The sequence below is a fragment of the Bifidobacterium sp. ESL0819 genome (genome assembly GCF_052606245.1).
Map to the genome: position 1 here is coordinate 1441789 of NZ_CP199587.1, position 115343 is coordinate 1557131.

Sequence of the window (115343 nt, forward strand, 5' to 3'; positions counted from 1 at the left end):
GTCAACTCTTCGGTCCAGGCCACCCAGGCCGCTGGCGATCCGCTCAGCCTGGACGGTCTGCGGGTTGACCAGGCCATCGAGAAAGTGACCGCATGGCTGGAGTCGGCCGGGGTGGGCCATGGAACGGTCTCCTACCGGCTGCGTGACTGGCTCTTCTCCCGTCAGCGCTACTGGGGCGAACCATTCCCCGTGGTCTATGACGACCAGGGCCTGCCCCACCTGCTGCCCGACGATCAGCTGCCGGTGGCCCTGCCTGACGTGCCCGACTATTCGCCCAAGACCTTCGACCCCGAGGATGCTCAGTCCAGCCCCGAGGCCCCGCTGAGCCGCAACCAGGACTGGGTGAACGTGACCCTGGATCTGGGCGACGGCCCCAAGGTCTACCACAGGGACACCAACACCATGCCCAACTGGGCCGGCTCCTGCTGGTACTACATGCGCTACATCGACCCCAAGGACGACCAGCACATGGTTGATCCGGAGGAATACGACTACTGGCTGGGTCCCAAGCACAATGCCACTGCCGGGGAGTCAGGCGGCGTCGATCTCTACGTGGGCGGTGTGGAGCATGCGGTGCTGCACCTGCTCTATGCCCGCTTCTGGCACAAGGTCCTCTACGATTTGGGATACGTCTCGTCCAAGGAGCCCTTCCACAAGCTCTTCAACCAAGGAATGATCCAGGCCTACGCCTACACGGACCAACGCGGACAGTACGTGCCCGCCGCCGAGGTGGAGGAGCATGATGAGGGCGGCAAGGTCAGCTACACCTGGCAGGGGCAGCCGGTCAACCGCGAGTTCGGCAAGATGGGCAAGAGCCTCAAGAACATCATCACTCCGGACGACATGTACCGCACCTATGGGGCCGACACCTTCCGCCTCTACGAGATGAGCATGGGACCTCTGGATGAGTCCAGGCCCTGGAACACGCGCAACGTGGTGGGCGGCATGCGCTTCCTGCAGCGGCTCTGGCGCAACGTGGTGAACGAGCAGACCGGCGAGGTGGTCCTGGACGAGGGTGAGCCCGACCAGAAGACCCTGAAGCTGCTCAACACCACCATCCATGACGTGACGGTGGAGATGGAGGCCATGAGGCCCAACACGGCCATCGCCAGGATGATCGTGCTTAACAACCATCTGACCGGGCTGAATCCGACACCCAGGGCAGCCATCGAGCCCCTGGTGCTCATGCTCTCGCCCATCGCCCCTCATATCTGCGAGGAGCTCTGGAGTCGTCTGGGCCACAAGGAGTCCCTGGCGCATGCCCAGTGGCCGACCTGGGATGATCGTTATCTCGGCGAGGACACGGTCACCGCCGTGGTCCAGGTCAAGGGCAAGGTCCGTGGCAAGCTGCAGGTCAGCCCCGACATCGCGCCTGATCAACTCGAGGCCATGGCCCTGGCACTGCCCGCCGTCCAGGAGCGGCTGGGTGGCAAGGAGCCGCGTAAGGTCATCGTCAAGGCACCCAAGATCGTTTCGGTCGTGCCAGCCTGATCCTGTACTGCCCGCAGCCAGGCTGTGGACAGGCGATGACCTTCGACCACATAGCCTCCCGACCTCATATCGGGGGGCTTTTTCATGTCAGGCTGGGCACATGAGCATCAACATCACCCAGCCGCCGGCGCCGCCCCTGCAGGCTCTGGCTCTGAATCAATCCGCCCGGTCAAGGGGGTCGGCCGTAGATGTGGCCGAATCCCCGGCTCGGCGTGATCGGCCTGTCTGGTCGTTTACGCCGCTTCAGGCCTTGACAGCCATTCTTATTCTGGTGGTTGCCCTTGCGGTCAGTCTGACCCTGCTGGCCCAGCAGGAACGGGCGCTGGCCGCAGGAGTGGCAGTCGACGGATCCGGGGGCAAGTCATCGGTCCCGGCAAAGGGCGATGCCGACGGTGCTGCACACCGAAGCAAGCATGTTTCAGGAAGTGATGGTAACAGGAACACCCGTGGTAACGAAGGCAGCGGGCATACCGAATCGGCCTCGGATTCCGCTCAACATGGTGAAGGGGCAGGCAATGCCTCCGCGGGAACAGCGGATCAGACCGGACGGGTGAATCTCAATAGTGCCAGTCAAGAGGATCTGGAGAATGTCAAGGGGATCGGTCCGGTCACGGCAGCAAAAATACTGGAGCATCGGCGTGCTCTCGGCGGTCGCTACGCCTCGGTCGATCAGCTTCTGGATGTCCCCGGCATCGGTGCCAAGACCCTGGCCCGATTACGCCCATATCTGGTGGCGCAATGATGACCTGCCGGGCAGAAGATCGTCCTGCTGCTGATCGAGACAATGGCAATCGCAATCTTCGCATGCTCCCCGCGGCTTGTCTGGCCTGGGCTATTGCCCTACTGGTGCCGTGGCTTCTGGACCGGAGCGTGGGCGGATCCGTGGCCGGATCAGCCAAGAACGACGACTGGTCCAAGACGGCGGGGGAGTCCAGAGGCGACATGGGTATGTCGGTCTGGTTGATGCCGCTTGTCTTGGCGATCCCATTGCTGATAGCCATGGTCCTGCTTGCCTTCAAACTCGTTTGCTTGCTTGTTGCAGGGGACGCTGATTGCAAGGGTCAGGTATCACGTCCGCCCTATCGCTCATGCCGGCGGATCCGGCTGCTCCAAGTTTGTCAGTCTCCCTGTATTTCCACCTGGCTTGGTCCTCGGAAGCTGCCGACATTGGCTGTCTTGGCTGCGGTGGCTCTGACTGTGGCATTGGCCGCCGCAGTCGGTCATGAGTCGGTGCGCAGCGGGCCGGCAGCCCGGCAGATCCGTCAGGGAAAAGCGCTGGCTGAGGTTCGTGGCTGGGCTGTGGGCCCCATGAGTGCATCCTCTCGGCGAGGCTGGGACTGTCAGGCGGAGGTCAGGCTGGCATGGGTGACTGTGGCGGGGGTGCGCATGCCTTCCGATGAACGGATCATCCTCTTTGCCCGAAGCCGGTCATGCCTGCTGCAACAGGGCGGGCAGTATCGTGCACGAGGCCTCTTGGAGCCCTCTGCTTACGGCCGTCCTATTCCCTGGCTGGCTGTGGAAGGCGGGGCGAAAGAGGTCGAGCCGCCAGGCCCCTGTAGACGATTGATCGCCCGTATGCAAAGGGCCTTTCTCGAACAGACCAGCAGACTGGACGATCAGGGACGGATCCTGGTGCCGGGTTTGACCATGGGCATTCTGGGCAACCAGGCCCTGCCCGGGTCGGATGGCTCCCTGGGCAGGCCGGCAGTGGAGCCTGCCTATGCCACCCGTCTGACCCAGGACTTCCGGACATCGGGCATCCTGCACCTGATGGCGGTCTCTGGCGGGCACTTCATGATCCTGGCCTCGATGCTGGTCAGGATCATGCGAGCCCTGCGCTCGCCGCCCTTGCTGATGGCCTTGGTTTTGTCTGCCGCCTATCTGGGTTTGGGCATGCTGATGGTCCCAGGTGATTCAGTTCTGCGAGCTCAGGCCATGGGGCTTCTTTCGGCCTTGGCTCTGGCTGTCTGCCGGCCTGCCCAGTCATTGAACACGCTGTCCTGGTGTGTCCTGCTGATGCTGATCCTGCGACCTTCCATGGCTGCCAGCTTCGGCTTCGCACTCTCTTGTGGAGCCGTGCTGGGCATCGGTCTGGGTAACCGGCGGTTGGCGGCCCTTCTTGAAGATCATCTTCCGACCTTTTTGGCACGTCCATTGGGCACGACCCTGTGCGCCCAGGCCGGAACCCTGCCCGTGCAGGTATTGATGAGTCCCGGGTTGCCTCTACTGGCTCCACTGGCCAACCTGCTGGTCACTCCTGTGGTCGACGCTGCCACAGTGACCGGTCTGCTGGCTCTGCTCACCTCCTGGCTCTGGCCTCCAGTGGGTCTGTTCCTGGCCCGACTGACCTCCCTGGGTACCGGAGTCATGGCTCTTGCCGCCAGGTGGCTGGGCGAAGCGGCTGCTCCGGCGGCCTGGCCACCGGGACCGGTCGGCAGCGCCTGCCTGGTTGGTCTGGGTCTCATGGCCGTGATCGATCATCGGCTGTTTCGCTTCATCCGTGCTCTGGAGCGAGACCATTCATGGCCGGCTGTGACAGGGGTGAATTCCGGGGTTCCCTTCCAGCCGTCCGCTTGGGTGTCAATCAAGGGCTGGCTACGGCAGACCTATGGCCTTCTAGCCCAGCTGGTCTTCAAAAATGACCGAGGGTAATGTCCAGCGATGAAGGGAGATTTGAGTCATGACCAAAGCTCAGCAGGAGAACCCTTCCGTCCATCTGGTGGTCGGCGGCGATCCCTTCCTCAACGCCCAGCGTTTCAAGGAGCTGTGCGCGCAGGCATGCGCCGCTCATCCGGACAGCGAATACATTGAGCTGGACGCGGCGGACTGCGACGCTTACGCCTTTCAGGAGGCGGTCGGACCCTCCCTGCTCAGTCAGACGGCCGTGGTTTGTCTGGATGATCTGCAGGCGGCTGATGAAGCCCTGAGCCAGGCCTTGATCGATTTCTGCCGCGAGAGCGCAGAGGACGAATCCAGTATCGTCATCGCACGTCATGACGGAGGCAACCGGGGCCGCAGGCTCCTGGACCAAATGGCGCGAGCTGGTGCCGTTACGGAGCGGATGCCGGATCTGAAGAAGTTCGACGACAAGGTCGACTTCGTCTATGGGCGTTTCAAAGCCCATCAGCGCCGTATCCAGCCACGGGCTGCCCAGCGCCTGGTGGATGTTCTGGGCGAGCGCACTCCGGAACTGGCTGCCATGTGCTCCCAGCTCTGCTTCGATTTTGACCAGGATCCCATGACCTTGGAGATCGTCAACCGTTATCTGACCGATAACCCGGCTGTATCCGGATTCGCGGTGGCGGACAGGGCCCTTGCTGGTAGACCGGCCCAAGCCGTCGTCGCTCTGCGTACGGCTCTGGAGCAGGGCAACGAACCAGTATCCCTGATTGGCGTACTGGCCCTGAAGCTGCGGACGCTAGCCAAGGAGGCGGCCATCGAGTCGGGATCCATTACCACAGCCGAGGCTAAGGCCGCCTACTGGCAGTTGCGGGAGGCCAAGAGACAGCTGCATGGATGGACCTCCTCCGGCCTGGCGGCCTGCATCGAGGCCTTGGCCCAGGCTGATGAGATCAGCAAGACCAGTAGCGGCGACGCCCGCTATGCTCTGGAACGGGCAGTGGAGCTGATCGCCGCCAAGGGAAGGACAATGGCATGAGCCAGCAGGATGGATTGGAACTGGCGGTGCCTACAGGCGAGGACATGCAACGCCTGGGCAGAAACCTGGCCTCGTGTCTGCAGGTCGGGGACGTGATCCTCCTGTCCGGGCCTCTGGGGGCGGGTAAGACCACCCTGGCCCAGGGGCTGGGCGACGGACTTGGAGTGGACGGCCCTGTGGTTTCGCCCACGTTCACCATCGCCAGGGAGCTGCATGGTCGCCTGTCCGACGGCTCGCCGGTTACCCTGATCCACGTGGATGCCTACCGGCTGGGCGGACAGGGCTATCTGCCTGGCGAGGATGCCGTGGATCGGCTCCTGGACGAGTTGGAGTCCCTTGGTCTGGATGAGGAATTGGAAGACCCGGGCCAAAGGACCATCATTCTGATGGAATGGGGCGAGCAGATGGCCTCTGCCCTGGCCGATCAACGTCTGGAAGTGAGCATCGCCCGACCCGTGGATCCCCGGGAAGATCCTGAGGCGCCACCCAGCTCCCAGGGTCAGCGTATGGTACGTCTGCGTGGAGTGGGTCCGTCTTGGGCCAATAGAATGGATCAGCTGAGAAAGGCGATGACGGCATGAGCGGGACCGATACGTCCCTTTTGGTGATCGATACCTCCTATGGCTCGACTGTGGGGCTGCCGGGGCGGGAGCCGTGCATCGAGACCGACTCGCGCTCGCACGTAGAACGCCTCCAGGTCAATATCGCCAAGGTCATGGATCAGGCTGGGCTGTCTGCAGACGATCTGCGGACCATCGTGGTGGGACTGGGGCCTGCACCCTTCACCGGTCTGCGGGCGGGCATCGTCACCGCCAAAGCCCTGGCGTTTGCCACGGGTGCCCGTCTGCTAGGACAGGACATCCTGGAACCGCAGGCTCGCTATGTCTACAGCCGGTTCAAGCGGCAGGGCCAAGACCATTCACGGCTTCTGATCCTGGCTGTCAACGATGCACGACGGCGGCAGCTCTACTACCGTCTCTTTGACGACTTCGATGGCGCGGAGGCCCCGGCCCGGCCGCTGACCGACATGAGCATCGACTATCCAACGGTGATCTGTGAGAAAATCGCGGCCATCGTGGAAGAGCGGGAGTCTGTGGACCAGGGTCCTGTCACTCTGGTCATTAGCGGTCATGGAGCCGGCCGCTATGCCGACCAATGGGAGCGTCTGGATAAGCGTTCCGATATACGGGTGGTGCTGGATGAAGGATCCTTCCTGGCGGATCGGACGCGGGGGACAGGCCTGATGGCTGCTTGCGCTAGCAGACGTGCCCAGCATGGGCTGATCGACCCGGTGGAGCCCCTCTATCTTCGTCGGCCGGACGTCTCCGTGCCCAATCCGCTTAAGCACGTGGCAATCCAATCATGATTCGTGGGGCGGTCTTTGAGGATCTGGACCGGCTGGTCGATCTGGAGTCGTGCGTCTTCGGTGACCAGGCCTGGAACCGGCAGGAGCTACGGTTCGAGTTGTCTGCGCCTTCACGCACCTACCTGGTCTGGGAAGACCAGGGTGCCATCCTGGGCTACGGAGGTTATTGGTCAGGCGAAAGGGATGCCGAGCTGATGACCCTCGGGGTCTTGCCGGAAGCCCGGCATCGGGGTATTGCGGGATCTCTACTGGCCAGGATAATTACTGGAGCCGATCGCGAGGGTCTGCAACGCATGAATCTGAAGGTCCGCGTAGATAACCCTGCGGCCATTGACCTCTACAAGAACTTTGGCTTCTCACAGGCCGGTCTATGCAAGGGTTACTATCAGCCTGAAGACGTGGATGCCTGGGCTATGACCAGACCTTTGAGCTCGATTGGACCGGGACCGGTGGGTTTTGTCAGCAACAAGCCTTCGGAAGGACAGGAAAGGATCATTGACCATGAGTGAGCCACTGGTGCTTGGCATCGAATCCACCTGCGACGAGACCGCTGCCGCCCTGGTTCAGGGCAACCGGCTGCTGTCCAACGTGGTGGCATCCTCCATGAACGAGCACGCCCGCTATGGTGGCGTCATCCCCGAGATTGCCTCGCGGGCACATGCTGAGTCCTTTGTGCCGGTCGTCTCCAAGGCCCTGAAGGATGCGGATATGGACCTGTCCCAAGTGGATGCCATAGCGGTCTCGGCTGGTCCTGGACTGGCTGGATGCCTGGCTGTAGGCGTTTCCGGTGCCAAGGCGCTGGCTTGGGCGGCGAAGAAGCCCTTGTATGGCATCAACCACGTCATAGGACACATAGCGGTCACCCAGCTCCAATTCGGACCTTTCCCTCAGAATGCCCTGGCCCTGATAGTCTCCGGCGGCCACACCTCATTGCTGCATGTGGATGATCTGGCGCGATCGGTCCAGGTGGTGGGCACCACCCTGGACGACGCGGCGGGGGAGTGCTTCGACAAGATCGCACGCCTGCTTGGCTTTCCCTATCCGGGCGGCCCCCACATCGACCGCCATGCCCGTCTGGGCGACCCCCACGCCATCGCCGTGCCCCAGGGATTAACCAAGGGCCGGGCCGGGGCCGAGCATCCTTATGACTTCAGCTTCTCCGGAGTTAAGACCGCCGTGGCTCGATGGGTCGAACGCAGACAGCAGGCCGGGCTCGACATTCCCGTGGACGATGTCTGTGCCTCCCTGGCTGATTCCGTGGCCACCGTCCTGTCCCGCAAGGCCATGGCCGCCTGTCACAGGTTCGACACGGATACCTTGATTGTCGGCGGCGGGTTCTCGGCCAACTCGCAGCTGCGTGGCAAGCTTCAGGAATTCGGCGAGCAGGAGGGTATCAAGGTCCGCATTCCCAAGATCAACCTGTGCACGGACAATGGCGCCATGGTGGCCATGCTGGGCGTCAATCTGGTCCAGGCCGGACTGTCCCCCTCCGCTCCTGACTTCTCCATAGATTCGGCCATGCCCATGGACAGGATTCTCATGTAATCGACACGCCAAGTTGTCGGATGCGAGGGTCCTGACTATAGTATGGTAACTGTGTTCAGCGAGAGTTGAACGGGACATTCCCGCATAGCTCAGTTGGCAGAGCGTTCGACTGTTAATCGAAATGTCGCTGGTTCAAGCCCAGCTGCGGGAGCTCTCAGCCGCCGGTTCTCCGGCGGTTTTTTTTATTTTGATTGTGCGATCAATCTGAGGCCTATAGGAACTAAACGCGGGCCTATAGCCCCAAAATCTGGTTGACAGGCGCAAAACTGCTGTATAACCAAACAAGTTTCCTCCCGGAGGCAAAAGCCTGCCCTGTTATGGCATATATCTTGTTTTTTTTCCGGGTCGATAGAGTTATAGGCTTCAAGTGTTCTCATGGAAGCGGCGGCTTCCTGCACAGTCGAGGTCATGTCCATTGTTGCATTCTGCAGATTGTTCTGCAGTTTTTTTACCGGCTTAGTTGCAATAAGCATAAGTGATATTGAAAAACATGCAGGAATGAGAACTATCACAAAGAAAATGGGGTCAAGCCACACAAGGCACACCCCTGAACCTACAATCAGGATTATTCCTTGCACCAGTGAGAGGAATTGCGATGGAACCGACTTTATCAAAGCGGCATCATTGGAAACTCTTTGCGAATACCAGGCCGGAGGTTTCTGTTCCCTATCAAGCAAACTCATCCGGAAAAACTTGTCGACCATGCTGTTGCGAATGGAATATAATGATTTCTCCCCTATTGTGCCTAGTATGGCTTGCTGGATTGCTGTCAATACAGCGCCAAGAATGAACAGTATTCCCAATTGCACCGCGATTAATACGATTGCTTTGTGTTGTTGCACGCCGTCTATGAGGGCTCCGCTGAGCTGTGGTTGCAGCAGGACGACCGCTTGTGCGAGGATTCCCAGCAGAAGGCTTGCCGTGTATGCAAGAATGTGCCCCGGCATGTATTTCCTGACGACGTGGATAAAGTTCATGGTTGGCCTGGCCTCTAGTGTTTTGTGGGTTGGTTCTTGTGGGTGAGGCGTGTGCAGAGGATGGTGGTGGCTATGGCGACGGCCAGGAGCAGGAGGGACATGGGTAGGAAGATGTCTGCGATGATGGGTGTGTGTTGTATGCCGACCCCGTCCCGGACGAAGCTTATCGCCACGGATGCCTCGGTGATGGCCACGGCGACGAGGGAGAGGATGATGCCGGCGGTGACGTCGAGTGTGGTCTCGATGGCCGCTGACCAGGCGAGGGCGCCGCGGGTGACGCCCATCTGGTTGAGGCGCCGGTTCTGCATGCGTCGTTCGCTGATTCCTATGGCTATAGATTGGACGAGGAATATCAGGGCCAGGATGGTGCCGCCGGCTATCATGAGCGGTGTTCCCTGCTGCTCCTTGATGCTGGTCTTGATGTAGTCGTCGATGAAGTCCTGCCTGTTCAAGGCGGTGATCTTGTGGGTGGTGTCCCTTATCTGTTGGGCTATGTCGTCGGCCTGGGTGTGGTCGCGGGCGGTGATGAAGGCGTACAGTCGGCCGTTCTCGCCCTCCCTGGGCAGGCCATCCTCGGTCGTGAGCATGTCCATGTTCACGTGGGGGGTGGTCTTGGGCGGCTCGATGACGGCCACGACCTGGACCTGGTGTCTTTTGTCGTGGCGGTCGATGAGGGTGATCGTGTCGCCCGGCTTGCGCTGGTTGTCGTATGCTCTGCTTATGGCCACCTTGCCGGCGCCCAGGTCGGCCAGGCTGCCCTGGAGCACCTTGGGGGCGGTGTCCTTGTGGCTGGGGTCGGCCAGGTCACGGGCCTGGGCCCAGGTGACCTGGAGGAAGGTGTCCATCTGGATGTTTCCGTGCTTGTCGGTCAGGACCCATTGCTGGGTCTGGTAGATGTCGGCTGTGCCGACCTCCCGTCCGAGCCCCTGCAGCGTGCGCGAGATCCTGCCGGCCTGGGACAGGTCGTCCGAGGAGGCCACCACGTCGGCCTTCATGGGCTCGATGCTGAGCACCACCGAGCTCATGCGGCCCGCCTGCATGATGAGGATGAAGGAGACCAGAATGGTCAGCGCCATCATGGCCGGCAACGCTATGGCCGTGGCGCCTGCCCTGCCCCTGCGGACCCGTTGCCGGGCCAGCAGGCCCGGTCCGGCCGCGGTTTTTTCGGCCAGCAGGCCCAGCAGGGATGCTACCGGGGGGACCAGCAGGGGGGCGGCCACGTACACGGTGATTATCAGTAGGACGATCAAGCCCAGCAGCCGGTCGTAGAACTCCGAGCGGTCGACCGGCATGAAGGCGACCGTGATAGAGGCTAGGAACAGGGCCAGGGAGCATACGATCCGCAACCGGCTGGCCTTTTTGTCCTTGACGGCCGGTTGTGTCATCAGCTTCAGGGGGGTCTCGGCCCCGAACCTGCGCGTGGCCAGCCACACGCCCAGCAGGCAGACCGCCATCATCAGGGCGAAGGCCACGGCCGCCACCCACAGGCGGGCCCTGGGGTGGAAGAGCAGGTCGATGTCCGTGGTGCCCATGGCCCTTATGAAGGCCATGCCCACAGGAACGGTCAGCAGGGATCCGGCCAGGCATCCCGCGGCGTCGGCCAGGGCCAGGGGCAGGGAGAACTCTCGCAGGGCCATGGCCACGACCTGTTTGCCCGAGGCGCCGTTGAGCCGCATCAGGCCGTATTCCCGGCGCCTTTCCTGGACCAGGAAGGACACCGATGACAGGACCAGGAACACCGTCACCAGCAGGCAGAACACCAGCGCGATCAGCGACACAGTGTTCAATGCCAGGTCGTAGTAGGCCTTGGTCAGAATGCGGTGGTAGGCGTTCAGGCCCTCCAGGCCGTGCAGGCCGTCGTAGGCCAGGCCCGCCTGACGTGCCTGCAGGGTCGCGCAGGACAGGGTCGTGGTGGCGAACACGGCCAGGCACATGATCCAGTAGGAGGAGCGGTGGGCCCTGACCAGGGAGAAGGACAGGCTGGCCCTTGTTGGCCGCTTGCGCCAGGGTCGGCTCGCCTGCTGGGCCGGGGAGGCCATGCCCGCGCTCACCGGTCGGCCCCGCTCAACGTGGTCTCGGCCAGGTGCATGGCCAGCTGCTCGGCCGTGCAGCCCGACCACACCGAGTGGATGCGGCCGTCGACCAGGAACACGGTGCTGCCAGCACGGGCCGCCACATCCGGGTCGTGGGTCACCATCAGCACCGTGGACCCCCGCGCCGCCACCTGGCCGAAGGCGTCCAGCACCAGCTGGGAGCCGGCGGTGTCCAGGGCGCCCGTCGGCTCGTCGGCAAAGACGACCGAGGGCCTCGAGGCCAAAGCCCTGGCCACCGCCACACGCTGCCGCTGCCCGCCCGACATGTCCGAGGGATAGACGTCGGCGAAACCATCCAGACCCACCGCCTGCAGGGCCCGCACGGCGTCGTCGACCTCGATGCGCGGCCCGCCGAAGAGGAAGGACAGCATCACGTTCTGCAGGCATGTGAACGCTTCGACGAGGTTGTAGTCCTGAAACACGAACCCGATCAGGTCACGCCTGACACGTGTCAGGTCGGCCTCTCCCATCCGGGCCAGGTCATGCTGCCCGATGTGCACCAAGCCCTGGTCGACCGGCAGCAGGCCCGAGGCGCAATTCAGCAGGGTCGACTTGCCCGCGCCCGAGGGCCCCATGATCGCCGTCCACGACCCAGGCGGGCATTGCAGGGACACGTCGGTGATGCCGGCCCCGCCCGAACCGTAATGATAGGAGACACCCTCAAGGGACAGAAACTCACCAGCCATACCCAACCCCAATCCACAGCCCGACGAAACCCCGAGCACCATACGAATCCACAACGCGAAAAGCTACAGCGAACTTTACACTGAGACGCAATACAAGTATTGCTTGCGTGACGGTTAAAAGTCTTCCATAAATTATTGACAAAAAGATGCAATAAGTCAAAAATTATTGTAAAATACGATTCGTATGCGCTAAGGGGCCTATAGGAACTAAACGCGTTGTTTTAGGTTCTGTGTGTGGGTTTGGTTGTGTGTTGGTCAGAGTGTGGTGTTGGGGTATCTGACTGGTGTGTGGAACTCGTTCCAGTTGATGGCGGTGCCGTAGTGTTCGGGCTCGTCCTGTTCCTGTCTGGTTTCCCGTTTGGGTGCTGGTTGTGGCTGGTGGTGTTCGTCCCTGATCAGGCTGGCGGGGTCGGGGTTGTCGGTTTTCATGTAGCAGTGCCATTCGCAGGCGCGTCTCATGTGGCTCTCGGGTAGGCCGTGGTGTTGCAGGAGGGTGCGTTTGATGGGTGGGTTGACTCCTCCTTCCAGCCGGTTGGTGGTGCGTTCCACTGGCCCGCCGGCGGTGAGTTCGGGTTCCGGGAAGGCGAAGAGCTGCCTGTCTTGGAAGAGGTGTTCGAGCCTGCGGTAGCAGCGGCGGAGTTCCTGGTGGGTCCACCACCAGGATTGGTGGCTGGCTTTGGGGTTGGCTGGGTCGTCCTTGGCCATGGTGCGTTCGTCGATGAGGGTTTTCCATCTTTCGTGCCAGGCGTTCAAGGCCTCACCCCAACGCACCGCTTCCTCGATGGTATGGACCCGGGTGAGCTGGTCGGAGAGTCGCTTGAGTTCCTTGCCGGCCTGAAGTCGTGGTTTGAGTGTCAGGTCGGTTTTGGTGTTGCGTTGCACGTGCACCAGGCGGCGTTGGATGCGCGTGCCCGGCCAGCAAGGCATGGCAGGCTTTCTGCACGCCGCGAAGGCCGTCGGTGATGAGCACGTCGGGCCCGGGGATGCGGGAGGACAGGGCCGTGTAGGCCGCCGTGTTCTCCTGATGGCACCACTGCCGGTCGATGACCTGGCCCGTCTGCCCGTCGATCGCTATCAGGAGGCACCAGCCGTGTGCCATATACGTGCCGTCGGCCATGAGCGTGTGATGGACCACCCCGTCCGGTGTGATTGCCGGCTTGATGTTCCAGCACCAGCCGACCCGTTTACGCCAGGCCCTGGCGCCCATGGCCCCCATCTGTTCCTGGGTCCTGCCCGTCAGCAGCCGGTCAGGAACTCCCTCAACTGCGCGGCGCGGGCCCGGTCCTGCCTGCGCGCGGTGGACGCGATCGAGCAGGACGGACACATCCAGCGCTGCGTGCCTGATCTGTTGCGCCCATGCTTGCGCATCCGCCCATGGCATATGGGGCAATGCCTGGCCCTCTTCGATCTGGTTCTCATTCCCCAATCGAACAGGAACGGGCACCCCTGCAAGACCCCTATTAACAACCCGACCTATTAACAACCACCCAACACGCTTACAGCCACAAGGCCAAACCCCCAACATAAACAACGCGTTTAGTTCCTATAGCCCTATAATGGTGTAACGGTGGTGCTACTGTCACCGTTGATGTAATAACTCAAGAATGATAGTTAGGCCTATCTATCAGTGCAGTATTCCAGTTTTAGCTGGGTTGTCAGAGGTGCCATGGCTGACACCGCTGACTTCGTTATTGGTTATCAAGGATGAATTGACTCAACAAACGGAAAGGGGCTTATGATGAAAGCTCTGAACACTATCAAAAGTAGGTTGCTCGCCAGCGTTGCTGTTCCACTTGCGCTGTCTATGGGAGTCGCCATGGTTCCCAGTCAGGCGATGGCTGCAGAGCCTGTGGATACCGCTTCGACATCTATCGTGAGTCAAGTCACCGATTCGCTGACTCCGAGGGATGTGCTGGAGATAGCGGATACCGCATGGGAAAACGGTGATTATGAAGGTGCTGGCATCCTGACCGAGTATGCATTCTCGATGCATGATGGCACTGCCGGTAATGGCTTCCAATCGAGGAATTGGGCTACGACGATCGCCAAGAAAGCTGTCATTAAGCTTCTGCGCTGGGGAGGTTCCAAGCTTCCTGCCAAGATTGCTCCGTGGGCCGGTCGGATTGCAGACTTCCTGGAAGCCACCGGCGTCTGGACTCATGCCGCTATCGTCTCAGGTTTGATGCAGCTGGGCATCCCTTACGATATTGCTGAATACACGGCGACATGGGTTGATTTGTTCCTCTGATTCATGGAGAGAGGGGTGAGCGATGAGTGACCGTGGACGATCAGACCATGTAACGGTTTCGGATGCGATTACCGGTGTTGGTTTTTTCGGAACTGTGTTGTTGGGTTTTGTCTTTCCTTTTGCGGTCGGCATTGGTGTCACTTATCGCTTGCTCCCTTTCGGTGGCGTTCGTTCCTGGGTGCATGGGTGGCGTGGGGTTTTGGGTACCATCGTTATCTTTCTGTTGTGGTTCTTTGGTACCTACATAACTGATGCGTTGGTGGATGTGTTGTTTAGCATGAGCAGTCACAAGGTCTTGAAGAAGCTTGTTAGCGAAGTTGTGAGTTTTGTGTTTCTCATGGGGTTGATGGCCTTGGCCTTCAGCAGGTGGGAAGCCATGGCGCTCTCATCTTTGATAACTGAGGTTCTCACCATTCTCATCTCCCTACTCGTCATTCATGCCGTTGATGCTGCAGACAAGCATGATTAATCTAAACAACGATCATTCCTAGGGAATGAAGCGGATTCGAGTGCCCCTTTTATGGGGCGGGAGAAACGCATCGGACGCGGAGAGGTCTCCTCCTTGGTTTGGGAGGAGACCTCTTCGGTTTGGTTGTGTGTGGTGTTAGTCGTCGGTGGGGTTGATGTTCTTACTGAGGGCCAGGGCGATGAGCGCTGCGAGGTTGTTGGTTCGGTCGAGGGTGAGGGCTTGGACCATGTATGAGCTGGCTTGGTCGGGGTCGCGGGCGGCCCAGGCCAGGTAGGCTCTGGAGGCGCTGAGGTGTGGGGTGGGGCCGACGGCGGCGGTGAGCTGGTCGAAGAGGTTGTAGGCTCTGTCGGCGCGTTCCTGGTTGACGGGGGTCCGGCCTTCGAAGCAGGTGGTGAGGCTGGTGAAGATGAGTTTGACGGCGGCGGGGTCGTGGGGTTGTTCGGTGATGGTGGTCAGGTCGTCTCGGGTGGTGTCGGGGTTGATGGCGGCGACCAGGAGCGCGTCGCGGTGCGGCAGTGAGGTTTCTATCAGCGCGGCCATGCGGGTGAGCCGGTCGTGTCCTATGGCTTCGGGCTGGTGGGTGCCGTCGAGTATGCGCATGATGCTGTCGAGGGCCTGTCGGCCTGCGGTGAGCATGAGTTGGGGGTCCTGGCTCAGTTGCTTGACGTCGTCCTGGAGGCTGGTTGTGGTGTTCATGGGTGTTCCTTTCCTTGGTGCCGGGACTGTTTGTGCCGACGCCTGGAATGGCGGCCCAGGTTGAGCGGAGAGTCAAGCCCCCGCGTGGATCCGAACACTCCCCCGGAGGCCGAGGGGGCATGCTGTTCGGCCCCCTCGGCCGGAGCGGGGTGTGGGCGGAGACGCTCGGGGCTTGAGTCGCAGCGGCCCGGGCCAGAATGGAAGGGGGCGGCACAAACACCACATTCCCAACCCCTTCAGCAGCACGCCGCAGGCGTGCGACAGCGGCGGCCAGACATCAAGGCGCAGCCGCCGATGACCACAACCCCGGCCGAGCCGAGCATGGAAAAAGGGACCCCGTTGAGGGGTCCCTTGATGATGTTGCCCTGATGGGTCAGGCCATCTGGCTTCGGAGTCCTGGGTAGTGGTGTGCCAGGTATTCGGCGGTGGCTTGGCGGATCAGTGCCGATAGGTTGGTGCCTTCTGTTTTGACGGCGGCTTCGGCCCATTGGTCCAGGGCCGGGGTGGTGCGTACCTGCCAGGTTTTGCTGGTGGGTTGTTTGAGTTCGTCGCGGGGGCGGCCGGCGAAGATGGAGAGCAGGTCGTCGTCGGTCAGGGGGCCGGCGTCGTAGCCCCGGTATACCCGGGTGCCTTCGATGGGTGTGAATTGGCCGGCGTCGGCCATGCGGTCGAGTGCTTCGGCGTGTGCTGCCCTGTCGGCGGGTGTCTGTGTGTTGGTCATGGTCTGGCTCCTTGTTGGTTGTGTCTATTGGTATCTGAGATGTTGCCACCGGCTGGTCAGCGGCATGGCGTGGAAGGCGTGGAGCTGGCCGTCCTGCCATTTGCTGACGATGACTTCGAGCAGGTTGTCGGGTAGGGCCCCGGGGTGTGGCTGGCCGACGAAGACCACCGTCATCTCGTCGCCGTAGCCCTCGATTTGTTCGTGGCCTATGGAGTGGAGGACCGCGTGCCTGATTTCGTCGTCGGCGCAGCCGTGCTTGCGGGCTGATTGCTCTATCTCGATCTCCATGACCATGAGTGTAGTACAAATTGCACATACAAACCAGTCGTGCGTTCCTCGCGTTGCGGTCTGGCTGTCCGAACGCGGGGCGTTCGACGATGCCGATTCCACCCCGTGGGGTGGCGCGAGGCATCGCTGCGCCGCCGCCGGCTGCGGGGTTCATTCACTCTTTGGTGTCCTCCTCCTGGTCGCCGTCGTCTGTTTCATCTTCGTTCCCTTCGTTGTCTTCCTCTTCAGGTCGGGGCACCAGGTCGCCGTCGAGACCGGATTGCTCTTCGTCGCTGATGGCGTAGCCTGCGGTTTGGAGGGCACGGTAGAGGGGTTTGAGCAGGCCGTCTATGTCGTCTTGGCTGCGCCAGGTCTCGTGGTTGATCTGTGTCTCCATGATGGCGTGGCACAGGGCGAAGGCCGTCTGGGTGCGGCGACTCTCGTCAAGGTCGGCCTTTTGCGCCAGCTCGGCTTCCTGGTCCTGGACGATGGCGCGCCATGTGTCCCGCACCTGGTCCCGGCTGACCCACCAGGTGCGTTGGCTCGCTTGGGCGATGACCAGCATGGACAGGGCCTGGGACTGGTTTTTGGCGGGGCGTTTGAGGGACATGAGCCGTTGCGTGTAGGCCAGCCGCAGGTCGTGGCTTGCCGTGTCCAGTTGCTTGGCCGGTGCGATTTCGGCTTCTTGTTCGGCTTGCCACCTGGCCAGGTCATCCTCTCTTTGCCGGCGTTCGTCCTCCTGGTCCTGTTGGGTGTATGGCTCCAGCAGGGTGATTTTGACGCGCCACTGTCCGCCACGGTCGAGCAGTCCGGCGGCCGTGGGTTTGTCGCCTTCCCATTCCTCCAGCCATGTGTCGAGGGCCTGCTTGGGGTCGGGGTCGGTATCCGGGGAGAATCGGGCGATGGTGCGCCAACCTTCCGGGTCAGACCAGGATTGTGATGGTGTCAGCGGCACGATGGGCAGCCCGGCCTGCTTGATGGCTTCCTGGGCCTGTTCGATCCACTTGTCCAGCGACCGTTTGGCCTGGACCTGGTGCAGTGTCATGTTCCAGTTGTTGGTGCCTGCGGCTTTGATGAGCTGGTCTTGCAGGCCTTCGTCGTCGCGGAAGTCGGCTATCGTCTCCAATTCCTCGAAGCTCAGCTGGGATGGCAGCGCGAGTATTTTCTCGTCGTCGATGGACGATATTTTGAGCCGTCGCTGCACGGTGCTGCGGCTGCGGCCAGTGGCTTTGGCCATCTGGTCCACGTCTTCGCCAAGGTCCAGGAGGTGGGCGTATCCGCGTGCCTCGTCCAGGGCGGTGAGCTGGTCACGGTGTATGTTCTCTACCAGCATCACCTCCGCCTGGGTCTGCTCGTCCATGTCGGTGATGATACAGGGCACGGTTGCAAGGCCGGCCTGCTCGGCGGCCGCCAGCCGCCGGTGTCCGATGACCAGGGTGTGCCGCCCCTCCTGGTTCGCCGGTGTGACGACCAGGGCCTGCTGTATGCCTTGGGACGCGATGCTCATGGCCAGCTCCGACACGTCTCCTATCTCGCTTCGGGGGTTGGCGTCGTTGGGCCTGATGGCGTCGATGGGCAGCATGGTCACTGTGGTTGTGGTGTTCATGGGTGTTCCTTTCCTTGGTGCCGGGACTGTTTGTGCCGACGCCTGGAATGGCGGCCCAGGTTGAGCGGAGAGTCAAGCCCCCGCGTGGATCCGAACACTCCCCCGGAGGCCGAGGGGGCATGCTGTTCGGCCCCCTCGGCCGGAGCGGGGTGTGGGCGGAGACGCTCGGGGTTTGACTCGTAGCGATCCTGGGCCAGAATGGAAGGGGGCGGCACAAACCCCCACGTTCACACCCCTCCAGCAGCACGCCACAGGCGTGCGACAGCGGCAACCAGCCATCGGCAACAGCCGATGACTGTAAAGCTTGACAATAGCGACAGTAGATGCTTGCCTATAATTATCAACGTAGGTGCATTAGCTAACTGATGGGCAAAGGCCGTGGAATCATGCATCTCATGGTCATTTTAAAAGGACTTATTAAGTATGAATCAGGCAACGCAGAGAAATAATGAAAGAGACACCGAATGTCTCCTGCTTCAGAATGTTAGATTTGAAAAAAGGATGGAGCACCTTCAAGATCTTCAGAGAGAGCTATTCCTGGAACAGCAAAACCGCAAAAAGGAGGAGTTTGTTTCTCCTGCTGTTAGATTGGGCAACTTCTGGTATTTCTCACGGAACTTTGTAGGAAAGCCTTATGATGTACAGTACCGTTTGCCGGTTATCGCTGATGATGATTGGAATCCTCCCGACGTTATTGCAGTCGCTAATCAGAGTGATGTAAAGGGTGAAGAGGTTGTATTCGATGCCAATGCTGAAATCGGCAGTTCGAAATATTTCCATTTGCAAGATTTGTCTATCAGCAATGACGGCAAACTTCTGCTTTACAGCACGGATACTAAAGGCAATGAAAGATATACTGTTCATCTTCGTCGAATCACGCAATCCAAGCCGCTATCGGATGTTATTCCCGATACCGGCGGGGCATGTTTAAGTCCCGATGGGCAATGGGTGTTCTATCTGGTACTTGATAATCAGATGAGACCATTCGCAGTGAAACGACATCACATTGGATCGAGTATTCAAGAAGATGTTGAAGTGTTTAGAGAAAATGACGAAAAATTCCGCGTAACTGTCACGATTAGTAATGATAACCAATACATCGTCATTACATCGGCCTCTCCAACAAGCAAAGAAGTTTTAATCTTGCCGGCGGCAAACCCAACAGGCGAATTCATATCTTTTATAAAAAGACACAATAGTATTAAGTATTCCGTGCAGTTCGGTTTTTTTGAAGCTGAGGAAGACGAAGAAGACGATATACCAATTGCCGTGATCCGACATAATGGCAGAACACCGAACTTTGAAGTCGATATAATCGATATGCGTTTGCACGAGCCGCCCTTCTATATCGGTGAGGGAACATGTATCGCTATGGGAGAATCTTGCCCGGTAGACGATACTGAGATAGCGCGAAAAGACAGTAAATCTATCTTGGCAGGAAAGCGCCAGCGCACCCTTCCAAATCCTCGAATTTTCCAGCAAGTGCGAGGTTTGAACATTTTTTCCGTCTGTGTTCGCCGCAACTTCATTTCATTAAGCTACCGTTCAGATGGGCTGCCTCGTATTGCTTTTGTTGATAAAGCTTCAGTTAAGGAATCTACTGAGTTCAATCGTCCTTTGAATCTTAATGAGGTGAAGCCACTCACCAATAACAGGGTGGATTCTGTAGGTGATAGTAAGATTTATTCCATCGTTAGCTCAGGGAACTTGTCATATGATTCCCCGAATATGCGTTACTCAATTTTCAGTTATACATCTCCCACAGAAATTCGTGAAGTGAATCCATTGACTGGCGATGACAACTTTGTAGGGGGATATGCAGGTTTTGAGGATTTTGATAGCAGCCTATATGCCGAACAGCGGATCTGGCTACCGTCAAGAGACGGTGAGAAGATTCCAGTATCACTGATTTGGAAAAAAGAACTGCAGCAAAATATATATCGCGAGAGACAACTGCATTCAGCATTTACCGGTCTTCCACAGAATCGGCCTATGTATATAACAGGTTACGGTGCTTATGGAGTCAGCACTGATCCAGACTTCTCAATGGAGCGACTAAGTTTACTTGACCGTGGAATATTATATGCAGTGGTTCATGTCCGCGGTGGGGGGGAACTAGGATATACCTGGCATGAACAGGGTCGGAAGCTTCATAAAAGAACATCATTTGAGGACTTTATAGATTCAACCCAAGCTTTACAAGATGCCGGCTGTGCGAAGCCTGAAAGAACCGTGGCTTATGGTAATTCTGCCGGCGGATTACTTGTGGCATCCGCAGTTTCGATGGCACCAGATTGTTATGCGGGTGTTATTGCGGACAGTCCTTTTGTTGATCCGTTAACAACGCTTCTTAACCCATCTTCTCCTCTGACTGTGGCGGAATGGGACGAATGGGGAAATCCGTTGGAAAGCCAAAAGGTTTTCGATTATATCAGGTCATATTCACCTTGTGAAAACCTTCCTTCTCACGGAAAGCAGAAAGGGAAGGGGAGTGGTGAATCCGTGCAAGAATGGAGATTCCCTTCAGTTTTAGCAATAGCCGCAAAGCAAGATGCTCGGGTCTCCTATAGAGAATCTCTGAAGTGGGTGTCACTGCTCCAGGAAATCGGTGCAGACGCAGTCGTTAATATCATTCAGAATGGAAGCCACGGGGGAGGATCAGGTAAGTATAGACGCTGGGAAAAGTTTGCTATGCAAACGGCTTGGTGTCTTGACATCATTGGATGCAGCAATTGAAGGTCCATCTCTACTCAAAGGAAAGTTGCCATCTTAAAAGGCGACGTATGGGTACTTAGCTATCAAAGGCAATGAGCAAGTTATTAATATTCAAGAAGCGAGTTAAAACAGAAGTTGACACTGAACCGGGTTCTGATAATATTACTACAAAGCATAGTCCGCAACGATGGGAGACGCAATGATTGGGGAAGCTGTATACATGCGGGCGACGCACCCAGGATCTCCTTTCTTTGTCGATAGCCGTAGTCTCATGGCACATGCCGAAGAGTCATGGGATCCTGAACCTGACTGTCCGATAGGATGGGCTTCAAATAAATCCGTAGTATGGACATATATGCAGCCGACTGCTTGCATAATGAGGACCCACGGATGGAAAATTCATGTGACGGCTTCCCTTGACAATGCACAATCAGTTTTAGAAAAAGTTTCTAAAATCTGTATTTCAGAGCATGTTATGTTCAAATATCTCAGGGATAAACAACAGTACCGATCCTCCAATACCAAATATGCAGGACGCAGCTCTAGTGGAAAATTCATAACCATATATCCCTTTTCTGATGAGCATCTTGAAAGATTAACCCTCAAACTAGAGGAAGCAATAGGCGGTGAACCAGGACCTTATATCCTCAGTGATTTAAGGTACAATAACGGACCTATCTTTTTCAGATATGGGGCGTTTGTTTCAATAGAAATGTCCGATGCGGAAGGTGAGAAGATAAGTCTCATTCCCGACGCTGACGGAGTGTTGAAAGAGGACATACGGGGGGTTCGCCCAATCATTCCACATGGTGTCCCAATCCCACCGGTTGTTAATGAGGCTTATGAGGCCTATAACAAAAATCTATCTACAGAACTTGATAATTACGTGGATTTGAAGGCCGTACATTTTTCTAATGCCGGAGGAGTATATTCCGCACGAAACAGAGACGATGAACAAGTCATTTTACATGAAGGTTAATATTATGCGTGATGGTGTGGTAGTAGCTGAACAGCTAAGTAAGAATTTCGTCTCGGGTGACGGGACTCCCACTGTGGTGTTCAATGATCTTTCTTTTGTTGCTGCTGGTGGTGCCATGACCGCAATTACAGGGCCCTCTGGATGTGGTAAGAGCACCTTGCTATATTGCCTTTCTGGTCTTGAACAGCCATCTCAAGGAAATGTGTGGGTGCTGGGTGAGGAACTAACTAAGAAGAACCAGCGTAACTTGGCTTTGTTTCGCAGATCGCATATCGGGTTTGTGTTTCAGTCCTACAATCTTGTCCCGTCCATGACCGTTCGTGACAATATCCTGCTCCCCTTGACTCTCAGCCATCGCAAGGTCGATCAAGGAAGCATCGATGCCCTCATGGATAAGTTCCACTTGAGCGGGCACGACAATGACGCAGCTAGTTCGCTCTCAGGTGGTGAGCAGCAGCGGGTATCCTTGATTCGCACCTTGGTCGCGGATCCCGATGTTGTGTTCGCCGATGAGCCGACAGGTGCTCTTGACCAGAAGTCCGGACAGTTGGTTTTCTCGCAGTTGCGGGACTTCTCCCATCGACCCGGTAAATGCGTGGTCGTGGTCACACACGATCTCCGCCTGGCCCGGCAATGCGACGTCGTATACACCATGAGTGATGGCGGATTTGTCGCATCAGGGAATGTGGAAGAGCAAGCGTAGTTATTGCCCTGATTCTGTATGGCGATGCGGCGTGAAAGGTGTAAGTCATGAAGTGGGCGTTGAATGATCTGAAAGCCAATAGAGGAATCTGGGCCGGTGTGTTTCTTGTGCTTGTGGTCACGCAGACGATTCTGTGCGCCATGAGTGTATGCAAGGGAATCAATGATCTCAAACATGATTCCCCGGGGGAAGTGGGTGTGGTATCTCACCATCTCAGCACTAACGTGGACTCGGTCTACCAGATAGCAATGGTCCTGGGTTGCCTGGTCATTATGGTGACGATTCAGGCTTCCATAAGGCAGCGGCGGAAGGGACTTGCATTGTTGTCCCTGCTTGGTGCCACACCTAGGCAGGTGCTGACCCTCACCATGGTGCAGGTGTTCGTGCTGACTCTGATCTCCTCCATCGTTGGTATGGCGCTGGCGCCAATTCTTGCCCCACGGATTCTAAAGTTCCAGTTGGAGGCCGTGCTGTTACCGCCGCTTATCACTTTTACTTGGCAGGGTTTCTTAGACTTTGCTTTGAGGGGGCTTGCAGTCGGTTTCATTGTGGCTTTGTTGGGTGCTCTCTTTACTCTGCGTGCTTTGAGGAAAGTGCTTCCGGTTGAGCTGCTGAGAGGTTCAGGAACTGAGGAAGTCCACGTCACGAGAGCTGGGCGCGGTCTGAGGAGATTCCTTATTATCGGTGGTTTCATCGCCCTGCTGGCACCGGCTGTCGCTGCCGTCATCCTGGTGTTGAACGACCCCAAAACTCTGAGTAAGACCCAATTGGGCATCATCATGCAACCCATGTCATTAGGCCCGATCATCGCGATACTGCTGTTTCTGGTCGCTCTGGCCTATTCTGGAGGACCCATCATCCAATGGGCCACCAAAACATGGACGAATCTGGTTCCTGTGCAATCCGATGTCTGGAAGATCGCACGGGCACAAGCCATTGTGAGAAGTCGCGGGAAGGCATTCGGCTCCACCATCATCTCACTGACTGCTTGCCTGTTCCTGCTCGGTGGATTGTTAATCACAGGTCAAACCAGTACTGCTGCCATAAGTGGCTTTCCCCAGTTGAAAGACATGGGATCAGCCACACCGATAGAGCTTATGTCCAGCCTGTGGTCGGCCTTGCTCATTGCTGTAATCGGTGCGGTCGCCAGTTTCGCCATCTCTGCCAAGGAACGCAACCTTGATCTGGCCCTTATCTCCATCGCGGGCGCTGTGCCCGGACAGCTACTTGCCATATCGGCCTTGGATGGTTTCATCCTCGTGACCACCGGTATCCTTATCTCTGCGGGGGCCACCTTGCTCGTCGGAGTTTTCACCGCTGTGACATTCCTCCCTCTTTCCAAGAATCTCTTTGTAGTGGTCTTCCCCTGGAAGTTCTTCATTATCCTTGCTGTGCCCATTATCGCCGCGGGAACACTTTCCACATTTTTCTCTGCACGTTCTAGTTTGAAGCGATCGGCAATTGAAACCGTCCAAACAGCCATAGGCGAATAGCGGAAATCATGTCAACTATGCAAACTCAGCAACGTCAAAAAACCACAATTTTTAATGTATTCAGACTATTGAAACCGCACACAGCTATCACTGTTGTTGTGATGTCTGTGGGTATAGTGTCTTCAGGTCTGGCGTTACTACAACCTCTGTGTGTCAATTATCTTCTACACGCCATAGAACAGAGTCAGAAGTTGGTGAGACCAATTGCAGTCTTGGCGCTTTTGTTTGTAGCAGGCATCGTCCTGGATGGTTTGGGATCCAATATGGCAAACCGCCTTGCGGCGAAAATAGTTTTCGATAAACGTAGCAATCTCATTACCTGTATCCTCGGCCTGCCGGTACAAGAGTATGATAAGAGGGAGTCGGGTGACTATGTCTCAACTGTCATCTCAGATACTAATGAGTTACGCTCAGCCCTGTCATCAGACTTCTTTTCTTTAAAGTGGCCGCGAATCTGTTAACAGCTTGCGGATCAGCTGTCGCTATGCTGTTCATTGATACCAGACTCTTTGCCGTGGCACTTATAACTTCGTGCACATCCATTCTGTTGATGATTGCTGCTTCTTCTCGTCTGCAGGCCTATACCGAACTGGTACAAGCTAAGACAGCAAGACTGTCTAATGCCATACTGCGATCATTAGCTGGAATTCGCACAATTAAGGCCTTTATGGCAACAGTGCCTGAAACGAAAAGAGTAGTCGGTACCGCAGAAGAAGTGTATCGGGCAACAGTAAAAGTGGCCAACAAGGAAACAATCATTCGGTCCATTGTGAACTGCGCCATACAGCTGACCTTACTAATCGTTTTTTCCTTTGGCGGCGCGGAAATAGCGAAAGGGGATCTTGATATTTCTAATTTCATCTCCTTTTCAATGTATTTGACTATGGTTGTTTCTTCGCTAAGCTCCTTTTCCTCATCTATAACCACGGCTTTCAAAGCTTTAGGACCACTCAGGAGAATAGAAGACATTGAATCTTTGCGCGATAAAAGCGAAACCGTAAGTTCGAGCAATATGCTTTCCCCAGATGGGCATTCCTCGTTTGATACAGCCAACATTACGCTGGAGTTCAAAGATGTATGCTTTTCTTACAATACAGCGGACAAAGATGATGAACGAAATACCACTCTGCAGAACATTAGTTTTAGCGCAGTCCCACACCAAAGAACCGTCATCGTGGGCTCGTCGGGTTCAGGTAAAACTACGCTGCTTTCCCTATTGGAGGCTTTTTATAGGCCGGATTCGGGGCATATCCTATACAACAATGTTGACTCAACTGATTTAAATGCCAACGATATCAGGAAAGTAGTTAGCTATATTGAACAAGATGCTCCTATATTCTCCGGTAGTATTCGAGATAATCTAACGATGGGAACCATCGAAGCAAGCGATGAGACATGTTGGAATGCGCTCAAGCTCGTCAATCTTGATACAAAAGTTAGGAATCTCGAACAAGAGTTAAATACGCAGGTCGGTGAACAAGGCCACTTCCTGAGCGGCGGAGAACGTCAGAGACTTTCCATCGCCAGGATTTTGCTGCACAGAAAACCTGTCATTCTCTTAGACGAGCCTACGTCAAGCCTCGACTCAATCAACCAACAGAAGATAAATGCTCTACTACGCGAGATATTCTCCGAACAAACCGTCATTGAAGTAGTTCACAGAATGTCAACAATTGAGCCAGGTGATCAAATACTGGTCATGGAAAAGGGCAAAATCGTCGCATGCGGCACGCATGACGAACTTAAGATTTCCAGCCCAGCTTATAGGGAACTACTACAGATGCCGACCATTAGCCAGCAAACCACAGACAATTAAATGTGATGACTTTGTGAATTCTTGTATTTAAATGTAGATACACTAATCTCATAACGGTATATTTAATGATGTTAGAAGCCGCCACTGCCTCTATCATATTTATATGATGTGCACACTAGGGCGGCATTTTCTTTATCTAAAGGGGTGTAACTGAGATGGACACCGCTCGTATTCCTTACCCTTCGCATCCTTATCAGAGCTCGGCCAGTCTGGCCGCTATGCTGATACAGAACGGTCTCTCCGGCATCAGGGGCTATAGGAACTAAACGCGTTGTTTTAGGTTCTGTGTGTGGGTTTGGTTGTGTGTTGGTCAGAGTGTGGTGTTGGGGTATCTGACTGGTGTGTGGAACTCGTTCCAGTTGATGGCGGTGCCGTAGTGTTCGGGCTCGTCCTGTTCCTGTCTGGTTTCCCGTTTGGGTGCTGGTTGTGGCTGGTGGTGTTCGTCCCTGATCAGGCTGGCGGGGTCGGGGTTGTCGGTTTTCATGTAGCAGTGCCATTCGCAGGCGCGTCTCATGTGGCTCTCGGGTAGGCCGTGGTGTTGCAGGAGGGTGCGTTTGATGGGTGGGTTGACTCCTCCTTCCAGCCGGTTGGTGGTGCGTTCCACTGGCCCGCCGGCGGTGAGTTCGGGTTCCGGGAAGGCGAAGAGCTGCCTGTCTTGGAAGAGGTGTTCGAGCCTGCGGTAGCAGCGGCGGAGTTCCTGGTGGGTCCACCACCAGGATTGGTGGCTGGCTTTGGGGTTGGCTGGGTCGTCCTTGGCCATGGTGCGTTCGTCGATGAGGGTTTTCCATCTTTCGTGCCAGGCGTTCAAGGCCTCACCCCAACGCACCGCTTCCTCGATGGTATGGACCCGGGTGAGCTGGTCGGAGAGTCGCTTGAGTTCCTTGCCGGCCTGAAGTCGTGGTTTGAGTGTCAGGTCGGTTTTGGTGTTGCGTTGCACGTGCACCAGGCGGCGTTGGATGCGCGTGCCCGGCCAGCAAGGCATGGCAGGCTTTCTGCACGCCGCGAAGGCCGTCGGTGATGAGCACGTCGGGCCCGGGGATGCGGGAGGACAGGGCCGTGTAGGCCGCCGTGTTCTCCTGATGGCACCACTGCCGGTCGATGACCTGGCCCGTCTGCCCGTCGATCGCTATCAGGAGGCACCAGCCGTGTGCCATATACGTGCCGTCGGCCATGAGCGTGTGATGGACCACCCCGTCCGGTGTGATTGCCGGCTTGATGTTCCAGCACCAGCCGACCCGTTTACGCCAGGCCCTGGCGCCCATGGCCCCCATCTGTTCCTGGGTCCTGCCCGTCAGCAGCCGGTCCAGGAACTCCCTCAACTGCGCGGCGCGGGCCCGGTCCTGCCTGCGCGCGGTGGACGCGATCGAGCAGGACGGACACATCCAGCGCTGCGTGCCTGATCTGTTGCGCCCATGCTTGCGCATCCGCCCATGGCATATGGGGCAATGCCTGGCCCTCTTCGATCTGGTTCTCATTCCCCAATCGAACAGGAACGGGCACCCCTGCAAGACCCCTATTAACAACCCGACCTATTAACAACCACCCAACACGCTTACAGCCACAAGGCCAAACCCCCAACATAAACAACGCGTTTAGTTCCTATAGCCCCAATCTGACGAATGTAAAGCCCCCATTGCCCTAGGTGCTCTAGGTTGTTGTATGCACAAATATCAGAATGATCATTTGGTCGAATTGCTGTTCAAGATGAATGATTAGGTAGCCTTTCGTTTAACACCAGGCGGTCCATTTTCGAGATTGTGCGAAGCTGCAGCCGAGTGCTTTGCAGAACACACAACGTTGTACCATTCAGATGATCCATAGTTCCAATATGAATGAGAAGCATGGACGACAAAGTCAGAACGAGGGAGTCAGACAGTGACGCAAGTGCAACAAACTCACAGGAGCAGGGCACAGTTCAAGGTGGATGAGGAGCAGGAGTCCACGCCCATCGACGATAGGCTCTTTGGATCTTTCGTGGAGCACCTGGGTCGGGGCATCTATTCGGGCATCTATGAGCCGGGTCATCCGACAGCAGACGGGCAGGGTTTTCGCGGTGACGTCATGAATTTGGTCAAGGAATTGGGCGTGACCACCATCCGGTATCCGGGCGGCAACTTCGTCTCAGGCTATCGCTGGGAAGATGGCGTGGGTCCGCGCGAAAGCCGTCCTCGTCGCCTCGACCTGGCCTGGCACTCTAGCGAAAGCAACGAGTTCGGCCTGCATGAGATGAGCGACTGGCTGGATAAGCTGGGTGGCAACGAGCTCATGGAAGCCGTCAACCTAGGCACCAGGGGCATGCAGGAGGCCTTGGATCTGCTCGAATACTGCAATGTGCCATCTGGTACCGAGTTGTCGGAACGGCGGCGTGCCAATGGCCATGGTCGCCCCTTCGGCATCAAAATGTGGTGCCTGGGCAACGAAATGGACGGCGACTGGCAGATCGGCCACAAGAGTGTACAGGAATACGCCGATCTAGCCAACCGGACGGCTGTGGCCATGCGGATGATCGATCCGGAACTGGATTTGGTTGTATGTGGATCTTCTTCGCACACCATGCCCACTTTCGGTCTCTGGGAGCGTACCGTCCTGGATCGCTGCTTCGAAAATGTGAACTTCCTCTCATGCCATGCCTATTACGCGCCCAGGGATGGAGACATGGCCAGCTTTCTGGCTTCCGGCGTGGACATGGACAGTTTCATTACCGATGTGGCGGCCATCATCGCCGCCTCGCGTGCCCGGCTGGGCAGTGATCATCAGGTTTTCATCTCCTTCGATGAGTGGAATGTCTGGTACCAGGATGCTCAGGCCAGCAAATCGCCGGAAGGCATCGGCAATTGGCCTCTTGGCGCGCCGCTTTTGGAGGATGTCTATTCGGCGGCAGATGCCGTGGTGGTGGGTGACCTGCTGATCACATTGCTCAGGCATGCTGACGTCGTTCATGCGGCCAGCCTGGCCCAGCTGGTCAACGTCATTGCCCCCATCATGACCGAGCCCGGCGGCCCGGCCTGGAGGCAGACCATTTTCTATCCCTTCGCCCTGACTGCCCGTTATGCGCGGGGTGCCCGTGTACTCAAGAGCCTGCAAAGCGGCGACACCTATGAGACCTCCCGCTATGGCCAGGTGCCCATGACTGACTCTGTGGCCGTCAGAGGTACCGACGGTTCCCTAAGCATATTTGCGGTCAACCGTAGTCTTGAGCGTTCCGTTGATTGTAGAATCGCGCTGCCTGAACAGGATCGACATCGGAAGACGACGGTCAGCACCCTGCACGAGGATGACCCCTCGGCTCGCAACACCCTTGAACATCAGGAGCGGGTCGTCATGCACGCCAGGCAAGACTTCAGGATGGATGAGGACGCCATAAACCTTCAACTGCCTCCCATCTCCTGGACGGTCATTCATCTGGCTTAAGGGGTCAATGAAGTCATCTTGGATAAAAACACCTTTCCAGGATTTTCAAGTATGGTTTCTCTGCGGTCAATCCGGGTGTGGACGATTACATATTCGACCACATACTTCCTTCCGGCTCAAGCAGCTTTGGTATCCAGTCCATCATGATGGTGGGCGCCCAATCGGGTACCCACGATGACGGAATGAAGGTGCGACTATGGCCTGTGCGCGTGACCATAAGAACAAGGGTATTGGGCGAGTTACCGGCCGGATGCCCATCATGCCTCCCGGCTGTCGGCCCCCTTGGTTCCCCAGGACGCTGCTGGTGTTGACGCTGGCACTGGTCCTGTCGACCGCGGGGCCTACGGCAACCGTCGCGTCTCAGCCTGCGCCGACCCTGCCTTCGGCTGCAGCTCCGGCGCAGAACGGTCGAGTTACCTCATCGACCTCAGCCTGTCGCCGGGGCTGGCTGTGGCCCCTTGAACCTTTGCCTGGTGATAAGGCCGCTCCAGCGATTATGCGTCCCTTCGATCCTCCGGATCATCCATGGCTGAGCGGTCATCGCGGGATCGATCTGGCAGTGCAACAAGGCAGGCACATCCGGGCCCCGGCAGACGGTGTCATCACTTTTGTCGGTTCTGTAGCAGGCAAGGACGTGGTCTCCATTCGTCACGGCAAATTGACCTCCACCTATGAGCCAGCGAAGAGTTCATTGCCGGAGGGAACCCGGCTGCAGGCCGGCACAGTCTGGGGAGAAGTAGATGGGGTCTCTGATCACTGTGATCAAGATTGTCTGCACTGGGGGCTGAAAGATGGTCACAATCACTATCTGGATCCAGGCGCTAAAGTCGGACGGCACCGCATTCGTCTCAAGCCTCTATAGGAGCGCGCGGTCCGCTTGCGAGACTCGCGCGTCTGCAGACCAGGTATATCGCCGGCCCGGGGGAGCGGTTAGAATCGTAAAGCATAACGCCGTTTCAGCAGGGAGTGGTCATGCAGAACATGCAGGAAGAATTTACGCGTCCGCTTGAGAAGCCCATAGACGCCGATGCCGGTGTCTTCTCCCTGCTTGAGGACAGGGTGAAGCGCCTGGGCGACGATCCTTTGATCGAATACCGGAGCGGACGCGAGTGGAGCACGATAACGGCCCGTGAGTTTCGCGACCGTGTGATCGCGCTGGCCAAGGGGCTCATGGCCCGGGGGGTAGGCCGGGGAGATTCGGTGGCTATCGTCTCGCACACCCGATGGGAATGGACTGCCCTGGACATGGCCATCCTGTCCATCGGAGCCGTGACGGTGCCGGTCTACGAGACCGACTCTCCCGATCAGATTCGGCGCATCTTCAACGACTCCCATGTCGGCATGGCCTTTCTGGAGGATGACGACATGAGGGCCCGAGTGGATGCGGTTCGCTCCCAGTGTGCCTATCTGAACGACTTGTATGTGATCAGCAGGGGAGCACTGACTACCATGACCGCCTACGGACGGGCGGTGGACCAGGCAGACTTCCAGGCCCGTGCCGACTCGGTGCAGGGTTCCGACTTGGCTACCATCGTCTATACATCAGGCTCCACGGGTAAGCCCAAGGGTATAGAACTCAGCCATAGTAACATCGTCTTCACTGTCCGTTCAGGTACTCAGGCAGTCCCTGACATCTGCCTGGGTGAGGGCAAGCGGCTTCTGCTCTGCCTGCCCCTGGCCCACGCTTTCGCCCGCTGCCTGCAGTTCTTCGCCATTGCAACGGATCTCACCCTGGGGCTTACCGGGTCCATCCGTAATCTGTTGCAGGACATGCAGACCTTCAAGCCCACTTTCATCCTGGCTGTGCCGCGAATCTTCGAGAAGATTTACAACGCTGCCTCCCAGCGGGCCGGAGCAGGCGCCAAGGGCAGGATTTTCCTGGATGCTGCTGGAGTGGCCAGGCAGTGGTCCCGTCATCAGCAGACCGGAAGCCGGGTTCCCATGTCGCTGAAGACCAAACACCTCATGTACACAGGCACTGTTTACGACCCCATCCTGGAGGCCTTGGGCGGCCGGGTCAAGTATGCCATTTCGGGCGGTGCCCCCTTGGACAGGGACATTGCGGACTTCTTCAACGGCATGGGTCTGCCTCTGCTGGAGGGCTACGGCATGACCGAGACCATGGGCCCGGTGACGGTCAACCCCACCGAAGGCTACAGGCTGGGCACCATCGGCCTGCCCATGCCCGGCATCACCGTGGGCATCGACCAGGAGGGCCAGCTGTGTATCAAGGGCCCCGATGTCTGCATGGGCTACCACAACCATCCGGAAATCACCACCAGGCAGATCCGCGACGGTTGGCTGCTGACCGGCGATCTGGGCAGTCTGGACGAAGACGGGTTCGTTCGGTTGACCGGTCGGCGCAAGGAGATCATCATCACTGCAGGGGGCAAGAACATCTCGCCGTCGCTGCTGGAAACAGCCGTTGAGCGTTCGCCCATCATCAGCCATTGCATGGTCATCGGGGACCGCAGGCCTTTCATTTCGGCCCTGATCACCCTCAATCTCGAGGAGGTCAACAAGTGGCTGCGGGACCAGGGCGCTGAACCCTTGGACGATGCCGCTTCGGCTGGGGAGAACCCTATCATCCGCACGGAGATCGATCGTGCGGTAGACGCGGCCAATGCGCAGGTCTCCCGGGCCGAGGGAATCCGACGCTATCTGGTTCTGGACCAGGACTTCACTCGTGAAAACGGACTGCTCACCGCATCATACAAGCCCCGTCGCCAGGAGGTTCTCAAGCGGTATGAAGACCAGATCGAACAGAAGATCTATGCTCAGAGACCTGCGTCGGCTGGCTTGATGTAGCCTGTATCAATCAGAGCCGCCTTGAGGTTGGAGGCCGAAACCGCAACCAAGGGTCTTGACAGGCGGCGCAGTTGCTTGCCGTCCTGGTTGACGGTCTGGATCGTATCCATGGCTGGCACCTTGCCCTGGCTGTTGAGCCCGACACAGGCCTTGGCCATATCAGCCGCAAGACCCAGCCTGTCCTCCAGACCAGTCATCCACTGCCGTCCGTCCACGATTTGAGGGATGTTGTCCACGTAGGCACCGTATCCACTGATGACGGGCCAGGTAGCGTGGTCGTCCGAGGGCGTGGAATCCTGAGTCCTGCCCGTGGTCTGTGAAGGATCAGCCTGCGACGCCGTCGGATTCTGGGCTGCAGGGCTCTGAGCGGGCTTGGGCACGCGCTGCCGGTGCAGATCCTTATGACCGACCATGGATCCCACAATGCCTGATATCGAGATCTCCGGGTTGACGTCCGCCGAAGAACCCCGATAACCCAGATCCCCGAGCTCAGAGACCACGCCGGAAACAATGAAGTCGTTCATGGCCAGAATGCCGTCCACCTCGGTGTGGGTCTTGGCGTCATCGTTCGTGGCCAGGCGGGTCGCCAGCTCTTTGCCGGTAGCCGAAGCGTCCTTGCCTGGATCAAAGGCGATCGCCTGCCAGTCCTTCTCGGTGCTGTCTGCCTTCAGGAGCCCAGAGGGGCTGATAGCCCGTCCATCCTTGAAGTAGGGCCCCAGAACCTGCCAGATTCCAGCGAAAGCCTGGGCGGGGAAGGAATTCTGCTCAGCCTGGACGCTTTCAACACCCTTGTCAGCAGGGGATGTATCAGATGATGCGTCAGCTGCCCGGTTCGGCAGCAGAATTTCGATGCGGCAGGGGTTGTCCTTGCTGGCCTTGTCCAGTTCCAGTTTGCTGGCCAGCTTGTCCGCCTGCATCTGACCAATGGCCCGTGCATCAGATAATTGCACGAACAGATCCGGTTGGATGCCCGGCACCTGGTTGGCCAGCAGGACCACATGCATGCCTGCGCCCGCAGCCAGACGCAAAGAAGAGACCAGACGTGCGCGCGCCTTGTCTTTGGCGTCGGCATCCAATGAGTGGCTGATATAGTCGCCATACTGCCGGGTGATGGAATCTGGCGAGGTCATGGGTGCCACCACCAGTGTGGTCGGCTCTGAAGTCTTTCCGGCCTTGCGCTCCGAAAGGCGGTTGACCAGGTAATCCTGCAGCTCCTTGCTTTGATCCTCCAGGTTCCCGCTGGTGTAGGCATCGATGTGTTTATTGGGAAGATGCTCCTTGGCCAGTGCTGCCTTGAGCTCAGGAACCAGCGCGGCCCACTTGTTGATGGGCGTGTGCTGGGAGAGGGTGATGCCATCGGAGGGAGTGAAAATGGCCACCCGACCGGGGACCTCAGCGGCCGCAGTTGCCCCTTGGCTCTGTGAGGCGCTCGGAGACTGTTGCCCACTGCCCAAGGCCAGACCACCGCAAGCACCAGCCGATGCCACCATGACCAGACTCGCCAGCAGGGCCAGCAAGCCGGACAAATGCCGTGCAAAGCCGGTCTTCTTCACGTTCGCTCCTTCGTTCCGACAGAGCCCGACTCTGGCCGGGTCCCGAGCAACCATTCTATGGGCTCTCGGGCAGGAGCGTATGAAGGGCCGATGTTTCGCGTACACGGTCCTCGCCGGTGGGACTGACAGTGAAGGCTGATCTGTGGAGAGTAACCGCCTGTAATAACCCTCTGCAATGGCAAGGAGAGGGTGTTGTTGTCTTATCTGCTAGTCTGCCTTGCGTCCACTAGCCTCTGCAGCACCTGAAGACATACGCTCGGCAAGAGCATGGTCCAAGGCGTCCATGAACCCTTCGGTGTCCAGCCAAGGCTGATCAGGACCCACCAGACTGGCAAGATCCTTGGTCATGCGACCGGAGCGTACGGTCTCGATGACCACGGCTTCCAGTGTTTGTGCGAACTCGGCCACCTTGGGGGTGTCATCCAGCCGCGCCCGCTGCTTGAGCCCGCCGGTCCAGGCGAAAATGGAGGCGATCGGGTTGGTGGAGGTGGTTTCCCCCTTGAGCCAGCGCCGGTAATGCCTGGTCACGGTCCCATGGGCGGCCTCGGCCTCTACCGTCTGTCCATCGGCCGTCATCAGCATGGAGGTCATGAGACCAAGGGAACCGAACCCCTGAGCAATTGCATCTGACTGGACGTCGCCGTCGTAGTTCTTGCAGGCCCAGACATAGCCGCCCTGCCACTTGAGCGAGGAGGCCACCATGTCGTCGATCAGCCGATGCTGGTAGGTCAGCCCCTCTTGTTCGAACCGACTCTGGTACTCCTGCTCGTAGACCTGGGCGAAAATATCCTTGAACCGGCCGTCATAGGCCTTGAGGATGGTGTTCTTGGTGCTCAGGTAGACCGGATAGTGCCTCTGCAGGGCATAGTTGAAGCAGGAGCGCGCAAAGTCGCGGATGGAGTCGTCCAGGTTGAACTGAACCTGGGCCACACCCGGACCTGGGTAGACGGTCACCTCTCGGGTTACCGGATCGCTCCCGTCTTCAGGAGTGAAGACGACGCTGAGCTTTCCCGGCCCGGGAACAGTGAAATCAGTCGCCTGGTATTGGTCGCCGAAGGCATGGCGGGCCACCACGATGGGCTTGGACCATCCGGGAACCAGCCGGGGAATGTTGTCGATGACGATGGGCTCGCGGAAGATGGTTCCGCCAAGAATGTTGCGGATGGTACCGTTGGGCGACTTCCACATGCGCTTGAGACCGAATTCCTTTACCCGGGCCTCGTCCGGGGTAATGGTGGCGCACTTGACGCCCACGTGCTCACGCTGAATGGCCTGTGCCGCCTGTACGGTGACCTTGTCGTCGGTGGCGTCCCTGTTGCGGATGCCCAGGTCGTAATAGTCCAGGTCCACGTCCAGGTAGGGCAGAATCAGCCGTTCCTTGATCATTTTCCAGATGACCCGGGTCATCTCGTCACCGTCGAGTTCGACGATGCGTCCTTTCACGGTGATCTTGTCCATGGCGGCCTCCTATCGGTCGGCGGGTCGGGGGCCGGATCCTGCTCCCGATGCCTCAGTTGCGCTCGCGAACTGTTTTATCCCAAGTTTGTTACCCTCTGTTGCCATGCTCGTAACCCGTTCGTAGCACGCCGGAGCGTCATTGTGAGGCGCTAGGCTGGCAGACATGACACAGGAAATCGAAATCGGTCTCGGCAAGAAGGCCACGGTGGCCTACACGCTCGATGATGTCTCCATACTCCCATCCAGAAGGACCAGGGATCCCCAGGATGTCTCCACGGCCTGGCAGGTGGATGCCTACGAGTTCAATCTGCCGCTGCTGGCGGCGCCCATGGATTCGGTCACCAGTCCGGAGACGGCCATCGCCCTGGGACGGTTGGGCGGATTGGGTGTGCTTGACCTGGAGGGACTGTGGACCCGATATGAGGATCCGCTCCCGCAGCTGGACCGGATAGCCAATGCCTCGCCGGAGCAGGCGACCGAGGTCATTCAGGAGGCCTACCGAGAGCCGGTCAAGGCCGAGCTGATCACCCGCCGTCTGCAGGAGATTCGCAAGGCTGGAGTCACGGTGGCTGGAGCCCTGTCGCCGCAGCGCACCCAAGAGTTCTATGCCACGGTGGTCGATGCGGGTGTTGATCTCTTCGTAATCCGCGGAACGGCGGTCTCGGCCGAGCATGTCTCAACCAGCCATGAGCCCTTGGATTTGAAGAAGTTCATCTATGACCTGGACGTTCCGGTCATTGTCGGCGGGGCCGCCACCTACCAGGCCGCCCTGCATCTGATGCGCACGGGTGCCGCTGGAGTCCTGGTCGGGTTCGGCGGGGGAGCTTCCTCGACTGACTCCGCCACCATCGGAATTCAGGCCCCTATGGCAACGGCCATCTCGGATGTGGCTGAGGCGCGTCGCGACTACCTGGATGAGTCCGGCGGACGTTACGTTCAGGTCATCGCCGACGGGGAGACCGGCACCTCGGGGTCCTTTGTCAAGGCCTTGGCCATGGGGGCCGACGCAGTCATGCTGGGCACACCCTTGGCCAAGGCTACGGAGGCTCCTGGCCAAGGCATGCACTGGGGGGCCGAGGCGCATCACCCTGAGTTGCCACGGGGTCGCAGGGTTCAGGTCGGCCAGGTGGGGAGTCTGGAGCGCATACTTTTCGGACCCAGCGATCGCACCGATGGCAGTCTGAATCTGATCGGAGCCCTGCGGCGGGCCATGGCCTCCACCGGTTACGTGGATGTCAAGAACTTCCAGAAGTGCCGTGTTGCAGTGACGCCTGCCATCCGTTGCTGAGCAGAAAACAGGACATTTACCTACCATTTATCCACAATCCGTACAGAGGCCGGTTCAGTTGACCACATTTTTGAACCGGCCTTTACAATCCTTCTGCCCATCCCTACTCTGGACGTAATCGCTGTCGTTGCGTCGGTTGCCCTGTGCGCCGCGTCGGCATGGGGTGGGGGCAATAAGCACATCGAAGTGCGAGGGAGAAGCATGACGGAGTACATGGATCTGGCGCCGGCCTGGGATCGTGATCAAGCATTCGAAGATTCGACAGGACAGGAGTTCGGCGGCTGGTGGCCGTCCACCTGCACACAGGTGCCGCTGGGACTTGGCGGTATCAAACTTACGGTGCGAACCGTCAACTTCGTCCGGCCGGGAGATGCTGCCGGGCATGAGGGTCTGTCGGAGGACCTGAAGCGTATTCTCGTAAATCTGTGTGCACTGGCATCCAGGGTCTTCGATGTGCTGCGGGGACGCCTGCCTATGAAGAGCCTGGACCGTGTTCTCAACCGCGTCTGCATGGAGCGATTGTCCCTGCTGGCCCGACTGCTGCAAGATCGGCATCTGGGCATGGTCCGCACAGCGGATCACATCGGCATGACCTACCTGCCGCTGATTCCTACACTGGTCGAGATCTATCGCGTGGACCCTGACCGGTACGAAACCACCATCGGATTTCTGGTCGGCGAGCGTACGGTGCTGGCCAACCTGATCGTGGCCAGAAGCGGTTCGCGCTGGGTCTGTGTGCGCTTCGACATGGGCTAGGCGGCGGCTTTGGCGGGGTGACCCATATGATGGTGGGTATGTTGCGTGAATATACCGTCGAGCTTCAACACCCGACGACGGACAAGGACACCATCTACTCGCTCCTGGAAAAGCGCACCGCCCGCGATCCTGAGGAGCTGGTTGCCCAGTGGCAGGATCCCATGACCAGGAACTGGCACGATGTCAAGGCCGGGCAGATGTCCGCACGGGTCCGCGCTGTAGCTAAGGGCATGATGGCCCTGGGCGTGGAAAAGGGCAGCACCGTGGTCATCTATGCTTCCACCAGTTACGACTGGGGGGTCACGGACTTCGCATGCGCTGCCATCGGTGCGGTCTCGGTGCCCATCTATGAGACCGATTCTCCCAGTCAGGCCCAGAAGATTGTTCAGGACGTGGACTGTGTTCTGGCCTTTGCAGGTGACTCGGAGCATGCGCAGATTCTGGAGCAGGTTCGCGGGTCCTCGCCCAAACTCAAGTACGTCTTCAACTTCGAGGCCGGAGGACTGAACGCAGTCAGTGAATTCGGCCAGGGGATCGACGACGAACGCCTGGATGAAACCATTGCCCAGGTCAAGGCCGACGATCTGGCTACCATCGTCTATACTTCGGGCTCAACCGGCGAGCCTAAGGGCGCCATGCTCTCCAACCGAAACTTTGTCCATATTGTCTTCGTGGGCTGGGATGTGCTTTACCACATGCTGGCAGCGCCCTCCCGCCTGATGCTTTTCTTGCCCCTGGCGCATTGTTTCGCCCGCTACATCCAGTACGTGGCCATTGGTGCTCAGGGCGTGGTGGGATATGTCTCCAACGCCAAGCACCTGCTGACTGACTTGCGCACCTTCCGGCCCACCTATCTGCTGGGCGTGCCCCGAGTCTTCGAAAAGGTCTACAACGCCGCCTCGCAAAAGGCTGGCACAGGCTTTGCCGGCAAGGTCTTCGCCAAAGCGACCAGGCACTTCATCAAATGGTCCAAGGATGAGCAGGAAGGGCGCGGCCATTCGCCTCTGACGCGCCTTGCCCACGCCTTCTACACCAAGACCGTCGGCAATACGATCGAGTCTGCCCTTGGCTCCAACCTGAGTTACCTGGCCTGCGGCGGTGCACCCATGAATGCCGATCTGGCTCACTTCTTCAATGGAATCGATGGGATCACTTTCATTCAGGGATACGGGATGACCGAGACGGCAGCCCCCTGTATCGTCAACTTTGAAGACGCAAACGAGGTGGGGTCTGTCGGCCGCCCGGGCTCAGGCATTACGGTCAGGCTGAGCGACGATGACGAGCTCCTGGTCAAGGGTCCTAGCGTCTTCATGGGCTATTACCATCAGCCCGAGCTGGATTCCACTGTTCTCGATAAGGATGGCTGGCTGCACACAGGCGATCTGGCCCAAATCGACGATCAGGGCTTCGTTTTCATCACCGGCCGCAAGAAGGACGTCATCATCACCGCCGGCGGCAAGAACGTGAGCCCGGCGCCTCTGGAGGATGTCATCAGCACCTGTCCGATAGTCTCCCAGGCCGTGGTCGTGGGCGACGGCAGGCCCTTCGTGGGCGCGCTGGTCACCCTGGATGCCGGCATGCTGAAGTCCTGGCTGACCTCCCAGGGTCTGGACGCTGACATGAGCATGGAGCAGGCCAGCCACAACGAGGCCATCCACGCCTTTATTCAGCAGTATGTGGACAAGGCCAACTGCAACGTCTCACGGGCCGAGTCGGTGCGCAAGTTCCTGGTGCTGGACAAGGACTTCAGCCAGGAGGACGGTACCCTGACCCCCAGCCTGAAGGTAGTGCGCCCCGAAGTGCTCCGCCGGTATGCAGAACTTGTGGACAAGGTCCTCTATGCGCCCAGGACGCCAGCCAAGCCAGCTGCCAAGGAGAGCGACCTTGTGAGCAGGGCGCGGACCACTATGAGCGATTCCTTGGCCAGCATGACCGGGCGCAAACGTGATGGCCGCCAAGAGGAAGTGGCATCAGAGGACGAGAAGGACGGCCGCGACGGCCGGAATGACGAGGAGTAAGCAGTGGCGATTCGTACGATCAGAGTGGTTCCCGATCCGGTTCTGCGCACCCCCTGCGATTCAGTGACCAGCATCACCCCGGCTGTGCGCAGATTGGTGCGTGACCTGGTGGACACTGTTGACGACCCGGGCCGGGCCGGATTGTCGGCCAATCAAATTGGCGTAGGCCTGCGTGTCTTTTCATACAACATCGGCGGCAAGGTGGGCTACATCATCAATCCAGTCATCGACAAGACCTCCGGCGAGCAGTATGGCGAGGAGGGATGTCTGTCCCTGCCCAACCTTTGGTATCCGACCAGGAGAGCCGACTACGCCCGAGCCCATGGCATCGATCTGGACGGGAAAACGGTGACTCTTGAAGGTCACGGCATCATGGGGCGTATGATCCAGCACGAGTGCGATCACCTGGACGGCCATGTCTATGTGGATCGGCTGGAGAGCGATGTCCGCCGCAGGGCCATGCAGCAGCTGAGATCAGCCAGGTAGGCAGAGGGCGAACGTGATACCCGAGGTCATTGGCCTCGGGTATCATAATATTTCGGCGTGTCATTGCGCAGGTCCGCTGTCACGGGTGGGCAGGCGCGCCAAGAGTATTCCCGAACGCACGCCGAAAATTCGCGCCATGTCCGCGACGTCCTGTGTCGGTCGGCTCCTCGGAGTTGCACGCAGGTGCACATGGCCAGGCAATAACCGACAATGAAAGGTACGGACATGGCACAGATCACCATGAGCGAAATGCTGAAGGCCGGCGTTCACTTCGGACACCAGACCCGTCGTTGGAACCCCAAGATGAAGCAGTACATCCTGATGGAGCGCAACGGCATCCACATCATCAACCTCTTCAAGTCGCTCGGTCTGATCGACCAGGCCTATGACTTCATCAAGCAGACCGTGGCCCACAACGGCACTGTGCTCTTCGTGGGGACCAAGAAGCAGGCCCAGGAGGCCATCAAGGCCCAGGCCACTCGCGTGAACATGCCCTACGTCTCCGAGCGCTGGCTGGGCGGCATGCTGACCAACTTCCAGACCGTGACCAAGCGGGTCGGCCGCTTGAAGGAACTGGAAGAGATGGACTTCGACGACGTGCACGGCTCGGGGCTGACCAAGAAGGAGCTTCTGCTTCTGCGTCGCGAGAAGGACAAGCTGGAGCGTCAGCTGGGCGGCATCCGGAACATGAACCGCACCCCTTCGGCGCTGTTCGTGGTCGACATCAACAAGGAGGCCTTAGCGGTCTCCGAGGCCAACAAGCTGGGCATTCCGGTCGTGGCCCTGGTGGACACCAACACGGATCCTGAGCTTGTCACCTACCCCATTCCCGCTAACGACGATGCCATTCGCGGCGTCGAGCTGCTGACCCGGCTGATGGCTGATGCCGTGGCCGACGGTCTGCTGGAGCGCTCCGGCAAGGCCGCCAAGACCGAGGAGGCCTCCGACCAGCCCATGGCCGAGTGGGAGAAGAACCTGCTGGAGAATAAGGACGGACAGCCGCAGGAGCAGGCCCAGGAGACTGCGGAACAGCAGCAGGAGACCCCCGCTGCGGATCAGGCCGCCTGAAACCTGGCGCCTCGATAGATGCATCCACGAATCTTTTCGGGCCAACAGTCCGGGAAGACCAGATAGGAGAGTTTCATGGCAAAAATCACCGCTGCACTGATCAAGGAGCTGCGTGACCAGACCGGCGCCGGCATGATGGACGTCAAGAAGGCCCTGACTGAGGCCGAAGGCGACATGGCCCGCGCCAAGGAGATCATCCGCGCCACCGGCATTCAGGCCGCAGGCGCCCGCGAGGGCCGCAAGGCCCAGGAGGGTCTGATCGCCTCCACCGTCGTTGAGGGCGGACAGGGTCAGATCGGCTACGCCGTCGAGCTCAACTCCGAGACCGACTTCGTGGCCAAGACCCCTCAGTTCGTCGAGTTTGGCCAGGAGGTCATCGACGACGTGGCCAAGGCTGATGCCTCCAACGCCGAGCAGGTCGATGCCGCTCCATCCAAGTCCGGCACCGTCAAGGAGACCGTGGAGGAAGCCGGCGCGCTCTTCCATGAGCACGTCAAGGTCGGCCAGGTAGCCCGGGTCGAAGGTCCCCGTGTGGAGATTTACGCCCACCGCAAGTCCGTGGAAATGCCCCCCTCCATTGTGGCCATGATCGCCACTGATGAGGCCGGCGCCCAGGTGGCCCATGAGGTGGCCCTGCAGATCTCCGCCATGAGCCCCAAATGGCTCAGCCGCGAGGATGTGCCCGCCGACGTGGTGGAGTCCGAGCGTCGCGTAGCCACCGAGAAGTCCCAGGCCGAAGGCAAGCCCGAGAAGATCATTCCCAAGATCGTCGAGGGGCGCCTGAACGCCTTCTTCAAGGAGACCGTCCTGCTGGAGCAGCAGTATGTCAAGGACACCTCCAAGACCATAGGAGACCTCTTCAAGCAGGTAGACGGCAAGGCTCTGGCCTTTGCTCGTCTCGAGGTCGGCAAGGGCGATGAGGAGTAGTATCAGCCCAGCAATGTCCTGGGTTGCCTGGCCTGATCCTGTTTGAGGGATAGGCAGACGAAGGCATTCATATTAGGGGAACGGCTTCCATGGTCGCTCCCCTTCTTTAATCCTGAGCCTATTTTTTGCGGCTACTCAAGGTGGGGTTGTCGTCTAGCCTGGATATCCTATTAATGGTGTATTACGCCTGTCATTGTCTGGAGAAAGGGCTTTTATGACCGGATCCGATTCAGCGCAAAACCCAGCATCGCCTCGTCGTGTGCTGCTCAAGCTCTCCGGAGAGGCCTTCGGGGGAGGCGAGGTCGGCATCGACGTGCAGGTGGTCAAACGGGTGGCCAGGGAGATCGTCCAGGCGGTGCACAGTGGTGTTCAGGTGGCCATCGTCGTAGGAGGAGGTAACTTCTTCCGTGGAGCCGAGCTCAGCCAGGCTGGCATTGAACGCTCGCGCGGCGACTACATGGGCATGCTGGGCACAGTCATGAACTGCCTGGCGCTACAGGACTTCCTGGAGCAGGCTGGACAGGCCACCAGAGTGCAGACAGCCATAACCATGGGCCAGGTAGCCGAGCCCTATATCCCTCTTAAGGCCATCCGTCATCTGGAGAAAGGGCGCGTGGTCATTTTCGGCGCTGGATCCGGCATGCCTTACTTCTCCACAGACACAGTATCCATCCAGCGGGCCCTGGAGATCCACTGCGTTGAGGTTGTCATGGGCAAGAACGGAGTGGATGGCGTATACACGGCTGATCCGCACAAGCAGTCTTCTGCGCGCATGTTCACCAATCTGAGCTACCAGCGGGCCCTGGTGGACAATCTGGCCGTTATGGATGCGGCAGCTCTGTCCATGGCCCGGGACAATGACATGCCCATCCGAGTCTTCGGGCTGGAGGGCGAAGGCAACGTGACTGGAGCTCTCGAGGGACAGCGTCTTGGCACACTGGTCCACGACGGTCCTGACCGTACCCTGTGACTGGCTGCGGGAACGCCCCGCGCCGCTTGGCCCCCGTGGCCCGATGGCCGTAGAGTATAAGAATGACGGACCTCGCGCGCACAGGCGGATGGTCCTTACAGCAAGGAGCAGATCATGACCACAGTGGTGGACCAGGCCGGAAGGCAGATGGACAAGAGCATCGAGGCGACCAAGGAGAACTTCTCTGGAATCAGGACCGGGCGTGCCAACCCATCCTTCCTCAACGACATCATGGTGGAGTATTACGGCACTCCTACGCCTATCAAGTCGCTGGCCTCCATTGGCGTCCCGGAGCCTCGTACCCTGGCTGTGACCCCCTTCGACCCATCCCAGGCAGGCGCAGTCGAGAAGGCCATCCGGGATTCCGACCTGGGCGTCAACCCCAGCCGTGACGGCAATGTCATTAGGGTCACTATGCCCGAGCTGACTGAAGAGCGCCGCCGGGACTACGTCAAGCTGGCCAAGAACAAGGCCGAAGAGGGCAAGGTGGCTGTCCGCAATATCCGGCGCAAGGTCAAGGAGGAGCTGGAAGCCAAGGTCAAGGACGGCGACCTGGGCGAGGATGAGGGCAACCGGCTGCAGAAGGAGCTGGAGGCCGTCACCAAGCAGAAGAACGACATGATCGACCAGCTTCTGGATGCCAAGGAGAAGGAGATCCTCGAGGTCTGATCCGCATGGGGAGGATCCACTGTTCATGAGTACTAAGGAAAACTCCGCCGAAAAGGCAGGCCAGGATGCCGTCGCAACCCTGAACAAGCGAACCGGGCGCAATATGCCGCAGGCAGTGGCCACTGGCGCGCTTCTGGTAGTTATCATCCTGGCCTGCATACTGGTGCGCATAGACGCATTTGTCTATCTGATTGTGATTTTCATGACCCTGGGGCTTTGGGAGCTCAGGGTGGATTTCGCCACTGCGGGCCTGCATATACCGGTGGTCGAACTGTGGATCTGCTCAGCCGCCACTATGCTGGCCTCTTTCTACGCGCCGAACCATGTGGCGGTCATGACTGCCGGTGTTCTGGCCACTGCCTTGGTCGGGGCTCTTGCAGCCACTCGCAACCACCGCCTGGGTGGTCGTCTGGTCAAGGCGGTGAATGCCAAGCTGTCGGGCAAGGATGCGCAGACCATGGCCGATGCATCCTATGGTGCCGCTGAGGGGGTAAGCCGATCAAGCAGCCTGGCCAATGTGGGCGTCACCCTCCTGACCGTTGTCTACATCACCTTTCTTGCCTGTCTGATAACCCTGCCCACCACCTTTGGCGGGCATCCTGCCGCACATGCCTTCATGGTGATTTTCCTGCCCGCCTTAAGCGATATCGGCGGTCTTCTCTTCGGCTCGCTCTTCGGCAAGCACAAGATCTCGCCCCGCATCTCGCCCGGCAAGTCCCTGGAAGGGCTGGCAGGCTCCATGCTCTGCTGCCTGGTTGGCGCCCTGGTCATTTTTGCAGCCGCCTATCCCATGGCGGATTGGGGACGAATCTGGTGGGTCGCCCTGCTCATGGGCATCATGGTCGGAGCCACAGGCACTCTGGGGGATCTGAGCGCCTCCTTGATCAAGCGCGACCTTGGGATCAAGGACATGGGCCACCTGCTCAAGGGCCATGGCGGAGTGCTGGACAGGGTGGATTCCATCCTCATGTCTGCACCCTTCATCACACTGGTTCTTTTGGTCACTGGTCTGTGACCGGAATTGATGGTCCGATGCTCAGGGGGGGCCGTCGGATGACTGATACAGGATGAGGTAAAGGTATGACAGATGTCGACATGGCCGATGCCGAGCCTGAGACCGGCATCACTCCCGGAGGCAAGGATGGCGCCTTCAGGGACGTGCTTGCGGCCGACCATGCGCGTCGAGGCAAGCCACCGCGTCACTTTACCGATATGGACCAGCAGGAGCGTCAGGAGGTCTGCGCTCAACTGAACCTGCCGAAATTCCGGGTCTCGCAGCTGGCCAACCACTATTTCAACCATCTGTCCACCAATCCGGACGACTTCACGGATCTTCCCGCGTCCAGCCGTCAAGAGGCCGCACACCGCTTCTTTCCTGAACTGATCACTCCGGTCACCGTTCAGAAAGCGGATCAAGGAACGACCATCAAAACCCTCTGGAAGCTCTTCGACGGGTCCAGGATCGAGTCCGTGCTCATGCGTTATCCCTCCAGGGCCACCCTCTGCATCTCCAGCCAGGTCGGCTGCGGCATGGGCTGCCCCTTCTGCGCCACAGGTCAGCTTGGATTGACCCGGAACATGTCGACCGGCGAAATTCTGGAACAGGTCAGGGCCGCATCCTACATGATGAGATCTGGGCAGGTCGCCGGAGGCCCGGGACGTCTGAGCAACATCGTCTTTATGGGGATGGGCGAGCCCATGGGCAACTACCGGGCGGTGCTTTCCGCAGTCAGGCAGATCAGCGCACTGCCGCCCAAGGGATTCGGAATCTCGGCCAGGAACATCACCGTATCCACGGTCGGCGTGGTTCCCGGCATCCGCAAGCTGACCCGAGAGGGGATACCGGTCCGTCTGGCCGTCTCCCTTCATGCCCCCAGTGACAGGCTGCGCGACGAATTGGTCCCCATGAACCGCCGCTTCAATACCACCCAGGTCCTGGACGCGGCCCATGACTACTACCTTGCCAGCGGCAGACGGGTCAGCATCGAGTATGCCCTGATGCGCGGCATCAACGACCAGGCCGAACATGCCCGCCTTCTGGCCAAGCGCCTCAACCACTACGGGGACGACTGGGCGCACGTCAACCCCATACCTCTGAATCCGATTGAAGGTTCACGCTGGACGGCCTCCAAGCCCGAGGATGAGCAGCGCTTCCTGGACATCCTGCACAAGGCAGGCATTGCTGCAACCATGAGGGACACCCGCGGATCCGACATCGACGGCGCCTGCGGACAGCTTGCAGCCAAGGCCGTCAAGCTTCAGGTCTGATCCAGTGTTCTGCAATGTGGACATGCCTTAGCCTTGGGGCCATAGAGAAGCTAAGGTCTTGACTCAAACAAATTGGTCCAGGCAGAAAGGCAGGTCGCATGACGGTAGCGGTTCGTGTCATTCCTTGCCTTGATGTCGACCAGGGCCGTGTGGTCAAAGGCGTCCACTTCAAGAATCTGCGCGATGCTGGTGACCCTGTTGAGCTGGCTTCCGCTTACTACCAACAGGGCGCTGACGAGCTGACCTTTTTGGATGTGACCGCTTCGGGTAGCGGTCGAGCCACCATGGTTGACCTGGTCAAGAGCACTGCAGACCAGATCTTCATCCCGCTGACCGTCGGCGGTGGCGTACGCACCCCACAGGATGTGGACACACTCCTGAGGTCCGGGGCCGACAAGGTTGGCATCAACACAGCTGCCATCGCCAATCCGAAAGTCATCGGCGACATTGCCCAGCGCTTCGGTCGTCAGGTCCTGGTGCTTTCGGTCGACGCTCGTCGATCCGATGCACAGGGAATTATCTCCGGATATGAAGTGACCACCATGGGTGGCCACCAGTCCACCGGCATTGACGCCATCGATTGGGTAAGGCAGGCCCAGGAGCTCGGTGCTGGTGAGATCCTTCTAAATTCCATGGATGCAGACGGCACACGCCAGGGTTTCGACCTGGAGATGATCGCTGACGTGCGCAAGGCTGTATCCCTTCCCCTCATCGCCAGCGGTGGAGCAGGCAAGGCTGCCGATTTTCCTCCCGCCATCAAGGCCGGAGCCGATGCGGTTCTGGCGGCTTCCGTCTTCCACTTTGGCAAGGTGTCCATCAGTGATGTCAAGCAGGCGCTCCATAGGGCCGGATATCCGGTGCGATGGCAGGCCTGAACTTATCTGGCAAATAATTTCGGCACCACATGGTGCATGGCATCTGCAGGCTATGCGAATAGTCTTCTGGGAACCATATCCCAAACCATAAAAGTTCAACCGACTAGGACATGTCGGACACATCAGCTGAAACGAGGAGGACGGGGACCAATGTCACAGTCTTCGAACAATCAGGAAGAACGTCTGGATCCAAGCATAGCGGCCAGACTCAAGAAGAATGACCAGGGGCTCGTGGCCGCCGTAGTCCAGCAGTATGACAGCGGCCAAGTGCTCATGGTCGGGTATATGGATGAGGAGGCCCTCAGACGTACTTTGACCACTGGAAGGGTCACTTTCTGGTCCCGTTCCAGACGGGAATATTGGCGCAAGGGCGACACCTCCGGGCATGTCCAATACGTCAAGGGAGTCAGCATTGACTGCGATGGGGATGCGCTTCTTGTCGAAGTTGACCAGGTGGGAGCGGCCTGTCACACAGGGCACCGGTCGTGTTTTGAAGCCGGAGGACCACTGCCTGCAATGCAGGGCAATCGTACACAGACGCAAATGCAGAACAAGGAAAGGCAGTCCGGTGCAGAAAGACGCTAAGGCCAAGGCAGTGAACACACAGAAAGCAGAAAAGACGGGCTCTATGACCGTCCTGGATGAACTAGTGGCGGGCGCTGTAGAGGATGCCAGGAGCCGGGAGCAGGAGATTTCCCTGGAAGAGCTCAAGAAACAGGTCAGGAGCATGAGGCGCAAACCTCTGGATGCTGCACGGCTGCTCAGGGAGAGCGCCGGTGTTCCGGTCATTGCAGAGATCAAGCGCGCTTCGCCTTCCAAGGGGCATCTTGCCGATATTAAAAATCCTGCCGCCTTGGCTAGGCAGTATGCCAATGGAGGTGCTTCGGCCATATCGGTTCTGACCGAGGGCAGGCGTTTCCTGGGATCTTTGGATGACCTGCGGCAGGTCAGACAAGCCGTGGGCATTCCTGTGCTCAACAAGAACTTCATCGTTTCCGACTACCAGGTCTGGGAATCCAGGGCCAAGGGTGCCGATATGATCCTGCTGATTGCGGCAGCTCTGGATGACACCAGACTCAAACACCTGCTCAAGCTTGCTGGAAGCCTGGGTATGACTGCCCTGGTTGAGACGCATGATCAACAGGAGATCGAGCGTGCCGTAGCGGCAGGGGCCCGGGTTGTCGGCATCAACGCCCGCAATCTGAAAGACTTGAGTGTTGACGTTGGCCAGTATGCCCGACTGGCGTCCAAACTGCCCAAGGACGTGGTCAAAGTGGCCGAGTCAGGGGTGTTCGGCACAGTCGAGCTGGAGCAATATGCCCAGGCAGGCGCCGATGCTGTCCTTATAGGAGAGGGCCTGGTCACATCCCAGGATCAGGAGGGAACAGTCCGCCTGCTGGTTCAGGCTGGTCACCGGTTCAAGGCCGCAGAGGCCATGCCTCTCTCGACCCATGACGGTCCCTATTTCGGCCCATACGGCGGACGATTCATGCCTGAGGCACTGGTCGGTGCCCTTGACGAGCTGGAGCGCGTCTATAAGGACGCCAAGGCTGATTCGGCCTTCCAGGAGGAGCTGAATAGGCTCAACCGCGTGTATGTCGGGCGCCCTTCGGCCTTGACGCCAGCTCCTCGATTCGCCAAACTGATCAGCGATCGGGTCGGTGGTCAGGTCAGGGTCTTCTTGAAGAGGGAGGATCTGAATCATACGGGCGCCCACAAGATCAACAATGCCCTGGGTCAGGGGCTTTTGGTCAAGCGCATGGGCAAGAGCCGCGTCATAGCAGAGACCGGCGCCGGGCAGCATGGCGTGGCCACGGCTACGGTCTGCGCCCTCCTGGGCTTCAAGTGCCGAATCTACATGGGACAGGTCGACGCCCGCAGACAAGCACTAAACGTAGCCAGAATGAAGATGCTGGGAGCGGAAGTCGTCGAGGTAACTACCGGAACGAGGATTCTCAAAGACGCTATTAACGAGGCTTTGCGCGACTGGGTGACCAATGTGGAATCCACCCACTACCTTTTGGGCACGGTTGCCGGCCCTCATCCCTTCCCGACCATCGTCAGGGACTTTCAGAAGATCATCGGAGAAGAGGCCTCCGCTCAGCTTTCCGCATACGGTATCGACCACCCTGACGGGGTTGTGGCCTGCGTCGGCGGAGGCTCCAACGCCATCGGCATCATGAACACTTTTCTGGATGATCCGCGGGTTTTCCTTTACGCTTACGAAGCCGGCGGAAACGGGCCCAGGTCGGGCAAGCATGCCATCCGTCTGTCGCCCGGCACAGGCCAGGTCGGCGTCTTCCAGGGAACTAGGTCCTATCTTTTGGAGGACGGTCAGGGCCAGACCATGGACACCTATTCAATCTCCGCCGGCCTTGATTACGCATCGGTTGGTCCAGAGCATGCCTGGCTGCACGACATGGGCCGGGTCAAGTACGACTATGCAACTGATAAGGAGGCTATGCAGGCTTTCAGCGATCTCTGCCGAACCGAAGGCATCATTCCTGCTCTGGAGTCCTCGCATGCCTTAGCCGGTGCCAGCAAGGCGGCCGCTGACCTTTTGTCCAGAGGAATCGACAATCCCGTCATTCTGATCAATGTCTCGGGCAGAGGCGATAAGGATGTAGCCACGGCAGGCAGGTGGTTCGGCTACCTGTCCGAGCAGGAGGCCAGCGCTCTAGAGGCTCAGGGCGGACATGGCCAGAACGGTCAAGCGGATGAGGAGGCCCGATGATGGTCGGCCATGTACGTCAAGAAGTCCCAAACCAGCCTAAGGGATTCAGCCGAGCATCCAGCCCGGTGGCGACCACGCTGCAAACTCTTCGTCGGCAGGGCAGGCCAGCCTTCATCGGATATTTCCCCTATGGATTCCCTGATGTGCCCACATCTCTGGAGGCTATGCGGGTCATGGTGCACAGCGGTGTCGATATCGTCGAGATAGGACTGCCCTACAGCGATCCGGTCATGGATGGTCCAGTCATCCAGGCGGCCAGCAAGTGCGCCATCGACAATGGCGTCAAAGTCGAAGGCGTCTTCGACGCAGTCCAGCAAGTTCAGGCGGACGGCGCAAGGGCCCTGGTCATGAGCTACTGGAACCTGATCATGCATCACGGTGTAGCGGATTTTGCCGAGCGCATGGCCCAGGCAGGGGGGTCTGGACTTGTCACTCCTGATCTGATAGTGGACGAATCCGGGGAATGGATAGAACAGTCGGACCGGTATGGCCTTGACCGAGTCTATCTGGTCTCGCCGGATTCCACGGATGCACGTCTGCAGCTCACATCCCGAGCCGCCAGAGGATTCGTCTACGCGGCCTCAAGGATGGGCGTGACCGGCGAACGGGTCAGCATGTCCGACTCGGCCAAGGATCTGGTTGCAAGGGTCAGGCAGGCTGGCGCTCCTTATGTTTGCGTGGGCATCGGAGTTTCGACTGCCCAGCAGGCCTCTCAGGTCGGCGCCTACGCAGACGGGGTGATCGTCGGCTCGGCCTTGGTTCACTGCTTTCTGGACGACCATGGCAAGTCGCAAAAGGACCGCAAAAGGGCACTGGCGGACCTGGCTGAGGTTTGCTCAGATCTGCGTTGGGGTATATCCCATCCCGGAAAGTGAGAGGGGCTGTAAAGTCCAAGGGCTAGAATGTAGGCCTTATGACGCTTGCCTACATTCCATCGCCGGGAATATCCAGCTTTCACCTAGGGCCTGTCACCATCAGGTTCTATGCCCTGACTATGCTCCTGGCCATTATCGTGGCTGCCTGGATCACGGCCAGACGCTGGAAGAAGAAGGGTGGCCGGACTGACCAGATTCTTGACATCGCCATCTGCGCGGTGCCGGCTGGCATCATTGGAGCACGGCTCTACCATGTCATCACCACCCCGGAACGCTACTTTGGGGCTGGTGGCAATCCGGCCGACATTCTTCGCATCTGGCGTGGCGGTCTGGGCATCTGGGGTGCAGTCCTCCTGGGAGCCCTGGCGGCCTGGGCTTGGTGCCGTCACAAGAATTATCCGACCGCCCTTCTGGCTGACAGCGTGGCTCCAGCCCTTCTGGTTGCCCAGGCCATCGGTCGGCTGGGCAACTGGTTCAACCAGGAACTCTACGGTGCTCCCACCACACTGCCCTGGGGACTGAAGATCGATGCAGCTGGTTCCGCTATTGGCAGCAGCGAGCAGTGCTATGACGGGGCCACCTGTCCGACTGGAACCCTCTTCCAGCCCACATTTCTGTATGAGATGATTTGGAATCTTATTGGTGCGGCGCTCCTGGTCTGGATCGGCCGCAAGATGGCGAACGTCCTCAAGGCCGGATCTCTCTTCGCCTTGTATGTGATGTGGTACACCCTGGGACGCACATGGATCGAGGCCCTGCGCATCGACTTCGCCCATGAATTCCTGGGAGTCAGGGTTAACGTTTGGGTTTCCATGATCGTTTTCATCCTGGCTGCTGCGGCCTTTGTGCTCATAGCGCGCAAGGGCAAGCCCACTTCTTTGTTGTCCGAAAAGCTTCGGACCATCACCGAGCTCGAGGATCGTCAGGAGTCCTTGACCAAGAGCAAATAGGACAGAGGCTGCTGCCCAAGAGTCGGGACTTGTGCAATTGGGCCACAAACCGCCCCCGGCGGTCTTCCGTACAACATAGAATAATCTGCATGAGCATTCAGATAGCACCCAGCATTCTTTCCGCCGATTTCGCTAATTTGGAGCGGGATCTCAAGGCTATTGCCAATGCCGATATGGTCCATGTCGATGTGATGGATCACCACTTTGTTCCCAACCTGACGATTGGTGAGCCCGTGGTGGAGCGTATCTGCCAGGTGACCGATTTGCCGGTGGACGTGCATCTGATGATCGAGGACCCTGACCGCTGGGCCCCTGAGTTCGCCAAGCTGGGTGTTGCATCCGTTACCTTCCACACCGGGGCTGTGCATGCTCCGGTGCGTCTGGCCCGTCAGTTGCATGATATGGGGGTCAAGGCCTGCCTGGCCGTTCGCCCGGCTGAGCCCGTGGAGCCCATCTTCGATATTCTTGATGAGTTTGACATGATTCTGGTCATGACTGTGGAGCCAGGTTTCGGGGGTCAGAAGTTCCTGGACAGTCAGATGGCCAAGACCCGTCGCCTGCGTGACCAGATCACTTCTCGCGGCCTTGGGACCCACATACAGGTGGACGGCGGGGTAAGCCCCGCTACAGCTCCCATTGTGGCTGGGGCCGGAGCTGATGTCCTGGTGGCAGGCTCTGCCGTCTATGGCGCTGATGATCCGGCCAAGGCCATTGACCAGATCAGGCAGGCTGCCCAAGTAAGCTACAAGGACTGACCGCTTTTATGGGAAGAATGGAGATAGCCAGATGAAGACCTTCGATGGGTTGTTTGAGGAGCTTACAACAAAGGCCAAGGAGCGTCCAGAAGGTTCCTTGACTGTTGATGAGCTGGACAAAGGCACGCATTTCATCGGCAAGAAGATCAATGAAGAGGCCGGGGAGACCTGGATTGCCGCTGAGTATGAGGGCAAGGAGCGTACGGCTGAGGAAATGAGCCAGCTGCTGTATCATGTGCAGGTCATGATGATCGATCGGGGCATCACCCTGGAGGATGTATACAGGTACCTGTGATCCCCAACCCTATCCCGCTGTAGATTCGCTTCCGCAATTAGGAGGTTGCCGTGTTGAAGGTCGCGGTGCCCAATAAAGGCATGTTGTCCCAGCCAGCATGGAGGCTGCTGTCAGAGTCTGGCTATCGTCTGCGTTCCAACGATCGACAGCTGGTGGTCGATGATGTCGACAACGACATCCAGCTCTTTTATCTGAGGCCCAACGATATAGCGGTCTATGTCGGTCTAGGAACCATTGATCTGGGTATCACCGGACGTGATCTCTTGCTGAACTCTGGGACCGGGGCAGTCGAGGTCACACAGTTGGGATTCGGCGCCTCCACTTTCAGGTTTGCCGCTCCGGAATCCAGTTCTATCAACAGTCTGCAGGATGTGGACGGCAAGCGGATCGCCACAACCTTCGACCGACTTCTTGGCGACTACCTGGTCGACAAGGGACTTAAGGCCGAACTGATCCACCTGGATGGGGCGGTGGAGTCCTCCGTCCAGCTTGGGGTGGCCGATCTGATCGCCGATGTGGTCTCCACTGGCACCACTCTGCGTAACGCCGGACTTCGCATCTTCGGCGATCCTATTCTGCGGTCGGAAGGGATTCTCATCAGGTCGCCACACCTGGATCCTGATGATGAGCGCCTGGCGGTCATGTCCCGAAGGCTGGAGGGTGTGCTGACAGCCCGCCGCTATGTTTTGATGGATTATGATATTCCTGTTGAGCGCGTTGCCATGGCTGTGGGTATCACGCCTGGCTATGAGTCTCCGACAGTCTCCTCACTGCATGACAAGCAGTGGGCGGCCGTCAGGGCCATGGTTCCCAGGGATCAGGTAAACAACCTCATGGACCGCCTCTATGGGATCGGTGCGCGCGCCATCCTTGTAACAGCCCTTCAAGCTTCTAGAATGTAGTCGAATGGCACTGATCGATCGAATTTCACGCAGCAGGTATAGCCCTGAGCCGCGGTCGGTAATTCTCACTGTGCCGAATTTCATCAGCCTGCTTCGTATCCTGTCCATACCTCTTATTGCCTATCTGGTGGCTAATCGTCATCTGATCATCTCCCTGGTAGTCATGTTGATTTCGGCTCTGTCAGATGGCGTGGACGGGATCATCGCCAGGAGGTTCAATCAGGTCAGCAAGCTGGGCCAGATCCTGGATCCGGTTGCTGATCGTCTCCTCATCCTCTGCTCCATCCTTGCTCTGAGCATCGCCTCCATACTTCCCTGGTGGCTTCTGGCTCTGGTCGGTGCGCGGGATGTGCTCATGGGTCTGCTGGTTCTTGCGCTGGCCCAGCACGATTATGGTCCTCTGCCGGTGCACTTCGCGGGCAAGACTGGGACGGCCGTGCTTATGCTGGCCATACCTGCCCTGATTTTCGCGGATGTCGGCACTTCTACTTTTTTCCGCGTTTTCCACCTAGTGGCTCTTGCAGCTGTCATCTGGGGGGTGGGCCTCTATTGGCTAGCAGGGCTGATCTACGCCCGGCAGGGCATCGGGCTGCTTCGTCAGGACCGACATCATGACTGAGCCTCAAATGACTCCAGAATCCTTCCCCGTGCCGCCCGACCGTGCCCTGATTCACCGCCGGGCGGCTTTTTCGCATTCCAGCGCGGGTTTAACACGTCACTATGTGGATCAGGAGAGCTCGGAGCCAGCTCAGGAATCCATGCGCCGGCGCATGGCCGATGAGTCCCTGAGACTGATTGATGATTTGACTAACCGCCCCATGGACCCCATGTTCGAGGATGCCAGGCTGCTGCCCGCTGAGCGCAGATCGCCGCTGAGCGTCTGGATCAACCGAATTCTTGTTTTTGTCATATGCGTGCTTGTCGGCTTGGCCGGTACGGGAGTGGTTCAGGTGCTGCACCGGGACCCGCGTCAAAAGGTGCGGGAAAAGCTGATATCTCAGGTGGAGACGGTCAGCAAGCGCGCCGATGATCTCAACGGTCAGATCTCGGACCTTAACAGCAATATCGACACGCTATCAGCTCAGGAGGGCGGTAAAGGGCAGAACCGCACGCAAACCGCTGATGACCTGACCAACGCTACCAGCAAGGTGCAGGGCCAGGGCATCGTCATCACGCTGGCCAACCCCATTGCCTCCAAGGATGCTCGGGATAATGCTGATCAGATCAAACTGATCACCGACCAGGATCTGCAGTGGTTTCTATCTAAACTCTGGTCAGCAGGGGCTGAGGCAATTGCGATTAACGGCAATAGAATAGGGACACAGACATCAGTGCGTACGGCTGGTCAGACCATTTTGGTGGGGACCGCCTCCATTGAGGCCCCCTACAAAATCGAGGCCATCGGCGATCAGGGCGCCTTGGCTGATTTGATGGCTCGCAGCGATGTGCAGGGCCGTCTGCGCGACCTGAAGACGGCAAATATCACTGTCAACGTGGTCAAACAGCGGCATCTGAACCTGAATGCCGTTAGTCTGCCCAATCTGTCATATGCCGGAAGGAGTCATTGACATGTCGGCAATTCTCGGCCTGATTCTAGGCGTGGTGGCGGGCATCTTCCTCAAGCCCGACATTCCCATCGTCCTGCAGCCTTATCTGCCCATCATGGTGGTGGCGGCCCTGGATGCATTGATGGGCGCGCTCCGTTCTTATTTTGAGCGCAGCTTCTCGGATCGGGTCTTTGTGGTCTCTTTCATCTCCAATGTGATTACGGCCACTCTTCTGGTCTTTCTGGGCAATCAGCTGGGCGTGGGGTCACAGCTGTCGACGGCTGTCATCGTGGTCCTGGGCATACGCATCTTCTCCAACGTCTCTGCAATTCGACGCTTTATCTTCAAGGGGTGAGCATATGAGACACACCCTCAGGAAAAAACGCAATGAGCGGATGCCAAAGAGCATTCCTCCCAGAAGGCCTGGACGGGTCAAGGCACCGGCCGATGATACGCAGACCGGTGCTTTCCCAGTGGTTCGTCGACGGCCTCTGCGATCGCTCAACGCCAACGCTACCCGGGTCAGGCTGGTCACCAGCGTCCTGGTGGCTCTTATGTGCGCTCTGTTGGGCTTTGGATATGCAGTTCAGGTGCACAATAACCAGTCCTCCTACCAGAGTCTTTCTGAAGAGGAGCTGGTTCGTCTGCTGGATGAAACCAGCAACCAGGTCGATAAGCTGGAGGAGCGCAAGAGCCAACTTAACCAGCAGCTGACCTCCATCAAGTCCGCGGCTGACAAGCAGAAGGAAGCTGCCCGCATCGCCCAGCAGAACGAGCAGAGCAGCGGCATCCTGTCTGGGAGGCTGCCAGCTGAAGGCAGGGGAGTGGTGATAACAGTCACTGAAGATGGTGATCGTGTGGATGCCTCGACCATGTTCAATTTGATTGAGGAGTTGCGCAATGCCGGTGCTGAGGTCATATCCTTCAACGATGTTCGGGTGGTCACCAGCACTTATCTGCTGGATACGCACAAGGGCCTGCAGTGCGACCACGTCAAGTTGCATAGCCCGTATGTCGTCAAGGCCATCGGAGATCCGGACAGCCTGCAGAACGCCATTCAGATCGCCGGGGGAGTGGGTTCGCGGATCAAGGTGCAATTCCACGCGTCCGTGTCGGTGGAGCAGTCCGATGGTGTCAGAATCGACCAGGTTCGACGCGTACAGGACTATCAGTATGCAAAGCCTGTAGAATAGACAACTATGACAGATCCTATTCCAACTGCGGGCGAGACGACCATCATCGGCATGCCGGCCCTGAACATTCCAGTCACTTCCAACGGTGACCGTCCATTGACCAAGGACGACCTGGAGACCATGGCCCGGTTGCCTGAGGGCACAGCCTTGTTGATTTCCACCAGGGGAGCGGTGTCGGGGTCGCGTTATCTGCTGGACGAAGACCAGGTCAGCGTTGGCCGCGATCCGAAGGCGGACATTCTGTTGGATGATTCCACTGTCTCCAGGGCGCATGCGGTATTCGTGAGGACCGATAAAGGTTTTAGGGTCGAGGATACCGGCAGTCTCAACGGCACCTACGTAAACCGTGAACGTGTGGACCAGGCTGACCTGCACAATGGCGACGAAATCATGATCGGCAAATTCAGGCTGGTCTACTTCGATAATCGGGCTGTCATCGCCAAGAGCTGATAGGGGATATGACTCATGGCCGAAGAAGTGCCGACGCTGGTGCAAGGGGAACTCTTCTCAGCTGAGCAGGCTGAGGGCTTAACCCGGGGGTATCGGGGCACTGTCGCGGCAAAGGTAGCTGGAATCACCTATCGGCAACTGGACTATTGGGCCCGCAAGCGGATTGTCGAACCATCAATCAAGGCTTCGCATGGATCAGGCTCCCGCAGACTTTATTCTTTTAAGGATGTGGTCATCCTCGCCGTCCTTAAGCGCCTCCTGGATGCCGGTGTCAACTTGGTCAATGCTACGAGCACTGTGGCCTATCTTGAGCGTAGGACCGTGAGTCAGCTGGAGCATGTTACCGTGGTCTGCGACGGTGATCAGGTCGTCGAATGTTCAAGCCCCGATCAGGTCTTCACATTGATGCAGTCCGGCCGCGCCGTTTTTGCCATCTCTATCGGTGCTATCTGGCATCGGATGGATTTGGAGCTACAGACCTGCGATCATGTAGATTTGACTACTGGACAGCTGACCCCGGGTCTGCCTGAGCGGCCCATTGACGAGCTGACGGCCATGCGCCTGCGCCAGCGTCTGGAGCATCAGCATGAGCGGCGTCAGCGAGCCGCTTGACCTGATGAGAGAGGGGAGAAAATAATAAGTAATTTGACATAACGTACATTATCGGCTTATTGGTGATCTATCACGAATTGCCTTGTTGACTGTGACATCACTGTTGCTGCTGTCCCTGCTCCGAAATTTGCGATTGTCTGCACGCTAGGCAGTAGACAATCGCAAAACTCGAATCTGATCCTGATCATCAGTGATTGATGTAGGACAAAAGCCAAAACTGCACCAACATGGTCTGCAATTGACGCATCGGCGACAACCGATAAAACTTGACATCTCAAGGTCAGTTTCTTAGCACGTTCTCTTAGTGATGATGTCACGGCTGTTTCTGCTGAAGCATCTGTTCCTTCGATTATGGCTTGCAAGTTCTACATATGGGTATAGTGGAACACTCCGTTTCGGGATATTTGCTGATACCGACTTGCATACGTCTTTTGTCTACAAGGTGTGTGTGCACGTTAGCGCAAGAGAGATTTTGAGCAAGATGTCATTTCTTCAATTGCTTCCTGGAAGGTTGTCCTGGAAGTAATCCTCTACAGCCTGGCACAATTGATCGACCCTTTCGATGACCCGGTAGCAGCCGTGAGACTCGAGTTCTCCTGACTCTGCATAGCCCCAACCGCATCCTAGGCAGTCCATGCCGGTTTCCAACGCACCATCAACATCAGTCCAGCGGTCCCCGACCATAAGGGACCGGTCCCCGTGCTTGATATCGAAACCAAGGGTCTGCTGAGCGTGGGTGATCACCTGGGCTTTAGAAATCCTTGTGGAGTCCTTGCTGGCGCCATAGATGCCATCTACCAGAGGCATCAGACCAAAGTGTTCACACACCGGCAGAGCCTGGTACTCGGGTTTGCAAGTAGCTACAGCCAAGGTCAGACCATGTGCGCGCAGACGATGCAACTGTTCGGGAATGCCGTCGAAGACCTTGGCAAGCAGGCGTCCAGGAATATGCTGGCCAGGATGCTTTGGATCCTCGAATGCTGCTATCTCGCTGTAATAGCGTCGATAGACCTGTACGCCCCTAACGATGTCCTTCTCCCTGATACCGTTGATGCGCAGCGATTCTTCTATGGCCGGTCCGATGAATCGACGTAGCGCATCATCGTCAGGTACAGGATAACCAAGCTCTTGAAAAGTTCGCACTACTGAGGCGATAATGCCCGGATGAGAAGCAGTCAGGGTGCCGTCCAGATCCAGCAGAACCAGGCGGCGCGGTGATTTACTCATAGTCAGGGAACCATCCTTCGCGGTGCATTTTCAGACGCTTGTCAAGCACAGCCTTGAGCTCGTCTTCGGACCGACGTTCCAACAGCATGTCCCAGTGGGTCCTGGTCGGCTTTCCGGTTTTGCCGGATTCCTGCTCGTCATGCCCCTCAAGGTGAGCGATCTGGCCGCAGCGGCACTCCCATTCCTGCGGCACCTCAGCGCCCTCAGCCAGCGGCAGAATAGTCCGATGGCCCTTGGGACAGATGTATGCGATCTCGCTGCGTGCCGCGAAATCCACATTCTGATCTGATTCCAGGGATTTCGCCCCTATGCTCATGCCGCGAAGACTGCGCTCTGCCATGAATCCTCCATACTCGTGTCCGACACTGCCTCCAAGCTACAGAACAGTGTTGACCTGAAACTTATTCCCTGATCGTGTCCGTGTTCACTCCACGCCCGTATAAGCCACAATGCCACGGTTGACCTGGTCTGCGGCAATGCTGGCAGTTTTGGCCAGGTGGTGCCCTCCCCTGCCCAGGTAGGGTTCCACCTGGACGATCTGAGTGAGTACGTCGGACAGGCGCTTGGCGTTGCGGACGAAGTCCCCTGCTGTCAGATCGCTGTCACGCAGAATGGTGGTCAGTGTGTCGCCGCAGGCCCAGTCATAAATGGTCGGCCCCAAGCCAAAATCGAGTTCCGGGGGCAGTTCCAAACCAGCCTGATCGCAGCGATCCTGTACCTGGGACCACTGTCGTTTCATATCATCCATGGCCTCGACTAGTCTCGGAGCGCGGTATCCCGCCCTCTCCCCCGGCTGCTCCCCTACCCCGCGGCGGGATTCGTAGACCAGTCCAGAGACGGCGGCTGCCAGTTCGGCAGGTTCCAGATCGCTGAGGATGCCTTGATTCAGGATTTCTGCAAGACTCAGATCCTGCTCGCTGTAAATTCGCCGGAGCAACTGCCCTTTGCGGGTCAGTCGGCAGTCGTCTGGATCCACAGGCCGAGTGTAGCGCAGGTCGGTCAAAATCTGACAGATCCTGTCGAACTGGCGTGAGACTGACCCTGTTTTGGATTCGTACTGATCCCGAGTGCGCTGCAGCTCCTTGTCCATGCGGATCCACCGGTTCCCCCAGCGCAGATGCTTAGGCAGGTCCGGGCACTGGCGGCAGGGATGGCTTTGCTCTTGCTTGCGCAGCTGGTCGATATGCCTGTCGAGGTCGCGAAATGCCTGGTCGCGGGCCTTTTCGCTGTTGAACTTTTGACGCTTCAGTCGACGGCGATCGTTCTTCTGGGCTGAAGAGAGGGCCGCACGGATGCGCATGAACCCGATCAGATCGCCACGGCTGCATTGGGCTGCCTTCCGGTAATCCTCCAGGCCGCTGGTCAGAGTCTCGATGCGTTCCTCAAGCTGAGATGCTGATCGATTGGCCTCCCACTGGGCAAAGGAGTGGTCCAGCGTGTCTCGGGCAAGGCCGTAGCTGGAGGAGTTGAGCAGATTGACAGCCATGTTGAAGGTGGGCCGGAAGCTGGAGTGGAGCGGGTAGACTCTCCTGCTGGACAGAGCGGCCATAGTCTTGGGGCTGAAGTCCCGGTGGTCGACCACGATCACATGGCCGATATCGTCGATGCCGCGCCGTCCGGCCCGACCGGTCAGCTGGGTGAACTCGCCGGGCGTCAGGGCTACATGGCCGGTGCCGTCGAACTTCTCCAGCTTCTCAACCACAACGCAGCGGGCGGGCATATTGATGCCCAGAGCCAGGGTCTCAGTGGCGAATACGACTTTAAGCAGCCCAAGTTCGAACAAATGTTCGACTATCTGCCGGAAGAGAGTGACTACACCGGCGTGATGGGCGGCGAACCCCTGCTCTAGAGCGAAGCGGAACTGGGCGAATCCCAGCGCTTTGAGATCCTCCTTGCTGAGCTGTCCGGCTGCCATGGAGTCCACGATGTGCCGTATGCGGCGAGCCTCCTCCTCGGTAGTCAGCTGCAGTCCTGCTCGGATACATTGCTGAACAGCCTGGTCGCAGCCAGTGCGGGAGAAGATGAAGTAAATGCCAGGCAGCATGTCCATGAAGTCCAGCTCATCAACCACGTCGGCCCGGCTTGGACGGTAGCGCTCCCCCATCCGTCGCTCCGGCCTGCCGCCCCGGCCATGGCGATTGTGGTGCCCCTTGTCCCGGGCCTGGGTGCGCTCCTGTCCGGCCTTGTCCAGTTGAGCCAGTCGGGAGACCAAGCGCGGGTTGATTCGCGGAGTCTGCCGACCTGAGCCGTCGTGCCGATACAGATCCAGAATCTCAGGCTCGGTGTGCTTGTCGGCCTGGACCAGGACATGCTGCTCCAACGGCACGGGCCTGCGCTCGGAGACCACCAGCCGGGTACGTCCTCGCACTGAGGATATCCAATCGGAGAATTCTTCAACGTTGGATACGGTGGCCGACAGCCCCACAATGCGGGTCGAGGCCGGGAGATGGATGATGACTTCCTCCCAGACGGGCCCCCGAAAGCGGTCGGCCAGATAGTGGACTTCGTCCAGGACCACGTACTTCAGGGCTGTCAGGGTGGAGGAGTGCTCATAGAGCATGTTGCGCAGGACCTCGGTGGTCATGACTACGATGTCTGCCTCGGAGTTGATGGAGGTATCGCCGGTCAGCAGCCCCACCTGATCCTCGCCATAACGGTCGACCAAGTCATGATATTTCTGGTTGCTCAGCGCCTTGATAGGGGTGGTATAGAAGGTTTTGACGTTCTGCTCCTGGGCCAGGAAAACGGCGAAATCGGCCACAATAGTCTTGCCGGCGCCGGTCGGAGCAGCCACCAGAACGTTATTGCCCTCCTCTAGAGCAGTGATAGCCTCCAGCTGAAAGTCATCCAGCGGGAAGGGCAGCTTGGACTGAAAGCGTGCGGGCGCACCGGTCATTCGTTTGCGGTGACGACTGAAACGTGCATAGCGCTCTGCCGGCCCCGGTTCGGATGCTGATGAATCCTGTCCGTGGTGACGATGACCTGACATGTTCCTCCAAGAACTACCTATTGAACTGCTTCCAACGCCGCCAGATTACGCCGTGGTTCCTCCTGCGCCGGTCCTTGCGTTGCAGCACCAAAGCATGAGCTTGGCTGTATCGCTCGGTTGACTGTGACAGGGGCAAGGCGAAGGCCGGACCCTCAGTCCTATCCGTCGCTTGGGGCTGCACTGTAGCCGGAGGCTGGGGCAGGTGGCGGTTCAAATCGTCTGAGACCCGCCCTATGGAGCGACCGGCTGCCATGGCATGGCGAATGGCGAAGACGGCTCCGCCGACCAGCATGGACAGCATGAAGATCACTAGAAGCACCCAGATCCATCCAGGCATGGAACTCCTCTCCGACCGGAGCTAGCGCCGGTCCTGCTCTTTGTCGTGAGCATCGCTGATGGTGATCTCGCGCTGAGCGCGGGCTAGAATCATGGTGCGCAGGGTCTTGGGCGCCACCGCAGTGATGTGCTTGGCATGGGCGATGCAGAAGGCCACGAACCAGGAGTCCGAGGAGACGGTCAGATGGACCTTCTGCCCGGATCCGCAGGGCTCAACCGAGGCGCCCGGCAGGGACTTGATGTAGGGCAGGTCCGGCCGGTCGGTGATGAAGACCGCAGCCGTGCCGTTGTCAAAGGACCACTTGCGCAGCTCACTGACCGGCACATCAGGGAACTCCACCTTGTGAGTGGGCTTGACGATGGTCGCATGCTCGATTCTTGCAATTCGCAGAACCTGCCATTGCCTGTTGCGCCCGGTGCCCTGCTTGAGGTGGCGACGTGCCCCGTTCTTGCCTTGGCTGGAATCCGAGGGAGCGTCCGCAGCCTCAGTGCCTTCTGCTGCGTCGCCGATGTCGGTCCAGGCGGCGACATAGTAGACGCCCTCATCCACGAAGATCTTGGCAGGGGCCACCACCTTGCGGCGGGTCCTGCCAGCGGCATCCGTGTACTCCATGTCCAGCAGGGACTCGGTCTTGATGGCCCGGCGGACCACCGAGAAGCTTTTGGGTTCGGTCTCATACCCGGTCAGGGAGAGCCATGGTGTTTCGCCCGGCCCAACATGGGTTCGCAGGCGCTGGTAGAGCGACTCGGCCTGGGTTCGAGACTGTTCGGGCAACAGGGGCGAATGGGCCAGGTAGTTGAGCGAGGCGGTCAGCATGCTCAAGTATTGGGGCGAAATGCCGGCCAGCCGTTCCAGCCCCAGCGAGTTGGTGGCCGAGACGATGCCGCTGTCGTCCAACAGAGACCAGTCGATGTCAAAGAACTGGCTGCCGGCCATCTCCCCGTCGTCCGAGACTGTGGTCAGGGTGTTGATGTCCTTGTGGATGGTATTGACGTACTTGCGCAGCTCTTCCTTACTGTTGGGGTGGCCGATGAAGCGCTCAGCCAACTCGGCCAGGGAAAATTCCTCGCCCAGGTGTGCGGACAGGAAGAGCATAAGTCGCAGGCGGCGGTCCACCTCGGATCCGGTCTGGAAGGAGGATGCACTGGCCCGGCGGGCGTGCCGAAGATCCGTGTCGTCGTCGCTTAGGTCAGTGGCGAAATGCTCGACGCTTGTCCGGGCGATCTCCGGGGAAATGACCGTTGCCGCGCCAGGGCTCAGCGATTCATCGGCAAGCTTGAAGCGAGCGGCTGCATCCAGACGGCGCCGGAAGGCATCTGCGGCCTCCTGTGGACTGACGATGGAGGCATCAGGGTGCTCCAGAACGAACATGGCCAGATCGTCGGAGTCGGCATAGGCCACGTTCAGGTTCTCTCCGTCCACGTCTACAGTGGCGGCGAAGCGGCGGGAATCGATGACCTTGACTAAATTGTCAGGAATACGTTGAGTACCCAGTCCCGGAGCTATGGAGTCCAGGCCCAGTCCGGGGATGGGCACCTGCGGCACTCGGGGCGTGGTACGCGATACCGGTCGGGTCGGCTCTTCGCAGGCCTCCTGGGACATGGCAATGGATCGCGCAAGGTAGTTGGCCGCGGCCAGCACCGGCATGTCCTCCTGATTGAAGTGCATGCGGATGCGAGGCTCGTCCCCCAGCTGCAGGCGGTAGGAGGCGAAATCCTGCCCCTCTGACTTGGAGGAATACTCGGGCTGACGGGATTCGATGGCTATGCCCATGGCGGCCAGCTTGGCCCGGTCGCGCTGGAACTGTTTGGCGAAGGCGGCCTTGGCGGCCTGGTCGGCCAGCTCGCCATAAGAGTCGGCATAGGCCTTGACCCGTTGCGCTATCTGCCGTGATGTAAGCCATTGCGGGAAAGCGGACGATAAGACGGCTAGGACATCAAGTTCATGCTTGCCCCATTTATCCGAGAAACGCCGTCTTCCGTTCGTACCTTCTGCCATCAGTCCTCGCGTATCGTTAAAATTTTGTATATTAGTGCGCCTAACGCACTTCTACCTATCATAGATTGATTTTCAGGACCGTGGGGGCCAAACACCCAAATACGGTCCCTTTTCTTGACAGGCTGAACCCTGTTGCGCCTGGCCTTAGACCCACTCGTCCGGTTCGATCCCCTGGGGTCCCACATACTGACCGTTAGGCACGTATGAGGAGCGCCCTTGATCGCTCAGATGGGCGTCCGCATACAGGGTCACATCCCTGCCGAAGGTCCAGTCACCTTCGATGGTGACCGAGTTGGCAGCCGCCAGGCTGGGAACCCCATAGGGGAAGCGCTCATCGAAGTCGGCAATGTACTTGTAGTAACGCTCGTCCAGCTGGACATTGGGGAAATCGTAATTGCCGTCTTCCATTTCGTAGGAGTCGGTCAGATGGAAGCGATCGGAGCGCATGATGAATAGGTCATCGGTAGTTTTGACCGGCAGGAAGCGCATACGGTCCACCTGTACGCAGATGGCTCCCTCGAAGAGCGAGGCAGCTGAGCCCATGGCTGTCTCCAGTTGCACCACGGGACGGGTGGAGGAATCGGTGGGATCGACGGTCTTGCGGTTCTCGATGATGGGCAGCGGAAGCACCCCATCGTATTCGGCCAGCTTATCGCGCAGAGCATCGACTCTGACCCAGATGCTGTTGGTATTGAAGTATGGATGCTTACGGATGGACATGGCCGAGCTGCGGTCATGTGGATCCACCTGGGACATCTCCCGTAGGATAAGGCGTCCAGAAGCCTTGTCGATGACGATATGGCCGCCCTTGCGGTCAGCCTCGGTCCGCTTGGCCACTTCGATCATGAAGGGGGCTCCGGACTGCGCGAAATAGCCGGCCAGAGTCCTTGAAGGTCTGGCGCCTAGGTTGTCGGAATTGGAGATGAACAGGTAATCGATGCCCTGTTCCTTAAGTATGTCCAGCAGGCCGGTCTCCCAGATGGTCGAGAAGATGTCGCCATGGCCGGGAGGGCACCATTCCAGGTCGGGATTGGCTGGGAAGTCGACCGGACGACCGGTTTCGGCGTCGACCTTGGGCTCGATGTGCTGAATGATCTCCACGGGGACATCGTTCTGGACGAAGCGGCGGTTCTGCTTGACCACGCGCATGGTGTCGCGCGAGGTGCGGAAGGAGTTCATGAAGATCAGCGGCAGCGGCACGCCTAGGCGCTTGCGGGCTGTCAGCACCTGGCCCATGATGATGTCCAGAAAACGCATACGACGGGCCTTGTGGCGACGGATGGGCAGCAGCGACTTGGCCTTTTCCAGGCCCATGGAGGTGCCCAGCCCTCCGTTGAGCTTGATGAAGGCGGTGCGGGAGAATGCGTCCAAGGCCATGTCCATGTCCATGGCGTCGTGGATGTCTTTGGTGCGGGGCACGTCCCTGAGCGCAGTGACGTCTTTTTCGCGCACACAGGCCTTGGCATCTCCTCGTTTCCAGGTCTCATAAAGGTGCCTGAACTGGTTGATGGAGACTTCGCTCATGCCCTTATTGTGCATCTTCGCGGCCGAAAGGTCGAAAACATCTGTGCTCATGGAACCCCTTCCGGGCTGGGACGACTTGCGGTCGACGCGGGTTGCGTCGACCGTCCAGGAATATAATAGCAAGTCGAGGATTGAACCCGGTCCGTCTGGATTTGTCTGTTGGGACTCGCCGGACCGTTGTCGGCACCGCCACGCTGTGCTACTATCGCTACTCGGTGCTGATGCACCGTCGGGCCGTAGCGCAGTTTGGTAGCGCACTTGACTGGGGGTCAAGGGGTCGCGGGTTCAAATCCCGCCGGCCCGACCACAAAGCAGCGATTCCAAGGTTTTAAGCCTTGGAATTATTTATATCCTCCAATGTCCGGCACATATTGAACATGTCGCCGGTGCTTCCTGTGTTATTCGCTCTTTTTCTGCACTGCACTGTATTGGATTAGGGCGGCATCTTATTAGGGCGGCATCTTATGTGGAGGGTTCATAGCAATCGGTTTATCACTAACTTGCATCCTCTGCCCTGCACACTCATATCAGGCTGCCGGATGGCCGGAATCAATCGACAGCCCAACGAATTGAGCTTACATTGTCCAGGAGGCTTTCGTCGTGGGAGACGACCACTAGAGCTCCCTGGTAGGGAGCCAGCACCTCGGTCAGAGCCGCCTGAGAGCGCAGATCCAGGTGATTGGTCGGTTCATCCAGGATCAGTAGCTGCGGATGCTTCAAGAATCCCAGGCACAGCAATAGTTTGCGGCCTTCGCCCGCTGAGAGTTCGTGACCGGCCAGGAGATCTTCTGGGTCAGCGTTGAGCTGGGTGTAAGCCGTCATCAGATTCTTTCTCTTCGTCTCCGGCAGTGCGGCTGCGTCTTCCATGGCTTTTTGCATGAGTGCCGGGTCGATGATCTGAGGCAGGATCAGGCAGGGTAGATCTGGGGGCAGGCCGGCGATCAGCAGCTCAAGCAAGGTGGATTTGCCTCGTCCATTAGGTCCGCTGATGCCGATGTGGTCTTTCGGTCCTATACTGATGGTCTCTATTGTTGGTTCGTAACGGTTTTCTGCTTGGCTGTCTGCAGCGAGATGCAGGCGGAAGTCCTTGACGCCATGCCCTTCCATCCAATCACCTAGGTCGCGAGCGTCAACCCGGACTAGTTCACGTTTGTGGCTGGCTTTGACCTGCAGGCTTATGCTCCCGTCATAGCGTTTGGCTGCAGTCTGCAAGTTGGCGGTACGTCTGCTGGTCGCGGCGATGCGTGCGTCAGCCTGATGATAGCTACGGGCGGCCGCTGTTCCCGAGGTTCCAGGTCTGGCAAGCTTGTGGGTGTTCCGGGCGTCGTGGTCGTGGGGGTCGATTCGGCCTCCCTGCCGTCTTAGGGCATCAAGATGCTGGAGTTTCTGGAAACGGGCAGCCTTGAACCGATTGAGCCTGTCCAATTCCCGTCGGTTGCCGTCCAATTCCTCCTGGGCTCGACGGTCCTCAGCCCTCTCTTGCTCCTCTATCTGCGACAACGTTCCCTTGAATAGGGTCAGCGTCAGCACGTTGCCGGTCGGTGTATGCCGTGTACGGAAGACCAACGACTTGGGGCAGCTGGCATCGATCAGGGCCCGGTCGTGGGAGATCAGCAGACCGATGCCTGCGAAGCGGTCCATAGCCTCGCTGATACGGGTCCTGGTCACTGCATCCACATGGTTGGTCGGCTCGTCCAGGACTAGCAGGTCGGGCTCCCGGCTGAGGGAGCAGGCTACTTGCAGGCGCTTCGCCTCGCCGCCAGAGAGTGTCGGATACCGGAAGGTCCAATCGTCCGCGATGCCTAGCGTCCTCCTAATGGCCACGGCCCGCTGCGACCAGTCGTTGGCGAAATCTTCCAGATTAGGCGGTTGTTCGGCGATGTTCTGGGGGCAGTATTCACATACCAAGCTGCCGGGTTTCGGACTGATTCTTCCCCGGGTCGGCGATAGGCGTCCGCACAGGAGTCGAGCCAGGGTGGTTTTGCCGCAGCCGTTGTCGCCGAGCATGGCAGTCCAGCCCCGGTCCAGGGTCGCAGACAGATGCTCGAAGATGGTCGATGGGCTGCCCGGATAGGCGAAGCCGAGGTCGGTGATGGTGATGACGCTAGGATTCGGCATGGGTTTCCTTCTGATGGTAATGCGGTCTGGTTCATCATCAGGGGAGTCGTCGGCTGTGACTGGTCGAGCGCCTGGTCAGCCCGTCACCTTGTAGTTGCGGCCCACTATTATCATGCGGGCATTATTGCAGTGCATAGCGCGAATGCGAGTGGCAAGAATTTTGGCCTGAGGACTCCCCTGTTGGGGACAGTCGCCACAGGTAACCGGGGAGCTCGTACTTTGATCACTTCGCGTGGGTGGCGCGTTGGAACAGGGCTCACCAATTCCGACGGTCTCTGCTGACCGCCTGGGCAACTGTTTCATCACAGACGCAAGTCGAGATCCTCTTTCTCTCGGAACACCTTGGCATATGGGGCTGTTCCTCAAAATAGCTTTCTTCCCCTCAACTTTAACCCAGAGCCTCCTCTTTTGCATTGCGTTTCAGACAGATGTTGGTTGCCGAGCTGCCCTGTGGCGGATTGGTTGAAAAATCAGCAGGATTTCGTCCCTCATCGTTAGTTGTTGTGAACTTGGGAGATGGTCGAGCTGATGTACTCCGACAGGGCTGCGGTTGCCGGTCCCTCCCGTTCTGTTTACAACCGCCAGGAGTGGGCTGAGGACCGCTGCGGGAGTCTGCAAAAGGATCATAACCAGGACAACTGCCTTGCGCCTGGCTCAAGACGCCACCCCATTTAGCGTCGTCTGCGCTCAGCCTTGGCCTGAGCCACAATTAAGGTATAAGGGCTTGCGTCCGGCGGCGACATGGAGTGGGGCCACTTATGTTAGAAGCCGCTTACTGCCTCTACTGCCTTTCTGGATGGAATGCACACTTGGCGGTATTTTTTACACGGAGAGCGCATGGCATCCATAACTGCAACCAAGCTGCTCCCTTACCCTAGCCATCCTTACCGCGATTCTGCAGACCTGGCTCAACTGCTTCTGGACAATGGGTTGACAGGTATCAGCGTGCGGGATCTCGCGGACCGTATGGGGGGTGGCTGGCTATTATCCCTCAAGGGTTATTGGTATGCCTTTCCTGCTCCTGTGGCAGGTAGCAGTAGAACGTAAGCTGCCTTTTCTTCTGAACACTGCTTAGGATCCCATGTGGGAACACGTGTTCGACCAGGAACTATGTAACATCATCTTTGATGGCATTGTCAGCATCGAAGTCTTGCTGAAAAACTGCATGGCTGCCGAAAGAGAATCGCCCTCGCGAGGCTCCTGCTCAAACAACCGAGTGTCATTCTTGCAGACGAGCCGACCTCTGCGCTGGATCAAGACAACGCTAACGTAGTAATACGTATACTGTGCGAACTTGCCCAACAAGGTTCTGCCGTCATCATTTCAACACACAGTGAAGAAATAAAGAAAATCTGTTCGTCGATTATCGAAATAGACTGATATACGCATAGTTGAGCTAATAGCAAGGCTGAAAAACCCATCAAACTCACAGTACTCAGTACTGGGGGTGACACGATAACTTCAACGCCGGCAAGGTGAGTTATATCGGCATTTACTATAGTTGGCCAACATTCTTCATGCGATTGTCCAAAACTGTACAATGGCAATACATACGAACCAGAATCGTTGCTCGCAGATTTCAAGGACCGCCTATTTTATGGCACGTCCTATCATCTAAAATCTTTGCCAAAATTCCGTCGTTATCTATACAAGTTAAGACCGGGAGTGATCCTGGTCTTTTTTGCCATTGATTGTGTATAACGACTTACCGAAAATCAGATTGGGCAATGTGATGAACTAACCTATCGGTTTCAGCTCGTATCAGTTGGTAGTGGGAACTTGCTAGCGTCGGCTGAATTCCAGTCGTTACTAGCAACAATTAAAGGCGGCTAGCATGTACACGTACTGCAGCCTTTCTCAGCAATGAGTCTCGGGTTCAAATCCCACCGGCCTGGCAAGACATCCGAGTCGCAAGTAAAGTTGTTCGACAGATGCGAACGAAAGTGTTATACGAACTCGCCTGACAAATAACTTTGAGATTTGCGGATGATGAGTTCTTGCAACTTTTCTATTGTTCTATACCTAGCTTTACTGTCAGAGATTCTGATGATGCCAACCTATTAAATGCTATAGTCTCTGCTATCAATGGCATGAAATATGGCGTGCTTGAAACGTTTATTTGGCGCAGGAAACGGGAAAGCTTCGGGTGCTTATTGTTTCGGTGACTTTCTTTTTGCCTGTTCTCCAAAGCAAATCACCATTGAAAGTGATAGCACGAAAAGAATGAAAAATAGCAAGGCACAAATCCACGCAAGATTTGATTGCGACGAATCAAATTGCGTGAAAAGACTAGAGTGCTCGTCGCTGTAATAGCCAGCCCGAATTTGTATGGCAGCTGTGACAATCAAGCCTAATATGCTCACTGCATTCATTATTATTGCAATCACTTTCATCATTACCCCTTTTCACAGGTATTGGCCTGCAATTACTAATGGTGATTAATTTTTAGGGTACTTGACTTGCCGGTAAATGCAGTCTGCACGCTGCCATCACTAGCACTGTCGAGCACATATCAAAGGCGCATCTAAATTACTGCCTAATCTGTGTAGCTCGCCTTATTAATAAGGCTTAACAGTGATCGTGCCACATGGCGTGTATTCTCCCTAATGATTATCAGCATTGCTTTACCTTCCAGTATCTACACTTTCAACACGTAAGCCACTTCTATTGCTTTGCGTTCGAACCTGGCATCGCTTCGGCAAAAAAGAAGGACTTTCCTTATTGCATTAGCATGCACGAATCCCCTGCACGGGACTACCTGCATCCGGAAGCGGCGAAGCACATAAAACAAGCTATTTCAAATAATTGAACGGTGGCTCAACTACGTCTCATCCTCCTGTGATGTAGTGCATCTCAGATGCAGCACTGCAATAATCTCCCAGATCGCTGGGGCCTGTTTTTTCACCGCTATAACTTCTCGCCGATATCCCTACAAGCCAGAGTCGGCATTCTCATTCCTTCCGACTTTCAAGCCTTCCGCAGGCACTGACCAATGCGAAGAACTTTCCAGGATTATTTCTCGGGCAGAGCTTGGATGCCAATATGGGTAATATCGCCTGAGATCGGAATGTTATGACCTGGAGCGTGGCAGGCTGTTGGAAGAAAGCCATTCACAGATATCAGCAAAAGATCTTTCTGCCAAAACGAATCTTACAAACCTTTGCCTCTGTTACTGTGGAAACAGTGATGGGCTCACGCATCAACCGAAGAAGATTGATATGTTTGCTTTGATCAAGACTCGGCGCACGAAAGATCTTGTGACCTCAATGGGATGAGAAAATTTCCGTCTATGCCGCTTACACAAGGTTTTGCCTATTGCTGATAGCAGCTATTTCCTGGGCTATAGAAAGACCTTGGAGAGACTTTGTAACAAGGCCTTACACGTTAATTAGTTTAATTTGCGGAACCGTAACCTATTGTGCCTGTACCCTTGCTGCGCAGAAAGCTTGAATGTAATTATTGGACCGAGTATTGCCAAACTCACGATTTTGTCATGGTAATGACGCAGGTGCTTATTAAGATGACAACCTGCTCGTCGTGTTGTTCGGGATGCATCTATTGCTCGTAATTCGCCTTGTATGTTTTCTCTGAACTTGAGTGCCCATTGAGGACATCTGTCGTCCTTTGTATCGGCAGAGGAAGCCTGATTGCGTTTGAACCCAGTTACCATTGAGGCATGCTTGGGACAATCGACAACCCATATTGCTGTTTGCGGTTTCTGCAGGACTTGATCTGGGCATACTCAGCAGGCAAATCCAAGAATGCTTAACTATGGGATGCATTGCTCATATAATCATTGATTCATTATTCTTTATGTTATAGATACAGCTTGAATGTGTATGACCACGGCCTCTGCCTAAATGCAATTCCGAGATTGGTCTTAATCCAATCAATGCAACAAGCCGAGAGAGACTGTACTGATCGGTCTCAACAAACGATATTGACTACTGCTATTTAGTGCAGCTGTTTCAGCAAACATTGAGAAATCCTCATGATTCTTTTTAAGAAGTGCCATCAATTTATAAAGATATGTTCGAGGAATATCCCAAGAAGCTGCTGTTTACTATGAGTCATGAACACAACGAATATTCTCGAAAGAAACATTAGCGGGCAGCCCTATGTGCCTGATAGGCACCCTTCTAGCAAGAGGCAAATCCCACTGGGTGAGGTTGATTCGCCTATCTTTTACGGCAGTCCAAAACCGGTCGACGCCGATATTGTCATTCCCATATACAACGAGGAGGTTCAGCTGGCTGACTCCGTATCCACCTTATGCAGCTTTTTGGATAGTCACGTCAGGGATCTGACCCCCTTTAGATGGAATATCGTGATTGCAGACAATGCCAGCACAGACGCCAGTTGGCAGATTGCCAAGTCCCTGTGTGACTGGTGTCCCAACCAGGTACGCGCCTTGCACCTCGCCAGGAAGGGCCGCGGGTACGCCCTGAAGCAGGCTTGGCTCAACTCCAGTGCGGCAGTCGTGGCATATATGGATGTGGATCTATCTACCGACATCGGTTCTACGGGCAGCCTTATTCTCCCCCTACTCCAAGGCGGGGCTGACATCGCCTTTGGCTCACGTCTTATGCCGCAATCTCAGGTCATCCGCTCCCCCAAACGTGAATTCATTTCGCGCACCTACAACCTCATGCTCCGCTCATATCTGGCGGTCTCCTTTCATGATGCCCAGTGCGGCTTCAAGGCCATCACTGCCCAAGCTGCGCATGTCCTGCTGCCTCAGGTAAAGGATAACGAGTGGTTCTTCGATACGGAGCTGCTTGTGCGTGCCCAGCAGGCAGGGATGACCATGCTGGAGCTTCCTGTCCGTTGGGTGGAGGATACAGGCTCGACGGTCGACATTCCAGACACGGTAAAGAAGGATCTGGAAGGCATGCACCGGGTCAGGGAGGGTATGGAGGCCCGAGCGGTCGAAGAGCTTCGTGTTGACCTGGACTCCCCTGCCGTCTGGGATCAGATCCGCCAGCATGAGCTGCGCGGATCCCTCTTGCCTGACGAAGAGGAGGATTCGCATTCACGGATGCAGAATCCAGGCAAAAAAGCTGCCGCTTGTTGAGCGGCTGACAGCAGTGGGAACGGACTGACAGCAAACGCAATCTCATACAGAAAGAGCAAACTTCACCTATCATGAACGCTTCATTGGCTTCTAACAGCAGCTACGGCTTCTCCCCGCATTCACGGACTTTCAACCCGCCACAATCAACAAGCGCAGATGTAGTCGCTGATGAGCACGCTTCCCGCGCGTATATTATGCCGCGACGGACCCGTGGAGACTGGATAGCGCTGGGTGTCATGCTGCTTGCGGCCTGTGCAATATTCTTCATCAACCTTACGGCCTCCGGGTATGCCAATGAGTTTTATTCGGCTGCAGCCCAGGCTGGCTCGGTCAGCTGGAAGGCCTTTCTCTGGGGGTCCCTGGACTCCGGAAATGCCATCACCGTGGACAAGCCGCCAGCAGCCCTCTGGCTGATGGCGCTTTCCGTGCGCATCTTTGGTTTGAATTCCTTTGCCGTCCTCCTGCCGGAAGCCCTGATGGGGGTGGCGACCACCTACCTGCTCTATGCCACCGTGCGCCGGTGCTGGGGCAACTGGGCGGGCATTGTCACCGGCTTTATTTTCATGCTTACTCCGGTAGCCGCGCTCATGTTCCGCTTCAACAACCCTGATGCCTTGCTGGTGCTATTGATGACTGGAGCCACTCACGCTCTCCTCAGATCCCTGGAGTATGCCAACCATCCTTCTGGCAATCGAAAGCGCACCTGGTGGATGGTCCTGGCCGGTGCACTGATCGGATTCGGCTTCCTCACCAAGCAACTGCAAGTGCTGCTCGTACTGCCCGGCTTTGCCCTGGCTTTTCTTCTGGCCTCGCCAACAGGCATGGTTCGTCGCATCCTGGATTCACTGGCTGCCATTGCTTCCATGATCGTCGCCGCTGGCTGGTGGGTGCTGCTGACGGTCATCGTGCCAGCCAGCGACAGACCTTATATAGGCGGCTCCCAGCGCAACTCATTCCTTGAGCTCACTTTTGGCTACAACGGTTTTGGACGCTTGACCGGCAGCGAAGAAGGATCCGTCATACCCGGCCATGGCCATAAAGGAGGCGGAATGCCGGCTGGTGTCGGTCGTGGTGGCGGCATGTGGGGCCAGACTGGCCTCAATCGTCTGTTCAGCGGCGAGTTCGGCACGCAGATTTCCTGGCTGGCTCCTTTGGCTTTCGCAGGCATTGTCATCAGCTTGCTGGTTATCGGCAGAGCTGTTCGCACTGACGTGCGCAGGGCCAGCGTCATTGCTTTCGGAGGTTGGCTGACCGTCACCTGGCTCGTTTTCAGCTTTATGGCCGGCATTTTCCACCAGTACTACACCGTGGCTCTGGCTCCTGCCCTGGCTGCTCTGGTGGCTATCGGGGCATTCAGTCTGTGGATCGCCCGGGATAAGCTCTGGGCCAGGATCGTCACGCCGATTCTTATCGCCTTCACGGCCTTCTGGGATTTCAGTCTGGTAGGTAGCTCCCAGTGGCTCCCCTGGCTCAAGTGGGCCATTCTCATAATCGGTCTCATGGGCGCCCTCGGTTTTGCCCTGGCTGGACTCTTGCGAATACGACGACTCGCTCTTGTAGCCCTCATTGTCTCAGTCATAGGGCTTATGGCTGGCCCTGCCGCATGGACGCTGTACACCGTATCCCAAGGACATATGGGATCAATCGTTTTAGCCGGACCCAGCCTTAGCTCAGGGAGGATGGGCGGTGGCCCCGGTGGCATGCCAGGTGGTGCTCCCGGTGGCGGTCAGTTTGGTAATGGTCAGCCTGGCGGTGGCCAGGCAGGAGGCATGGCACCTGGCAATATGCAACAGCAAGGTATGCCTGGTAGTGACGGAGGTCCCACGGGTTCATATCCAATGGGCCAAGACCCGATGAATCAGCAAGGTCAGTCGAACAAGCAGGGTCAGATGTCTGGCGGTAGTTCTAATGGTCAACAGGCTCCCAGCATGGGTTCTCAAGGGCCAGGTCCCATGGGCCAGGATTCCACGGAGTCACATGGGGAATCCAGCTCTTCGGGTGCGCCCTCCATGCACTCACAGCGCAGGGGCAAATCTGGATTCCATGGTGGATCAGAAGGAGGAAGGATGAAAGGAGGAAGTCTGCTTGGTGGAGGCCGGTCTAGTTCCAAGGTCGTCGCCAAGCTGGGAAAGTCATCCGACTCCTATCGCTGGGCTGCTGCCACAACAGGATCCCAGCAGGCGGCGGGCTATCAGGTGGCCTCTGAAAAGCCGGTCATGGCCATTGGCGGGTTCAATGGTTCCGATCCCTACCCCAGCTTGGAGCAGTTCAAGCAGTACGTGAAGGATAAGCAAATTCATTACTACATAGCTGGTGAGATGGGTGGCCATCAGATGGGAGGTTCCGACACTGCCACGCAAATCGCGCAGTGGGTGGCCAAACACTACACCGCAGCCACGGTTGATGGCGTCACTGTGTATGATCTGACGCAGCAGCAGGCCAGCTGAGCGGTGAAAGCAGCTTTTGCCTAAGAGTTACTCCCAGGTTTGCGGTAACAAGATAAAGACGAGACGAGCTACTGACTTCTAATCTGTAGGCTGTGAGTAGTGGCCTTCTTTGTGTGTAGTAAAGGCGCAAAGTAGCGAGCGGACTGACAATACTTCAGCCCGCTCATTTTCATATTGACAAGTTTGCGCTGGAATTCAGATCTGATTATTGCAAGACCCTGCATTGCAGGCCAGATCACATCAAATCAAACTAAATAGAGCTATTGCTTTCGTTTGCATTCGTTTGCTTTGCACCGTAATAAGCAATTCCTACAAATGGCGGGACTCTATCGCCAATTATGGATTTAGGCGCACAAAATACAGCCGGATGTAGTTCTCTTCCGTCGATGAATGAGCGAGCCAGCATTCAATACGATTACTGGTTCGTCATGTCGGCCTGATACCAGAGAACGGCGATGTTGATTCGGTCCCTGACCTTGAGTTTTGTCAGTATGCGGCTGACGGTCTTTTTGACCGAATCAGGCTGCAGCTGGAGGCGCTCGGCAATCTCCGCATTCGTCAGGCCTTGGCTGACCAGCGACGCGACCTCAAGTTCGCGTTTGCCCAGTTGCGCGAATTTACGGCGAGCCTCAGATTCATCATTGGCTTTTGGACTTGGAACTCCTCTCCTGATCACTTCGGCTGTGATGCGCGGCGTGAGAATAGCATCGCCTGCATGTACGGCATGGATGGCTCTGTTCAGATCGGCTGTCTTGACATCCTTGAGTAGGAACCCGGAGGCGCCCGCCCCTAGAGCTGTGAAGGCATAGTCGTCCTCGTCGTAGGTGGTCAGAATGAGAATGCTTATTTCAGGATGGAGCTTTTTGATACGGCTGGTAGCATCCAGCCCGTCCATGACAGGCATGCGCACATCCATCAGAATCACATCAGGCAAAGGCTGTTGATTTTCGGCGGATGTGGCCAGTTTATCCAAAGCTTCTTGGCCGTTGGCCGCCTGCGCAATGACATGTAAGGTTGGATCCTTAGCGACCATGAGTGCCAGTCCCATGCGGGTCGGTCGCTGGTCGTCGACGATCATGACGCGGATCATGCGTTCTCCTTCATACCTGTATTGTTAGCTGCCATTGTGGCTAGCGAGGGTATGTGGGCCTGCAAGGTCCAACCATCAGAACCAGGATCCGAATGGAAGCTGCCACCATGAGCTTGCACCTCGGCTCTTAACCTGGCAAGACCTGTACCGCTGCTACTGGTATTGTCGGCTTCGTTATTCAAGATTCGTCCATCATCGCGAACGGTGATATCTATGTCGCCCCGGCTGTTGTGATCCCAGGAGACCACAATACGGTTGACCTCCTGTCCGTGGCGGAGGGCGTTGGTAATCGCCTCCCTGGTGATGGTGAAAGCCAGGTCGGCCTGTTCGGAATCCTGTGGCCGACGACCCGTTTCCGTCAGGGCAGTGCTGATGCCGGCTTGACGGACGTGACCGAGAATGGGTTTGATGTCATCCCAGCCATGCCTCTCCCCTGTGGCCGGCTGTGGGTCGTTTTTCGGATCTGTCTCTGATTGCAAGGCTTTGACAGCTGTTCGGGTGTCCTCCAGTCCTTGCCGTGCCAGGTCATTAATCACCGATATAGCCTCATCAATTTCCGGCTTTCCACTGGCATGATCCAGTCCCTCGGATAAGGCGATGATGGCGGTCAAGTCGTGACCCACGCTGTCATGCAGTTGGGCGGCAACCCTGGACTGATGCATGGCCTGGTCCCGCTCATGGGCCAGAGTTAGAGCATGTGAGCGCTCCTCCTCCAATGCCTGCTCTGACATGCGTGACTGCCTTACAGAGCGTGAGAGGAAGGCGACTGTCAGGCAGAGGGCGAAAGTCAATCCAGTCGGATACAGAAGGTCAGTGAAGTGGACATCATGATGCCAATTGGCAGAGAGTACGATGCTGAACAGGCCTAGAATGGCGGAACTACCCAGCCCAGCTGTCAATGATGTCACGCTCTTGGCTTCTACCGCGCAGGCGTAGATGCTGACAATCCAGGGAATGACCAGGTAGGTGCATCCCGAGCCATAGATTGCGGCAGTCAGGGCAAGCAGGCCACTGACCACCTGCAGGGTCGCCATAGGATATAGACGGCGCAGGCATAGGGTGACAAGTGCGATGAAAATAATGACCACAAACAGAGGCAAGCCCCAGCTGGCAGACTTCATGACCTGGTAGAGTGTCTGGTTGGCGCTGCTTGGGGCAAGGATCAGCCTGGTCAGCATCCCTGTCTCGTAGAGGGCGCAGAAAAAGACTGCCACGAAGGTCATATATGGCCGGTTCCACAACTGAATCCAACCTTGAGTCTTCTTGCCTGCTCTCATCGGTGAGCCTCTTCCTGATAACTGCTGGTATTCCATTATGCTGTCAGACACTGAGATGTGCGGCCTGGCAAGTGCGTTACCCTCTCTTTATTGACTCTGCGCTTAAGATCAGATGGCTCTGCGAGCCTGGTGCCGGAATATAAGGAGGCTGATCAGCACCCAGAGGATTGCCACCATGCACGAGCTTGCCATAGAGGTCGTGGATGCGATATTGCCCATGTCACGGGCTGCGGATGCAGTGGTGATCAAGGCCAGCGGATACGGCAGCGCCAAGGCAGGTGCGGCAACCGACAGCACACAGCCTCCCAGGGTGAGCAGAAACATGATGCTCATAGTCGAGGCGAAGGATTCGGCTCTGGCGGCTATGGCCTGGGTCAGAGTCATAATGGCCCACACTGCCAACGTCATTGGTATGCCACGCATAAGATAGGGACCGAGTTCCGCTGGGTCAAAGCCTCCTACCAGAACGCCCACGAGTATGAATTCGGATTCGAAAATGGCGACGGTAAGGAGGGATGCCAGCAGTCCGTGCAGCATCTTCCCGATTATGGCAGTCCCGATCATGCCGGAGGCATTAAGGCGCTGCCAGTTGCGTCCCTTGTGCTCGTTGGCTCCAACCTGGGCTGCAAAGGCTGCGACCAGGACTGGTATGAAGACCATACTTGGCAGAAGGATCGCCTGCCCCCAGACCGCAGCCCAGGTCACTCCTTGAGTCTGGAAGTCCGGTCTGTAGCTCTGATACTGGTCCCAACCGTTGAAGATTCCTATGGCGTCGAAGAGCATGGTGGCCAGCCAGTACCAGAGATTGCCGGCCTTGTGAATCTCCCATTTGAAGGCGGCGGCGATCGATGGCTTGTGGCGATGCATCGGGGCGATGGTTATAGCGTTTGAAGGGTATTGCCTGTTCATCGGCCTGACTCCTTGACCTTGATGATGAATGCTGATATTCCCGACCAGATAATGCAGACCAGAAGGCTAGTCAGGACTTTTGGCCAGGGATTGGCGACCAAGGTCATTCTGGCAAAACCATCAGAGCTGGCTGAAAATAGGAACGGGTTGGCCGCGGAACTGATCCCGGCTGGGAAGAACCAGCCCAGAGCCGGCATATTCATCGGGCCCAGTCCAGTCCCGATCAGACCGGCTATCACACCCAGACCCAGGCCTATGGCCTGTCTTTCGATAGTCAGGGAGAGGGCGAGTTGTATGGCCGTGACAGCCATGGATGAGAAGCAAGCAATCAGTGCCGGAAGGAGTATGTATTCGGCCAGACTGCCATCGAGATGGAATCCTTGTGCTGAAGCTGCCAGCGGTACCCACGTCAGAGGAATTACGAAACATAGCGTAATCACACTCCCAGCAACTATGAGCTTGGTAAGAAACCTCTCAGTCGCATCCTGTCCTAGGGAGCGCCATTTGAGATCCATGCGCTCGCTGCTCTCCATGACGGCAAGTCGGCTGGTCAGCAGAGCTGCAAGGATGGGTGCAAGCAGGCCAACAGTTTGGAATATCTCACCTTGTGCAAGGGCTACGGTACGAGTGGCGGGGTTCGAAGATTCAGCTCGTTTCATGAATGCCAAGCCCGACCATGACGAAACCAGAACAATCATGCCCAAGGCCATCCACCAAAATGAGGAGCCTTTCAACTTGCGAAGCTCCATCGAAAGCAGAACAAGCAGCCTTCCTGGATGGGATGAGCGTGGCGGCTTTCCCAATCGAAATTCTTCGGGCCGCATGGAGAATGATTCGACAGAGCTCATCGTGCGCTCCTCTGTTTATGACCGAACGGCTTCACAGGACCCTGCGCTACATGGTTCTGCGGGTTTTCCACGAGTTCGAGGAAGGCCTCTTCCAAGCTCTTGCGTTCGGAAGCGACACGGTATACCTGCAGACCATGCGATACCAGCCGAGTCACCAGCGCCCCGATTTGCGGATCTGGCATCCCGGGAATGCGCAGGGTTGCACTCTTCCGGATATATTCGTGTTGAATGCCTTGAGTTTCGAGCATCTCTGCCACGAGCCCAGGGTCGGACACCCGTAGATCGATATGGCCCTCTTCGCGCAGATTTTCCAATGTTCCCTGGTAGAGCAGGTGACCATCGGCAATGATGCCAACCATCGGAGCCATCTTTTCAACCTCGGACAGGATATGGCTGCTGATGATGACGGTGACTCCCTCGGAAGCGGCCAAGTCCATGATCATTTGTCGCACCTCGACCACAGCTTCTGCATCTAAGCCATTGGTGGGCTCATCCAGGAGCAGGAGTTCCGGCTGCGAGATCAGCGCCACGGCGATGCCCAGCCGCTGCTTCATCCCCAGAGAGTAGGCGCCCGCCTTCCTTTTCTCGTATCCACGCAATCCAACCTTGGTTAGCACTTCTGAGGCAGCTGAAACTGGCAGACCCAGATAATCGGCTACCATGCGGCAGTTATCGAGACCCGACAGGCCTGGATAGAAGCTGGGTCCTTCAATCATGGAGCCCACACGGCCCGGCTGGATCGTAGTCTTCTTTCCGACCTGCTGTCCTAGCAGCCACATGCTTCCGGCAGTCGGTTTTGTCAATCCCAGAAGGAGCTTCATGGTGGTCGATTTTCCGGCTCCGTTTGGTCCCAACAGTCCATAGACCCCGCCAGCCGGCACTTGTAGATTCAGCCCATCCACGGCTTTGAAAGCTCCATAGGCCTTGACCAGCCCCTGTGTAACCACAGCCAGTTGCGGGTCATTGTTTCCGTCCGTATATGTCATTGTGCCTCCCCTTCCAATCGGAATTCAACTGATTCCTATGCAAGTTCGGCGGATGCAATCCCTCAACGCGGGAAAAGAAACTGTCCCCTGCAGGGGACAAGTCGCTGCTGATGAGGCTGATTTGTATCCATAGGAAAAGAGTCTTGCTGGATTTAGTCGTCTTCATGATTGAATAGGGGCTACTTTGCAAGCAAGCAGAACCAAAAGCGTCCTCATCAAGAACCTGTTATTGGGTATTGGGACGCTAGGGGCCGGCGTGTGTATGCACTCACTCACCCATCCCCCAGAAAACAAACGATTTGACCTTGACATAATGGCAGGGTTTAGGGTCAAGGCATGACACGCGAAAGTAAATTCAGTGGCGAGGGCAGCAGGAGCGGCTTGAGCATCGGTCAGATGTCTGAGCTTACTGGGGTCAGTCGGAGAATGTTGCGTCACTGGGAGGAGGAAGGACTGATCTCCCCCTTTCGCGATCAGTCGAATTACCGGCATTATCTGCAGGATGACGTCGCACAGTTGGAGCGAATTGTGACCTATAGGGAGATGGGATTCAATGCCCGACAAATCAAGGCATTGCTCAATTGCAAGGCACCGCTGGCCTTGGATGAGTTGCGAGGTCAGCGTTCGCGAATTGAGGAGAAAATTCAGCTTCTTAGGAAAGCTGCGGATCGTTTGGACCGGCTCATAACCCTTGCTGACGGGAAGTCAGGTAATGATTTAGCCGCTACGAAGACCGGTCAGGAGGACCAGTACTTTTCGGAAGCATACGAACGCTGGGGTACTAGCAGGCAGTGGCTTGAGTATGCGGAGCGAAAGGCCATGTGCTCCGAGCAAGAGCAGAAAAAGGACACGGTCCGGCTCAAAAATGTAGAAAGTGAGCTTGCACAAGCCAAACGAAAGGGTTTGGCTCCGACATCAGATAAGGTTCTCGAACTGATTGACGAGCATCGGCAGGCTTTGTCATGGTTCCATGTGACGCCGTCCATGCACGTCATTCTGGGGCGGATGTATGTGGCCGACCCGCGTTTCAGGCGCCATTACGAACAGCTGGAACCTGGATTGGCGCAATGGATGCTGGTTGCAATCGAAACCGCAGCACGTGCAAGCGGGATAGATCCAGCCACCGCCAGATGGGAGTGATGCAGTCAGTGTCTTCCACCCACGTATCACGTCTTCTGATTGAGAACCCAATTGAAAATCCTTCAGCTAAGAAACGAGACAACCATGCACAACCGTGACCAGTCCAAAGCGGCTGCTTATACAGGAGCAGCAATAATCAGTCCCGTGCCGGAGCCCGGAAAGAATGCGGAACCGCCGGAGCCTTATAGGGGCATCTACCTCATGCCCATGTTCATGTGCCTGTATAGCCACAATCTAGGAGAATCTGAAGCTTTCTGGACGCAGGGATTGGGTTTCATCAATTTATACACCATGCCGGGCATGATGATTCACTTGCGGCGCTGGGCCTTTCAGGATGTGCTGATTCGTAAGAGTGGTTCCAATACTAGAAGCTCTGATACGGATATGGAGTCCATAGGAAGCCTGAGCGTAGCAGTCGCGGAAAAGCAGATAGGCAAGATTGTGGATGCATGTGAGCGCCTCCGTCCGGGCTCCACTTCAGCTCCAATACGTAAGCCGTGGAATTCGCTTGAAGCCAGGATTCACACTCCGGAAGGCCTCGTCCTTACCCTCACAGCTGCCTTGGCTGTCGACAAGGAACAGACCGAAGTTTATCTAAACATGCACGGTCAATGAGCAAAGATCAAGCACCTCCCCTACTCGTGATTTGATTGCAAGAGCAACCATTAGATGTCCCGAACAGCCGGCGGGTCAAAACATATGGCTCTACATCTTTGAGCAGATAGTTGTTGGCTCCGGCCTCGATGGCCGGCAGAACATAGCGGTAAGAAGGAGCATTCCAACAGCGCTGTCAGTCAGTTGAATGGCACGGCTGTAACAGAATGTAGATACACAATCTGGCAGGTTGCTCTGGACCCGGTAAGATCAGTTAGGCTACCTGGAGAGGACAAGCCACAAAGCTCTGTAAAAATGGTTTATTTTGGGACGTCACAGACCGAGAAGGCGAAACTCATCAGAGTTCCTACTGACTTACTCTTATCTGATTTTAGTGTTTCAATGCTTTTGAGATGCTCATTGTCTTGTACCTGGTTCAGTGCGTACTGTTCACCATCTAAGGTGGTAAAGCGGAGGATGGGGTCTCCCTGCTTGCTGAGCTTGCATGACACGGTGCCCTCATCAACTTTAAGAGGCCAGGTGTGACCTAGATCTTCTTTCGAAATTGTTTGCGGGTTGCTGGTAGCTGCGACTTTATTGCTTCCATCAGTGGAATACTCTTCAGGGTGCTTTATGCCATCAGTGCAGCCGACGACCCCCACTGTCAGCATAATTGTGGCGCATATAAGGAAAAGGGTTCTGAGGCTCTGCTTGATTCGTTTCATAATTATCGACGTTCTTTCATACTTGGAGACGGTTTCTAGCGCTCGCTGGCCAAAGCCATATATCCGTCCTCAAGGTTGGGCGCAGTTTCTACAGAGCCCGCGGGCGGTGTATCGGTAACTATGCGGTATCTGGTCCCCTGTGGGGTGGGTTCCGCGTTGATGATTGTGGCATTTTCCGGTGGGGCCGCGATAGGGGGCGTGATCCAGGTATGACCGGCAGCTTCATGGATCAACCCCTCAGTCGGCCCGTCATACTGTTTGCGTCCGAAACGTAATACGCATACCCAGGGGCAGGTTTGTGCAACGTCATCGAGTATATGGGTGGAGAGGATGACAGATCGATCCTGCCCCAGCTGGGCAAGGAGCGTGCGGAACCGCATGCGCTCTTCGGGATCCAACCCCGCTGTGGGCTCGTCGACTACCAGCAGCTGGGGGTCGCCCATAAGTGCCTGTGCGATGCCAACCCTGCGCCTCATACCCCCGGATAGCCCCCGGATAGGTAAGTTCATTACATCTTCTAATCCCACCTGTTCCAGGAGGGTATGCGTCTGCTCCTGCCGCATGTGTTTGTTGTCAATCATTTTCAAGATGCCGATATAGTCAAGGAATTCAAGCGGGGACAGGTTGTCGTAGGGGGTGATGTGCTGTGGCAGATAACCCAGGTGCCGTTTTAGATTTCGCCTGTTGGCCGGCGAAGACAGGTCTTGTCCATCAATAAAAACTTTACCTGTAGTTGGTTTGATTATTCCAGTGAGAATGCGCATGAGGGTTGTTTTGCCTGCACCATTTGGCCCTATGAGTCCTATCATGCCCTGTGGAAGATCAACGGTCAGATCGTTTAAAGCGGCCGGTCTCCCCCGAAAATCCTTGGTCAGATGGTCAATCGAGATAAACATGTGGGTAATTCCTTTCAAAGTCGGTAGATAGTCAGACCCGAACTTTTATGTGGTTGGAGGCCATATTTGCACCAGTGAAAAGGAGGAAGATAATACACGCCTGCCAGAGTAGGGATATGACTCCTGATTGGATGGTAAAGGGGCCGTTCGCCGGTATGTACATAGGATTGGTATGAAACCATCCCTGCGCAATGGGATCGCCAATGACTGCCAGGGGGCCGCCATTGAGCGTTGGGATTGGTAAGAGGGGGGTATAGAAAGCCAGCCAGGCCCATACCAGGACGGCAAGAATTCGGGCTACGATCGTGGGCAACAGGGCTCCCAGCAGGGCGGATATCCCCATAGCAATCAGTATTGATGGTGAGAGTATGACAAGTGCTACTGCCAGGGCCACCAGTATTGCCTTACCGTTGCCGTTAATGGCTTGGCGGATCGCGATCAATACAAGGAAAAGCAGGGAAGATGATATGCAGATGACCCAGGCTCCCAAGACATGAGCTGAGCGGATGACGGCCATCGGCAAAGGGGAGGTGGATTCAAGTTCGTCCATACCTGTTCGCCTGCCTGCAGTCATAAGGTCGCTAAAAGATGCTGCGTATGCCAACGGGGTGAACATAGCAAGAACCTGTCCGGTAAAGACAAGACCCTGTATGTTGCTGAATCCAGGTGACATAGGAGAAGCATAGGCCAAAAAGAGGGCGAAGAGCGCCAGCGGTATGCTGGCCATCCACAAGGCTTTGCGCCGATAAAACATCAGTAGCGTGATGCGTACAAGGCTCAGTATCCTCATAGGGCTGCCACCTTTACAACATTGCGCTCCGCATCACCGCACATGTTCCATCCGAAGATTGCGCCTGCCGCTGCAATAAACAATGGAATGAGTCGTTGCCGGACCGGATCGGTGATGTATGGATCCCATACAAAGCATAAAAACAGCCAAATAGCTATGGAAGCCAGCGACGATGTTGGCATAGACGTGGTGAGTACGGCTATAAGGAACACTAGACAGTTGACAATGAATATACTGCCAACCGGGGAAATGATGCTCACCCATCCCATGTCACGTGGCCAAAGTCGCATCATATGCAAGCCGATAAAAAGAAGGCCTACGGCAGTAAGAAATGCTCCGGTAATGATAAGCATCCTGGTCACTTGAACCTTCCGCCATCCAGTTGGAGTTGACTCAGCAAGTTCAATGATTGGGTCACCATTGAGCACAAAAGCTGTAGATAGGCCAGCAGCAATTACAGGCACCTGAGTGAGAACCATCATAAGTGGCCGTATGCGGCCCGGTGACCAAATGCCCTCCAGTAAGAAGCCCACAAAAAGAATGCCTGCAGTCAGTATAAACGGCAGCAATACCAGCCTATAAAGCCTCTTGAGCTGTATACCTACGAAAGCCAACCTCGTCCACCTTCCTCATATCTGGTTTTGGCCTCAGCTGCCGCCAGACATTGCTCGCTACTCGTTCCGTCTGCTTAGTTAGTAGCGAGAGAGGACGAAAAGGTTCATTAATTGTTATCTCCACCGGCGAGTTGAGTATGCCAGGCAAGAGGGGCTGTAAGGATAACAGCAGATAGGAGTCCCGCTGTCAGTAGGATGGTCCCTGCCCAGGCTGCGGTTGTAGTGGGCACCGAATTGACCCATGCCGGTAGGAAAAATGATGACCGAAAGTTCTGCAAAGTTCTCATTAGTGGTGCAAGTACCCCTAGGAGCAGTGCAATCCAAGAGCATTGCCATATGCATAACAGGGCCACGATATTCGCCAGGAGTGTTATGGGGGCTATGGTTTGGGCAATAACTGGCAGGGGCCTTATTCCAGGGTTGATTGCAGTGACAATCAATAAGGCTGCTCCCCCGACGACAATATTGGAGATAAAGGCCAGCAATAGCCTAGAAGCTACTACAACTTGAGGTCCCAGGGGCATACTGAGCATTAATTCACGATCATCTTTAATGGAAAAGACCAGGATCATGGTCAGTGCCATGTTGAGCATGAGCATATTTGAAAAGATATGCATACCGAGACTGCCATACCGTGCACCTTGCATTACGTTGCTAATTAAAACCGAGCACGCTGCTATCGCAATTTCCACCAGTAAGATATATCGCGGTATGAGGCGGAATTGGGCCCGAACAAGCGGGCCGCAGGAACGTATTTGACGCATGAATGGTATTGGCTGATCTGTCGCCAAGGACGGCTTCTGGTGGATGGCCTTCATTACGCTAGTAAAAGCCGGAACTGCCGGCTGGGCATTCTGCTCTTTTTCCCTAAGCGCCTCTTGAACTTCACCCTGGTATTCTTCGGTGACTGGGCCTGTGCTATCTGGGCTTGTGCTCTTATATCGGTCTGTCATAATCACGCCTTCAATTATCTCTGGCTCGGCACTTTTTGGGTTTTGACAGGAGCGAGGTCGGTCAACTGCGGGCGCAGGATCTGCCTTGCCCGGGCAATGCGAGATTTCACAGTCCCAACTGGAACGTCGAGCAGGGAGGCTATTTCCGGGTAGGGTAACTCGTGGAGCCAAGCCAGGGTTACCGTGTATGCCATTTCTGCTGGGAGTGCATTAATCCTTTGCCGTATTATTTCCATCGTCAGGTCCTTATTGACCAGTTCTACAGGCTCCAGCTGGTCATCGGTTATCGAGTCAAGTTCCACCTGATCCATTTGTTCAGGTGGTTTCGGTTTGCGACGTTTCATATAGATTTGCCGCCGGGCAATGCTGAGTATCCAGGTGAGCACCTTGCTGTCTGCGCGGAAGGTTTTTGAGGAACGCCAGCAGCCCAGCCATGTGTCAGCAAAAACTTCACTGGCATCCTCGTCGTCGGATATTCGCAAGGAAATAAAGGCTTGGACGGTATGAGCATACTTATTGTAAAGCGCTTCAAAGGCCGATTCATTTCCGTCAGCCACCATCCTGATCAGCCTTATATCATCAGCGTCTGGATCAATGCGAGATCGTTTCACTGATGATGTCCTTCTCTGTTTTGTCTACATCCTAGATATCGTCTTGCTTACGGCTATGCAAGCGGTTATCGCGGTTATGCTCCATTGCTATTACGAATATGTTGGGATGTCGCTTTTAGGGTCGCCCATCCTGTGAATCCCGTCGCAAGACAACTCATTAACGTCTGTGTATCAAGCAACCTCTTATCAGGTGTAGGTGTCCTAGTGCTTATTTGCGCCCCTTCAAGTACTTCCGTATCTTCTTTAGGGCCCAGTCGTAATGGCTGGAGGTCGAAGAGATGAAGGCAGAGCCCAAGGTAGAGTTTCCTGTCCATGGGAGGGCGCCCTTGGTGAATAGCTGTTCGTTGGTGAACGATTGCGCCAGGGCCATGACCTTCTTATGGGATTCGATAAACAGGTTCAAGGCCTGATCGTAGGTGGTGTCATCATGCTCGTCACGCAGCTTCACATTCATTTCGCCGTAATTACGCCAGTTGTAGCCGTCAGGAAGAAAGTCGTGGGCCCTGCCCTGCTGGTTGTCCTCCACCCAGTTCAACAGCAGCTGATGCCACTCATAGAGATGAACGAGCACATCCTTGATGTTCCTGTCGCGTGCCCAATGGGCCCCCTTCTCCTTGCTCAGATCGAAGGAAAAGCGGCCATTGCGTTCTTCAGGTGTCAGCGGCTCAAGCAGCGCCACGAGTTTGTCGAAGCCATCATCAGCCGCCTTGATGAGTTCTTCCTTGGTGGTAGGTCGCGCCATGACGGTCCTCCATTTGTCTGTTGTTGACAAGATTTGACTGGTCCATCGTCACCTGTCTCGGTTTGTCATCGACTGTACCCTATATGAGCCTTGCAAATGCTCGCGTGTAGGAAATCGTCGCATACTTCAGTGTTTACCTGTATTGGCGGGAAACCATCAAGTGCTCACAGTTGCACCTACCTAACAATTAAATCCATCAAGCCAAGCTCTGCATATACCCGACTTAATTTATTTAACAAGAGGCATGAGGGAATGGCAGATGTCGGCAGGCTTTGCTTGGCTCAAATATGTATTCGGGTGCATACAGCAGGACTTTATTACTCGCCTATGGCATGCGATATGACGCTGACAGAGTTCTCGAATCTGGTGGTCAGAGCTTGGATTCCTGTGGCTGCGGCACCAAGCACGGATGCGATGAGCACCACTACGATCCAAGCGCCCCATTGCACGCTCATCTGTGCTTTGCCCATGAAGCGCGAGAGCATGAAGGTAAGGGATGAGGTGCAGAGCAAGGTGATGACCAGGGAGAACAGTGTGCTGGTAATCATAGTGATGATGCCGTCAAGTGCGCCCAATACTCTGAGCTGGCCGATTCCAGCACCTGATACGTAGGTCAGCGCCAGATCAGGTCCTCTGCCTTTGGAAGTGATCAAGGTGCCTGCAATTGCACCTGTTATCGCGATGATCAGTGGCGGTCCAGTGAGCGCCAAGAGACTCGCAAACATGTCTGCGGTCGCCGGAATAGTGCTGTCTGGTGTGGGGGGGGCAAAGCGACTTGCATGGTGGTGATCATCGTGCTTAACCCTCCGCTGACGGTCATCAGCAATGACAGACCTGCAGTCATCGGGATGATCGCCGCTCCCTGGCGCTGTATGCTGCCGACAGCCTGCTGGCCTGCCAGCCTCCAGGTTCTGGATGGCAACGCCACAATACGCGTCCATATCGCCGTGAAGCCGGGCAGGAGGTATGGCGCGAAAGCCGCCAGCGAGAATATCAGGAGGAACATGCCGCCCATGGCGAAGGCAAGAAATACCGTCATCTGATCTGGAACGGCATCGCTGCTCATCTGACTGGCACGAGGGTTAGTTGCAAGTGTAAAAGCTGGAATCAGCAGCATGCAGCCCGCGCCAATCAAGCATATGGTCCCCAGAAGGAAGCGGAAGACGCCTATCCGCTTTGGCGGATTTTGGGATTGCCTGAGTGCTTCCATTGGTCGTATTTTCGAGAGCGAACGGATAGTCAACAGGGTGCTTATGAAGATGGGCGCAGCGCTGAAAGCGAGGCCTTTGCCCAGCGAATTGAACAGGTGGCTGCTGGCATACGTCAAATGAAAATCGAGTGGATTTGTCACCATGGCGAAGATCAAGGGCGTAATCACTGGCAGCAAAAGGCAGGTGGCTGCAATAGACAGGATGAATAATCCTATGACTATCAGCAGATTCCAGGCCAGCAGTTGCCAAGGCAGAGCGCCTTGTAAAACCATGAGCGCCAGTTGATGCCGTCGTTGATTCAGTGCTGAGTTTATGACCCATAGCAGCACAGCTACGGTGATGATCACGCTGAATGCTAAGGCGGGACCAGTGTATGAGGATCCAAGTTCCTGCTCCGGGCCCTGATAGTCCTGATCAATGATTGCGGCGACCGCAATGAGGGAACAGATGACAGTCTGGGATACGACCATGGCCAGCAAGACGGCGCTCCAGACCATGGGCGCTGCTTTGAGTTCGGACAGAGCGCCTCTCATGCCATGGGCGCTTTCGCAGAGAATGACTGGCTGATGCGGCCATCGCGCACGGCAAAAAGCCGATCGCACTGGCCTGCCACCTCATTGTTATGCGTCACCAAAACGATGGTTTTCTTTTCGTGGTTGGCAAGTTCCTTCAGCACCGATATGACCTTTTCTCCGGATTCCTGATCCAGGGCGCCAGTTGGCTCGTCCGCGAATACCACGTCTGCGTCGGATAACAGGACCCGGGCCAGGGCAACACGTTGCTGCTCGCCGCCAGACAGCAGGGTGACGCTTTTCTTTTTCTGATCGATCAGGCCAAAGTACTTCAAGAGAGAATCCGCCGTCTTTCTGGGGAAGCGGGTTCCACGAAGGGTGAATGGCAAAGCCAGATTCTGCTCGACTGTCATGCTGGTGATCAGGTTGTAGGACTGGAATACGAAGCCTAGATGCTGGCGTCTGAACTTGGTCATGGCCGACAGCCCCAGATGGGTTATGTCCTTGCCCAGCAGAAGCACAGTGCCGCTAGTGGCCTTCTCCAGCCCAGCAAGGCAGTACAGCAGCGTCGATTTGCCGCTGCCTGACGGCCCTATGATGCCGGTCATCTCCCCCGGATAGGCAGTGAATGCGATGTCATTGAGAATGGTCAGTGAATCGCCGCGGCGCGGGGAGACCACCATGGACAGCCCCGTAGCTTCAATTGTCGGTGTCGGGCCTCTGCTCACGCTCACGCTGGGGTCATTCATAGTTGCATCTTTCCCTTGGATGATCATCGACGACCTTCCAGACCGAGGCATCTACGCTCAGTAATGCTGATTCGCCTCGCAGATGTCATGTACCCTCGTTCGTCGCTTGACCCTGTATAACGGTCATCCTTGTCGTCAACAGTCAATTCCATTGATATCAGCGAAAGAAGGGATGAAATACCCTGATTTACCCTGAATTATCCCTGACACGGCCCTGATTTTTCGAAATGACCGACACGCTCGGGCAGCTATGCTTACGCGCCGCCACTGGCAAAGTCAGTAGCGGCGGGGATCAGCTGATTACTGCAGCAGCCTCATTCGCTGACAAGCAGCAGGGATTTGATGGCGGTGCGCTGGTCCATGGCCTCATAGGCCTCCTGGATGTGATCCAAGGCAAAGCGCTGGGTGAAGACCTTGCCTGGCTGGATGTTGCCCTTGAGCACTTGGTCAAGCAGCAGATGCCTGTCATATGTGGTGACTGCGGCCGTGCCCCCTCGCAGCCCAACATTGCGCCAGAACAGCTTAGAGGTGTCCATGGTGGTCTGCTGCGGTACGCCGACCCGGCCGACCACTGCGCCGGGCCGAGCCACCCTGACGGCGGTATCTGTGGACAGTTCAGTGCCCACGCATTCCAGGACCGCATCGGCTCCGCCTCCGTCGGTGAGGGCCATGACCTGCTCCACAGCAGCGTCGCCGCGTTCAGCCACGATGTCAGTGGCACCGAATTCACTAGCCAACCTTTGGCGGTCCTCATGCCGGCTCATGGCAATGATGCGTTCGGCCCCGCGCAGCTTGGCTGCTATGACTCCGCACAGACCCACCGCTCCATCGCCCATGACCACGACTGTGTCGCCTTCTTTGACCTGGGCTGTTGCGGCTGCATGATAACCGGTGGCCATCACGTCGGAGAGGGTCAGCAGAGAGTCCAGCATGTCGTCGCTGTAGTCCTCAGGTTGGCCTGGAATCTTCACCAAGGCCCAGTCCGCATTGGTGAATCGCAGATACTCGCTCTGGTAGCCGCCGCTCCCCCGCCTGTCCGGATCAAAACAGTCGCCGTCGAAGCCAGCCCTGCAGGCTGCGCAGTGCCCGCAGCCATGAGTGAAAGGCGCTATGACAAAGTCCCCTGGCTTGACATGAGTGACATCCGAGCCCACCTTTTCGACCAGGCCGATGGCCTCGTGCCCTACATGACTGCCTGAGGGCATTGAGGAAATACCCCGGTACCACCACAGGTCGGATCCGCACACGCAGGCACGGACGATCCGAATCACGGCATCTCCAGGCTTTTCGATAGTCGGCATCGGTGCTTCCTCCAGCTCGATGCGGCCCGGCTTTACAAACTTTGCTGCCTTCATGCTCCTGCTCCCCATTCTTCACTACCTGGCGTATTTGCCTGCCAAGTATGCGGATGAAACATAGTCTACGGAGTTCAATCCGCTTGAAGTCAAGTCAATACCTTTTGTGCGCGATTCACCGAGGTGGGGACAAGATTGTTACGCGGGAATACGGTCACAAGATGCAACCATATATAGGTGCCGTATAGGTGTACCGTCATATGTCTTGTGACTCGGCCGAACCACAAGAAATCAACTCACTTGGAAGAGCTTTCAGGACTGCCAAGTTCCTTAAGGAAGGCGGCATAGGCTTGGGGATTGCGATGGTTTTTGCCTGCTTGGACGATCAGCCCGTGGTATTCGCGCAGATCGTTCAGTGGCCATTGATCAACCCGAATAAAATCCGCCTCGTACTCTTCACCCTCTTGGTATGACCGCAAGGAGGCCCACCCCAGACCGTCCAGCATCCGGCGTGCGTAGGCGTCCCAGATGAAGCAGCGCTGGCCGAAGGCATAGAGCCGTATGACGTCCGCCGTCTCGCGTCCAACCCCGGCAATGGTGAGCAGGTCGTCACGCAGGCCTTCATCCGTGCAGTCCTCAACATCGGCCGTACGGATGCCATGAGCCAGCAGCCACTGAGCCAGGGCTTTGCAGGTGCGTGCCTTGGCCTTCATGAAGCCGCTTGATCTGATCAAGTTCGTCAGTCTTGCCAGGTCGACGTCGGCCATGTTGCAGGGATTGAGCAGATCGGCCGTGCGCAACTGCTCGATGGACATGGCCGCGTTTCCCCAGGCTGTATGTTGGACCAGCACCGCTCCGATCATCATTTCGAAGTCGGTCTCTGCCGGCCACCAATTCTGTACTCCCAGACGAGCGAGCAAACGTGAGTACAGCCACTTTGAGCAACCGGCATTTATCCTGCCTGAATTGCCCATAACGCCTCCACCAAACTGCTTGACACTTTCCATGGTAACAGCTGGCTCCAGCCGGTGCGGAGCGAGTCAGAGGATGGCAGGCGCCTGGGCGAAATCAGTGATAGCGCCATCGGCCTCAGAGCGAATGGAGTCCCAATCCTTGGCCGAAGACTGGTCGTACATGGCCCAGACCTTCATCCCAGCGCGCTTGGCCGAATCGACGGCGACCAGAAGATCCTCGAACACTGTGCAGTGGTCAGGCGCGACGCCCAGCATCCGCGAAGCCAACAGATAGATTTCTGGTTCCTCCTTGCCGATGCTTTTGGCATCATCCACGCTGCAGACCTGGTCGAAATAATCGGTCATGCCAGCGTGTTTCAGAGCAGCCTGTCGCAGGCGCGGAGGGAGGCTGGTTGCCACAGCCAGGGCGGCACCGCTGGCTTTTAGCGCTTGCAGGTAATCAAGTGCATGTGGTTTGGGCTGCACAGCTGTGGCGTAGAGCAGGAGTGCATCCTCGTTCCACTCTTCCACAAGATCTTCTGGGCGCTCGTCAAGGTGGAAGCGGTCGATGGTGTATCTGGCGATGGCACCGGTCTGCATGGATGCCACTACAGATGCGTAGTCGTCCGGCATAGGGATGTTGCGGCGAGCAAAGAATCGTTGGTCGATTTCCTTCCAGACTCCCATAGAATCCAGAAGCGTGCCGTCGAGATCGAAGATGGCGGCCTTGCCAATGTTGACTTTTGTTCTATCTTCGCCCACGCTGCATGTTCTCCTATTCGTCGAAGTTATTTATACTAGCATCACCACAGATCAGGTACGGTCGAGCATCTTAGAGTCGCAGTCTTCCTCGATAAGCCTTGGGATTAAAAAGTAGGTATGCTCAACAGTCTAATGTTGCCACATGAGGCTTCAATCCAAACGGTTGTCAATTATTTTGCGCTCAGTGAGTGAAAAGCGCATAAAAGTTGAAGAAGATATACAATATTGGTTGAAACAATGTTAGCATGCAAATATTAGAGAAAATCATCGAAAAAGGAGACTTATGGCTATTCAAGAAACAACAGCGGCTCTGGCTGATCCCCTGCGTCGTCGTGTGCTGGATCTTTTGGAGCAGGGCGGCATGGAGGCGGGACGTCTGGCCGAAAAACTGGGAATGACGCCATCCAAGCTGTCCTATCATCTGCGGAAGTTGAAAGAAGCAGACCTGATTGTCGGCCACAAGCAGGGCACCAGGGTCATCTACGAACTCAATCTGAGTGTGCTGGACAGCACCATTCAATGGCTCTACCGTCTGCGGACAAGCGCCAGTGACAAGAGAAGTCTGCCTGTACCGCAGACTGCAAGCACGGAAACTGATTCGGCGGCGATTTCAGAGTAAGGAGACTCTCATGGCTGATGGCGGCAAAGCGGGTCGGTTCGTCCCGAGCCTGGTCGTGGCTCAGTGGTTGCCGGGGATGATCATGCTGGGCGTAAGCTGCTTAGTGGTCAATCGTCTGCCACACGAAAAGGTCCCGCTTCATTGGAACGCACAGAACCAGGTGGATCGCTGGGGCTCTCCCCAGGAGCTGGTTTGGATGCCCTGCTTCTGTCTGGTCATTGCGCTGATTTGGACCATCCTCATGCTCGTCCTGCGTGCATATTTGATTAAACGTGGTGATGAAGCGGGACATACTTTGACCGTTTTTCTTCTGGGTGGGCTATGCATGCAGATTATTTTCGCGGTTTTAGATCTGTTCGAATTAGCTTCCGCTGATCCTCATTGGGGACGGTGGCCGACGGATTTCGGCATTGATAAGGTTGCCATGCTATTGACTGGTCTGACTCTCATAGTCATCAGCAATCTTGCTCCTAAAATCAGGCCCAATGGCATCAGCGGTTTTCGGGTGCCAGGTGCCTTCTCCAGCCGCGAGGCTTGGCGCCGTTGTCAGCGGTTTGGCGGGGTGCTCTTCATGATTCTGGGCGTGGTCATGATCCTGTCTGCCCTGGCTTATAGCGGAGTCAGGCTCTATTGGATCTGTGGAACCGCTCTGGCAATCGCTCTTGTACTCATTCTTGCCTATGGTTCATACGCTGGCAGAAAGTATGCCGGGCAAGGAGAACCTGTCTACCACCGTTAGTTCATGTAGGCAATGCGTGAGCTAAAGGGGACTGTGAATGACAGATCAGGATACAAGTAAGAACTTCCTGAATTCGTTGAAGGATTCGGAGCTGATTTAGATCAAATCAAGTACCCGGCAGCACAGTCTTTCATTATCAGCATTATTTCACTAGCCAAGCTGCAACAGTCTGGACAGGCATCTGCTCTCTCCCTAGAAACTGTAATAACAGACACCTCACAAACCCTGTATTTCATGGAAACCAGAGATAAAAGCTAATGCACTTCAACCGGGGATGTAAGAGCATCCCCGATATCCTTCTCATCTATATAAAATAATGACTGGCTGCACGCCCAGCAATCCCCCGCACGTTTACCCGCTTGAACTTGCATAGCTATATTATAGTCAGTTTAGATCCCAGGAAAGTTCTTGCTTTCTTAGTAGCCATTCACAGTTTTGCTTAAATTTATGAATTCATATACGCCATCGTTCGATTTCTGCAGTTTAGAGTCTTCTATTTTAAATCCTGCTCTCTGATAAACTTTAATTGCACGTTTATTGAAGCTAGCCACTGATAGAACTATTATTCTGTAATTGGAATTATTCTGTATAAATGCTTCGATCTCTGTAACGAAATTTAATCCCAGCCCTCGTCCGGTCAAATCCGGTCTCAATCCTAAACCGACTTCCACTTTTTGCTCTGATAACCTTTCCAAGCAAAAATAACCAACCAGTTCATCTTTATCATTCAAAACCTGATAATACTTATCTCCACGCAATTTTGGAGTGATTATTTCTTCAAAATCCTCTGGATCATTTTCCATATCATAAAAACTATAAGTATCGCTGTAATGCCATTTTCTGGCGATCAGGTCTGCATTTGCTTGAGTTAATAGCGATATGTTTTTATATTTCATATTTTCCCTACTCAATCTACAGACTCGGAATTATTGCATTTAGTAATGGCGCAAAGACCTTCTTTAGGTGTTCCAAAAGTTAATTAATAAAATCTAAGCTGCGGGATAAATACAAACCCCGTCAGCCAAGTTTGCATTGCGTTCCGACTGGAATGAAGAGGGTCAAGGTGCTACGCCCGGTCTGCAGGGTTATGGAAAGGTCCCTGTGCCGACTAAAGAGCCAGGCCAGGGGCCATTTTCACTTACGCTTCTTCTTCTCGCGGATATGCACGGAGATCTGAATGGGCGTGCCCGCGAAGCCGAACTCCTCGCGCAGGCAGCGCTCCAAATAGCGGCGATAGCCGTGTTCCAGGAAGCCGGTGGCGAAGATCACGAAACGCGGCGGCCTGGTTGAGGCCTGGGTCGCGAAGAGAATCCTCGGCTGCTTGCCGCCTCGCAAGGGATGCGGGTGCGCGGCCTGAACCTTGCCCAGGAAGGAGTTGAGCTTGCCAGTCGGTATGCGCTTGTCCCATGATTCCAGAGCAGTGCGCATGGCCTTGGCCAGCCGGTTGGTGTGCCAGCCGGTCTTGGCAGACAGGTTGACCCGCTCGGCCCAGGTGACCCGGTCGAATTCGGTCTGCCAGAGCCGCTCAAGACGCTGACGGCCGAAGTCGTCCAGCAGATCCCACTTGTTGAAGACCAGGACGATGGCCCGGCCCGCATCCACAGCCTGGCTCATGACCTTCAAGTCCTGGTCGGCGATGGGTTGGGAGGCATCGAAGAGGATCAGCGCCAGTTCCGAGCGTTCGATGGCCGCCTGGGTGCGCAGGCTGGAGTAGTACTCGGCACCCGAGATCTTGTGCAGGCGGCGCTTGATGCCGGCGGTGTCGATGAAGAGCCAATCCTCGCCGTCCACTTGGACCACCTCGTCGACCGGATCTCTGGTGGTGCCGGCCATATCGTGGACCACGGCCCGCTCCTCGTGGGCCAGCTGGTTGAGCAGGGAGGACTTGCCCACGTTGGGCCGGCCGACCAGGGCCACCCGACGCAGCCCCTTCGGGGTGAGGAATCCCGAGGTTTTCTCAGCCTTGCTGAGCTGTTCCAGCGCGGCATCCAGCAGGTCACCTATCCCCCGGCCGTGCATGGCGGAGATGGCATAGGGTTCGCCCAGGCCCAGCTTCCAGAATTCGGAGGCGGTGTAGTCGGCCATCCGGTCATCCAGCTTGTTGACGGCCAGGACGACCGGCTTACCCGCGGCCCGCAGCATGGTGACGATCCGCTCGTCGCTGGCGGTCAGCCCCACCTGGCCATCCACGACCAGAATGACGGCATCAGCCAGGGATACGGCGACCTGTGCCTGGGAGGCGATGGCGGATTCGATGCCCTCCACATCGCTCTCCCAGCCCCCGGTGTCCACCAGCTTGAATTGAGTGCCGGCCCACTCGGCCTCGTAGCTGACGCGATCCCGAGTCACGCCTGGGGTGTCCTCGACCACGGCAGCGCGGCGTCCGAGAATCCTGTTGACCAGGGTGGACTTGCCCACGTTGGGCCTTCCCACCACGGCCAGCACGCCTACGGCTTTGGGGCCTTGATCCTGGTCATCTTGGTTCTCGGAGCCGCCCTCCAGCAGGGCACGGTCCTCCTCGTCCAGCTCATAGTCGTCCAGGTTGCGGGCGTACTGGTCGTAGGAGTCCTCCTCCATAGCCGAGGAGACCAGATCGATCAGGACCTGCAGGGTTTGCTCGAAGGTCAGATCGGAGTTGTCCACGGTGGTCACCCCGTCAGCAGCGCTCATGAAGGAGGTGACCTTGGAATCCCGGGCATCCCGGGCAGCCAGATCCTCGGCGCCGGCTGACCCGGCCTGGGCCTGGCCACTTCGACGGGCTTGGCGGACCTCCTCACGGGCTGTCAGCAGCACACGGACCTGGGCATCAGGGGCCACCACGGTGGTGATGTCCCGTCCCTCGGCCACTACGCCGCGCTCCTGGTCGTCCATGATGGCCCGCTGAGCAGCGATCAGAACCCGTCGCACGGCTGGAATCGAAGAGACCACAGAGACGTGCTCGGAGACCCTGGTAGAGCGTATCTCTTCATCCACATCACGGTCATCCAGGCTGACTCTGGGATGTTCAGGGTCCAGACCCATGACCAGGTGGCCCCCGGTGATGGAATCGGCCACGGCCTCGGTGATCGCCTTCTGGTCGGGCTGGTCTGCGTTCAGGTCTAGTCCGCGGTTCATGCACCAGAGGGTGACCGCCCGGTACATGGCGCCCGTGTCCAGATAGGCCAGTCCGAAATGCTTGGCCAGGGCACGCGAGGTGGAGGACTTGCCCACTCCTGCAGGGCCATCGATGGCGACAGTGATCACAGTCCGACCTCCTTATCCAGTGCCTTAATCTCGGCGGCGGAGAGGACCCGGTAGGAGCCAGGACGAATCTCGCCCAGTCGGATGGGGCCGATCTGGGTGCGCACCAGCCGGGTCACCGGGTAGCCGATGGCGCCGAAGATGCGCCGGACTATCCGGTTCTTGCCCGAGTGCAGGACCACCTTGACGATGGTGTGCTCACGGTTGTGGTCGATGATGGCGCAATGGTCCAAGCGAATCAGGCCGTCGTCCAACTCGACTCCCTGGGTGACCAGCCGTCGGCAGACGTTGCCGCCAATGTGGCCGCTGAGCGTGGCTATATAGGTCTTCTCCACCTCGTAGCGCGGGTGCATGACGTGCTGAGCCAGCTCCCCGTCGTCGGTCATGAGGATCAGGCCCTCGGAGTCATAGTCCAGCCTGCCCATGTGGAAGACTCGCTCGTAGCGGTCCCCGATGATGTCGCGCAGGGTGAACCGGCCCTTGGGGTCGTCCATGGTCGATAGGACCTTGCGGGGCTTGTTCAGGGCCAGTGTGACATGCTTGTCGTTCAGATGGATGCGGGATCCATCCACCCGGATCTGCTGGCGGGAGGGGTCCACCCGGCTGCCCAGCGTGGTGACTAGCTCGCCGTCGACCTCGACCCTGCCCTGGGTGATGATCTGCTCGCATTTGCGACGAGAGCCGAATCCGGCCTGGGCCAGCACCTTTTGGAGGCGGATGCCCTCCTCCCCTTGTTCGCGCGCTCTGATCGCCTGTGTGTATGGATGTGGCATCGTTCTCCCAACGTGGCCTGATAGATATGCAACGGATGACGTTCTGGTCGGCCGCAGCCGCCGAAAGGTCACATTATACTATATCGGAGCCTAGGGAAGTGTTGCTGGTATGGCCTAGGCTGGAAGCTGTTCTTGTTTATCGTCGTCGGAGGGATTGTAAAGGGGGAACATGACTATGGAAACAAACTCTGAGCCAGTTTTTGAGCAGGCCGACGGGCAGGTTGCCGGAAAGCCAGTCCGCAGGCGGATCAAGCCTCGTGATATTCGTTGGATTCGGGCAGCTGCAGAATTGGCGGGCACCTTCCTGATATGTGCGGTCATCTACTTGTCCTACAGCTTCGGCCAGCTGGTCATGGGTCAGCCCAGCGTAGTGCTGCCGGTTCTGGGAACCGCCTTGGCGTACCTGGTTGTGACAGCCGTGCTGGGCAGCGTCTCCGGTGGACACTTCAACCCTGCCGTGACCGTGGCCGCCATGTTCACCTCGCAGATCGGCATCGTGGACGGGCTGATCTACATCGTCGCCCAGGTGATCGGCGCTATTGGTGCTGGTGCGCTCGCAGTGGCTCTTATTCCTGTCAGCAAGTCCTTCCCGGACAAGAACTGGCTCATGCTCTCGGTCAACGGTTTTTCAGAAGGTTCGCCCGCTGCAGCCGCCCTGCGCCAGCAGCACATCGACTTCGGGGCGCCTATGGCCATTGTAGTTGAGCTGATCGGTTGCATAATCGTGGTGGCTGCGGCCATCACCACCCTGCGCTCCGACGGCCGCGCCCGTCGCAACCATGCTCTCTATACCGGGTTGGCCTATGGCGTCGGCGTGCTGGTCACCTACCCCATCACCTGCTCGGGACTGAACCCAGCTCGCTCCACTGGCATCGCCATCTTCGCCCAGTCCAAGCACATGGCTGTCAGCCCGATCTCCCAGCTCTGGCTCTTCTGGATCTGCCCCCTGCTGGCTGCCTCCTTGGTGGCCTTGGTCATCATCATGACCAGCATCGTCACCAACGATATGACTATGCATACCGTGGGCATCGCTATTGATGCTCAGCCAGATGCACAGCCGGGCGTAGAAGCGCAGGCTGACGCCTTTGCTGCCGTAGGTGTCCAGGCTCAGGATCAATCGGATCAAGCATCTTCTTCTTCGGTTCAAACTCCCGCTGCTGATGTTGCCGCCTCGGTTGCCCCTGTAGACAACACCGCTCAAACTGTCGATCTATCGGCTCTGCCCGATGACGATGCTGGCCAGCATGTAGACGCTGATAGAAATGCTGCTGCCCCTGCCGATGCAGGAACCATTCCAGATCTTCAGGCCGAGCCCGTTCACACTGCTCCCGAAAAAGAAGACGCTGACGATTCATCCACTGACAAGCCTACGGAAGGCTGAGTAGTCTGGCCGGAGTCACAGCATCAGCTGAATGCTGGTATAGGTGACCAGAAGGCCAATGCCCAGGCTGATGCTGATGAAGGTATCGAAGGGCACTGACCGTACTTTCCAGGGACTACGATCCTTAAGAATCAGACGCAGGGCACCGCACGCCAGGGCTGCGATGGACACCAGTCCAGTCGCGGCCCAGGTGTATCCGCAGAAGGCAACAAGCGCGGCGATCAGCACCACCATAAAGATGATGCCTTCGCAGATAGGACGACCCTCATGAGCCTCTGAGACGAAGGGATGGCCTTGACCGGATATCTTGGGGGGCTGTGGAGGCTCGCAGGCAGAATTCGAAGTGTCGGAATCAGGTTTGTCCTGGCTAACGGCCTTATCTGTGCCAGCCATACTCCCCACCTTTTGCATACCCAATGACCTCCATCTGCCACTGCACTCGCGCTGCCGGTTCGAGCCTACCAGTGCTGCTGGCGTAATGCGACTGTGTCGTCATCGCCCTTGGACGATGACGACACAGTCGCTATTTCAACAAGGAGTCGCAGCAGTCTGATCAGTTGCTGTGATCGAAGATCAGATGCTCATTGGCGAAGGTGTCGAAGCCCAGGCTGTAGAGCTCGCGGCCATAGCCTGAGTTCTTGACACCGCCGAAGGGCAGTTCGGGCATGGTCACCCATCCGCCGTTGATGAAGGTCATGCCGGTCTCGATGCGACGGGCCAGGGCATCCGCATGGTCGGCGTCCTGGGAGAAAACCACGCCGCCCAGACCATAGCTGGAGTCATTGGCTAGCTCAATGGCCTCATCTTCGTTAGCCACCTTGTAAATGGATGCCACGGGACCGAACATCTCCTGGTTGTAGGCAGGGTTGTCGCGGTCGATGTCCGTCAGAATCGTCGGGGTGAAGAAGGCCCCTCGCGAATCGTAGGGCCTGTTGCCGTAAGCGACTTTGGCTCCCGCAGCCACAGCCTGTTCGACCTGCTTGGCCAGGTTGTCACGGGCGGAGACCATGCACATGGGGGCCAGCGTGGTGTGGGGATTGTTGGGATCGCCTAGAACCGTATGCGAGAAGGCATCGACCATGAGCGAGACGAAATCGTCGTATTGATCTTCCATGACGATGAAGCGCTTGGAGGAGGTGCAGACCTGGCCAGCGTTCATCAGCCTGGCACCTGGGGCCACCTTCTTTAGGAGATCCCAATCAGCATCATCCAGGATGATGAATACGTCGTTGCCGCCCAGCTCCATGGAGGACTTCTTCAGATTGGCTCCTGCCGACTTGGCTACAGAGGCTCCGCCGCGCTCCGATCCCGTCAGGGCCACGCCTGAGACGCGGGGATCGGCGATGGCGCGATCGACCTGGTCATAGTTGACGAAGAGATTAGTCAGGCTCCCCTCAGGGGCTCCTGCCTTGATCACGGTGTCCTGGAAGGCTACAGCCGAGCCTGGCACGTTGGATGCGTGCTTAAGGATCATGGGGTTGCCCAGAATGAAGTTGGGGGCGAACACGCGCATGATCTGGTAGTAGGGGAAATTCCAGGGCTCCACCATGAACACGATGCCCGTGGCTTGCTTGATGTAGTAGGCCTTGCCAGCGGGGTTGTCCAAGAGAACGGGAGCCAGCAGCTCCTCGGCATGGTCCGCGAAGTAGTCAGCGATATTCGCGCACAGCTCTACCTCGGCGAGAGCCTCGCCCGCCAGCTTGCCCATGTCTCTGGTCAGGTTGGCTGCCAGGGCCTCTTCATCCTGACGGAAGAGCCTGGCCACCTGACGCAGCTGTGCGGGACGGTCACCAGCTCCCTTCTGCTTGCGCCAGGTCTTGTAGAGGTCATTGCCACAGGCTAGGGCATTCTCCAGGTCCTCGTCAGTGGCATCCGGGTAAGTTTTGACCAATTCATTAGTGTAGGGATTTACAGTCTGGTAGGTCACTATATCTCCTTAGATTCGTTGACTTCCAGCCAGCGTCTTCGCTGTGTAGTTCATACAGCATAACACCGGTTGATAGCACACGGTCAAGAATCTTTTACCAGGACGTCATCCGGCCGCAAGACCCGGATTCGTCAGTGGAAGAAATGGCGGGTCCCGGTCAGATACATGGTCAGATTGGCTTCCTGAGCAGCCTTGATGACCTCGGGGTCACGGATGGATCCTCCCGGCTGCACCACTGCCCTGATACCAGCCTGGATCAGATACTCCAGCCCGTCTGCGAAGGGGAAGAAGGCGTCGGATGCAGCCACTGAACCTTTGGCACGGTTGCGGCCCTCGTCCAGGGTGTTGGCCCGCTCGACTGCCAGATGACTGGAGTCCACCCTGTTGACCTGGCCCATGCCGATGCCCACAGTGGCTCCTTGATTGGCCAGAAGCACGGCGTTGGACTTGACGGAGCGGATGGCTCGCCAGGCGAAGGTCAGATCATCCATGGTCGCCTGGTCAGCGGGGTTGCCTGAGACCAGCTGCCAGGTGGAGGGATTGTCTCCCGGGGCGTCGATCAGGTCGGGCGTCTGCACCAGGGTTCCCCCGTCGATGGGACGGATGACTGGGCGTTGACGCGGACGGCGTTCCACAGACAGAATGCGCAGGTTCTTCTTGGTTCTCAGCAGGTTCAGGGCCTCGGGCTCATAGCCTGGCGCCACGATCACCTCGGTGAAGACCGGCTTGATCTGCTGGGCCATGGCCACGGTGACCGTGCGGTTGGCGGCGATGACCCCGCCATAGGCGCTCATGGGATCGCAGGCGTGTGCACGGCGATGGGCCTGTGCGATGTCCTCACCCACGGCCAGACCGCAAGGGTTGGAGTGCTTGACTACGGCAACTGCGGGCAGGTCGGGAAAATCCCAGACCGAGCGCCAGGCGGCGTCCGCGTCCACATAGTTGTTGTAGCTCATTTCCTTGGCCCCGCCCAGATGCCTTGCTGCGGCGAAGCCGTCCCGGTCCAGCGGGTCCAGGTAGAGAGCGGCCTTCTGGTGGGGATTTTCCCCATAGCGCAGCTTGTTGGCCAGACGCCATGTGCGAGTAAGCATCTGGGTCGGACCTTGATCTTCGGCCTTATCCTGCTTGTCGTCAACCCAGGTACGTGCTGTCCACTCAGCTATGGCCGCGTCATAGGAAGCAGTCAGGGCGAAGGCTTTCGCAGCCAGACGTCCGCGTTCGGCCTGGCTGAAACCGGCGCCAGAGGCGATCCGCTCGGCAGCCAGGGCGTAGTCGGCTGGATCCGTGACCACGGCTACGCTGGCATGGTTCTTGGCAGCGGCTCGGATCATGGCGGGACCACCGATGTCGATGCGCTCCAGGCACTGGCCCGCATCGGCCCCCTCAAGGACAGTCTGTTCGAAAGGATAGAGATTGACCACCAGCAGGTCGAAGGGGGCTATGCCCAGATCCTTGAGTTGCTGGGCATGATCAGGGTTGGTCATGTCGGCGAGCAGCCCGGCGTGGATGTGCGGATCCAGGGTTTTGACCCGGCCATCTAGGCTCTCGGGAAAACCGGTGACCTCTTCCACTGGGGTGACCTGGACGCCCAGGTCCTGCAGCTTCTTTGCGGTGCTGCCAGTGGAGACGACCTCGGTGCCTGCCTGACGGAAGGCCGATGCCAGGGCCTCAAGCCCCTGCTTGTGGTAGACCGAGACCAGCGCTCGGTTAATGGTTCGATTCGTGGTGACCATGGAAACTCCTACTCCTTTGCTTGAATGCCGAGGCGCCCTGCCATCCTCGGATCTACTTGCCTGGTCTGCGGGTGGACGAGACCTGTCGTGGTGTGTCTGGCCGGTCGGTTGCCTTGGGTTCCTTTCCCTCCTGACCGCGTGATTGATTTTGCTGTTCCTTGTTATCCGCATTGGCAGAAGTCTTTTTGGCATCCGCTTGGCGTATATAGGCGATCAGGGCGTCCTTTATGCTTATCAGGGCAGCGATGATGAGGGCCAACAGCCATACGCTTAGCAGGCCGACCCCCAGAGAGGTTCCGATCATGCGCAGAGAGGAGGCTACGGGCACTCCTACCCCGGCCAGCCGCTGCTGGCCAAGAGCCCCGTTGGAGAGTTGGAAAAGCAGAGCCAGACCAAGCACGGTGACCAACCAGGTCATGGCCATGGCCAGTGTTGATGTAAGGAAGCAGACTGCGGTATCAAGGGACTTCAGTCCTGCTTGGCGCACAACATCGTGGATTCTGACTCCCCATGGTCCGGTGAGCAGCAGAATGCCAGCAACCACTCCAGCCAGCAGAGGCAGATTGAGCAGGAGCAGACGAACCTCTTGCCGGGAGACCGGCTCTGGGAAGAGTCCAAAGAGGGGCAGCGACGGCAGACTTGAGGCGTGGCCGGACCAGAGGGTGAAGGTCGCCAGCTGGCCGATGGTAAAACCGTCTCCGAAGAGCCAGGAGGCAGCCCAGATGATCAGATTGGGCAGCCAAGCCATGGAAGCCAAACTGGTCGTTACAGCCGAGGCGGCGCCCATACGCGTCAGTTTGAACAGGCGGCCTACGTCTCCGTGGTAGACAATGATCCAGACGATCAGGGTGATTAGGCCAGCGACCAGCATGGCAGCCAAGAGCATCAAACCCGTTGTGAGGCCAAGCCGAATGGTTCTGCGGGCTTGGACCGGCAAGGCCTCTTTGAAGCGTTTGGCGAAGGTCTGACGGAATGGCTCGGAGCGCACCCAGGCCCAGCCGTAGCCCAACAGGAAGACCAGGCTGGTCCGCAAAAGAATAACCAGGGTGGTATCAATCTGGATGGTCTGGCTGCCCTGCATGAGGATGAGGCTGAACAACGTCCAAACGACAAGGCCGACGAAGCAGCCGCCGACGGACATGCCTAGTCGACCGACTAGTGAGCGGATTATCCAAATCAGCAGACCGGTCAGCAACAGGGGGATGACGGTCAGGGTCAGAGCCCCAGCAGTGAACCCGCAGCCCTGGGTGAGCAGGGTGATGGTTTCCGTTAGGGCCACGGTGGCCATCGACAGGGAAGGGCCGCCTTCCTCGATGGAGATGATGAGCAAGAGCAGGGCCATGCAGGCGCCGAGAGCGACGGTGTAGATAAGCATGGCCAGAAAGGCCTCGAGAGCCCCCCGGAGCCATGCTTTCACCCTGTCGGTCATATGATGGCATGCTCCCGTAGCAGGTCGCGGGTCAGCTGGGCGGTCTCGCCGGGCGTGGTGCCTACTTTGATGCCGACGGACTCCAGCACTTCCTTTTTGTCTGCTGCTGTGCCCTTGCCTCCCGAGATGATAGCTCCGGCGTGACCCATCTGTTTGCCCTCAGGAGCGGTGAAGCCGGCAATGTAGGCCACGATGGGCTTGGTCATGTGGGTGGAGGCCCAGTGGGCAGCCTCCTGCTCAGCTGAGCCGCCAATCTCGCCGATCATGACGCAGGCCTTGGTTTCAGGATCGCGGTTGAAGGCCTGAAGCGCCTCTAGCATGGTGGTGCCCACAATGGGATCGCCGCCGACGCCCAGGCAGGCAGTGAAGCCAATGTGGGCCAGCTCCCCCATGAGCTGATAGGTCAGGGTGCCGGACTTGGAGACCAGTCCCAGAGGGCCGCGACCGGCGATGCCCTGCGGAATGATGCCCAAGTCTACGCCAACACCGTTGGGCCGGTCGGACATGGTCATCAGTCCTGGGCAGTTGGGGCCGACGATGCGGCAGCCGCGTTCCCTGGCAAGGGCCACGCAGTAAGCGGTATCAGCCACAGGAATTCCCTCGGTAATGACTACGATCAAGGTGATGCCGGCTTCGATGGCCTCGACCATGGCATCCTTGGCGAATCTAGGCGGAACGAAGACCACGGAAGTGCTGGCCCCGGTCGCCTGTCGGGCTGCCGAACAATCAGCGTATACAGGCACATGACGAGTCTGGCCGTCCGGATCATCGAAGTTGATTGTCATACCGGCCTTGCGGGAGTTGACTCCGGCCAGAATATTGGTGCCTGCCACCATCATGCGGGCTGTATGGACCATGCCCTGATGACCGGTCATGCCCTGGACTATGACGGGGGCGCCGTCTTCAATGAAGAGGGTCATCGTCCCGTCTCCTTCCCTGCCTGAGCGGCCAGAGCCACGGCCTGGTCCGCCGCCTCCTCCATGGTGCGGGCCACCTTGAGCCTAGGTTGTTGGGCTTTGGCCAGCAGGTCCAGCCCTTGAGCAGCCTCATTGCCGTCGAATCGAACCACGATAGGCCGGGCGTCCTCCTGATCCTGCTTGCCTGCAGCTTCCACGATGGCCAGGATGCCCTGGGCCACCTGTTGGCAGGAGGTGATGCCTCCGTAGACGTTGACCATGACCGAACGGACTTGAGGGTCGGAGAGGACCACGTCCAGGCTGTTGCGCATGACCTCAGGAGAGGCGCCGCCGCCGATGTCCAGGAAGTTGGCCGGTCCGACAGGAACGCCCTGCTGACGTCCTGACCCGGCGATCGCATCCAAGGAGCTCATGACCAGTCCTGCGCCGTTGCCGATAACACCCACCTGGCCGTCCAAATGGACGTAGTGCAGGCCTGCTGCTTTGGCCTTGGCTTCCAAGGGATCGACCTGCGCCGGGTCCGTGAACCGCTTCCAGCCGTCGTGCCGGAAGGCTGCGTTACCATCTAGAGAAATCTTCGCATCGAGGGCATCCAGGTGCTTGGTAGCCTCGTCGTCGGGATCGCCCACCTTGGCGAGGGGGTTGATCTCGACCAGGGTTGCATCGCTGTCCTGGAAGGTGTGCCACATGCCCAGAAGAATCTGCGCAGCCTGATCCAGATCGGCATGGTAGAAGCCGATGCGCTCGGCCATGGTGCGGGCGGCCTGTCTGTCGAAATCCTCCAGGGGGCCGATGTGCAGGCGCCGGACGGATTCGGGGTGCTCGCGGGCGATGGTCTCCACCTCGGTCCCGCCGCTGGCCGTGGCCAGGACATCATAATCCCGGGAGGTGCGGTCCACCGAAATGGACAGGTAGTACTCATGCAGAATGTTGCGGGCTTCGGTGACCAGGATCCCTCTGACCGGATGGCCGTCGATGTTCATAGGCAGGATGGTTTCGGCCAGAGCCACAGCCTGCTCGTGATTCTCGGCTCGCTTGACGGCTCCCGCCTGTCCCCTGTGTCCGATGGTGGCCTGACCCTTGATCATGCAGGGATAGCCGATGACATCGGCCGCTTGCCCGACCTCTTCCGCGGTTGAGGCATAGACGGCCCTTGGCTGGGATATGCCATGCTCAGCGAGCAGCTGCCTGGCCTGGTATTCATACAAATCCATAATGAAGATCCTTTAATCGCGCTCAGGCAGGCATGTTCATCAGGCAGGTGACCGGGTAGGCACCTAGGGCCTTGCGGCCATCGAGGCCGTTGAGTTCCATGACGAAGCTGAATCCGGCCACTTGGCCTCCGGCCTGCTCCACTAGACGTGCAGCTGCTTGGGCGGAACCTCCGGTGGCGATAAGGTCGTCCACGATCAGGACTCGCTGACCTGGTTGCAAGCAGTTCTGTTCGATCTCGATGCGGGCATTGCCGTATTCAAGGGCGTATTCCTGGCTGTAGGTGGGTTCTGGAAGCTTGCCGGCCTTGCGCATGGGCAGGAAGCCCTTGCCCAGATCGCTGGCCAACTGGGGGCCGATAAGAAAGCCGCGGGCCTCAAGTCCGGCTACCAGGTCGAAGTCCTCTGGCTTCACGGGCAGGGTGCGCTTCATGGCATCAAGGATGATGGCCAATCCCCTGGGATCCGACATGGCCGGGATGAAGTCCCTGAAGAGGATCCCCTTCTTGGGAAAGTCCGGAATGGTACGGATTAATGAGATCAGATAAGCGGCGTCGTCATCGCCAACCTGCTTAAGCTCTCCAACCTTGATATCGTCCGATTGAGCCATGATCTTCTTTCTGTCTTGCTCCTTGGAAGTGGTTGCCGAGGCCATCATACGCGTGCCTCGTTTCCGGTCAGAGTCAGCCTGACGGAAAGTGTGGCGCACGGATAGTATTCAGGATTTCGCTGAAGTCGAATCCGAGGATTCAGAATCCTTGGATGCCTCCGATCCATTAGCGTCATCGGACTTCTCTGCAGTCTCCGTCTTGTCTGATTCGCCTTCCGACTTCTGCTCTGGATTCGACCCGGATTCGTCCGCGTTCTTATGCTCACCCTTATCGGATTCCTCATCAGAGTCTTGAGAGTCTTGCGCGGCGGTATCGTCGGAAGCGGTTTCGTTACCATCGGCATCAGTGACCAAGACGGGGGCATCCGCATCCTTGGACTGATCGTCATCCTGCTCGGGCAGGGGGTTGCCGTTTTCGTCAACCTCGTCGTCGTGGACGTAGGCAGGGACGATGGGCGGCTGGGTGATGGCCTGGATGCGCCAGCGGGACTGCGAACCCTCGGAGTCGATGACCACCTGCTCCTTCTCCAGATCCACCGAGACGATCTTGCCCAGAAGACCGGAAGCTGTGGCCACTTCGTCACCGGGTTGCAGGGACTGACGGAAGTCCTGGACGGCGGCCTGCTGCTGCTTGCTCTTGCGGGAGCTTCCCCACATCATGGCGATCATCAGGGCGATGATGGCGATCATGAAAATCATGGATCCCATGGTTGCTTTCACTCCTTGCTTTGGCGGGCATCAAACGACGATGTGCATTGCTGCGAAGACACCAGTCTAGAACAGCTTCATGACATCCTCGGGCGGTTTCCGACCCAGGTGCTCCCAGGCCTTCGAAGTGGCTACACGCCCCTTTGGGGTGCGTACCAGGAAGCCCTCGCGCACCAGGTAGGGCTCGCAGACTGTTTCGACTGTCTCGGCTTCCTCGCCAACCATGGCGGCCAGGTTATTCAGGCCTACGGGCCCGCCGTCGAAACTGTTGACAATGGCCTTGAGGACTGCCAGATCAAGACGATCCAGTCCCTCGGAGTCAATCTGGTAGAGGGCCAGAGCCTCCTTGACATCAGCGGGGCCTACCTGGTCAAGATCGTGGACTATGGCCCAGTCGCGGACGCGGCGCAGGAGGCGGTTGGCGATCCTGGGCGTACCCCGGGAGCGCAGGGCCAGCTGATGAGCGGCGTCATCCTGCAGGACAATTCCCAGCACCTTGGCTGAGCGTTCAATCAGCTTCTCCAACTCCTCCTCCGGGTAGAAGTCCAGATGAGCGGTGAAGCCGAAACGAGCTCTCAGTGGCGAGGGCAGCATACCTTCACGGGTTGTGGCGCCGATAACCGTGAACCTGGGCAGGGTCAGCGGAATGGAGGAGGCTCCGGGGCCCTTGCCTACCATGACATCCACTCGGAAATCTTCCATGGCGATGTAGAGCAGCTCCTCGGCGGCCCTGGGCAGGCGGTGGATCTCATCGATGAAAAGCACCTCGCCTGCCTCTAAAGAGCTCAGGATAGAGGCTAGGTCTCCGGCATGCTGAACGGCAGGCCCTGAGGTGACGCGAATGGGCACCTCCAGCTCGTGGGCAACGATCATAGCCAGAGTGGTTTTGCCCAAGCCGGGAGGGCCCGCCAGAAGGATGTGATCGGGGGCCACGTCCCGCTTTCGGGCGGCCTTCAGAAAGAGGCCAAGCTGGGCTTTGAGCCGGGGCTGGCCGATGAATCCCTCCAGAGTTTCAGGACGCAGCTCCTCGTCGCTGACCGGTTCGCCTTCAATGGGCCGGGCTGAGACCATCCGCAGGGATTCCTCCTGGGCATCGCCGTTCTGGGTACCCGAGCGCTCAACGGATATCTGCTTGTCAGCCATGGGTCAGCGCCCCCGATCCAGCCGGGTCAGAGACTGCTTGAGCACCTTGGGAATGTCGGCCGACTGCAGGGGCAGGGCGTAGCCGCCCTCGCTGCAGGTCTGCTCCACGGCCTGCTCGGCATCACGCTGGAGCCAGCCCAGGGAGATCAGTCCCTCAACCACCTGATGGGCGCCATCGTCAGTCTGTGCTGGCCCCTGTCTACCAGTGCCAGCATCCAAATCCAGTTTGCCGGAGAGCTCGAGGATGATCTTCTGAGCGCCCTTCTTGCCTAGGCCTGGCGCACGGGACAGGGTAGCAGCATCGCCATCGGCCACGGCCTGGGCCAGTTGGTCTGAGTTCAGGGTGGCGAGGATGGACAGGGCCACGCGCGGTCCGATGCCGCTGACCTTCTGCAGCTGAGCGAAGAGGGATTTGGAGGAGCGGCTGAGGAATCCGTACAGAGTCAGCGCGTCCTGGGTCAGCGACAATGCTGTGTAGACGGTGACTGTGGATTCGGCCCGCATAGCGGCTAGATCCGACTGGGGCATATGAACCTCGAAACCCACTCCCGAAACGTTGATGACGGCAGAACCCGTTTCGATGGCGGCCACCCGCCCGGTCAACATTGCCAGCACTTGATCACCCTTCGATGAAATCGAACGCCTGTTCGAATCAGCTTACATGTCTCGCTGGACTCCTCGGTGCTTGCCGTACTTTGCGGAGGCTTGAGCCCACTGGCGCTGAGCCTGAGTGAGATGCTCCTCGCGCTCCCCGCCCTGGATGGCCCCAGCAGGTCTTAGGGCATGGCAGATGGCCTGTGCCAGGGCGTCGGCTGCATCAGCGGGTTTAGGCAGCTGATTAAGCCCTAGGATGCGGGTCACCATCCGCTGCACCTGGATCTTGTCAGCCTGGCCGTTGCCGGTCACGGCCATCTTGGCCTCGGTGGGTGTGTGCAGGGCTACGGGAATGCCACGCTGCGCCGCCCCCAGCATGGCCAACCCGGCTGCCTGTGCAGTTCCTAGCACGGTGTTGTGATTGGATTGGGCAAAGACCCGCTCGATGGAGACCACATCCGGGCTGAAACGATCCAGGGCGGCAGTCAGACCCTGGTAGATGGCCAGCAGCCGCAGGTCCTGGCTCTGCTCGGGATCTGAGCGCACGACATCCACATGAATAAAGGAAAGCCGGCGCGATGCACCGGCTTCAATGACGCCAACGCCGCATCGGGTGAGCCCCGGATCGACGCCGAGAACAATCATAAAATCACTCGTCGTCCAACTGGGCCATGACCTCATCGGGCGCAGTCCAGTTGCTGTAGATCTCCTGCACGTCGTCCAGATCATCCAGATTGTCGATCAACTTGGAGACCTTGCGTGCGGAGTCGAGGTCCAGGGTGACCTCGCTCTTGGGGTTGAGGACCAGGTCGGCGGAGTCGTAGTCCATGCCTGCATCCTGCAGTGCCTTGCGCACGGTGACCATGTCGCCAGGGGCAGTCAGCACGGTGTAGCTGTCGCCGTTGTCCTGTACGTCCTCGGCACCGGCCTCGGCGGCCTTCTCGAAGACCGTGTCGTAGTCCAGGCCCTGCGAAGGGACGATGATCTGTCCCTTGCGCTCGAAGTTGAAGCTGACCGACCCGTTCTGTGCCAGGGAGCCGCCGCCCTTGGTCAGGGTGGAACGGACCTCGGCTGCCGCGCGGTTGCGGTTGTCGGTCAGGCACTCAATGATGATCCCTACGCCTGCGGGAGCATAGCCCTCGTAGACGATGGTCTCGTAGTTGGCCGCTCCGGCCTCCTCGCCCGAGCCGCGCTTGACGGCCCTGGTAATGTTGTCTGCGGGCACGGAGGACTTCTTGGCCTTGACGATGGCGTCGTAAAGGGTGGGGTTTCCGTCGGGGTCACCGCCGCCGGTTCGGGCAGCGATCTCGATGTTCTTGATCAACTTGGCGAAGAGCTTGCCACGCTTGGCGTCGATGGCTGCCTTCTTGTGCTTGGTGGTCGCCCACTTCGAATGCCCTGACATATGTCTCCTGACGGTACGAATGCGTAAACGAATGGAATTCTAGTTCCGCTCTTTGACAATTTTACGGGTTTTGGAGCCCTTCCGTGGGGCTTCATCGCAAGGAGAACCAGCCTTACGACCCACCAGTCTGCCCAGCAGGCCACGGCGATGATCAGGCCGGGCAGCCAGGGCACGGGCGTAGACATCCAGTACCTGGTCGGTGACCCGTTCCCAGTCATAGTCACAGGCCCGGCGCATTCCGCATGAGGCCAGATCCAGGCGCGTGGCTCGGTCGTCCAGCAGGCCCAGGACCACCCGTGCGCAGTCCTGGGGGTCTCCGGTGGCGAACAGACGCGCGCTATAGCCGTTCTGGGAGACATCCTTGAAGGCCGGAAGGTCCGAGGCAACCACCGGGCATCCTGCAGCCATGGCCTCGACAAGAACGATGCCAAAGCTCTCCCCCCCGGTCTGCGGGGCCACATACATGCCCAGGCTGTGGTAGAAGGCAGCCTTGTCCTCGTCGCTGATCCGACCAAGGAAAGTGAAGTGCTGGGCCAGTCCGGGATCGACGGCCTCAAGTATTTTCCGGGCCTCCGTCTGGCCGTCGCCAGCACAAAGGAAGCGGGCTCCGGGCACGCGCTGTAGTATGGCGGGTGCGGCCTGGGCCAGGATTTTAAACCCCTTGCGTTCCTCCTTCATCCTTCCCAGGAATCCGATGGTGGGCTGCCGCTCGCTCCCCTGCCATTCTGGGCGCGGCTGGGCATTGCGCAGGGTTCCGGTTTCGATGCCGTTGGGAATGATTTGGCTGGGTATGCCCGGCTCCAGCAGATTCTTGGCGTTCTGCATGGCCGAGGGGCTGACGAAGATGGCCTGGCTAATGTTGGCCAGGTATCGGCGCAGGTAGCGCCTGGTCAGCCTCAAAGCCAGCGGGGTTGAATCGAAAGCCGCGTGGAAGGTGGCTACATAGGGGCAGGGAATGAATCCGGGCCTCAGAGGCTTGTGGCTCAGGGAGGGCACCTCGGGCTCGTGCAGGTGCAGAATATCGAAGTGGCCCTGCCTGACCCACTGCCGGGTCTTGTGGCCAGCCACGCCAAAGTAGCTCAGGTTGGCCACGGATCCGTTGTAGGGAATGGAAAAGGAGGAGCCGGTGGTATGCACCCAGAGGGGCATGTCCTGGGTGCGCCGGCCCGGGGCCAGTACCTGCACCTGGTGGCCACGGTCCATAAGATGTCTGGCGAAGTCTCGGATGTGCAGTTGGACGCCACCTGGGGTCTCGAAAGAGTAGGGCGAGATGATACCCACCCGCAGGGGCGCCTTGATGGCGGCCCGCTCTGTCTCCTGCTCAGGTTTTTGCTCGGGTGCCTTCATGCCCGTCACCTCCCTTGTTCTTGGATGCCTGGGCCAGGATGAAGTCCGGCAGGTCGTGCATCCGGGAAAGATCCAGATCCTCAAGGAAAATCGGCTGGAGCATGTGCCAGTCCTCGGGATGCTCGCGAATGCCCTGGGCCCACTGGTCCACCCAGGCTTGGGTCAGGTCGTTGATGGCCTGCTCCCGGGGCATGTCCAGGTAGGGTTCGATGGCGATGGGCCCGTCCACCTGGCAGACATAGCCGTAGGGAGCCTTAGCCTGCCGCCGGCGCTCCCCCGTCAGCTTTTCCCTGTGCATATTCACGGTATAGAGGGGCAGACGGGCATCCAGGGCAATGACGGCAGGACCTGCGGCCACGCGAATCCAGGAGTCGAAGGCCTTGACAAAGACGCCTCGGCGGCTCAGGTCGCGGTCGGCCAGCAGGGGCACCACCTGGTCAGGCTTACGCAACAGGGTTGTCAGACGGCCGGTGATGTCCGGCTCACCGGTCAGCAGGATGTTCATGCCCAAGCGGCGACGGATGTCCGCGAAGGTGTTGAGCATCCCCTGGTCCCTCAGCCGCTCGGCCACCGTGGTGACCTGGCCGACAGTGGAACAAGCCCAGAAGCCTGCGTAGTCCCAGTTGCCCTGGTGACCCATGCCGATGGGCAGGGAGCGCAGCCCGATGTCGCGCTTGGCTGGATCCGGGTAGGCGCTGCCGCCACCGTGTATGCGTGCCAGCAGCTGCTCCTTGGTGCGGGCACCAACGGTCAGCGCCTCTACGAAGTAGACAAAGTAAGAGCGCATGCCCTTGCGTGAGGTCTGCCTTAGAACGTGGTGGTCGGCCTCTGTCATGACGTGGGCCAGGTTGCGCTCCAGCTGTCTGACGCCCCCCACCCGCAGCAGCCAGCAAAGGTCGGCTGCTGCCAGGAAGAGGCCGCGCAGGAGCCCCTCGGGCACCAGGCGCGCGTGCTGCGCAAGAAAGATGAGCAGTCGGTCCGGCATTGGTTCACTCGTGGTTGGGGTTGGCGGGCTGCGGGTTTCGGCTCATATCCTTGGCGACGTGGCTGATCCGCTGCCAAACGGTGACGATGCCCAGGAGGGCCAGCAGGACCAGGAAGCAGCTGAGCACTGCCAGGGGCAGGCCGGCCCCCGTCAGGGCCATGCCCACCAGGATGATGACCAGTCGGTCAGACCTGGTGGCGATGCCGTTCTTGGCCTCGAAGCCCTCGGCCTCGGCCCGGGCCCGGGCGTAGGACGTGACGAAGGAGGTCATGATGGCAAAGAGCGCAGCAGCCATGCCGGCCTGGGCCCAGATGTCGGGACCCTGGTGGCTGCCATCAGCCAGCCAGGCCAATTCGTGGCGACGCAGAAAGATGATGACTCCGGTCAGGACGGCCCAGTCGGCTATCCGATCAAGGGTGGAATCCAAGAAGCCTCCAAACTGCGTGCCCCCGCCGGTCAGCGCGGCCACGGAACCATCAAGGGAATCGAAGGCCACCAGAATAGCCAGGACGATGGCCCCGGGCAGGAGCCGGCCGGTGAACCCGGTCACGATGGCGACCAGTGTAGTGCCTACGGCTCCGATGATCGTGACGCCGTTGGCACTCACGCCCAGATGGACCAGGCCGCGGGCGATGGGGGCGATGATGCGCTTCCAAGGGCGCCGTAGATGTTCGAACATCGGTCAGTCCTGACGGCAGGAGGTGTTCGCTCGGAAGTCATCCGCCGAGTTGATCTGGGCACGGACCTTGATGGCCTCGTTGATCCAGGCTCGGGCCTGGTCCACAGGTACGCCATTGAGCTGGCTGCCGTCTCGGAAACGGAAGGATACGGCGTTCCTAGAGACATCCTCCTCGCCGGCGATCAGGATGAAGGGGGCCTTGGACTTGGCTGCGTTGCGTATCTTCTTGCCGAAACGGTCGTCGGAGCGATCGATCTCGCAGCGGACCATGTCGTCGCGCAGGTCCTCCAGCAGGTGCTCCAGATGCGGTGCGAATTCATCGGCAACAGGCACGGCCTGCACCTGAACCGGGGCCAGCCAGGCCGGGAAGGCGCCAGCATAATGTTCCAGAAGGATGGCGAAGAAGCGCTCGATGGATCCGAAGAGGGCCCTGTGTATCATGACCGGCCTCTGGTGGGAACCGTCGGCGGCTATGTACTCCAGCTGGAAACGCTCAGGAAGGTTGAAGTCCAGCTGTATGGTGGAAACCTGCCAGGTGCGTCCGATGGCGTCTCGTGCCTGCACGGAGATCTTTGGCCCGTAGAAGGCGGCGCCCTCGGGGTCGTCAACCAGTTCCAGACCTGAGTCCTTGGCCACTTCGGCCAGGGTATTGGTAGCGTCCTCCCAGACCTCGTCGGAGCCGACGAACTTGTTGGGATCCTTGGTGGACAGCTCCAGGTAGAAGTCGTTGAGACCGAAGTCCTTCAGCACCTTGAGCACGAACTGGAGCAGGTTGGTTAGCTCACCCTTCATCTGGTCCCGGGTGCAGTAGATATGGGAGTCGTCCTGGGTCAGGCCGCGCACGCGGGTCAGACCGTGGACCTCGCCGGACTTCTCGTAGCGGTAGACGGTGCCAAACTCGAACAGCCGCAGGGGTAGCTCCTTGTAGGAGCGCTGGCGGGACTTGAAGATCAGGTTGTGCATGGGGCAGTTCATGGGCTTCAGGTAGTAGTCGAAGCCCTGGCGGGTGACCTTGCCGTCGGCATCCTTCTCTTCGTCCAGGTGCATGGGCGGGTACATGCCGTCCTTATACCACTGCAGGTGGCCCGAGATTTCGTAGAGGTGGCCCTTGGTGATGTGCGGGGTCTGCACAAAGGAGTAGCCGTTGCGCCGGTGCATCTGCCGGGAGTAGTCCTCCATGGCGTTGATGATGGCCGCGCCCTTGGGATGGAAGACGGGCAGACCTGGCCCGATCTCATCCGGGAAGGAGAAGAGGTCCATCTCGGCTCCCAGCTTGCGATGGTCGCGGCGGGCGGCCTCCTCCAGGCGTGCGGTGTAGGCTTTCAGGTCGTCCTTGCTGGCCCAGGCGGTGCCGTAGATGCGCTGGAGCATGGGATTCTTCTCATCTCCGCGCCAGTAGGCTGCGGCGGTGCGCATGAGCTTGAAGCAGCGGATGTAACGGGTATTAGGCAGGTGGGGGCCTCGGCAAAGGTCCTTCCAGACCGTGTTGCCCTCGCGGTCCAAGTTGTCGTACATGGTCAGCTCGCCACCAGTGGCTACCTCGGTGGCCTCCTCGCCGTTGATCTCGGCCTCCTTGGCACCGATCAGCTCCAGCTTGTAGGGCTGGCCAGCTTCCTCCTTGCGGGCTTCCTCCTCGGTGACCACGCGCCGGCGGAAGCTCTGGGAGGACTTAATGATCCGCTTCATCCGCTGCTCGATCTGCTTGAGGTCGTCTGGGGTGAAGGGCTTGTCCACGTCGAAGTCGTAGTAGAAGCCATCCTTGATGACCGGGCCGATGCCCAGCTTGGCATCCGGGCGGATTTCCTGAACGGCCTGAGCCATGACGTGAGTCGCCGAGTGCCGCATGATGGCCAGTCCCTGGTCGCTCTCCAGGGTGATGGGCTCGACCTTGTCGCCCTCGTGCAGGGGAGTGTAGAGGTCGCGTGGCTGCCCGTTGAGGTCAACGGCGATAATGTCCTTGTCGTCAGCAAAAAGCTGGATGCCAGTCTGATCCGCCGCCACCTCCTTCCGTTCGCCCTTGACGATGATGGAGATGCTCGACTGTGTCATGAATGCCGTCCTTGCTATCGGAGCCCGCGTTACAGGGTGCAGGCTGGACATGGTTATCGAGCCACAGCCTAGGTCGTCACTCAGAC

At 57.7% G+C, this 115343-nt stretch carries 104 protein-coding genes, 2 tRNA genes and 5 pseudogenes (2 of these 111 only partly in view); 53 read left to right on the forward strand and 58 right to left on the reverse strand.

Features of this window, described 5'->3' with window-relative positions:
• The 9 genes from leuS to ACUIAD_RS06050 all read left to right on the forward strand — a co-directional run.
• Positions 1–1491 carry the 3' portion of a leucine--tRNA ligase gene (gene leuS / locus ACUIAD_RS06010; RefSeq protein ID WP_445343066.1) on the forward strand. Its footprint begins 1479 nt before the window's first position, so 1491 of the gene's 2970 nt are visible here — the last part of the coding sequence; the start codon falls outside the window, past its left edge; its stop codon occupies positions 1489–1491.
• A gap of 100 nt (positions 1492–1591) precedes the next feature.
• Entirely contained in the window at positions 1592–2233 is a 642-nt protein-coding gene (locus ACUIAD_RS06015) for a ComEA family DNA-binding protein (protein WP_445343067.1), read from the forward strand.
• Positions 2234–2658: 425 nt separating this feature from the next.
• Positions 2659–4143, forward strand: coding sequence for a ComEC/Rec2 family competence protein (locus ACUIAD_RS06020; RefSeq protein WP_445343068.1), 1485 nt, complete (start codon positions 2659–2661; stop codon positions 4141–4143).
• 28 nt (positions 4144–4171) lie between these two features.
• Positions 4172–5149 carry a DNA polymerase III subunit delta gene (gene holA / locus ACUIAD_RS06025; protein ID WP_445343069.1) on the forward strand — a complete coding sequence of 326 codons (978 nt, stop codon included), beginning with the start codon at positions 4172–4174 and terminating at the stop codon, positions 5147–5149.
• Positions 5146–5730, forward strand: a complete 585-nt coding sequence (tsaE, locus tag ACUIAD_RS06030; RefSeq protein ID WP_445343070.1) for a tRNA (adenosine(37)-N6)-threonylcarbamoyltransferase complex ATPase subunit type 1 TsaE — start codon at positions 5146–5148, stop codon at positions 5728–5730. Before holA ends, tsaE begins: the two co-directional genes overlap by 4 nt.
• Positions 5727–6515 carry a tRNA (adenosine(37)-N6)-threonylcarbamoyltransferase complex dimerization subunit type 1 TsaB gene (gene tsaB, locus ACUIAD_RS06035; RefSeq protein WP_445343071.1) on the forward strand — a complete coding sequence of 263 codons (789 nt, stop codon included), beginning with the start codon at positions 5727–5729 and terminating at the stop codon, positions 6513–6515. The genes tsaE and tsaB overlap by 4 nt, the downstream gene beginning before the upstream one ends.
• The gene (gene rimI, locus ACUIAD_RS06040) at positions 6512–7024 is read left to right on the forward strand and encodes a ribosomal protein S18-alanine N-acetyltransferase (RefSeq protein WP_445343072.1); all 513 of its coding nucleotides are present in this window, start codon (positions 6512–6514) and stop codon (positions 7022–7024) included. Before tsaB ends, rimI begins: the two co-directional genes overlap by 4 nt.
• Positions 7017–8060, forward strand: a complete 1044-nt coding sequence (gene tsaD / locus ACUIAD_RS06045; protein WP_267400056.1) for a tRNA (adenosine(37)-N6)-threonylcarbamoyltransferase complex transferase subunit TsaD — start codon at positions 7017–7019, stop codon at positions 8058–8060. Before rimI ends, tsaD begins: the two co-directional genes overlap by 8 nt.
• 78 nt (positions 8061–8138) lie before the next feature.
• Positions 8139–8211 (forward strand) — tRNA-Asn (locus ACUIAD_RS06050).
• Between the two features lie 31 nt (positions 8212–8242).
• Here the strand turns inward: ACUIAD_RS06050 and ACUIAD_RS06055 are convergent.
• From ACUIAD_RS06055 to ACUIAD_RS06070, 4 genes and pseudogenes are all read right to left on the reverse strand, one after another.
• On the reverse strand, positions 8243–9007 hold the full coding sequence (locus ACUIAD_RS06055; RefSeq protein WP_445343073.1) for an ABC transporter transmembrane domain-containing protein: 765 nt from the start codon (positions 9005–9007) through the stop codon (positions 8243–8245).
• A gap of 44 nt (positions 9008–9051) precedes the next feature.
• The gene (locus ACUIAD_RS06060) at positions 9052–11088 is read right to left on the reverse strand and encodes an ABC transporter permease (RefSeq protein WP_024628116.1); all 2037 of its coding nucleotides are present in this window, start codon (positions 11086–11088) and stop codon (positions 9052–9054) included.
• Positions 11085–11816: an ABC transporter ATP-binding protein gene (locus tag ACUIAD_RS06065; RefSeq protein ID WP_029676375.1), complete on the reverse strand. Its 732-nt coding sequence runs from the start codon at positions 11814–11816 to the stop codon at positions 11085–11087. Before ACUIAD_RS06065 ends, ACUIAD_RS06060 begins: the two co-directional genes overlap by 4 nt.
• Before the next feature lie 255 nt (positions 11817–12071).
• Positions 12072–13235 (reverse strand): annotated as a pseudogene (locus ACUIAD_RS06070) (IS1249 family transposase).
• Between the two features lie 316 nt (positions 13236–13551).
• Here ACUIAD_RS06070 and ACUIAD_RS06075 point away from each other — a divergent pair.
• Entirely contained in the window at positions 13552–14064 is a 513-nt protein-coding gene (locus tag ACUIAD_RS06075) for a hypothetical protein (RefSeq protein WP_045925197.1), read from the forward strand.
• Between the two features lie 22 nt (positions 14065–14086).
• Complete coding sequence (locus ACUIAD_RS06080; protein WP_015022033.1) at positions 14087–14533, forward strand: hypothetical protein; 447 nt, start codon at positions 14087–14089, stop codon at positions 14531–14533.
• A 135-nt stretch (positions 14534–14668) separates the two neighbouring features.
• On the opposite strand, the gene ACUIAD_RS06085 is transcribed toward ACUIAD_RS06080, so the two are convergent.
• From ACUIAD_RS06085 to ACUIAD_RS06100, 4 genes are all read right to left on the reverse strand, one after another.
• Positions 14669–15229 carry a hypothetical protein gene (locus ACUIAD_RS06085; protein ID WP_015022034.1) on the reverse strand — a complete coding sequence of 187 codons (561 nt, stop codon included), beginning with the start codon at positions 15227–15229 and terminating at the stop codon, positions 14669–14671.
• A gap of 373 nt (positions 15230–15602) precedes the next feature.
• A complete protein-coding gene (locus ACUIAD_RS06090; RefSeq protein WP_015022035.1) occupies positions 15603–15950 on the reverse strand; it encodes a hypothetical protein in 348 nt (115 codons plus the stop codon).
• A gap of 24 nt (positions 15951–15974) precedes the next feature.
• Positions 15975–16238, reverse strand: a complete 264-nt coding sequence (locus ACUIAD_RS06095) for a hypothetical protein (RefSeq protein ID WP_141650026.1) — start codon at positions 16236–16238, stop codon at positions 15975–15977.
• A 154-nt stretch (positions 16239–16392) separates the two neighbouring features.
• Positions 16393–17823: a ParB/RepB/Spo0J family partition protein gene (locus ACUIAD_RS06100; RefSeq protein ID WP_015022037.1), complete on the reverse strand. Its 1431-nt coding sequence runs from the start codon at positions 17821–17823 to the stop codon at positions 16393–16395.
• 423 nt (positions 17824–18246) lie between these two features.
• On the opposite strand from ACUIAD_RS06100, the gene ACUIAD_RS06105 reads away from it, so the two are divergent.
• The 6 genes from ACUIAD_RS06105 (at position 18247) to ACUIAD_RS06130 (ending at position 25529) form a co-directional block, all read left to right on the forward strand.
• A complete protein-coding gene (locus ACUIAD_RS06105) occupies positions 18247–20559 on the forward strand; it encodes a prolyl oligopeptidase family serine peptidase (protein ID WP_267431528.1) in 2313 nt (770 codons plus the stop codon).
• 250 nt (positions 20560–20809) lie between these two features.
• Positions 20810–21517: a class III lanthionine synthetase LanKC N-terminal domain-containing protein gene (locus tag ACUIAD_RS06110; protein WP_445343074.1), complete on the forward strand. Its 708-nt coding sequence runs from the start codon at positions 20810–20812 to the stop codon at positions 21515–21517.
• Positions 21489–22220 carry an ABC transporter ATP-binding protein gene (locus ACUIAD_RS06115; protein ID WP_445343075.1) on the forward strand — a complete coding sequence of 244 codons (732 nt, stop codon included), beginning with the start codon at positions 21489–21491 and terminating at the stop codon, positions 22218–22220. The genes ACUIAD_RS06110 and ACUIAD_RS06115 overlap by 29 nt, the downstream gene beginning before the upstream one ends.
• A gap of 47 nt (positions 22221–22267) precedes the next feature.
• On the forward strand, positions 22268–23713 hold the full coding sequence (locus ACUIAD_RS06120) for an FtsX-like permease family protein (protein WP_045924218.1): 1446 nt from the start codon (positions 22268–22270) through the stop codon (positions 23711–23713).
• A gap of 101 nt (positions 23714–23814) precedes the next feature.
• Positions 23815–24174, forward strand: a complete 360-nt coding sequence (locus ACUIAD_RS06125; RefSeq protein WP_445343815.1) for an ABC transporter transmembrane domain-containing protein — start codon at positions 23815–23817, stop codon at positions 24172–24174.
• Complete coding sequence (locus ACUIAD_RS06130; protein ID WP_445343076.1) at positions 24156–25529, forward strand: ABC transporter ATP-binding protein; 1374 nt, start codon at positions 24156–24158, stop codon at positions 25527–25529. The genes ACUIAD_RS06125 and ACUIAD_RS06130 overlap by 19 nt, the downstream gene beginning before the upstream one ends.
• 310 nt (positions 25530–25839) lie before the next feature.
• Here the strand turns inward: ACUIAD_RS06130 and ACUIAD_RS06135 are convergent.
• Positions 25840–27004, reverse strand: a pseudogene (locus ACUIAD_RS06135) (IS1249 family transposase).
• 409 nt (positions 27005–27413) lie between these two features.
• Here ACUIAD_RS06135 and arfA point away from each other — a divergent pair.
• The 3 genes from arfA to ACUIAD_RS06150 all read left to right on the forward strand — a co-directional run bounded on the left by arfA (position 27414) and on the right by ACUIAD_RS06150 (position 31748).
• Positions 27414–28940 carry an arabinosylfuranosidase ArfA gene (gene arfA / locus ACUIAD_RS06140; RefSeq protein WP_445343816.1) on the forward strand — a complete coding sequence of 509 codons (1527 nt, stop codon included), beginning with the start codon at positions 27414–27416 and terminating at the stop codon, positions 28938–28940.
• A 196-nt stretch (positions 28941–29136) separates the two neighbouring features.
• On the forward strand, positions 29137–29802 hold the full coding sequence (locus tag ACUIAD_RS06145) for a M23 family metallopeptidase (RefSeq protein WP_445343077.1): 666 nt from the start codon (positions 29137–29139) through the stop codon (positions 29800–29802).
• 119 nt (positions 29803–29921) lie between these two features.
• Positions 29922–31748, forward strand: coding sequence for an AMP-dependent synthetase/ligase (locus ACUIAD_RS06150; protein ID WP_445343817.1), 1827 nt, complete (start codon positions 29922–29924; stop codon positions 31746–31748).
• Here ACUIAD_RS06150 and ACUIAD_RS06155 read toward each other — a convergent pair.
• Together ACUIAD_RS06155 and ACUIAD_RS06160 are read right to left on the reverse strand one after the other, a co-directional pair.
• Positions 31718–33238, reverse strand: coding sequence for a hypothetical protein (locus tag ACUIAD_RS06155; RefSeq protein WP_445343818.1), 1521 nt, complete (start codon positions 33236–33238; stop codon positions 31718–31720). The two genes, ACUIAD_RS06150 and ACUIAD_RS06155, sit on opposite strands and share 31 nt — an antisense overlap.
• A 270-nt stretch (positions 33239–33508) precedes the next feature.
• A complete protein-coding gene (locus tag ACUIAD_RS06160) occupies positions 33509–34759 on the reverse strand; it encodes an NADP-dependent isocitrate dehydrogenase (protein ID WP_445343078.1) in 1251 nt (416 codons plus the stop codon).
• Between the two features lie 163 nt (positions 34760–34922).
• Between ACUIAD_RS06160 and ACUIAD_RS06165 the strand changes: the two genes are divergently transcribed.
• The 24 genes from ACUIAD_RS06165 (at position 34923) to ACUIAD_RS06280 (ending at position 56397) form a co-directional block, all read left to right on the forward strand.
• Positions 34923–36047 (forward strand): GuaB3 family IMP dehydrogenase-related protein, encoded by a 1125-nt coding sequence (locus ACUIAD_RS06165; protein ID WP_445343079.1) that lies wholly within the window; start codon positions 34923–34925, stop codon positions 36045–36047.
• Between the two features lie 201 nt (positions 36048–36248).
• The gene (locus ACUIAD_RS06170) at positions 36249–36803 is read left to right on the forward strand and encodes an Rv3235 family protein (protein WP_445343080.1); all 555 of its coding nucleotides are present in this window, start codon (positions 36249–36251) and stop codon (positions 36801–36803) included.
• 38 nt (positions 36804–36841) lie between these two features.
• Complete coding sequence (locus ACUIAD_RS06175) at positions 36842–38821, forward strand: AMP-dependent synthetase/ligase (RefSeq protein WP_390458044.1); 1980 nt, start codon at positions 36842–36844, stop codon at positions 38819–38821.
• Between the two features lie 3 nt (positions 38822–38824).
• Positions 38825–39307, forward strand: a complete 483-nt coding sequence (locus ACUIAD_RS06180; RefSeq protein ID WP_390132878.1) for a peptide deformylase — start codon at positions 38825–38827, stop codon at positions 39305–39307.
• A 225-nt stretch (positions 39308–39532) separates the two neighbouring features.
• Positions 39533–40375, forward strand: coding sequence for a 30S ribosomal protein S2 (rpsB, locus tag ACUIAD_RS06185; RefSeq protein ID WP_390458046.1), 843 nt, complete (start codon positions 39533–39535; stop codon positions 40373–40375).
• Between the two features lie 75 nt (positions 40376–40450).
• Positions 40451–41302, forward strand: coding sequence for a translation elongation factor Ts (tsf, locus tag ACUIAD_RS06190; protein WP_390132874.1), 852 nt, complete (start codon positions 40451–40453; stop codon positions 41300–41302).
• A 214-nt stretch (positions 41303–41516) separates the two neighbouring features.
• Complete coding sequence (gene pyrH, locus ACUIAD_RS06195; protein WP_390458049.1) at positions 41517–42272, forward strand: UMP kinase; 756 nt, start codon at positions 41517–41519, stop codon at positions 42270–42272.
• 114 nt (positions 42273–42386) lie between these two features.
• The gene (frr, locus tag ACUIAD_RS06200) at positions 42387–42941 is read left to right on the forward strand and encodes a ribosome recycling factor (RefSeq protein WP_390132870.1); all 555 of its coding nucleotides are present in this window, start codon (positions 42387–42389) and stop codon (positions 42939–42941) included.
• A gap of 25 nt (positions 42942–42966) precedes the next feature.
• Positions 42967–43956: a phosphatidate cytidylyltransferase gene (locus ACUIAD_RS06205; RefSeq protein WP_390458050.1), complete on the forward strand. Its 990-nt coding sequence runs from the start codon at positions 42967–42969 to the stop codon at positions 43954–43956.
• Between the two features lie 65 nt (positions 43957–44021).
• A complete protein-coding gene (rlmN, locus tag ACUIAD_RS06210) occupies positions 44022–45209 on the forward strand; it encodes a 23S rRNA (adenine(2503)-C(2))-methyltransferase RlmN (protein ID WP_390458052.1) in 1188 nt (395 codons plus the stop codon).
• A 98-nt stretch (positions 45210–45307) separates the two neighbouring features.
• The gene (hisF, locus tag ACUIAD_RS06215; protein ID WP_390132863.1) at positions 45308–46084 is read left to right on the forward strand and encodes an imidazole glycerol phosphate synthase subunit HisF; all 777 of its coding nucleotides are present in this window, start codon (positions 45308–45310) and stop codon (positions 46082–46084) included.
• A gap of 150 nt (positions 46085–46234) precedes the next feature.
• Positions 46235–46669, forward strand: a complete 435-nt coding sequence (hisI, locus tag ACUIAD_RS06220; protein WP_445343081.1) for a phosphoribosyl-AMP cyclohydrolase — start codon at positions 46235–46237, stop codon at positions 46667–46669.
• Between the two features lie 43 nt (positions 46670–46712).
• The gene (gene trpB, locus ACUIAD_RS06225; RefSeq protein WP_445343819.1) at positions 46713–48818 is read left to right on the forward strand and encodes a tryptophan synthase subunit beta; all 2106 of its coding nucleotides are present in this window, start codon (positions 46713–46715) and stop codon (positions 48816–48818) included.
• Positions 48815–49693: a tryptophan synthase subunit alpha gene (trpA, locus tag ACUIAD_RS06230; RefSeq protein ID WP_445343082.1), complete on the forward strand. Its 879-nt coding sequence runs from the start codon at positions 48815–48817 to the stop codon at positions 49691–49693. Before trpB ends, trpA begins: the two co-directional genes overlap by 4 nt.
• A gap of 38 nt (positions 49694–49731) precedes the next feature.
• Positions 49732–50643, forward strand: coding sequence for a prolipoprotein diacylglyceryl transferase (gene lgt, locus ACUIAD_RS06235; protein ID WP_445343083.1), 912 nt, complete (start codon positions 49732–49734; stop codon positions 50641–50643).
• 89 nt (positions 50644–50732) lie between these two features.
• A complete protein-coding gene (gene rpe / locus ACUIAD_RS06240; RefSeq protein WP_445343084.1) occupies positions 50733–51398 on the forward strand; it encodes a ribulose-phosphate 3-epimerase in 666 nt (221 codons plus the stop codon).
• Between the two features lie 31 nt (positions 51399–51429).
• Positions 51430–51693: a phosphoribosyl-ATP diphosphatase gene (locus ACUIAD_RS06245; protein ID WP_110452033.1), complete on the forward strand. Its 264-nt coding sequence runs from the start codon at positions 51430–51432 to the stop codon at positions 51691–51693.
• A 50-nt stretch (positions 51694–51743) separates the two neighbouring features.
• Complete coding sequence (hisG, locus tag ACUIAD_RS06250) at positions 51744–52595, forward strand: ATP phosphoribosyltransferase (RefSeq protein WP_445343085.1); 852 nt, start codon at positions 51744–51746, stop codon at positions 52593–52595.
• Between the two features lie 4 nt (positions 52596–52599).
• Positions 52600–53214: a CDP-alcohol phosphatidyltransferase family protein gene (locus ACUIAD_RS06255; RefSeq protein WP_445343086.1), complete on the forward strand. Its 615-nt coding sequence runs from the start codon at positions 52600–52602 to the stop codon at positions 53212–53214.
• Positions 53207–54163, forward strand: coding sequence for a DUF881 domain-containing protein (locus ACUIAD_RS06260; RefSeq protein ID WP_445343087.1), 957 nt, complete (start codon positions 53207–53209; stop codon positions 54161–54163). Before ACUIAD_RS06255 ends, ACUIAD_RS06260 begins: the two co-directional genes overlap by 8 nt.
• Before the next feature lies 1 nt (position 54164).
• Positions 54165–54497: a small basic family protein gene (locus ACUIAD_RS06265; protein WP_110452037.1), complete on the forward strand. Its 333-nt coding sequence runs from the start codon at positions 54165–54167 to the stop codon at positions 54495–54497.
• Positions 54498–54537: 40 nt separating this feature from the next.
• Positions 54538–55335 carry a DUF881 domain-containing protein gene (locus ACUIAD_RS06270; protein WP_258333136.1) on the forward strand — a complete coding sequence of 266 codons (798 nt, stop codon included), beginning with the start codon at positions 54538–54540 and terminating at the stop codon, positions 55333–55335.
• 6 nt (positions 55336–55341) lie between these two features.
• A complete protein-coding gene (locus tag ACUIAD_RS06275) occupies positions 55342–55785 on the forward strand; it encodes an FHA domain-containing protein (RefSeq protein ID WP_110452039.1) in 444 nt (147 codons plus the stop codon).
• A 15-nt stretch (positions 55786–55800) separates the two neighbouring features.
• Positions 55801–56397 carry a MerR family transcriptional regulator gene (locus ACUIAD_RS06280; RefSeq protein WP_110452040.1) on the forward strand — a complete coding sequence of 199 codons (597 nt, stop codon included), beginning with the start codon at positions 55801–55803 and terminating at the stop codon, positions 56395–56397.
• Positions 56398–56889: 492 nt separating this feature from the next.
• On the opposite strand, the gene ACUIAD_RS06285 is transcribed toward ACUIAD_RS06280, so the two are convergent.
• The 8 genes and pseudogenes from ACUIAD_RS06285 to ACUIAD_RS06320 all read right to left on the reverse strand — a co-directional run bounded on the left by ACUIAD_RS06285 (position 56890) and on the right by ACUIAD_RS06320 (position 64523).
• Positions 56890–57624 (reverse strand): HAD hydrolase-like protein, encoded by a 735-nt coding sequence (locus ACUIAD_RS06285; protein WP_445343088.1) that lies wholly within the window; start codon positions 57622–57624, stop codon positions 56890–56892.
• Entirely contained in the window at positions 57617–57964 is a 348-nt protein-coding gene (locus ACUIAD_RS06290; RefSeq protein ID WP_110452042.1) for an RNA polymerase-binding protein RbpA, read from the reverse strand. Before ACUIAD_RS06290 ends, ACUIAD_RS06285 begins: the two co-directional genes overlap by 8 nt.
• Positions 57965–58048: 84 nt before the next feature.
• Complete coding sequence (locus ACUIAD_RS06295; RefSeq protein ID WP_445343089.1) at positions 58049–60613, reverse strand: DEAD/DEAH box helicase; 2565 nt, start codon at positions 60611–60613, stop codon at positions 58049–58051.
• A 13-nt stretch (positions 60614–60626) separates the two neighbouring features.
• Entirely contained in the window at positions 60627–60950 is a 324-nt protein-coding gene (locus ACUIAD_RS06300) for a hypothetical protein (RefSeq protein WP_110452044.1), read from the reverse strand.
• A 21-nt stretch (positions 60951–60971) separates the two neighbouring features.
• Positions 60972–61358: pseudogene (locus tag ACUIAD_RS06305) on the reverse strand (helix-turn-helix transcriptional regulator); the annotation flags it as partial.
• Between the two features lie 86 nt (positions 61359–61444).
• A pseudogene (locus ACUIAD_RS06310) lies at positions 61445–62090 on the reverse strand (WYL domain-containing protein); the annotation flags it as partial.
• A 74-nt stretch (positions 62091–62164) separates the two neighbouring features.
• Positions 62165–62948 (reverse strand): annotated as a pseudogene (locus ACUIAD_RS06315) (helix-turn-helix transcriptional regulator); the annotation flags it as partial.
• Positions 62949–63092: 144 nt separating this feature from the next.
• Positions 63093–64523, reverse strand: coding sequence for a UTP--glucose-1-phosphate uridylyltransferase (locus ACUIAD_RS06320; protein ID WP_445343090.1), 1431 nt, complete (start codon positions 64521–64523; stop codon positions 63093–63095).
• A 179-nt stretch (positions 64524–64702) separates the two neighbouring features.
• On the opposite strand from ACUIAD_RS06320, the gene ACUIAD_RS06325 reads away from it, so the two are divergent.
• Positions 64703–64779: transfer RNA gene (locus tag ACUIAD_RS06325), tRNA-Pro, on the forward strand.
• 242 nt (positions 64780–65021) lie between these two features.
• Here the strand turns inward: ACUIAD_RS06325 and ACUIAD_RS06330 are convergent.
• Entirely contained in the window at positions 65022–66590 is a 1569-nt protein-coding gene (locus tag ACUIAD_RS06330) for an ATP-binding cassette domain-containing protein (protein ID WP_445343091.1), read from the reverse strand.
• Positions 66591–67751: 1161 nt separating this feature from the next.
• On the opposite strand from ACUIAD_RS06330, the gene ACUIAD_RS06335 reads away from it, so the two are divergent.
• The 3 genes from ACUIAD_RS06335 (at position 67752) to ACUIAD_RS06345 (ending at position 74111) form a co-directional block, all read left to right on the forward strand.
• Positions 67752–67970, forward strand: a complete 219-nt coding sequence (locus ACUIAD_RS06335; protein WP_375314998.1) for a hypothetical protein — start codon at positions 67752–67754, stop codon at positions 67968–67970.
• A 2800-nt stretch (positions 67971–70770) separates the two neighbouring features.
• The gene (locus tag ACUIAD_RS06340; protein ID WP_375314999.1) at positions 70771–71664 is read left to right on the forward strand and encodes a dolichyl-phosphate beta-glucosyltransferase; all 894 of its coding nucleotides are present in this window, start codon (positions 70771–70773) and stop codon (positions 71662–71664) included.
• Between the two features lie 71 nt (positions 71665–71735).
• A complete protein-coding gene (locus ACUIAD_RS06345; RefSeq protein ID WP_445343092.1) occupies positions 71736–74111 on the forward strand; it encodes a glycosyltransferase family 39 protein in 2376 nt (791 codons plus the stop codon).
• A gap of 415 nt (positions 74112–74526) precedes the next feature.
• Here the strand turns inward: ACUIAD_RS06345 and ACUIAD_RS06350 are convergent, their stop codons facing one another.
• The 5 genes from ACUIAD_RS06350 to ACUIAD_RS06370 form a co-directional block, all read right to left on the reverse strand.
• Positions 74527–75201, reverse strand: coding sequence for a response regulator transcription factor (locus tag ACUIAD_RS06350; protein WP_110452051.1), 675 nt, complete (start codon positions 75199–75201; stop codon positions 74527–74529).
• On the reverse strand, positions 75198–76424 hold the full coding sequence (locus tag ACUIAD_RS06355) for a sensor histidine kinase (RefSeq protein ID WP_181414437.1): 1227 nt from the start codon (positions 76422–76424) through the stop codon (positions 75198–75200). Before ACUIAD_RS06355 ends, ACUIAD_RS06350 begins: the two co-directional genes overlap by 4 nt.
• A gap of 162 nt (positions 76425–76586) precedes the next feature.
• Positions 76587–77387, reverse strand: a complete 801-nt coding sequence (locus ACUIAD_RS06360; RefSeq protein WP_445343093.1) for an ABC transporter permease — start codon at positions 77385–77387, stop codon at positions 76587–76589.
• Positions 77384–78235 carry an ABC transporter permease gene (locus tag ACUIAD_RS06365; protein WP_110452054.1) on the reverse strand — a complete coding sequence of 284 codons (852 nt, stop codon included), beginning with the start codon at positions 78233–78235 and terminating at the stop codon, positions 77384–77386. Before ACUIAD_RS06365 ends, ACUIAD_RS06360 begins: the two co-directional genes overlap by 4 nt.
• On the reverse strand, positions 78232–79137 hold the full coding sequence (locus tag ACUIAD_RS06370; RefSeq protein WP_445343094.1) for an ABC transporter ATP-binding protein: 906 nt from the start codon (positions 79135–79137) through the stop codon (positions 78232–78234). The genes ACUIAD_RS06365 and ACUIAD_RS06370 overlap by 4 nt, the downstream gene beginning before the upstream one ends.
• Before the next feature lie 420 nt (positions 79138–79557).
• Between ACUIAD_RS06370 and ACUIAD_RS06375 the strand changes: the two genes are divergently transcribed.
• A complete protein-coding gene (locus tag ACUIAD_RS06375; protein WP_110452056.1) occupies positions 79558–80361 on the forward strand; it encodes a MerR family transcriptional regulator in 804 nt (267 codons plus the stop codon).
• 84 nt (positions 80362–80445) lie between these two features.
• Positions 80446–80976 (forward strand): VOC family protein, encoded by a 531-nt coding sequence (locus tag ACUIAD_RS06380; RefSeq protein WP_110452057.1) that lies wholly within the window; start codon positions 80446–80448, stop codon positions 80974–80976.
• 299 nt (positions 80977–81275) lie between these two features.
• Here ACUIAD_RS06380 and ACUIAD_RS06385 read toward each other — a convergent pair whose 3' ends face one another.
• The 13 genes from ACUIAD_RS06385 to ACUIAD_RS06445 all read right to left on the reverse strand — a co-directional run bounded on the left by ACUIAD_RS06385 (position 81276) and on the right by ACUIAD_RS06445 (position 91741).
• A complete protein-coding gene (locus ACUIAD_RS06385; protein WP_110452058.1) occupies positions 81276–81680 on the reverse strand; it encodes a DUF2511 domain-containing protein in 405 nt (134 codons plus the stop codon).
• Positions 81681–81715: 35 nt separating this feature from the next.
• Complete coding sequence (locus tag ACUIAD_RS06390) at positions 81716–82576, reverse strand: ATP-binding cassette domain-containing protein (protein WP_445343095.1); 861 nt, start codon at positions 82574–82576, stop codon at positions 81716–81718.
• Positions 82577–82607: 31 nt separating this feature from the next.
• A complete protein-coding gene (locus ACUIAD_RS06395) occupies positions 82608–83366 on the reverse strand; it encodes a murein hydrolase transporter LrgB (RefSeq protein ID WP_445343096.1) in 759 nt (252 codons plus the stop codon).
• Entirely contained in the window at positions 83363–83980 is a 618-nt protein-coding gene (locus ACUIAD_RS06400) for a hypothetical protein (protein WP_445343097.1), read from the reverse strand. The genes ACUIAD_RS06395 and ACUIAD_RS06400 overlap by 4 nt, the downstream gene beginning before the upstream one ends.
• A gap of 107 nt (positions 83981–84087) precedes the next feature.
• A complete protein-coding gene (locus tag ACUIAD_RS06405) occupies positions 84088–84933 on the reverse strand; it encodes a hypothetical protein (protein WP_445343098.1) in 846 nt (281 codons plus the stop codon).
• A 14-nt stretch (positions 84934–84947) separates the two neighbouring features.
• A complete protein-coding gene (locus tag ACUIAD_RS06410; RefSeq protein WP_445343099.1) occupies positions 84948–85544 on the reverse strand; it encodes an RNA polymerase sigma factor in 597 nt (198 codons plus the stop codon).
• Between the two features lie 208 nt (positions 85545–85752).
• A complete protein-coding gene (locus ACUIAD_RS06415; protein WP_445343100.1) occupies positions 85753–86286 on the reverse strand; it encodes a ClbS/DfsB family four-helix bundle protein in 534 nt (177 codons plus the stop codon).
• 317 nt (positions 86287–86603) lie between these two features.
• Positions 86604–86939: a hypothetical protein gene (locus ACUIAD_RS06420; protein WP_445343101.1), complete on the reverse strand. Its 336-nt coding sequence runs from the start codon at positions 86937–86939 to the stop codon at positions 86604–86606.
• A 32-nt stretch (positions 86940–86971) separates the two neighbouring features.
• Positions 86972–87994, reverse strand: a complete 1023-nt coding sequence (locus ACUIAD_RS06425) for a hypothetical protein (RefSeq protein ID WP_445343102.1) — start codon at positions 87992–87994, stop codon at positions 86972–86974.
• Between the two features lie 32 nt (positions 87995–88026).
• Entirely contained in the window at positions 88027–88743 is a 717-nt protein-coding gene (locus ACUIAD_RS06430; protein ID WP_445343103.1) for an ABC transporter ATP-binding protein, read from the reverse strand.
• A gap of 329 nt (positions 88744–89072) precedes the next feature.
• Positions 89073–90113, reverse strand: coding sequence for a zinc-dependent alcohol dehydrogenase family protein (locus ACUIAD_RS06435; protein WP_445343104.1), 1041 nt, complete (start codon positions 90111–90113; stop codon positions 89073–89075).
• 236 nt (positions 90114–90349) lie between these two features.
• Positions 90350–91060, reverse strand: coding sequence for an endonuclease III domain-containing protein (locus ACUIAD_RS06440; protein WP_110452068.1), 711 nt, complete (start codon positions 91058–91060; stop codon positions 90350–90352).
• 33 nt (positions 91061–91093) lie between these two features.
• Positions 91094–91741, reverse strand: a complete 648-nt coding sequence (locus ACUIAD_RS06445) for an HAD family hydrolase (RefSeq protein ID WP_181414466.1) — start codon at positions 91739–91741, stop codon at positions 91094–91096.
• 310 nt (positions 91742–92051) lie between these two features.
• Between ACUIAD_RS06445 and ACUIAD_RS06450 the strand changes: the two genes are divergently transcribed.
• Positions 92052–92387: a metalloregulator ArsR/SmtB family transcription factor gene (locus ACUIAD_RS06450; RefSeq protein WP_445343105.1), complete on the forward strand. Its 336-nt coding sequence runs from the start codon at positions 92052–92054 to the stop codon at positions 92385–92387.
• 10 nt (positions 92388–92397) lie between these two features.
• Positions 92398–93126 carry an SdpI family protein gene (locus ACUIAD_RS06455; protein WP_445343106.1) on the forward strand — a complete coding sequence of 243 codons (729 nt, stop codon included), beginning with the start codon at positions 92398–92400 and terminating at the stop codon, positions 93124–93126.
• A 416-nt stretch (positions 93127–93542) separates the two neighbouring features.
• Here the strand turns inward: ACUIAD_RS06455 and ACUIAD_RS06460 are convergent, their stop codons facing one another.
• The 3 genes from ACUIAD_RS06460 to ACUIAD_RS06470 form a co-directional block, all read right to left on the reverse strand.
• Positions 93543–94022, reverse strand: coding sequence for a GNAT family N-acetyltransferase (locus ACUIAD_RS06460; protein ID WP_110452072.1), 480 nt, complete (start codon positions 94020–94022; stop codon positions 93543–93545).
• A 238-nt stretch (positions 94023–94260) separates the two neighbouring features.
• Positions 94261–96369, reverse strand: a complete 2109-nt coding sequence (gene der, locus ACUIAD_RS06465) for a bifunctional cytidylate kinase/GTPase Der (protein ID WP_445343107.1) — start codon at positions 96367–96369, stop codon at positions 94261–94263.
• Positions 96366–97139 carry a pseudouridine synthase gene (locus tag ACUIAD_RS06470; RefSeq protein WP_015021805.1) on the reverse strand — a complete coding sequence of 258 codons (774 nt, stop codon included), beginning with the start codon at positions 97137–97139 and terminating at the stop codon, positions 96366–96368. The genes der and ACUIAD_RS06470 overlap by 4 nt, the downstream gene beginning before the upstream one ends.
• Positions 97140–97308: 169 nt before the next feature.
• On the opposite strand from ACUIAD_RS06470, the gene ACUIAD_RS06475 reads away from it, so the two are divergent.
• Positions 97309–98520: an MIP/aquaporin family protein gene (locus ACUIAD_RS06475; protein WP_445343108.1), complete on the forward strand. Its 1212-nt coding sequence runs from the start codon at positions 97309–97311 to the stop codon at positions 98518–98520.
• A gap of 15 nt (positions 98521–98535) precedes the next feature.
• Here ACUIAD_RS06475 and ACUIAD_RS06480 read toward each other — a convergent pair whose 3' ends face one another.
• From ACUIAD_RS06480 to ACUIAD_RS06560, 17 genes are all read right to left on the reverse strand, one after another.
• Positions 98536–98913, reverse strand: coding sequence for a DUF3017 domain-containing protein (locus ACUIAD_RS06480; RefSeq protein WP_309146213.1), 378 nt, complete (start codon positions 98911–98913; stop codon positions 98536–98538).
• A gap of 160 nt (positions 98914–99073) precedes the next feature.
• Positions 99074–100447 (reverse strand): NAD-dependent succinate-semialdehyde dehydrogenase, encoded by a 1374-nt coding sequence (locus ACUIAD_RS06485; RefSeq protein WP_445343109.1) that lies wholly within the window; start codon positions 100445–100447, stop codon positions 99074–99076.
• Positions 100448–100578: 131 nt separating this feature from the next.
• Entirely contained in the window at positions 100579–102180 is a 1602-nt protein-coding gene (gene purH, locus ACUIAD_RS06490) for a bifunctional phosphoribosylaminoimidazolecarboxamide formyltransferase/IMP cyclohydrolase (RefSeq protein ID WP_110452076.1), read from the reverse strand.
• Positions 102181–102232: 52 nt separating this feature from the next.
• Complete coding sequence (locus ACUIAD_RS06495) at positions 102233–103609, reverse strand: cell division protein PerM (protein ID WP_445343110.1); 1377 nt, start codon at positions 103607–103609, stop codon at positions 102233–102235.
• Positions 103606–104529, reverse strand: a complete 924-nt coding sequence (gene sucD, locus ACUIAD_RS06500) for a succinate--CoA ligase subunit alpha (protein ID WP_445343111.1) — start codon at positions 104527–104529, stop codon at positions 103606–103608. The genes ACUIAD_RS06495 and sucD overlap by 4 nt, the downstream gene beginning before the upstream one ends.
• On the reverse strand, positions 104526–105740 hold the full coding sequence (gene sucC, locus ACUIAD_RS06505; RefSeq protein ID WP_445343112.1) for an ADP-forming succinate--CoA ligase subunit beta: 1215 nt from the start codon (positions 105738–105740) through the stop codon (positions 104526–104528). Before sucC ends, sucD begins: the two co-directional genes overlap by 4 nt.
• A gap of 22 nt (positions 105741–105762) precedes the next feature.
• Positions 105763–106347 (reverse strand): adenine phosphoribosyltransferase, encoded by a 585-nt coding sequence (locus ACUIAD_RS06510; protein WP_110452295.1) that lies wholly within the window; start codon positions 106345–106347, stop codon positions 105763–105765.
• Positions 106348–106455: 108 nt separating this feature from the next.
• Entirely contained in the window at positions 106456–107055 is a 600-nt protein-coding gene (locus ACUIAD_RS06515; RefSeq protein ID WP_445343113.1) for a preprotein translocase subunit YajC, read from the reverse strand.
• Between the two features lie 66 nt (positions 107056–107121).
• Complete coding sequence (gene ruvB / locus ACUIAD_RS06520; RefSeq protein ID WP_110452081.1) at positions 107122–108198, reverse strand: Holliday junction branch migration DNA helicase RuvB; 1077 nt, start codon at positions 108196–108198, stop codon at positions 107122–107124.
• 3 nt (positions 108199–108201) lie between these two features.
• The gene (gene ruvA / locus ACUIAD_RS06525) at positions 108202–108813 is read right to left on the reverse strand and encodes a Holliday junction branch migration protein RuvA (RefSeq protein WP_110452082.1); all 612 of its coding nucleotides are present in this window, start codon (positions 108811–108813) and stop codon (positions 108202–108204) included.
• Between the two features lie 42 nt (positions 108814–108855).
• Positions 108856–109437 carry a crossover junction endodeoxyribonuclease RuvC gene (ruvC, locus tag ACUIAD_RS06530; RefSeq protein WP_110452083.1) on the reverse strand — a complete coding sequence of 194 codons (582 nt, stop codon included), beginning with the start codon at positions 109435–109437 and terminating at the stop codon, positions 108856–108858.
• 4 nt (positions 109438–109441) lie between these two features.
• The gene (locus ACUIAD_RS06535; RefSeq protein WP_110452084.1) at positions 109442–110197 is read right to left on the reverse strand and encodes a YebC/PmpR family DNA-binding transcriptional regulator; all 756 of its coding nucleotides are present in this window, start codon (positions 110195–110197) and stop codon (positions 109442–109444) included.
• Between the two features lie 39 nt (positions 110198–110236).
• A complete protein-coding gene (locus tag ACUIAD_RS06540; protein WP_445343114.1) occupies positions 110237–111544 on the reverse strand; it encodes a glycosyltransferase family 4 protein in 1308 nt (435 codons plus the stop codon).
• Positions 111519–112529 carry a phosphatidylinositol mannoside acyltransferase gene (locus ACUIAD_RS06545; protein ID WP_110452086.1) on the reverse strand — a complete coding sequence of 337 codons (1011 nt, stop codon included), beginning with the start codon at positions 112527–112529 and terminating at the stop codon, positions 111519–111521. Before ACUIAD_RS06545 ends, ACUIAD_RS06540 begins: the two co-directional genes overlap by 26 nt.
• Before the next feature lie 4 nt (positions 112530–112533).
• On the reverse strand, positions 112534–113208 hold the full coding sequence (gene pgsA / locus ACUIAD_RS06550) for a phosphatidylinositol phosphate synthase (protein WP_110452087.1): 675 nt from the start codon (positions 113206–113208) through the stop codon (positions 112534–112536).
• A 3-nt stretch (positions 113209–113211) separates the two neighbouring features.
• Entirely contained in the window at positions 113212–115257 is a 2046-nt protein-coding gene (thrS, locus tag ACUIAD_RS06555) for a threonine--tRNA ligase (protein WP_445343115.1), read from the reverse strand.
• Positions 115258–115333: 76 nt separating this feature from the next.
• Positions 115334–115343 carry the 3' portion of a PAC2 family protein gene (locus ACUIAD_RS06560; protein ID WP_445343116.1) on the reverse strand. 827 nt of this gene lie beyond the right edge of the window, so 10 of the gene's 837 nt are visible here — the last part of the coding sequence; its start codon lies beyond the right edge, outside the window — the gene reads right to left on this strand; its stop codon occupies positions 115334–115336.

Bases quoted from the DNA above. Each gene is read 5' to 3' on its own strand.
- tsf (WP_390132874.1), top strand. From the start codon at position 40,451: ATGGCAAAAATCACCGCTGCACTGATCAAGGAGCTGCGTGACCAGACC.
- tsaE (WP_445343070.1), top strand. From the start codon at position 5,146: ATGAGCCAGCAGGATGGATTGGAACTGGCGGTGCCTACAGGCGAGGAC.
- ACUIAD_RS06450 (WP_445343105.1), top strand. From the start codon at position 92,052: ATGGCTATTCAAGAAACAACAGCGGCTCTGGCTGATCCCCTGCGTCGT.
- ACUIAD_RS06495 (WP_445343110.1), bottom strand. From the start codon at position 103,609: ATGACCGACAGGGTGAAAGCATGGCTCCGGGGGGCTCTCGAGGCCTTT.
- ACUIAD_RS06355 (WP_181414437.1), bottom strand. From the start codon at position 76,424: ATGACCTTCGTGGCAGTCTTTTTCTGCGCCCTCTACGAGACAGGGATG.
- ACUIAD_RS06380 (WP_110452057.1), top strand. From the start codon at position 80,446: ATGCACAACCGTGACCAGTCCAAAGCGGCTGCTTATACAGGAGCAGCA.
- ACUIAD_RS06280 (WP_110452040.1), top strand. From the start codon at position 55,801: ATGGCCGAAGAAGTGCCGACGCTGGTGCAAGGGGAACTCTTCTCAGCT.
- ACUIAD_RS06545 (WP_110452086.1), bottom strand. From the start codon at position 112,529: ATGCCGGACCGACTGCTCATCTTTCTTGCGCAGCACGCGCGCCTGGTG.
- ACUIAD_RS06350 (WP_110452051.1), bottom strand. From the start codon at position 75,201: ATGATCCGCGTCATGATCGTCGACGACCAGCGACCGACCCGCATGGGA.
- ACUIAD_RS06455 (WP_445343106.1), top strand. From the start codon at position 92,398: ATGGCTGATGGCGGCAAAGCGGGTCGGTTCGTCCCGAGCCTGGTCGTG.
- ACUIAD_RS06270 (WP_258333136.1), top strand. From the start codon at position 54,538: ATGCCAAAGAGCATTCCTCCCAGAAGGCCTGGACGGGTCAAGGCACCG.
- ACUIAD_RS06150 (WP_445343817.1), top strand. From the start codon at position 29,922: ATGCAGGAAGAATTTACGCGTCCGCTTGAGAAGCCCATAGACGCCGAT.
- ACUIAD_RS06205 (WP_390458050.1), top strand. From the start codon at position 42,967: ATGAGTACTAAGGAAAACTCCGCCGAAAAGGCAGGCCAGGATGCCGTC.
- ACUIAD_RS06320 (WP_445343090.1), bottom strand. From the start codon at position 64,523: ATGAGCACAGATGTTTTCGACCTTTCGGCCGCGAAGATGCACAATAAG.
- hisF (WP_390132863.1), top strand. From the start codon at position 45,308: ATGACGGTAGCGGTTCGTGTCATTCCTTGCCTTGATGTCGACCAGGGC.
- ACUIAD_RS06365 (WP_110452054.1), bottom strand. From the start codon at position 78,235: ATGAGCTCTGTCGAATCATTCTCCATGCGGCCCGAAGAATTTCGATTG.
- trpA (WP_445343082.1), top strand. From the start codon at position 48,815: ATGATGGTCGGCCATGTACGTCAAGAAGTCCCAAACCAGCCTAAGGGA.
- ACUIAD_RS06110 (WP_445343074.1), top strand. From the start codon at position 20,810: ATGGCACATGCCGAAGAGTCATGGGATCCTGAACCTGACTGTCCGATA.
- ACUIAD_RS06360 (WP_445343093.1), bottom strand. From the start codon at position 77,387: ATGAACAGGCAATACCCTTCAAACGCTATAACCATCGCCCCGATGCAT.
- pgsA (WP_110452087.1), bottom strand. From the start codon at position 113,208: ATGTTCGAACATCTACGGCGCCCTTGGAAGCGCATCATCGCCCCCATC.
- ACUIAD_RS06125 (WP_445343815.1), top strand. From the start codon at position 23,815: ATGTCTGTGGGTATAGTGTCTTCAGGTCTGGCGTTACTACAACCTCTG.
- ACUIAD_RS06345 (WP_445343092.1), top strand. From the start codon at position 71,736: ATGAACGCTTCATTGGCTTCTAACAGCAGCTACGGCTTCTCCCCGCAT.
- ACUIAD_RS06080 (WP_015022033.1), top strand. From the start codon at position 14,087: ATGAGTGACCGTGGACGATCAGACCATGTAACGGTTTCGGATGCGATT.
- ACUIAD_RS06395 (WP_445343096.1), bottom strand. From the start codon at position 83,366: ATGAGGATACTGAGCCTTGTACGCATCACGCTACTGATGTTTTATCGG.
- ACUIAD_RS06075 (WP_045925197.1), top strand. From the start codon at position 13,552: ATGATGAAAGCTCTGAACACTATCAAAAGTAGGTTGCTCGCCAGCGTT.
- rpe (WP_445343084.1), top strand. From the start codon at position 50,733: ATGAGCATTCAGATAGCACCCAGCATTCTTTCCGCCGATTTCGCTAAT.
- ACUIAD_RS06470 (WP_015021805.1), bottom strand. From the start codon at position 97,139: ATGCCACATCCATACACACAGGCGATCAGAGCGCGCGAACAAGGGGAG.
- ACUIAD_RS06145 (WP_445343077.1), top strand. From the start codon at position 29,137: ATGGCCTGTGCGCGTGACCATAAGAACAAGGGTATTGGGCGAGTTACC.
- ACUIAD_RS06165 (WP_445343079.1), top strand. From the start codon at position 34,923: ATGACACAGGAAATCGAAATCGGTCTCGGCAAGAAGGCCACGGTGGCC.
- ACUIAD_RS06300 (WP_110452044.1), bottom strand. From the start codon at position 60,950: ATGCCTGGATGGATCTGGGTGCTTCTAGTGATCTTCATGCTGTCCATG.
- ACUIAD_RS06120 (WP_045924218.1), top strand. From the start codon at position 22,268: ATGAAGTGGGCGTTGAATGATCTGAAAGCCAATAGAGGAATCTGGGCC.
- ACUIAD_RS06375 (WP_110452056.1), top strand. From the start codon at position 79,558: ATGACACGCGAAAGTAAATTCAGTGGCGAGGGCAGCAGGAGCGGCTTG.
- ruvB (WP_110452081.1), bottom strand. From the start codon at position 108,198: ATGGCTGACAAGCAGATATCCGTTGAGCGCTCGGGTACCCAGAACGGC.
- lgt (WP_445343083.1), top strand. From the start codon at position 49,732: ATGACGCTTGCCTACATTCCATCGCCGGGAATATCCAGCTTTCACCTA.
- purH (WP_110452076.1), bottom strand. From the start codon at position 102,180: ATGGTCACCACGAATCGAACCATTAACCGAGCGCTGGTCTCGGTCTAC.
- ACUIAD_RS06295 (WP_445343089.1), bottom strand. From the start codon at position 60,613: ATGTCAGGTCATCGTCACCACGGACAGGATTCATCAGCATCCGAACCG.
- ACUIAD_RS06285 (WP_445343088.1), bottom strand. From the start codon at position 57,624: ATGAGTAAATCACCGCGCCGCCTGGTTCTGCTGGATCTGGACGGCACC.
- tsaB (WP_445343071.1), top strand. From the start codon at position 5,727: ATGAGCGGGACCGATACGTCCCTTTTGGTGATCGATACCTCCTATGGC.
- rpsB (WP_390458046.1), top strand. From the start codon at position 39,533: ATGGCACAGATCACCATGAGCGAAATGCTGAAGGCCGGCGTTCACTTC.
- ACUIAD_RS06290 (WP_110452042.1), bottom strand. From the start codon at position 57,964: ATGGCAGAGCGCAGTCTTCGCGGCATGAGCATAGGGGCGAAATCCCTG.
- ACUIAD_RS06425 (WP_445343102.1), bottom strand. From the start codon at position 87,994: ATGGTCTGGAGCGCCGTCTTGCTGGCCATGGTCGTATCCCAGACTGTC.
- ACUIAD_RS06515 (WP_445343113.1), bottom strand. From the start codon at position 107,055: ATGGGATCCATGATTTTCATGATCGCCATCATCGCCCTGATGATCGCC.
- ACUIAD_RS06160 (WP_445343078.1), bottom strand. From the start codon at position 34,759: ATGGACAAGATCACCGTGAAAGGACGCATCGTCGAACTCGACGGTGAC.
- ACUIAD_RS06155 (WP_445343818.1), bottom strand. From the start codon at position 33,238: ATGGTGGCATCGGCTGGTGCTTGCGGTGGTCTGGCCTTGGGCAGTGGG.
- ACUIAD_RS06245 (WP_110452033.1), top strand. From the start codon at position 51,430: ATGAAGACCTTCGATGGGTTGTTTGAGGAGCTTACAACAAAGGCCAAG.
- ACUIAD_RS06175 (WP_390458044.1), top strand. From the start codon at position 36,842: ATGTTGCGTGAATATACCGTCGAGCTTCAACACCCGACGACGGACAAG.
- ACUIAD_RS06065 (WP_029676375.1), bottom strand. From the start codon at position 11,816: ATGGCTGGTGAGTTTCTGTCCCTTGAGGGTGTCTCCTATCATTACGGT.
- ACUIAD_RS06390 (WP_445343095.1), bottom strand. From the start codon at position 82,576: ATGTTTATCTCGATTGACCATCTGACCAAGGATTTTCGGGGGAGACCG.
- ACUIAD_RS06095 (WP_141650026.1), bottom strand. From the start codon at position 16,238: ATGGAGATCGAGATAGAGCAATCAGCCCGCAAGCACGGCTGCGCCGAC.
- holA (WP_445343069.1), top strand. From the start codon at position 4,172: ATGACCAAAGCTCAGCAGGAGAACCCTTCCGTCCATCTGGTGGTCGGC.
- sucD (WP_445343111.1), bottom strand. From the start codon at position 104,529: ATGACCCTCTTCATTGAAGACGGCGCCCCCGTCATAGTCCAGGGCATG.
- ACUIAD_RS06435 (WP_445343104.1), bottom strand. From the start codon at position 90,113: ATGAAGGCAGCAAAGTTTGTAAAGCCGGGCCGCATCGAGCTGGAGGAA.
- hisI (WP_445343081.1), top strand. From the start codon at position 46,235: ATGTCACAGTCTTCGAACAATCAGGAAGAACGTCTGGATCCAAGCATA.
- ACUIAD_RS06510 (WP_110452295.1), bottom strand. From the start codon at position 106,347: ATGGCTCAATCGGACGATATCAAGGTTGGAGAGCTTAAGCAGGTTGGC.
- ACUIAD_RS06015 (WP_445343067.1), top strand. From the start codon at position 1,592: ATGAGCATCAACATCACCCAGCCGCCGGCGCCGCCCCTGCAGGCTCTG.
- ACUIAD_RS06115 (WP_445343075.1), top strand. From the start codon at position 21,489: ATGAACAAGTCATTTTACATGAAGGTTAATATTATGCGTGATGGTGTG.
- ACUIAD_RS06105 (WP_267431528.1), top strand. From the start codon at position 18,247: ATGAATCAGGCAACGCAGAGAAATAATGAAAGAGACACCGAATGTCTC.
- thrS (WP_445343115.1), bottom strand. From the start codon at position 115,257: ATGACACAGTCGAGCATCTCCATCATCGTCAAGGGCGAACGGAAGGAG.
- ACUIAD_RS06170 (WP_445343080.1), top strand. From the start codon at position 36,249: ATGACGGAGTACATGGATCTGGCGCCGGCCTGGGATCGTGATCAAGCA.
- ACUIAD_RS06055 (WP_445343073.1), bottom strand. From the start codon at position 9,007: ATGCCGGGGCACATTCTTGCATACACGGCAAGCCTTCTGCTGGGAATC.
- ACUIAD_RS06085 (WP_015022034.1), bottom strand. From the start codon at position 15,229: ATGAACACCACAACCAGCCTCCAGGACGACGTCAAGCAACTGAGCCAG.
- rimI (WP_445343072.1), top strand. From the start codon at position 6,512: ATGATTCGTGGGGCGGTCTTTGAGGATCTGGACCGGCTGGTCGATCTG.
- ACUIAD_RS06275 (WP_110452039.1), top strand. From the start codon at position 55,342: ATGACAGATCCTATTCCAACTGCGGGCGAGACGACCATCATCGGCATG.
- ACUIAD_RS06260 (WP_445343087.1), top strand. From the start codon at position 53,207: ATGACTGAGCCTCAAATGACTCCAGAATCCTTCCCCGTGCCGCCCGAC.
- ACUIAD_RS06460 (WP_110452072.1), bottom strand. From the start codon at position 94,022: ATGAAATATAAAAACATATCGCTATTAACTCAAGCAAATGCAGACCTG.
- frr (WP_390132870.1), top strand. From the start codon at position 42,387: ATGACCACAGTGGTGGACCAGGCCGGAAGGCAGATGGACAAGAGCATC.
- ACUIAD_RS06405 (WP_445343098.1), bottom strand. From the start codon at position 84,933: ATGACAGACCGATATAAGAGCACAAGCCCAGATAGCACAGGCCCAGTC.
- ruvC (WP_110452083.1), bottom strand. From the start codon at position 109,437: ATGATTGTTCTCGGCGTCGATCCGGGGCTCACCCGATGCGGCGTTGGC.
- pyrH (WP_390458049.1), top strand. From the start codon at position 41,517: ATGACCGGATCCGATTCAGCGCAAAACCCAGCATCGCCTCGTCGTGTG.
- ACUIAD_RS06090 (WP_015022035.1), bottom strand. From the start codon at position 15,950: ATGACCAACACACAGACACCCGCCGACAGGGCAGCACACGCCGAAGCA.
- tsaD (WP_267400056.1), top strand. From the start codon at position 7,017: ATGAGTGAGCCACTGGTGCTTGGCATCGAATCCACCTGCGACGAGACC.
- ACUIAD_RS06415 (WP_445343100.1), bottom strand. From the start codon at position 86,286: ATGGCGCGACCTACCACCAAGGAAGAACTCATCAAGGCGGCTGATGAT.
- ACUIAD_RS06440 (WP_110452068.1), bottom strand. From the start codon at position 91,060: ATGGAAAGTGTCAAGCAGTTTGGTGGAGGCGTTATGGGCAATTCAGGC.
- ACUIAD_RS06100 (WP_015022037.1), bottom strand. From the start codon at position 17,823: ATGAACACCACAACCACAGTGACCATGCTGCCCATCGACGCCATCAGG.
- ACUIAD_RS06265 (WP_110452037.1), top strand. From the start codon at position 54,165: ATGTCGGCAATTCTCGGCCTGATTCTAGGCGTGGTGGCGGGCATCTTC.
- ACUIAD_RS06540 (WP_445343114.1), bottom strand. From the start codon at position 111,544: ATGAAGGCACCCGAGCAAAAACCTGAGCAGGAGACAGAGCGGGCCGCC.
- sucC (WP_445343112.1), bottom strand. From the start codon at position 105,740: ATGGATTTGTATGAATACCAGGCCAGGCAGCTGCTCGCTGAGCATGGC.
- ACUIAD_RS06475 (WP_445343108.1), top strand. From the start codon at position 97,309: ATGACTATGGAAACAAACTCTGAGCCAGTTTTTGAGCAGGCCGACGGG.
- ACUIAD_RS06330 (WP_445343091.1), bottom strand. From the start codon at position 66,590: ATGCCGAATCCTAGCGTCATCACCATCACCGACCTCGGCTTCGCCTAT.
- ACUIAD_RS06480 (WP_309146213.1), bottom strand. From the start codon at position 98,913: ATGGCTGGCACAGATAAGGCCGTTAGCCAGGACAAACCTGATTCCGAC.
- ACUIAD_RS06385 (WP_110452058.1), bottom strand. From the start codon at position 81,680: ATGAAACGAATCAAGCAGAGCCTCAGAACCCTTTTCCTTATATGCGCC.
- trpB (WP_445343819.1), top strand. From the start codon at position 46,713: ATGACCGTCCTGGATGAACTAGTGGCGGGCGCTGTAGAGGATGCCAGG.
- ACUIAD_RS06255 (WP_445343086.1), top strand. From the start codon at position 52,600: ATGGCACTGATCGATCGAATTTCACGCAGCAGGTATAGCCCTGAGCCG.
- ACUIAD_RS06535 (WP_110452084.1), bottom strand. From the start codon at position 110,197: ATGTCAGGGCATTCGAAGTGGGCGACCACCAAGCACAAGAAGGCAGCC.
- rlmN (WP_390458052.1), top strand. From the start codon at position 44,022: ATGACAGATGTCGACATGGCCGATGCCGAGCCTGAGACCGGCATCACT.